Origin of the sequence: Prauserella muralis (assembly GCF_003202285.1) — a bacterium.
In the GTDB taxonomy this organism is placed as follows: domain Bacteria; phylum Actinomycetota; class Actinomycetes; order Mycobacteriales; family Pseudonocardiaceae; genus Prauserella_B; species Prauserella_B muralis.
Genome location: NZ_MASW01000001.1, coordinates 668,683 through 780,145, shown reverse-complemented (window position 1 = coordinate 780,145; position 111,463 = coordinate 668,683). Strand labels below are relative to the sequence as shown.

The following is a 111,463-nucleotide window of genomic DNA, read 5'->3' as shown; positions in this document are numbered from 1 at the left end:
AGGTCCGCGAGTTCTGCGCTCAGGCCCGCGAGTTCTGCGCTCAGTCGGTGTTTGTTGGGCGGCGCTTCGCAAGCTCAGCGCCGCGTGTCTCTCCTTCGGCGGACGGCTTCGCGGCGGTGCCTTTGATCTCCCGCCTCAGTCGATCGTAAAAGGGTCGTACCGGATCTGGTCCAGCGCCGTTCCCGCGACCAGCATCCGCGACACCGTGGCGCGGATCATCGCGGGTGAGCCGGACACCAGCACGTCGTGGCCGGGCCACGCGCCGTGCCGGGTCACCACGTCGGCCAGCGTGCCGTGCTCGAAGCCGGGCAGCCCCTCGCCGTGCTCCACCACCGGGTGCACGGTGAGCCACGGGTTCGTCGAGGCGAGCGCGCGCAGTTGCTCGAGGTCGTACAGGTCGTCGCTGGTGGCACCGCCGTAGAACAGCGTGACGTGCGGGTTGGTCCCCCAGCGGCCGAGGTCGTCCAGGATCGCCCGCAGCGGCGCGACACCCGTGCCGCCCGCGACCATGAGCACGTCGCGGCCGGTCTGGCGGTCCACCGCCATCCGCCCCATCGGCGGACCGATGCGCCACACGTCGCCGCTCTGCGTGTGGCTGACGATCGCCCGCGACACCCAGCCGCCGTCGACGGCGCGGACGTGGAACTCCAGCGAACCGTCGTCGCGCGGCGCGTTGGCCGGGGACAGGTAACGCCACAGCCGCGGCCGCTGCGGCACCTCCACGCTCAGGTACTGCCCGGCCCGGTACGGGATGTGGTGCTCGGGTTCCACCCGGATGAGCGCGAGGTCCCAGCTGAGCCGCCGGTGCTCGGCGACCGTGCCGGTCCAGCTCGCCGGGTACTCGTCGGCGGCGGCCGCCTCCTGCATCGCGCGGGCGATGATCGTGTACGCCTCGGCCCAGGCACGTTCCACCTGCGGAGTCCACGCGTCGCCGAGGTGGCGCTTCAGTGCGGCCAGCAGCGCCGTGCCGACGGCCTCGTAGTGCTTCGGCACCACGCCGAACTTGCGGTGGTCACGGCCGAGCTGGCGCAGGAAGGGCGCGAGGTCGTCCGGCCGGTCCACGAGTTGCACGACGTGCACGAGCGCCCGCACGAGCCTGCCGCGCTGCACCTCCATGTTGATGGGGAAGAAGTCGCGGGTGGCGGGCGCGAGCGTGAACAGCATGCCGTAGAAGAACTGCGAGATCTCCGGCGTGTACGGCTCGGCCAGCTGCCAGGTGTCGCGAATCAGCTTCACCATGGCCGTGACAGCAGGTGGCGCCTCGCGGGGCGGTGCCACCCGAGGTAGTGGACTGACCGCGTCGGCTGTCATCCGTCTGCTCCAGTGTGACCGACTCGGCCGCGCGGATGCATACACACAGTCACAGAATCACGCTCGCGATTATTCACGAATGGGTGACACGGGGGTCTTCGTCGGCTTCAGCAGGTCAGTGACCCACCATGACTGCGAAGTGCCCATGATTATTCCACCTTTCCAGGCAAGCGCTCCGGCCAACACTAGGTTCCGTGACGGCTGGGCGGTAGCCGATGGGAAGGTTGTCCGCTCCGGGTTGCTCCAGATGGGTGGCAAAAGGCGGGGATAAGTGTCGTAGCTCACTCCTCGGTCCAGTTCGTTTGTATCAGACAACTAACTGTCCGTCACTGTGGCAGGGGCGGCAGAAAAAGGCCCGGTGCCGACGGCAACGTCGGCACCGGGCCTGGTTTCTCGCGGTGGCGAGTGACGCGCGGACGCGTCAGCTCTTGACCTTCTCCTGCTTCTGCACCTCGCCGGAACGCATCTTGGCGGCGAAGTCCTTGACCTCCCGCTTGACCACCGGCACCAGCAGGTAGAGACCGATGATGTTGAACAGCGCCAGCAGGAACAGCACCGCGTCGGCGAAGCTGAGCACGCTGCCCAGGGTCAGCACGGAGCCTGCCACGATGAACAGGCAGAAGATCACCTGGTAGACGCGTTCGCTGGTGCGGCTCTTGCCGAACAGGAACGTCCACGCCTTCTGGCCGTAGTAGCCCCAGGTGATCATCGTCGACAGCGCGAAGAGCGCCACCGCCACGGTGAGCACGTACGGGAACCACGGCAGCACCGTCGCGAAGGACTCCGAGGTGACCGTCACGCCGTCCGGCGTCTCGCCGCCCTCGAACACCGTCTGCTTGGCGTTCTCCCAGAACTGGGTCTTGGCGATGACGATGGTCAGCGCGGTCATCGTGCAGACGACGACCGTGTCGATGAACGGCTCGAGCAGAGCGACGTAGCCCTCGGTGATGGGGTTCTTCGTCCTCACCGCGGAGTGGGCGATGGGCGCCGAGCCCAGGCCCGCCTCGTTGGAGAACGCCGCACGCTGGAAGCCGACGATCAGGGCGCCGATCGCGCCACCGGCCACGCTCTCCGGCGCGAACGCCCCGGTGACGATGTCGCCGATCGCGGCGGGCACGTCGGTGATGTTCACCAGGATGACGATGAGGCACGCGGCGATGTAGATGACCGCCATCGAGGGCACGAGCCGGCTGGTCACCGCGCCGATCGACTTGATCCCGCCGATGATCACCGCGCCGACCAGCACGGCGAGCAGGACGCCGAAGACGAACGCGGCGCCGTCGGTGCCCAGGAAGCCGTCGTCGCCGCCGGTGACGTCACGCAGCTGCGCGAAGGTCTGGTTGGCCTGGAACATGTTGCCGCCTGCCAGGGCGAAGAACAGCAGCATGATGGCCGCCAGCACGGCGAGCACCTTGCCGAGCCCGGCGCCGAAGCCGCCGCCGAACCGCTCGGCGAGGCCCTTGCGCAGGTAGTGCATCGGGCCGCCGGACACCGTGCCGTCCTCGTGCGTCTCCCGGTACTTCACACCGAGGGTGCACTCCACGAACTTGGTGCACATGCCGAGCAGGCCGGCGAGGATCATCCAGAACGTGGCGCCCGCACCACCGATGGTCACCGCGACACCGACACCCGCGATGTTGCCGAGGCCGACGGTGCCGGAGACGGCCGAGCTCAGGGCCTGGAAGTGGTTGATCTCCCCTGGCTCGTCGGCGCGCGTGTACTTGCCCCGCACGATCTCGGTCGCCAGTTTGAACTTCCGGAACTGGACGAAGCCGAAGTAGATCGTGAACACGGTCGCGGCGAGGACAAGCCAGCCGACGATCCACGGGAACGAGATGCTGCCGAACGTCAGCTCGGCGAACACGAACTCGGAGAGCCCGTCCGAGATCGGGGTGAACACGTCATTGATCCACTCCTCGATCGAGGCGAGGGTTCCCCCCTCGGCGGCGAGGACGTGGGTGGCGGAGTCGGCCGGTGGGCTCGAACCAGCCAATGTGGTGATGACAGACATGGTCCGGTAGTTGACCCCAAAGGGGCAGTCCTGACAAGAGGCAGGGGCTACTTGTTACCCGTTGTTGCTTGCGAATGGCCCAAAAAGGCAGACTTGAGCGGAACACACTCAACTTTTATGACGTTATGCATGGCGACAGGCTCGTGCGGACACCCGTGCGGGAGGCTTGTCCCACGGGGATCCTGAGGACCAGAGGTGAGGGGATGGACGCTTTCAACCCGACCACGAAGACCCAGCAGGCGATCTCGTCCGCGGCCCAGGCGGCCACGATGGCGGGCAACCCGGAGATCTCTCCTGCCCACCTGCTCGGGGCCCTGCTGGCCCAGGGCGACGGCCTGGCCGCGCCGCTGCTGACCGCGGTCGGAGCGGATCCCGAGCAGGTCCACAAGGAGCTGGAGCCGATCGTCTCCGGGCTGCCCTCCGCCACCGGGGCCACGGTGTCCACTCCGCAGTTCGACGGTCACGCCGTCAAGTCGCTGACCCATGCCCAGAAGCTGGCCACCGAGCTCGGCGACGAGTACGTCTCCACCGAACACGTGCTGGTGGGCCTCGCCGCGCAGGGCGGCCCCGTCGCCGACCTGCTCAAGCGGCACGGCGCCACGGCCGACGCGCTGCAGGAGGCGTTCACCAAGGTGCGCGGCTCCGCCCGCGTCACCAACCCCGACCCCGAGGGCACCTACAAGGCGCTGGAGAAGTACGGGGTCGACCTCACCGAGCGCGCGAGGGCGGGTGAGCTGGACCCGGTGATCGGCCGGGACACCGAGATCCGCCGCGTCGTGCAGGTGCTGTCCCGGCGCACCAAGAACAACCCGGTGCTGATCGGTGAGCCCGGCGTCGGCAAGACCGCGATCGTCGAGGGCCTTGCCCAGCGCATCGTCGCCGGTGACGTGCCGGAGTCGCTGCGCGGCAAGCGCGTCGTCGCACTCGACCTCGGCTCGATGGTCGCGGGCTCGAAGTACCGCGGCGAGTTCGAGGAGCGGCTCAAGGCCGTGCTCAAGGAGATCAAGGACTCCAACGGGCAGGTCGTCACGTTCATCGACGAGCTGCACACGATCGTCGGCGCGGGCGGCACCGGCGAGGGTGGAGCCATGGACGCCGGCAACATGATCAAGCCGATGCTCGCCCGCGGCGAGCTGCGCATGGTCGGCGCCACCACCCTCGACGAGTACCGCAAGCACATCGAGAAGGACGCCGCCCTGGAACGTCGCTTCCAGCAGGTGCTCGTCGGCGAGCCCTCCGTGGAGGACGCCATCGGCATCCTGCGCGGGCTCAAGGAACGCTACGAGGTCCACCACGGTGTGCGGATCACCGACGCCGCGCTCGTGGCCGCCGCGACGCTGTCCGACCGCTACATCACCGCCCGGTTCCTTCCGGACAAGGCCATCGACCTCGTCGACGAGGCCGCGTCCCGGCTGCGCATGGAGATCGACTCCCGGCCCGTCGAGATCGACGAGGTCGAGCGTGCGGTGCGGCGCATGGAGATCGAGGAGATGGCACTGTCCAAGGAGGACGACGCCGTCTCGAAGGAGCGGCTCGCGACGCTGCACGCCGAGCTGGCCGAGAAGCGCGAGCAGCTGGCGGGGCTCACCGCGCGCTGGCAGAACGAGAAGGGCGCGATCGAGCGCACCAGGGAGCTCAAGGAGCAGTTGGAGCAGCTGCGCGGCGAGGCCGACCGTGCCGAGCGCGACTCCGACCTCGGCCGGGCGGCCGAGCTGCGCTACGGCCGCATCCCCGCGCTGGAGAAGGAGCTCGCCGAGGCCACCAAGGAGACCGAGGGCAAGGCCGACGTGATGCTCAAGGAGGAGGTCGGCGCCGACGACGTGGCCGACGTCGTCAGCGCGTGGACCGGCATCCCGGCGGGACGGCTGCTCGAGGGCGAGACCGGCAAGCTGCTGCGCATGGAGGAGGAGCTGACCAGGCGGGTCGTCGGCCAGTCCGACGCCGTCAAGGTGGTCTCCGACGCCGTGCGCAGGGCCCGCGCCGGTGTCGCGGATCCCGACCGGCCCACCGGCTCGTTCCTGTTCCTCGGCCCGACCGGCGTGGGCAAGACCGAGCTGGCCAAGGCGCTGGCGGAGTTCCTCTTCGACGACGAGCGGGCCATCCAGCGCATCGACATGAGCGAGTACAGCGAGAAGCACAGCGTCGCGCGGCTGGTCGGGGCCCCGCCCGGCTACGTGGGCTACGACCAGGGCGGCCAGCTCACCGAGTCGGTGCGCAGGCGGCCGTACTCGGTGGTGCTGCTCGACGAGGTGGAGAAGGCCCACCCGGACGTGTTCGACGTGCTGCTGCAGGTGCTCGACGACGGCAGGCTCACCGACGGCCAGGGCCGGACGGTGGACTTCCGCAACACGATCCTGGTGCTGACGTCGAACCTCGGTTCGCAGGCCATCGCCGACGCCTCGCTGGACGAGGTGCAGCGCAGGGATGCCGTGCTGTCGGTGGTGCAGCGCCACTTCAAGCCGGAGTTCCTCAACCGGCTCGACGACATCGTGGTGTTCCACGCGCTCGACACCGAGCAGCTGGCTTCCATTGTGGACATCCAGGTCCAGAGGCTGGCCGAGCGGCTGTCGCAGCGCAGGCTGACCCTCGACGTCACGCCCGCCGCCCGCGAGTGGCTCGCGCTCAACGGCTTCGACCCGATCTACGGCGCGCGCCCGCTGCGCAGGCTGGTGCAGTCGGCGATCGGCGACGAACTGGCCCGCAAGCTGCTGGGCGGGGAGATCCGCGACGGCGACACCGTGCGGGTCGACGTCCCGGAGCTCGACGCCGGTGACGGTGCGCTGAAGGTCACGCGCGGGGCGTAACCCCCGGAACGGGTGCTCCCGACACGGCCCGCTGATCTTGGTCGGCGGGCCGTGAGGGATACCCTGGTCGCCGTGGGTATTCCAGCGTGGATCTGGTTCGTCATCGCCGCCGCCGCCGCGGTCGCCGGGCTCGCCCTGCTCCTGGTCGACAGAGCCAGGGAGAGCTCGCGCAACCGCGAGCGCGCACGCTGGGCCGAGCTGCGTGGATGGCAGTACGTCGAGGAGGACGAGCGGCTGCCGAAGCAGTGGTCGGGCGGCGCGATCGGCTACTTCGGGGCGGAGGCGGCGATCAACGTGGTCGCCGGTTCGACGTTCACCTCCGACGGCCGCCGCCCGGTGTTCGTGTTCGACATCGAGGCCGACAGCCTCATCCCCGCCGTCGTGGTGGCGGTGCGGTGCAACCGCATCCACCCTGTGCTGCTCGAACTGTGGCTGGCGAGCGTGCCCTTCCAGCGTGCCGAGATGCCGGAGCTGCTGGGTCCGGTCGGCCAGCGTTACGCCTTCGCCGACGACGTCACGGCCGCGCGCAACCTCATCACGCAGGAGCTGGTGGACGCCGCCGACGCGCTCGGCGGTGACGTCGGCGTGGCGTGGCTGGAGAACGAGTGGGTGCTCGCCAGCGTCGCGCCGAACGTCGGGCCGTCGCGGCTGGAGCGGCTGCTGCGCGACCTCGGCGAGATCGCCGACATCGTCGACCCTTTTGACGGCGAGTACGGCAGCCATCACCAGCGGGAGCCGGAGCCGACCACCGAGGAGCGCGCCCGCCAGCAGGGCTTCTAGAAACCCAGGTCCAGCGTGCCGGACAGCACCGGCGGCTCGTCGGCCGCCGCGGCGCCCGGAAGGGGGGCGAGGTCGGTGAGGTCGAGCGTGCCGGTGAACCGGCCGTCGTCCCGCACCGACAGCTCCCGGTACCGGGTCACCGGGACGTTGCCGCAGCGGCAGCCCGCGGCGTAGCCCGCCGCGTAGGAGTCGGGGTCCACGGCCGCGCCCGGCGCGGGGGACACCGTGTCCTGCGCACCGGCGGGGGTGTCGGTCGCCGCGAGAAAGCCGCGGACGAACGACAGGTAGTCGATGGCGGTGTTCTCCATCTGGAGTGCTACCTCGTCTGGGTGGGTTCGGTGTTACCCCAACTGGCTTGCCGACGATACTGCGTGTCCCGATCGGTCCGTCCCGCGCCCACCCGAACGGGTGTCGCTACCGTGTGGGCATGCCCTTAGCCGTGATCACCGGAGCCACCGCGGGCATCGGCGCCGCGTTCGCCCGCAGGCTCGCCGCCGAGCACTACGACCTGCTTCTCGTGGCCAGGGACTCCGAGCGGCTCGCGAGCCGGGCCGAGGAGCTGGCCGCCGCGCACGGGGTGCCGGTGGACGTGCTCGCCGCCGACCTGGCCACCGCCGAGGGCAGGGCCGCCGTCGAGGACCGGCTCGCGACCGAGGAGGTGGACCTGCTGGTGAACAACGCCGGGCTGGGTCTCTCGGGCGAGTTGTGGACCGTGCCCGTGGAGCGGCTGCAGCACCAGCTCGACGTCAACGTCACCGCCGTGCTGCGGCTCACCAGGGCCGCCGTGCCCGGGATGCTGGCGCGCGGGCGGGGCGACATCGTCAACGTGTCCAGCGTGGCCGGGTTCTTCTCGGGGCGCGGCTCGACGTACACGGCGAGCAAGGCGTGGGTGACGTCCTTCTCCGACGGCCTGGCCTCGGCGTTGCACGGCTCGGGGGTGCGCGTGCTGGCGGTGTGCCCCGGCTTCACCGACACCGAGTTCCACGAGCGGGCCGGGCTGGAGAAGACGGGTCCGAGGGCGTTCTGGCTGGACGCGGACCAGGTGGTGCGCGAGGCGCTGGCCGACCTGCGCCGCGGCAAGGCCCTTTCGGTGCCGAGCCTGCGCTACAAGGTCGTGGTGGCGATCGGCAGGCTGCTGCCCCGGGAGCTCGTGCGCAGGCTCGGTGGCAGGTTCGCGGGTCGCGACCGCACCTGAGCCACGGCCGTATGTAAAACTCCGGGTCGTGGCGAACCCCTCCCTGGATCAAGCGGCGAAGATCGAACTGGCTCGGCTGGTCAACGAGCTGTGCGTGGTGCGCGGCAAGGTCACGCTTGCCTCCGGCAAGGAGGCCGACTACTACGTGGACCTCCGCCGGGCGACGCTGCATCACGCGGCGGCGCCGCTCATCGGCACCCTGCTGCGGCAGCTGACGGCCGACTGGGACTACGTGGCCGTCGGCGGCCTCACCCTCGGCGCCGATCCGGTGGCCACCGCGATGCTGCACTCGGCCGCCGCCGATGGCGTGGTGCTCGATGCCTTCGTCGTGCGCAAGTCGGTGAAGGAGCACGGGATGCAGCGCCGCATCGAGGGCATGGAGGTCGCGGGACAGCGCGTGCTCGCCGTGGAGGACACGTCCACCACCGGAGGCAGCGTGCTCACGGCCGTCGAGGCGCTGAACGAGGCGGGCGCCACCGTGGTGGGCGTGGCCACCGTGGTCGATCGCGGCACGGGCGCCAGGGAAGCCATCGAGAAGGAGGGGCTGCCCTACCGCTCGCTGCTCGGCCTCGACGATCTCGGCCTGTCCTGAAGAACGGGCGGTTACGGCCGCACGGCTGATTCCTTGGCCTTACCAACAAGTACGACATCGAAGCGTCACTCGAACAGGTGACGACGCCGATCAGGCTTCTCCTCGCCATCAGGGCGAAGGGAGCTTGCATTGGGGTCCTCTGTGACACGTCGAACCCTGCTGCGATCGATCGGGGTCGCGGGCGGGGCAGGAGTGATGTTCGAGTCCATGCGTGCGCTCGGGCTCGTCGCCTCCCCCGAGGCGCTGGCGGTGCCGGACTACCGCGCACCGAGGCCGGGTGATCTCGCCGCGGGCAAACGCGGCAAGCGGGTGGTGATCCTCGGCGCGGGCATCGCCGGGCTCGCCACCGCCTACGAGCTGGGCAAGGCCGGCTACCGGTGCACCATCCTGGAAGCCAAGACCCGCATCGGCGGCCGGAACTGGACGGTGCGGGCGGGCACCACCGAGACCGATCTCGACGGGCACACCCAGACCGCGCGGTTCAGCCGCGAGGAGTCCAGCTACCTCAACGCGGGGCCTGCCCGGCTGCCCCAGTCGCACATCACGCTCGACTACTGCCGCGAGCTCGGCGTGCCGCTGGAGACCTTCCTCAACGCCAACGCGAACGCGCTGATCTACAACGAGGCCACCGGTGTGGCGCCGCAGCAGTACCGCACCGCCAAGGCCGACATGTACGGCTACGTGTCGGAACTGCTGGCCAAGGCCGTTGACCAGGGCGCGCTCGACCAGCAGCTCAGCGCGACGGACAAGGATGCCCTGCTGACCTTCCTCGGCGGGTTCGGTGCCATCGGCGGCAAGGCGTCGGGCTACGCCTACACCGGCACCAGCAGGCGCGGCTACGCGGTGGAGCCGGGCGCCGCCGACCAGCCGGGGGTGGTGCTGGGTCCGCCGCCGTCGCTGTCCCAGGTGCTGGCCAGCCAGGTCGGCCGGTACTTCTCCTTCGAGTTCGGCTACGACCAGGCGATGACCATGCTCCAGCCGGTGGGCGGCATGGACGCCCTTCCGCTCGCGCTATACCGGGCCATCGGCAAGGACACGGTCCGCCTCGGCGCCGAGGTCGTGCGGCTCACCGACACCGCCGACGGTGTCGAGGTGGTCCACCGCGACACCAGGGGACGGCAGACGGTGGAACGGGCGGACTTCTGCGTCGCCACCCTGCCGCCGCACCTCATGGCGAAGGTGCCGAGCAACCTGGACCCGGCCGTCACCGCCGCGCTGCGCTTCCCCCGGCCGAGCCCCGTGGGCAAGATCGGCCTGGAGTACCGCCGCCGCTGGTGGGAGGAGGACGAGCGGATCTACGGCGGCATCACCGAGACGGACCTGGACCTGGCGCACATCTGGTATCCCTCGGCCGGTTTCCACGGCAGGCGTGGCGTGGTGGTCGGCTACTACAACACGGGCGCCAACGCGCAGCTCTACGGCGACCTCCCGCCCGCGGAGCGGACGAAGCGGGCGCTCGCGCAGGGCGTCAAGATCCACGGCGAGAAGTACCGCGCCGAGCTGGCGAGCGCCTTCTCCGTCGCCTGGCATCGCACGCCGTTCATCGAGGGCGGCTGGGTCGGCTGGCCGTCGCGCACCAGCGGCGAGTACGCGTTGCTGAACCGGCCCGCGGGGCACGTCTACTTCGCGGGCGACTGGCTCAGCTACTTCATCGCGTGGCAGGCGGGGGCGTTCGACTCGGCCCGCCACGTCGTCACGAACCTCCACGAACGCGTCCTGGCGGAAGGGTAGGCACGATGAACAGGTTCTCCCGGCGAGCACTCGGCTCGGTCGCAGGCGGCGCGGCCGTCGCACTCGGCCTCGGAGCGGGATCGGCGTCGGCCTCGCCGCCGCGGGGCGCCGGTCCTCGCCCGCACGAGGTGCGGTTCAGCCTGCCGGAAGGCAACAGCAACCCGGCGATCGCGGGTGGCGTGGCGGTCGGCGGCATGGTGGCGGTCTATACCAGCAGCGGGCTCGGCCCGGCCGCCGCGAACCCCGCAGCACCGGCCGGGACGCCCGAGCGCTACGTCGACCCGTCGCTGTTTCCCGGCGGCGTGCTCCCCGCGGGCGTGACGATCACCGAGGCGCAGGCGTGGAACACGCTGAACCGCATCGTGGCCAACCTGACGGAGATGGGTGTCACGCCGCAGGACGTCATCACCATGAAGTGCTATCTGAAGCGCACCGCGGGTGCGGCGGATGCCGACTACGCGGGCTGGAACCGCGCGTACCGGCAGTTCTTCGCCAACGTGGACCTCGTCACCGGGGAACCGGTGCCGGTGCCGGTCGGCAGCGGCTCACCCGGCCCGCCCCACCTGGCGAACCGGGCGCGGCCTGCCCGCGCGACCACCGAGGTCGCGGGCCTCGCCGTTCCCGGCTGGCTGATCGAGGTGGAGGTCCAGGCCACCTACGGATAGGGACCGCGGGAATCGGGTAGGCCTCGTCGCGGTCAACAGATCATTTTGTCGACGACTCCGATGTGAGACAGGAGTAAAGTCGGCATCGTTCAGGGGGTCGCGACTGGGGACGGTGGGGCGATTGCTGTGGTGGCTGACGGCGCTCACGACAGCGGTGCATTTCCTTGCGCTGCTGTACATCGGGCTCGGTGGGTTTCTGGCGTGGATCTGGCCGAAGTCGGTGTTCGTCCACGTCTTCTTCGCGCTGTGGGGCGTGGCGGTGAACGTGTTCCCGCTGCCGTGCCCGCTCACGGTGCTGGAGGACCACCTGCGCGGGCTGCGCGGGCTTGAGCCGATGCCGGGCGGGTTCAACGAGTACTACATCTACGACACGCTCATTCCCCGCGAGCTGCTCCCAGTGGTCGGGGTCGCCGCGCTGTTGCTGGTGATCGGCTCCTATGTCGGCGCGTACGCGCACTGGCGCCAGCGGCACCACCACGACGACGGCGTCCCTGGCCACCCGGTCCGGCTCGGCTGAGCGACAATGGCGCGGTGATCGAGGACGCCGGGCCGACCGAGTGGGGAACCCAGCGGCAGGTCGGCGTGGGCCCGTGGCCGGGTCCGTGGCCGGACGACGACCGCTACGACCCGGAGCTGCTGGAGCACGGCGACCGTCGCAACGTCGTCGACGCCTACCGGTACTGGCGGCGGGAGGCGATCGTCGCCGACATGGACCGCCGCCGGTACCCGTTCCACGTGGCGATCGAGAACTTCCAGCACGATCACAACATCGGCACCGTGGTGCGCACGGCCAACGCCTTCGCGGCCGCCGCCGTCCACATCGTCGGCAAGCGGCGGTGGAACCGGCGGGGAGCCATGGTCACCGACCGGTACCAGCACCTGTACCACCACCCGGAGGTGGCCGGGCTCGCCGAGTTCGCGCGGGAGCGCGCGCTGGCGATCGTGGCCGTGGACAACATGCCGGGCTCCGAGCCGGTGGAGACGGCGCGGTTGCCGCGCGAGTGCGTGCTGCTCTTCGGCCAGGAGGGCCCAGGGCTGTCCGGGGACGCGCAGCGCGCGGCGTCGCTGGTGGTCTCGATCGCCCAGTTCGGCACCACCCGCTCGATCAACGCGGGGGTGGCGGCCGGCATCGTCATGCACACGTGGATCCGCCAGCACGCCGATCTCGCCACCGCCTGGTGAGCCGCCGTCAGGCCGGTGCGACCTCCACCGGGATGCCGTTGAGCACTGCCGTGCCGGAGGGGCCGTCGACGAGCAGCTCGTCGGCCAGCACGTTGGAGTTCGCGCCCGCGTGCGCCGCCGCGACCGACGCCCGGGTGCCCTCGACGTCGTGTCCCCAGCCATGCGGGATGCTGACCACGCCGGGCCGCACCTCGTCGGTGATCTCCACCGGCAGCTCGATCTTGCCCGTGCGCGCGGTGACCGTGGCGGCGTGGCCGTCGGCGAGTCCCAGCCTCGCGGCGTCGGCCGGGTGCACCTGCATCGTGCACCGGTTGCTGCCGCGCACGAGCGGCTCCAGGTTGTGCATCCACGAGTTGTTGGAGCGCAGCTGGCGCCTGCCGACGAGCACGAGCTGCCCGTCCGGCACCTCGCCGAGCAGGCCAGCCAGCCGCGGGACGTCGGCGGTGACCGGCTCGGGCGCCAGCTCGATCTTCCCGCTGGCGGTGCTCAGCACCTCGGGCACGCGCGGGCGCAGCGGTCCCAGGTCGACGCCGTGTGGCGCGGCCTCCAGATCGGCGAGCGTCAGGTCGTAGGGACCCGCGCGCAGCAGCAGGTCCAGCAGCCGCTGCGGGCCCGTGCGCGGCCCGGCGACGGCCGGGTCCAGGCCCGCGCGGCGGGCGGTCTCGGCGGCCACCAGGTCGTCCAGGGCCGCGATGTCGGCGTCCGGGCCCTGCCCGGTGACCACGCCGGTGAGCCGCAGCAGCGTTTCCCACTCCTGGGGCAGCTCGGTGGGCAGCGCCGCCGGAGTCCAGTTCGCGACGTTGCGCACGGCGAGCTGGTACAGCGAGAGGTCGTAGTGCGGGCGTTCCAGCGGGCTCGGCACGGGCAGGATCACGTGGGCGTGCCGCGTGGTCTCGTTGAGGTAGGCGTCCAGCGACACCATGAAGTCCAGTCCCCGCAGGGCCTCGGCGAGCCTGCTCGCGTTCGGTGTGCTCAGCGCGGGGTTGCCCGCGACGGTCAGCAGGCCGCGCACCTGACCGGGGCCCTCGGTGAGGATCTCGTCGGCGAGCGTGGCCACCGGCAGCTCGCCGAAGACCTCCGGCAGCCCGCGCACGCGCGACCGCCACCTCCCGGTCGTGAACGGTCTGCGCGGCCCGCCCGCGTTGGCCTGCCCGGCGGCCGCGAGCGGGAACATCGCGCCGCCCTCGGTGTCGAGGTTGCCGGTGAGCACGTTGAGCACGTCCACGAGCCAGCTGCAGAGCGTGCCGAAAGCCTGCGTGGTCGTGCCGATCCGCCCGTAGCAGACGGCGCGCTCGGCGTCGGCCAGCTCGCGGGCCATGCGGCGGATCTCGTCCGCGGCGATGCCGGTGACCCCGGCGACGCGCTCCGGGGCGAACGGCTCGGCCAGCGCCGCCACGTCGCCGACGCCGTTGACGTGCGCGGCCAGCCTGCCGAGGCTCACCCTGTTCTCGGCGAACAGGGTGTGCACGAGCGCGAACAGCAGCAGCGCGTCGGTGCCGGGCCGGATGGCGTGGTGCTCGTCGGCGGCCTCGGCGGTGCGGGTACGGCGCGGGTCGACCACGACGATCTTGCCGCCGCGGGCGCGGATGGCACGCAGCTTGGCGCGCATGTCGGGCGCGGTCATCAGGCTGCCGTTGGACACCAGGGGGTTGGCGCCGAGCAGCAGCAGGTGCCGGGTGTGGTCGAGGTCGGGGACCGGGATGGTGAAGCCGCCGCCGAAGAGGTAGCCCGACGAGAAGTGCTTGGGGATCTGGTCGACGGTGCCCGCGGTGTAGAAGTTGCGGGTGCCGATGGCCTTGAACAGGGGGCGCCCGTAGAGCGCCACGGCGAGGTTGTGGGCGGCCGGGTTGCCCACGTAGACGGCGAGCGCGTCGCGGCCGTGCTCCTCCAGCAGCGCGGGCAGGCGCGCGTCGATCTCGGCGAACGCCTCGTCCCAGGACACCTCGTGAAACGAGCCGTTGCGGCGCAGCAGTGGCGTGCGGAGCCGGTCGGGGTCGTGGTGCAGCGCGCCGAGCGAGGCGCCCTTGGGGCAGAGGAAGCCGCGGGAGAAGACGTCGAGCGCGTCGCCCCGCACGCCGGTGACCGTGCTGCCGTCGAGGGTCACGTCGAGTCCGCAGGTGGCCTCGCACAGGGGACACGTGACTTGCGCCGTTGCCATCAGCTCATGGTTGCCAAAACGGCCCGGCGTGTCGAGGGTGCGGGGACGGACGCTACGTCTCGCCGCGCAGTGCGGGCAGCACCGACTCGCCGTAGGTGCGCAGGGTGCCCTGCGGGTTGGTGCCGGACACGTTCATCAGCACGATCGCGGTCGCGCCGAGCTCCCGCAGTGCCTTGATCTTGCGGACGTGGTCCTTCGGGTCGGAGGAGAACAGGCCCATGGCCTTGAACTTGGTGTCCGACACGTCGGAGCGCCCGTTGCGCTGGATGGTGGCGGGGTCGTGGATGTCGTCCCGGTAGTGGTCCTTGACCAGGATCGCCTTCCATTCCTTCGCGCCGTCCATGGCGGCGTCGTCGGTGTCGTCGACCGCGGTGATGCCCTGCAGCACGATCTCGCCCGGTTCGCGGCCCTCCCGCTCGCACGAGCGCCGGTAGCCCGCGATGACGGCGGGTGCGGACGAAGGGTCGGCCAGGGTCCAGACGCCGTCGGCGTGCCTGCCCGCGATCTCCGCCGCCTGCTCGCCGAACGCCGACAGAAAGATCGGCGGCCTGCGGTCGGGCACCTCGTACAGGCGGGCACCGACCGTGCGGAACCAGCGGCCCTCGAACGTCACGGTCTCGCCGTCGAGCAGGCGCCGGATGATCGTCAGCGCCTCCTCGGTGCGGGCGAGCTGCTCGGCAGGCGACGGCCAGTCCATGCCCGCGGGCACCTCGTTCATCGCCTCACCGGACCCGGCGCCGAGGAACGCGCGGCCCGGGTACATCGCCTCCATGGTCGCGACCTGCTGGGCGACGACCACGGGGTTGTAGCGGTGGCTGATGCTGGTGACCGCGGGGCCGAGCGAGACACGGCTCGTCACCTGCCCGGCCGCGCCCAGCCACACCCACGGGTTGGCGCAGTGAGCGGGTGCCGGATCGCCCGGCTCCCACCACGGCGCGAGGTGGTCGCTGCAGCAGACCAGGTCGAAACCGGCCTGTTCGGCCTCCGTGGCCTGGCGCAGCAGGTCGTTCGGGGAGAACCGTTCGTGCGCGAGCGCCACTCCGTAGATCATGTCGTCGGGTTGGCGCCGCCGCGCCCACAGCACGCTTCGCACAGATTCCAGCACGCTCATACTGCGCGCCTACCCGGGCACGCCGCGGTCAAACAACTCCGGCGGTCACGACAGGCAGCCGCACGTGCGGTGGTGATCGAAGCGGGGCGGCAGGCGCACGGTCTCCGGCCTGCGTCCGGGGTCGCCGAGCCTGGCGAGCAGGAGCCGGACAGCCGTGCGGGCGATGCCGTCCGCGGACGGGGTCATCGCGGTGATGGGCGGCGTGGCCGGGCAGTGGCCGTGGCAGGCGAGGGCGAGGCCCTCGCCGATCCGCAGGCCCCGCCGCCACGCCTGGTGGCGCACGGCAGGCAGGAGTGAGGAGTCGGCCACGACGAGCGCCGACGGCTCCGGCCACTGGGCGAGTACCCGCTCGGCGGCGGCCCCCGCGTCGCCGCCTGCGCCCGCGAAGCCGACGAGCCTGCCCTCCCAGGGCAGCCCTGCCCTGCCGAGCCCGAGCCGGTAGCCGAGCGCGCGTTCGTCCGTGGCGGAGTATCCGGCGGGGCCGCCGACGAAGGCGATCCGGCGATGGCCGAGCGAGGCGAGGTGTTCGACGAGGGCGATGGTGGACTGGACGTTCTCGGTGGCCACCTGGTCGACGTCGTCGCGCGTGGCGATGTGCTCGACGAGGACGGTGGGCGTGCCGAGCCGCAGCAGTTCGGTGATCACCGTGTCACTGCCCGGCGCGGGCAGCAGGATCACCCCGTCGACGCCCTGGGCGCGCAGGGCGCGGACGGCGGCGAGTTCGGCGGCGACGGTGCTGGTGGCCTCGGCGAACGTCGCGGCGCAGCCTGCCGCGCGAGCGGCCTCGTCGACCGCGTCGGCCAGTTCGGTGTCGCCGGCACAGGGGGCGATGGCCACGCCGAGGCGGTAGGCGACCGGCGTGTCCCACAGCGGTGGTGCGTCGGACGGTGCGCTCATGAGCAGGCTCCCGGCAGGGGACGGTGCGAAGACGCTAACCCGGGTGGCTCGTTCGGCGGAGCGTTGAACAGCGAGACGGCAAATGTTCAGCCGTTCGGGTGGCTTGGTGGGCAGCCGCAGGACTCACGGTGACGCAGGGTAGGTGGTAGCCGGATCGTCTCGGGGGCCCGGTCCGGGTCCGTGATGCGGGCCAGCAGCAGGCGCACGGCCTCGGCGCCGATGTCGGTGATCGGCTGCGCCATGGTGGTCAGCGGTGGCTCGACGAGGTCGGACCACTCGGTCTCGTCGTAGCCGACGACGGCGACGTCGGTGCCGACCCGGATGCCGCGCCGGCGGGCCTCGTGCAGCACGCCGACCATCATCGCGTCGTTGGCGACCACGACGGCCGTCGGCGGCTCGGGCCTGTCGAGCAGCGTTGCGAACGCCATGGCGCCACGATCGCGCTCGGAGTGGCCTGGCACGACGAGATCCGGGTTCCACGGCAGTCCGGCGCGGCCGAGGCCGAGCCGGTAGCCGAGGGTGCGTTCCTCGCTGGTGGCCAGCCCGGGTGCACCGGCGACGAGGCCGATGCGGCGATGGCCGCGGGAGGCGAGGTGCTCGGTGAGCGCGGACGTGGACTGGATGTTCTCGGCGCCGACCTGGTCGATGTCGGTGCGCGTGGACACGCGGTCGACGAGCACGGTGGGGATGCCGAGCGACACCAGTTCGCTGACGACCGCGTTGTCGCCGGGCACGGGCGTCAGCAGCAGGCCCTCGACGCGGCGCGCGCGCAGGGCCCGCACGATCGACTGCTCGGTGTCGGCCGTGTCGTGGGTGTCGGACAGCAGCACGGTGTAGCCTGCGGCCGCCGCTTCCCTTTCGATGGTCTGCATCAGCACCGCGAAGTACGGGTTCGCCAGCAGGGAGATGGCCACGCCGATGGAGCGGGTGCCGCCCGTGACGAGCGACCGCGCGATGACGTCGCCGGTGTAGCCGGTCTGCTCGATGGCCCCGAGGACGGCGGCCCTGGTGTCGGGCGCCACGGCCCTCGTGCCGTTGACGACGTGCGAGACGGTGGTGATCGAGACGCCGGCCAGCTCGGCGATGTCGCGCTGGGTGGGCCGGGTCGACCTCGGCGGGGGCATGGTGGCGTTCCTTCGCGGGGTCGCGGCTTCGGCAAGCGTTTGCGCAAACGCTTGCCGGGGAGCATAGACCCTGTCTACGTTCCAGACATCCGTGGTGCCTTGTCAGGGATGAGAGGTGTTGGCGAGCGTGCGCGTGTTGCTGGCCGGGCTGTGCACCGTGGACGTGGTGCAGCGGGTCGACGAGCTGCCCGCGCCCGGGCACAAGGTGCAGTCGCGGTCGGTGGAGGTGGCGGCGGGGGGCCCGGCGACGAACGCCGCGGTGACGGTCGCGGCACTGGGCGGTGAGCCGACGCTGCTGACGGTGCTCGGCTCCCACCCGCTGGCGGAGCTGGCGCGCGCGGACCTCGACGCGTGCGGCGTCGCTGTACGCGACGCGCTGCCCGGCCACACCGAACCGCCCGCGGTGAGTGCCGTGACCGTGCGCGACCGCGACGGCGAGCGGACGGTGGTCTCGCGCAACGCGGCCGCCGTGCCGGACGGGCTCGACGCGGGCGCGCTCGCAGACGCCGACGCCGTGCTGGTGGACGGGCACCACCCGGAGCTGGCGCTGGCGGCCGCGCGGTGGGCGCGCCGGTGCGGGGTGCCGCTGGTGGTGGACGCCGGGAGCTGGAAGCCGGTGTTCGGGGAGATCTTCCCGCTCGCGGACGTCGTGGCGTGCTCGGCGCATTTCTCCGGCCCTCCCGGGGTGCTGCGTGAGGTGCCGGTGGTGATCACCACCGCGGGGCCCGGCCCGGTGCGCTGGAGGACGGCAACCGGCTCGGGTGAGGTGCCGGTGCCCGAGGTGACGGCACGTGACACGCTGGGCGCAGGCGATGTGTGGCACGGAGCGCTGGCGTTGCGGGCCGGCGAACGAGACGTCGGCGAGTCGATCGAGTTCGCCAACGCGGTGGCCGCCGAGCGCGTGCGGCATGTCGGCCCGCGGGCCTGGCTGGGCCCGGTCCGGGCGAGGATGGGAGTGAGATGACATCGTTCGAGGAGCTGCTGACGCGGGCGCAGGCGCTGGTCGCGCGGAAGGAGCGGACGGTGCTCGGCATCGCGGGCGCACCCGCGTCGGGCAAGACGACGCTGGCCTGGCAGGTGGCCGGTGCCCTCGGGTCGCGGGCGGCCGTGGTGGGCATGGACGGGTTCCACTTCGCCCAGGTGGAGCTGAACCGGCTCGGGCGGGCCGACCGCAAGGGCGCGCCCGACACGTTCGACGCCTACGGCTACGTGCATCTGATCCGGCGGCTGGCGGCGGGAACCGAACCGGTGTACGCGCCGGAGTTCCGGCGCGAGATCGAGGAACCCATCGCGGGCGCGGTGCCGGTGCCGCCGAGCGTGCGCATCGTGATCACCGAGGGCAACTACCTGCTGCTCGAGTCGGAGCCGTGGAACGAGCTGCGCGAGCTGATCGACGAGGTCTGGTTTCTCGAGCCGGACGAGCAGGCGCGGATCGAGCGGCTGGTGACGCGGCACCGCAAGTACGGCCGCTCGCTGGTGGAGGCGCAGCAGCGGGCGCACGGCTCCGATCAGCGCAACGCCGACCTGATCGCGCCGAGCGCGCGGCGGGCGGACGTGATCGTGCGGGACATGGAGCTGCCCTCCTTCGCGGTGTAGCGCCGCACCCGACGTCCACCGCCGGTGTGGTTCGCCGCGTCCACCGAGTTGTCCACAGTCGCTGTGGACAACCCCGAGTTATCCACAGATCGCCGAGCGGCGGGGGATCCCCGCGAGGTGCCGATACGCTGGTGACGGGGTCGCCCCCCTGGGAGCGGTGGGGGCTGGCCGGTCGGCTTTTCCTGCCCTCGGTGACCGGGGTGTCGCGCCCTGCGGTGGGGTCGCCCGCTGCCCAACGGCGAGGTTACGGCGGTGTCCCATTCCAGCCACGCGGAAGGCGGGCGGGCCCGGGCTGATCGACAATTCTGGGTGGCGGCACCGGTAGTCCACAAGACGAGTCCGCACCGCCGGACCAGCACACCTGGGGGTTGGAAGGGACGGCCACGAAGCATGTCGAAGCTGACGTGCGTCCACCACCTGGCCCTCACGGTGACCGACGTGGATCGCAGTGTGCCCTGGTACGTGCGGGTGCTCGACTTCGAGGAGGTCACCCGCCGCGAGGACGACGAGACCGGTCTCCGCAAGGTGGTGCTCCGCGCACCCGGCGACGGGTTCGCCGTGATGCTCGTCCAGCACGCCCGCGCCGAGCGGCCCGGCTTCGACGAGCGGCACACCGGGCTCGACCACGTCGCGTTCAAGGTCGGCTCCCGCGCCGAGCTCAGCGAGTGGGAGCGCAGGCTCGCCGACTACGGCGTCACCTACACGCCCGCGACCCCGTCCCGGACGGCGCCGGGCTCCGAGGTCGTGGTGTTCCGCGACCCCGACGGTATCCAGCTCGAGGTCTGGGCCGATCCCGAATGAGCGGGCGGCCGGCGCGTCAGGCCCGGGCGGCCTCGGCGTCGTCCTCCACCGGCTTGCGCATCTCCTGCCGGTAGCGGACGAACCCGTACACGGTGCCCACGACGAAGAACGCCACGCTCGCCCACACGAGGGCCGTCTTCAGCCACGGCAGCACGTCGAGCAGCCCGGCACCGTAGAAGCCGAGCAGCACCAGTGTCGGCACCCACAGCACCGCGCCCGCCGCCGTGGCCAGCATGAACCGGCGCGAGTCCATCCGCGCCGCGCCCGCGATCAGCGGCGCCAGCGTGCGCACCCACGGGATCCAGCGCGCCGCGACGATCGCCAGGAATCCCCTGCGGTTCAGAAACGCGCGCGCCTTCTCCAGGTTCTGCTTGTTCAGCACCTTGCCACCGCGTCTGGCGATGAACCGGGTTCCCGTGTGCCGCCCGATGTAGTAGCCGGCCTGGTTGCCGACGACCGCGATCAGCAGCGCCGCGATCGAAAGACCCCACGCGTGGCCCTCGGCGCCGTGCTGCGCGAGCACCACTCCGGCGGCGAACAGCAACGAGTCGCCGGGCAGGAAGAGGCCGATGATCAGCGCGCACTCGACGAACACGAAGCTGAGCACGATGACCCACACGAGCAGCGGGCCCGCCGTCGAGAGCCAGCCGAGGCCGACACCCGTGGCTTCTGCGTGCACAACATCCACGTCCGGCAGCGTACGTGGCGATCCGGGCGTGGTCCTAACGGCCGACGATGTCGGCTTCATATCGGCCCCGGACGTTCACGCTGCGTTTCCGGGTCGAACGCGCTGCGTACGGTACCGGCCTACCACTCGGGCAGCCGGTCCCCGCGCACCGCTTCGATGTCGAGCTCGACCTTCACCGTCGTGCCCACGGCCGCGACCCCGGCCCGCACCATCGCGTTGTAGTTGATCGCGAAGTCGTCGCGCCGCAACTGGGTCTCGGCGTGGAAGGCCACCCGCTGCCCGCCCCACGGATCTGGCCCGTAGCCGCCGTAGCGCAGGTCCAGCTCGACGTCGCGGCGCTGGCCGTGCAACGTCAGCTGCCCGGCAAGCACCCACGTGTCGGCACCCCGCTGCCGCAGGCCCGTGCTCACGAACTCGATCGACGGATACGCCTGTACGTCGAGGAACTCCGGTGAGCGCAGGTGGTCGTCGCGCATCTTGATGCCCGTGTCGATCGACGCCGCGTCGATCTCCGCGCGCACCGACGACCGCTCCGCGGGCCTGCGCACCTCGATGCGCCCGGCCAGCTCCGGAAACCGGGCCTTGACGCTCGCGATCCCCAGGTGCCGCGCCGTCACCACCACCGACGAGTGCACCGGGTCGATCACCCACGGCCCCTCCGGCGGCAGCTCCACCGCGCCCTCCTCCGGCGCCAGCGTCACCTCACCGAGCGAGCCACCGCCGTCGCCTGCCACGTGGGCGGTCCGCGCCACCGGCACGAAGCCCGCGGCCGTCACCACCGCGGTGTAGACGCCGGGGGACAGCGGCTCGGTGGCCACCGCCCCCCTGGCGTCCGCTGCCACCCGCGCGGCCTGCCTGCCGGTCAGGTCGGTCACCGTCAGCACCGCGTGCCCCACCGCCCAGCCGTCGGCCGAGCGGACGAGCCCCGACAGACCCGCCATCAGTACTCGCGCCCCGTCAACTCGTCGATGGCCTGGTCGTAGCCGAGCCGCACGTCGTGCTCCGACTCGCCGCCCGACAGCGACACCGTGCTCGTCGCGGGCGGATACCCGCTGGCCACCACCGTGTAGTCGCCTTCGGGCAGATCGCTCAGCACGTACCGGCCCGACTCGTCGGTGGTCGCCACCGCCGCCACGTTGCCGTCGGCGTCGAGCACCGTGATCCTGGCGTCGGGCACCACGCGGTCGCCGTCCGTGCGGGCGGTGCCCGTCAGCGACGCCGCACCGGCCAGCTCGACGTCGTGCCGCAGCTCGCCGCTGTCCGGCACGTTCAGCGTGGTCGCCGACGGCCGCAGCCGCTGCCCGCTGGCCACGAGGGTGTAGGTGCCGGAGCCGACCCCGCTGAACGCGTACGCGCCGTCCGCGCCGGTGATGCACGCGCCGGTCACCTCGCCCCGGGAATCCGCCATCGTCACCGTGACGTTCGCCAGCGGCACGCCCGAGCCCGCCGCCCTGACCACACCGGTGACCTCGCCGGAGCCGGTCAGTGTCAGGTCGAGCCGCGTCGGCGCGTCACCCACGACGACGCTGGAGGCCTGCGGCTGGTAGCCGTTGGCCGACACGATCAGCACGTAGGTGCCGCTGCCGGGGGCGCCGACCGAGTACGCACCGTCGGCCTGCCCCGTGCCGCGGGCCACCTGCCTGCCGCGCTGGTCGATCAGCGTCAGCGCCGCACCCGGCACCGCGGAGCCGTCCTGCCTGCGCACGTGCCCCGTCACCGGCAGCCCCGCCGTCTCCACGGGCCTGCCGAGACCTGACGACGCGGTGATCGGCGCCGCCGCCGTCTGCAGCTGGGCGTGCCCGTTCTGCTCGGGTGCCGCGTGCTTGCCGGCGCCCACCAGCTCCGGCTCGCGCTCGAACGCCTCGTCGGCGTCGGCGAGCAGGTCCTCCCGCTCGGTGTGCTCCGCGTTCTCCTCGTCCAGCAGCGCCTCGGCGCCCTCCATCGGCGCGGCCTTGGGCGCACCGTCGGCCAGCGGGATCTCCTTCATGAACAGCAGCACGAGGAAGGCCAGGGCGGCGACGCCTGCGGCGATGTAGAACACCAGGTTGACCGAGTCGGTGAAGCCGACGAGGAACGGCCGCGCCTGGTCGATCGGCAGTTGCTGGAGGAACGACGAGTCGGTCAGGACGTTGCCCGCCTGCCGCATCGCCGCGGGCGAGACACCCTCGGCGCGGAACGCGTCGGCGATGTTGTCGGTCAGGGTGCTGAACAGGATCGACAGGAACACCGCCACGCCCAGCGTTCCGCCGATCTGCCGGAAGAACGTCGCCGACGCCGTGGACACACCCATGTCGCGGCGCGGGCCCGCGTTCTGCACGGCGATGATCAGCGTCTGCATGCAGTTTCCGAGGCCGAGTCCGATGACGAGCATGTAGACCATCGGCTGCCACACCGGGCTGTCCCAGTTCACCTGCGCGAACAGCAGCATGCCCGCGGTCATCAGCAGGGTGCCGACCACCGGGAAGATCTTGTACCGGCCGGTGCGCGAGGTCAGCTGACCGGAGAACACCGAGCCGGACATGATGCCCAGCATCAGCGGCAGCATCAGCAGACCCGACTCCGTCGGGGAGTAGCCCTGCACGATCTGCAGGTACTGCGGGATCAGCGTGATGGCACCGAACATCGCGACACCGACGATCACGCCACCCGCGATCGCGACGCTGAACGTCGAGTTGCGGAACAGCCGCAGCGGGATCAGCGCCTCGTCCTTCATCAGGCGCTCGACGAACAGGAACAGCAGGAGCCCGAACGCGCCGATCCCGTAGCAGACGAAGGCCCGCGTGGAGTCCCAGCCCCACTCGCGGCCCTGCTCGGCGATCAGCAGCAGCGGGACCAGACAGATCGCGAGCGCGAGACCGCCCCACCAGTCGATGCGGTGGTCCTGCCGCTCGTGCGGGACGTTGAGCACCTTGGCCACGACGGTCAGCGCGATCGCGCCGAGCGGGACGTTCACCAGGAACACCCAGCGCCAGCCCTCGATGCCCGCCAGCGAGTCCAGGCCGGCGAAGAAGCCGCCCAGCACGGGGCCCAGCACGGTGGAGATGCCGAACACGGCGAGGAAGAAGCCCTGGTAACGGGCGCGCTGCCGGGGCGGCACGATGTCACCGAGGATCGTCAGCGCCAGCGACATCAGGCCACCCGCGCCGAGGCCCTGCACAGCCCGGAACGCCGGCAGCTGGTACATCGACTGCGCGAACGTCGAGGCGACCGAGCCGGCCACGAAGATGGTGATCGCCGCCAGGTAGAACGGCTTGCGGCCGTAGATGTCGGACAGCTTGCCGTAGATCGGCGTCGCGATGGTCGCCGTGATCAGGTAGGCGGTGGTGATCCACGCCTGCAGGCTCAGCCCTTTGAGGTCGTCGGCGATCGTGCGGATCGCCGTCGCCACGATGGTCTGGTCCAGTGCGGCGAGGAACATGCCCGTCATCAGTCCGATGAGGATGACGACGATCTGCCGGTGCGTCAGATTCGGTCCGTGCTCCGCATCGGCGCCCTGCGCGGGCGGTTTGTCCACAGCGGACGTCATGCGTGGTCCCCCTTGGTCGTGCTGCCCACCGGAAGCCCGGCGAGCCGTGGGTCGAAGTTCTCGATCTCCGTGTTGAGGCGGTCGAACAGCGCGTTGAGCGTGGCGCGGTCCTCCTCCGGCCACTCCGCGAGCAGCCGCGCCAGCCAGTGACTGCGCAGCCGCCGGTTCTCCTCGAACACCCGCCTGCCCTCGTCGGTCGGAGCCAGCAGGCACGCTCGCCCGTCCTCGGGATCGGCCTGCCGCTCGACAAGTCCGTGCTGCACCAGCAGGCTGCTCTGCCTGCTGATCGTGGAGATGTCCGAGTGCAGCGTGTCGGCCAGCCTGCTCGTGCGCTGCGGGCCCTCCTGCACGAGGCAGAACAGGATCGCGTAGGCGGCCCGTTCGATGCCGTCCGGGCCCTGCTTGGCGACCTGTGCCTTCATGCGCGCGCCGAGCCGCAGGAACCGGACCATCTGCCTGCCCAGCTCGTCGGCTGTGGCCAGTTCGGCCTCAGTCGGCTCGCGGGCAGGCGCGGCGGGCTCGATCACAGATGACATGGCGGGCTTTTCCTCACGGATGTCTTATTTGCGCTGTACAACTAGTTGCCTTGAGCAAGGATGTCTCGCGGAAGGTTGTTTGCGCAAGCTGAACAAGTCCGCTGTGGGCGAAGCCACGTTAGTTGTCACACGCAAGTGTGTACGGCGGGGCGCGCTAGCGTGGGCCCATGACCCGTGCTCTGCTGACCACGCTCCGCACCGAGCTCGGCGCCGAGGCCGTGCTCACCGACGCCGACGTCACCGCCGCCTACACCCGCGACCAGATGCCGCTCGCGCCCGCGGGACAACCGCTCGCCGTCGTACTGCCCCGCGATGTCGCCGGCGTGCAGGCCACGGTGCGCGCGTGCGCGGCGGCAGGCGTGCCGATCGTGCCGCGCGGAGCCGGAAGCGGCATCTGCGGCGGTGCCAACGCCCTCGAGGGCTGCGTCGTGCTGGTCACCACGAAGCTCGCCGACATCGTCGAGATCGACCCCGAGAACCGGCTGGCCGTCGTGCAGCCCGGCGTGGTGAACCTCGACCTCCGCGAGGCCGTCGCCAAGCACGGCCTGTTCTATCCCCCGGATCCGTCGAGCTACGACTGGTGCACCCTCGGCGGCAACCTCGCCACCAACGCGGGCGGGCTGTGCTGCGTCAAGTACGGCGTCACCAGCGACTCCGTGCTCGGGCTCGAGGTCGTGCTCGCCGACGGCTCGCTGCTGCGCACCGGAAGGCGCACCGTCAAGGGCGTCGCGGGCTACGACCTCACGAAGCTGTTCGTGGGCAGCGAGGGCACCCTCGGCGTCATCACCGAGGCCACGCTGGCACTGCGGCCGCTGCCGCAGGCGCCCGGCACCCTCGCCGCCGCGTTCTCCTCAACGCGAGACGCCGGTGCCGCGGTCAGCCGCATCGTGCGGGAGGGCCTGGTGCCCTCGCTGATGGAGATCATGGACGCCACCACGATCGACGCGGTGGAAAAGCACCTCAACACCGAACTCGGAGCGGGTTCCGGCTCCGGCGCGCTACTGCTGTGCCAGTCGGACGCGGGTGGCGAGCTCGCCAGGCGCGAGCTGGCCGCCATCGAGCAGATCTGCCGCGACACCGGGGCCGAGATGACCCATGCCACCGACGACGTCGCCGAGGGCAACCTGCTGATGCAGGCACGCCGCTCGGTGCACTACGGCATCGAGGCGCTCGGCGCCAGCATGACCGACGACGTGTGCGTGCCTCGCACCCGCATCGCCGACCTCATCGAGGGCTGCGAGCGGATCAGCGAGGACGTGGGCCTGCGCATCGCCGTCTGCGGCCACGCCGGCGACGGCAACATGCACCCCACCGTCATCTACGACGCGGACGCCGAGGGGGAGTTCGAACGCGCGCGCAGGGCGTTCGACGCGATCCTCGAGCTGGGCCTTTCCCTCGGCGGCACGGTGACCGGCGAGCACGGCGTCGGCAAGTTCAAGCAGGACTGGCTGGAGCGCGAGCTCGGCCCGGTCGGGCTGCACGTCCACCGGCAGCTCAAGCGGGCGCTCGACCCGGGCAACCTGTTCAACCCCGGGTCGATGTTCTCCCTGGAGTGAGCCGCGCCGCTAGCCTTCGGACTCGACCTTGGCGATGACCTCGGTGACCTCACCGGCGCCCTCGGCCTCGGTGCGCTTGGCCTTGCGGCCCTTGAGGTACTCGATCGCGATCGGCACCACCGACACCAGCACGATGAGCACGAAGATCGCGTCGACGTTGTCCCGGATGAAGCCGATGTTGCCGAGCAGCGAGCCCAGCACGATCAGGCCGGCGGCCCACAGGATGCCGCCGAGGATCGTGTAGGTGAAGTACTTCTTCGGGTCCATGCGGCCGATGCCGGCGAGCCAGGTGATGAACGTCCGCACGAATGGCACGAACCGGGCGAGCACGACCGCCTTGGGCCCGTGCTTCTCCAGGAAGTCGTGCGTCTTGTGCACGTACTCCTGCTTGAAGAACCGGGAGTCGGGACGGTTGAACAGCTTCGGCCCGGCCTTCCAGCCGATCGCGTAACCGACGATGTTGCCGATGATCGCCGCGGCCGTGGCGAGCGTGCAGACCAGCCACAGCGGCACGTCGAGGCTGCCGTTCGCGATGAACAGGCCCGCCGTGAACAGCAGCGAGTCGCCGGGCAGCACCGGGAAGATGCTGCTCTCGGCGAACAGGATCAGGCACAGCACCGCGACGACGGTGGGCCCGAGGCCGGAGAGCAGATGCTCGGGGTCGAGCCACTCCGGCATGATCGACATCTGGGCTGGTGTCTGCGCGAGGATCACCCTGCACAAGGTACAGGGTTGCGCTGTGCCGCCTCACCTGGCTGGGGCCGCCTGCCGGGCTCAGAGCAGGGTCAGCACGCCCGCGACGGACCCCGCCGCGAGGCCGAGCAGCAGCGCGAGCAGCAGGACCCAGCGCAGGCGAAGGGGGCCTGCCTGCGTGTGCTGCGCCGCCTGTGCCGCCGTCCCGGCCGAGGTGCGCGGCGGTGGTGGTGCGGGTGCGGGCGGGGCCTGCGCGTCGAGGGCCGCGCGCTCGCGTTCCAGCGAGCCCTCGCCCGCTCCGGAGAGCAGGCCGTAGCCGCCGGGCGTCTCCACCACCGGCAGCGGCTCCGGGCGCGGTGTGGCCTGCTGCCGCGGGGGCGCGTTGCGCGCCTGTGCCCGTAGAGCCTCGGCCAGCAGGCGCTCCGGGTCGTCACTCATCGCCGCTCAGGGTAGTCGTGGGACAGCAGCGGACCGAAGCGATCGGCGATCCAGTCGTTGAGTGCCCTGCTCATCGACCGCGCCAGAAACGCCGACACCGCGGCCTGCGCCAGCGGGCGCAACCGCGTGGCCTGCTCGGTGAGCTCGGGCACCTCGTCGGCGCCCGGGGTCCAGCCGGTGTCCCGCCCCGGCAGCAGGTGGTCGTCCACCATCCGCAGGAACAGGGCCGCCAGCTCGTCGGTCTGGCGCTGCACCGCCTCGGCCAGGTCGAGCACCGCCGCCATCGGGACCCCGGCGGCCAGCAGCTCCCGCGTGGTGTGCAGCAGGCGCGGGCTGCGGATGATCACGTGGGCTCCGTCGCGCGCGAACACCCCGAGGTTCACGGCGCGCTTGAACGTGTCCGGTGTCGCGTGCCTGCCGAACTCGGCCACGAGCTTGGCCAGGGACATCCGCTGCGGCGTCTCGTCCGACCACGGCTGCGTGAGCACCTGTTCCAGGCCGAGCAGGTCGCCGAGGTCGCGGCCGGTCTCCCAGGTGGTGATCATCTCGCGGATCTGCGCGAACGTGTAGCCGCGTTTCAGCAGGCTGAGGATCAGCCGCAGCCGCGCCAGGTGCGCCTCGGAGTAGATGGCGACACGGCCCCGGCGCATCGGTGAGGGCAGGAGGTCGCGGTCCTGGTACACCCTCACGTTTCCGACGGTCGTGCCCGCAGCGCGGGCGAGCTCATCGACGCGGTACTCCGCCACCCAGGAGAGTCTAGTGGTTGCGCAACGTCACCCACTCGCCGCGGCGCAATACCCCGGTTGGGCGAAGATCATCACTGAGAAGAACCAGGTCGGCCTGGAGGCCGGGGCGGAGCGCGCCGGTCCGGTCGTCGATGCCGAGCAGCTCCGCCGGCCGGGTCGACGTCGCCCGCACCGCCTCGGCCACGCTGAGCCCCGCGCCCACCACGAGGTTGCGGAAGGCGGCGTCCATGGTCAGCGTGCTCCCCGCGAGCGTGCCACGGCCGGCCAGCGTGGCCACGCCACCGCTGACGTCCACCTCCAGCCTGCCCAGCGTGTACGTGCCGTCGGCGGCGTCGGTGGCCGACATGGCGTCGGTGACCAGTACCGTGCGCGATCCCGCGTGCCGTGCGGCGAGCCGCACCACCGTCGGGTGCACGTGGACCAGGTCGCAGATCAGCTCCACCGTGACGCGCTCGTCGTCGAGGAGCACGCCGACCGGGCCGGGTTCGCGGTGGTGCAGCGGCCGCATCCCGTTGAACAGGTGGGTCGCCACGGTGGCGCCGGCGTCCACGGCGGGGCGGATCTGCTCCTCGACACCGTCGGTGTGCCCGATGGCGGCGACCACCCCCTGCTCGGTGAGCTGGCGCACGGCCTTGACGCCGCCGGTGAGCTCGGGCGCCAGCGTCACCATGCGCACGGTGCCGCGGCCCGCGTCGAGCAGCGTGTCCACCGCGCTGGTGTCCGGCTCGCGCAGCGCGGCGGGGTCGTGCGCGCCGCAGCGCGCCTCGGCGATGAACGGCCCCTCGAGGTGCACTCCGGCCAGCTCGCCGTCGGCGACCAGTTCGGACAGGGCCGCCAGCTGGTCGCCGAGCACGCCGAGCGGGTCGGACACGAGGCTGGCCAGCATGGTCGTGGTGCCGTGCCTGCGGTGGGCGGCGACCGCCCTGGCCGCGTCGGCCGGGTCCGTCGTCGAGAAGGACGCACCGCCGCCACCGTGGCAGTGCAGGTCGACGAAGCCGGGCACCACGAGCGCGCCGCCGAGGTCGACCTCGCGGCCCTCGGGCGGGTCGCCCGTGCCCACGCCGGTGATCAGCCCGCCGGAGACCGCGAGCCAGCCGCGGTCCAGCACACCTTCCGGGCAGGCCAGGCGGCCACCCGTGAGCACGAAGTCGTTGGCGCCGTTCACGACCACATCATATTGGTCCAGACCAGAATGTTGGCAACTAACAGGGTTTCGAGAGTGGTTCGTTACTCAGTTTCTACCGTCGTTCATCGCGCGCTGCAGGGCCTCCAGTGCCCGGCTCGCTGTCGACTTGACGGTGCCTTTGGAGATACCGGCGGCCTCGGAGATCTCGGCCTCCGACAGCCCTCCGTAGTAGCGCAGCACCAGCACCTCGCGTTGCCGGGGCGGCAGCTTGCCCAGCGCGTTGACGACCGCCTGGTGCTCCGAGGACAGCATCGCCAGGCTCTCGGCGGAGCGGGCGTTGACGGCGTGTGGCGGCACGTACTCGCGGGCGGTCTTGCGGCGGCGCAGCACGCTGCGTGAGCCGTTGACCACGGCGGTGCGCAGGTAGCCCACCGCGGCGGCCGCGTCGCGCAGCCTGCCCCAGTTGCGGTGCAGGCCGGTGAACGCCTCCTGTACGACGTCCTCGGCTGTGGCCGGCTCGTCGACGAGCAGGATCGCCAGCCGCACCAGCCGCATCCGGTGCTGGCGGTAGAGATCCTCCAGCGTCAGCGGGCCCGAGGGCTGGACCCGCTGCACGGGTGCGTCCAGCGTGCGCAGGTGGCCGAGTGTCTGCTCGACACTGCTCTCCACGTTCTGCGCGGCGCCCGGCCTGCGCACGGGCTCGGCGCTGCCCTGCATCGCGATACCTGCCCCATCCTCGACGGCGTCCTTCGAGCCCCCTCGCCCCGGACTCACGCGCGGTCGCCAGCCTATCGGGTCGGGCCCGCGTTCCCCCAGGCTTTCCGCGCCGGGGTGAGCGAACCGATACGGTGGCGCCCATGGCCTGGTTCGTCGTGGAGATCCGGTACGTGCAGGACAAGTTCGGCGCGGTGCGCGCCCGGCACCGCGAGTTCCTGCAGAAGCTCGCGGAGGAGGGCACGGTGGCCGTGGCGGGGCCGCTGGAGAACGACATCGGCGGCATGGCCGTCTACCGGGCGGAGAACCGCGACGAGCTGCAGAAGATCATCGACGCGGACCCGTATCACCTGGAAGGCGCGATCGCCGAACGCACCGTCCGGGAGTTCAAGCCGGTCATCGGCGCGTGGGTGCCCGGGCAGTGACAGCCGGTGGCCGTCCCGGGCACCGATCACGGGACGGCCACCGGCCCGCTCCTATTCGGCGTGCACGATCACACCGCGCACGTTCTTGCCGTCGCGCAGGTCCTGGTAACCCTCGTTGACCTGCTCCAGCGTGTACTTCGTGGTCACCAGCTCGTCGAGCTTGAGCTTGCCCGCGTCGTAGAGGCGCAGGAGCTTGACGATGTCGTACTGCGGGTTGGCCGAGCCGAACAGCGTTCCCTTGATCGTCTTCTCGAACAGCGTCAGCACGCCGCCGGAGACGTGCACGGTGAGCTTCTCCGGGTTCGCCAGCCCGGTGATCACCACGGTGCCGCCCTTGCCGACCACGTTGAACGCGTCGGTGACCACCTGCTCGTCCACCGTGCCCACCGTGATCAGCGCCTGGTCGGCCATCTGCCCCCAGGTCAGCTCGGCGACCTTCTCCGCGGCCTCGTCCGCCGAGGCGAACGCGTGGGTGGCGCCGAGCTTGAGCGCGCTCTCCCGCTTGAACTCCACCGGGTCCACGACCACGACGTTCTTTGCGCCCGCGTGCGCGGCACCCTGCACGGCGTTGATGCCGATGCCACCGATGCCGTAGACCACCGTGGTGTCGCCGGCGCGCACGCCGCCCGAGTAGTTGGCGGTGGCCCATCCGGTCGGCACACCGCAGCCCACCAGCACCGCCGTCTCCAGCGGCAGCCAGTCGTCCACCTTCACCACGGAGTGCTGGGAGATCGTCGCCCGCTCGGCGAACGTGCCGAGCATGCACATCGCGCCGAAGTCCTGGCCGCCCCCGTGGAAGCGGTAGGTGCCGTCGGGCATGTGGCCTTCCAGGATCGTGGCGCCCATGTCGCACAGGTTCGACCGGCCCGTCGCGCAGTACCGGCAGGTCCCGCAGTTGGGGATGAAGCTGCACACCACGTGGTCCCCGGGCTTGACCTTGGTGACGCCGGGGCCGACGTCCTCGATGATGCCCGCGCCCTCGTGGCCGCCGATGATGGGGAACCGCGGCACCAGGTCGCCGTCGATCAGGTGCAGGTCCGAGTGGCACAGCCCGGCCGCGGTGTACTTGATCAGCACCTCGCCGGGGCCGGGGCCGTCCAGATCCAGCTCGAGGATCTCGAACGGTTTGCCCGAGTCGAACAGGACCGCCGCCTTCGTCTTCACAGCCGCCTCCTCACGCGCGTCGTTGCAACGTTCGACTACGCATTGTCGGCCCGCTATGTGTCAGTGAAGTGTGCAAATCCTGGACACTCGCCGCCCTATCCGGTGATCCGCAGCGCCCGCATCCGGTTGTAGAGCGTGGACCGGCTGATGCCGAGCTGCCTCGCGGCGTGCACCTTGTTGCCGCCGACGGCCGAGAGCGCCTTGGTGATCGCCTCGTACTCGGCCTGCTCCCAGCCGCTCAGCCGGGGCGTCGCCGTGCTCACCCGGCAGCTCGGCGCCAGGTCGCGGGCCGTGATGTCACCCGCCGAGCGCCGGTCCGCCGTCTCGCGCAGCGCCGTCTCCAGCTCGCGCAGGTTGCCCGGCCACGGCTGCGCGGCCAGCAGCTCCAGCGCACCCGCGGTGAGCCGCAGCGAGCCGGTGTGACCGAGGCCGGCGAGCAAGGTCCTCGCCAGCGCGGGGATGTCGGAGCGCCGCTCCCGCAGCGGCGGCAGCTCGACGCGCCGGTGCACGCGCGCCGCCAGCGCGGCGTGCTCGCCGTGCAGTTCACCCACCGGTCCGCTGGTCAGCGCAAGCCACGCGGACGAGCCGTCCAGCAGCCGCGCCACCCGGGCGGCCAGCACCGGGGGCAGCAGGTGGATGCCCTCCACGGCCACCAGCCCGGCCTGCTCGCTCGCCAGCTCCTCCAGCCGGGCGCACCAGGCGGACTCGCCGAGGCTGGGCACCTCCGCGGCGTCGACCGTCGCCAGCCGCTCGGAACCCGCGAGCAGCGCGAGTGCCGTCGTGCGCCCGGTGCCCGGCTCGCCCGACACGAGCACCCGCCTGCGGGCCTGCGCGCTGCGCCGCAGCCGCTCCTCGGCCTCGGCGGGCAGCACCCCGCCGGGGGCGCGCCGCCGGGACGGGCTCGGGTAGGCCGGACGCAGCGGCGCCAGCTCGAACAGCATCCCGGCGCTGACCGAGACGGCCTCCATCCGCACCTCCACGTCGGTGCCGGAAGTCAGCCGCAGCCTGCGCACCCCGCGCCGGGTGCGGCTCACCTCGCGCAGCAGCGCGTGGTCGGCAGGGTCGACCAGGTCGACGGCGGCGGTGTTGGCGAGCACCACGTCCTCGCCGAGGGCGAGCACGGCCGTCGACCGGTGCTGCGCGGCCTGGAACGCGGCCAGCAGCCGCTGCTGTGCCTGGTTGGAGCCGTCGAGCAGCCGCTGCTCGATGTCGGCGACGGCGTGCACGAGAAACGGCGCGAGCAGCGGGTTGGTGTCCTCCACCAGGCCCGTGATGTCGAGGACCCCTTCGAGCCGCTTGGTGGCCGGGTGGACGATCGGATGGCCGTAGCAGGTGAACCGCTTGAGCGCCTCCAGGTAGTGCTCCTCGCCATGCACGGCGACGCCCCTGCGCACCTCGTAGGGCGTGGCCAGCGAGTTGGTGCCGCTGGTCTCCTCGGTGAACTGGCAGCCGGGCACGGCGCTGATGCTGTCGAGCACCCGCTCCACGGACCTGGCGCCGAACCGGCGGGCCACGATCCGGCAGTCGCGGTCGGCCAGGATCACGCACAGGCCGGTGTCGGCCAGGTGCCGTGCCATCTCGTCGAGCACCGGGGTGGCCGCACGCAGCAGCCGTTGCCGCAGGTCCACGTCGCGAACCTCGAGCCGGTCGGTCGGGGTGCTCGGCGTCAGCCCGCTCAGCTCCGCCCGCCGCCACGACTGCGCGATCTCCGGTCGTAGGGTCACAGCGCACTCCTCGTCGAGTGGTCCGAGGTCATCATCCCAGCCGGACGGCCCTGGTTGAAGACCCGAGCGGGTGGGGTGCCCCTCCATCGGGTCAGGTGCGGGCCCGTCCGGTCGTGCGCGATCGCGGTGTCCTCCGGCCGGTTTCGCGCTCGTGCTGTTCCCCGCGTCACAGCCGGGCTCCTAGCTTCACGGGCAACCGCCCGTGCAGAGAGGACGACGACGTCATGCAGGTCGACGAGCTACTCAAGCCGTTCCCCATCAAGGAGTTCCACCCGTTCCCGCGCGCCCTGCTCGGCCCCGGCGCACACGAGCTGATCGGGCCGGAAGCGCTCAAGCTGGGCTTCAGGAAGACGCTCGTGATGACGAGCGGGCTGCGCGGCTCGGACACCGTGCACAAGATCGTCGAGTCGATGAAGTACCACGGGCTCGACGTCGTGCTCTACGACAAGGTGGAGTCCAACCCGAAGGACTACAACGTGATGGACGCCGTCACGCTGTACCAGGAGCAGGGCTGCGACAGCTTCGTCTCCATCGGCGGCGGCTCGTCGCACGACGCCTGCAAGGGTGCCCGCGTCTCCGTGGCCCACGACGGCCGCAACGTCAACGACTTCGAGGGCTTCAACAAGTCGGAGAACCCGAAGAACCCGCCGCACATCGCCGTCTCCACCACGGCGGGCACCGGGTCGGAGACGTCGTGGGCCTACGTCATCACCGACACCACCACCGACCCGGACAACCCGCACAAGTACGTCGCCTTCGACGACTACTGCGTCACCACGCTGGCCATCGACGACCCGACCCTGTACTACGACTGCCCGATGGACTACACGGCGCAGTGCGGGTTCGACGTGCTCGCCCACGCCTCGGAGCCGTACGTGTCGCGGCTGAACTTCGAGCCCTCGCTCGGCAACGCGCTGCGCGCCATCCGGCTCACGGCACAGCACCTGCGCACGGCCACCTGGAACCCGCTCGACCTCGGCGGCCGCGAGGGAATGATGTACGCGCAGTACATCGCCGCGCAGGCGTTCAACTCGGGCGGGCTGGGCATCATCCACTCCATCTCGCACGCGGTGAGCGCCTTCTACGACACCCACCACGGGCTCAACAACGCCATCGCGCTGCCGCGCGTGTGGGCGTTCAACATGCCCGTGGCCTACCGGCGCTTCGCCGAGATCGCCGCCGAGATGGGCGTGGACACCCACGGCATGACCGACGTGCAGGCGGCCGACGCCGCGCTGGCCGCCGCCATCCGGCTGCTGCGCGACGTGGGCATTCCCGAACGCTTCGTCGACGTCAAGCAGGACACCTACTCCAAGAACCGGCTCGGCACCGGCCCGACCAAGTTCTACGAGAACGCGTCGGTGATCAAGGGAGACGACGCCGACGTCGACCGCATTACCAACCACGTCCTCGGCGACGCGTGCACCCCGGGCAACGCCAAGGAGTGCACGTTCGACACCGTGCGGCCGGTCGTCGCGCACAGCATGACCGGTGACCTCGACGAGCTGCTCGGCTGAGCATGTTCGCATCGGTCGACGAGGCGCGTGAGGCGCTCGCCACGCAGGGCTACATCGCGGGCGAGCGCCTCGCCACCACCGTGTTCCTGCTGGCCAGGCTCGGCAAGCCGCTGCTCGTGGAGGGTCCCGCCGGGGTCGGCAAGACGGAGCTGGCCAAGGTGCTGGCCGCCGCGACCGGGCGGCGGCTGCTGCGGCTGCAGTGCTACGAGGGCCAGGACGAGACCAAGGCGCTCTACGAGTGGGACTACGGCAAGCAGCTGCTCTACACCCAGATCCTGCGCGAGAAGATCGGCCAGCTGGTGGCCGACGCGCCCGACCTGCACGACGCCGTGGAACGCATCGGCGCGCAGGAGAGCGTGTTCTTCTCCGAGCGCTTCCTCGCGCCACGGCCGCTGCTGGAGGCGGTCCGCTCGCCGGAGCCCGCGGTGCTGCTCATCGACGAGGTGGACCGCGCCGACGAGGCGCTGGAGGCGGTTCTGCTGGAGATGCTCGGCGAGTACCAGGTGTCGGTGCCGGAGCTGGGCACGTTCGTGGCCGAGCATCCGCCGCTGGTGGTGCTGACGTCCAACAACACCCGCGACCTCGCCGCGGCGCTCAAACGCCGCTGCCTGCACCTGTTCCTGGACTATCCGTCCGCGGAGCGGGAGCTGGAGATCGTGCGCAGCAAGCGCACCGGTCTCGCCGACGAGCTCGCGCGACAGCTCGTGGACATCGTGCGCGGCCTGCGGGAGCTCGACCTGCGCAAGTCGCCGAGCATCTCCGAGACCATCGACTGGGCGCGCACGCTCGCGGTGCTCGGGGCGAGCGAGCTGTCGGCGCCGGTGCTGTCGGACACGGTGTCGGTGGTGGTCAAGTACGACAAGGATGTGCGCAAGGCGCTCGATGCGCTGCCGCGGCTCGTGGACCCCAACGCCCGGATTCCGGAGAACGGCCACGGGCACGGGCACGGGCACGGCCACGGGCATGGGCACGGCCACGGGCATGAGCACGGGCATGGGCACGACCACGACGGCGACCGGTCCGAGGTGGACGGCAAGGCGGTGCGGGCGGCGAAGGACCGGCCCGGCCGGTTCACCGAGGGCTACTACGGCACGCCGCGGCGCCGGGTCGTGTAGGGGGCGCGGTGGAGGCGACCCTGCACCGGTTCGTGCGGCTGCTGCGGCTCGGCGGCATGCGCGTGTCGATTCCGGAGGCGCTCGACGCGATGCGCTGCGCCTGCCAGCCGGGAGTGCTCGCCGACAAGGGGGTCCTGCGCACGGCCCTGCGGGTCGCGCTGGTGAAGGACCACCGCGACGAGCCGTTGTTCGACGAGGTCTTCGACGCCTTCTTCGCGCTGATGAAGGTCGGCCCGGCAGGGCACGGGCACGGCCACGGCCACGGGCACGACGACCTCACCGACACCGGCGAGCTGGAGTCGTTCACGCTGTCCGAGGAGCCGAGCGAGAGCCCGCAGCAGGGCCACGAGCACGGCAAGCCCTCCGACCTGCGGCGGTTCTTCGACCAGCAGGACCTCGCCCAGCGGTACAACCTGCACCAGGAGGCCAACAAGATCGACCTGGCCTCCCTCACCGACGAGATCGCCTTCTCCGCCGACGCCCGCCCGGCCGGCGGCGAGGACTACCGCGTGCAGCTCGACGCCGAGCGGCTGCACGGTGCTGGCCTGCCCGGCGAGCTGTCCACGAGCACCGGCACGGGCGTCGACGTCGAGCTGTCCGTCGCCGAGCAGGAGGCGCTGCTCGGCTGGCTGGACGACGCGCAGCCGCAGGCAGCCGACGCCGAGGACGCGGACGACGCCGCGGCGGCGCTGCGCAGGCGGCTCGCGGGGGTGCTGGCGAACCTGCCGGAGGCGTTGAAGCGGCATCTGGAGGCGCTGCTGGAGCTGGAGCAGCGGGTGATCGAGACCCGTGAGCGCAGGGCTGCCGAGGTGGACCGCATCGCCGAGGTGGAGCGCGCCGAGCTGGAGGAGTCGCTGCGCAGGCTCGCCAGGTCACTGCACGGGGCGCTGACCCACCGGCGGCGCGTCGCCACGGCAGGCCGGATCGACCCGGGCCGCACCATGCGCCGCAACCTGCGTTTCGACGGTATTCCGTTCACGCCCGTGACCGTGCGCCGCACGGAGGACCGGCCCCGGCTGGTGGTGCTCGCCGACGTGAGCCTGTCGGTGCGCACGACGGCGCGGTTCACCCTGCATCTGGTGCACGGGCTGCAGGACCTCTTCGCGCAGGTCCGTTCGTTCGCGTTCGTGGCGGGCATCGCCGAGACCACCGAGCTGTTCCGCGACCATCCGGCCGAGCAGGCGCTCGGGCTGGTCTTCGGCGGGGACGTGCTCGACGTGGACGCCAACTCCGACTACGGCGCGGCGTTCGGGCAGTTCGTCGCCGAGCACGCCTCGGCGGTGACGCGGCGGACCACCGTGCTGGTGCTCGGCGACGGCCGGAACAACGGCAAGGAGCCGGGTCTGCCCGCGTTCGAGGAGATCACGCGCAGGGCGCGGGAGACGATCTGGCTGACCCCGGAGCCGAGGTACTCGTGGGGCCTCGGTGGCTGCGCCCTGCCCGCCTACGCAGAGCACTGCGACCGCGTGCGGGTGGTGCGCGACCTGCGCGGGCTGGAACGCATGGCGCTCGACTGAGGGCGCCCGCGGTCACAGCAGCCCGAGCTTGCTCGCCTCGTACACCGCCTCGGCGCGGGTGGCCGCGGTGAGCTTGCGCATGATGTTGCGCACGTGGAACTTCACGGTGGTCTCCGAGATGTAGAGACGGGCTCCGATGTCGCGATTGGACAGTCCACGGGCGAGCAGTTCGAGGACGTTCTGCTCGCGTTCGGTCAGCCGTGGCTCGTCGGGTGTGGTCTTGATCGAGCGCACCATCGCCGAGGCGGAGCGGGAGTCGAAGGCGCTCTCGTTGCGGGCCACGGCGCGAATCGACGACACGAGCGCGGTGGTGTCGACGTCCTTGATGACGTAGCCGCGGGCGCCGCGGTGGATCGCCTCCACCACCAGCGCGTCGTCGAGGAACGTCGTGAGCACCAGGACACCGAGGCGCGGGTAGCGCCCGGTCAGCTCCGAGCACACGGCAAGGCCCTCGGTGTCGGACCCGGTGGAGAGCTTGAGGTCGAGCAGCACGATGTCCGGCCGGGCACGCTCCACCACGGCGCGCGCCTCGGCGGCGGTGGAGGCCTCGCCGACAACGCCCATGTCTTCCTCGCGGTCGAGGATCGAGCGGAGCCCCTGGCGGACGATCGCGTGGTCGTCGACGAGCACGATCTTGAGCGGGGTCGTCATGCCGCCGCCACCGGGACCTCGACGGCGAGCAGGATGCCGCCGATGCGGGCCCGCCGGATCGACAGGGTGCCCCCCAGCTCGTCCACCCTGGCCAGCATGTTCGCCAGGCCGCGGTGCCCGCCTGCCAGGTCGGTGGCGGTGGCGAGCCGCAGCGTCCTGCGCAGGTGGGCGGGATCGCCGTCGCCGTCGTCGGAGACGGTCAGGGTGACGCGGCCGGTGCGGTAGTGCAGCACCACCACGGCCTGGGTGGCGGTGGTGTGGGTGACGATGTTGAACAGCGCCTCGCCGGTGATGCGCAGCAGGGCGTGCTCGGTGGCTCCCGGCAGCGGCACCGGCGTGCCGCGCACGGTGACGCGCACCTTGACATCGCTGGGAAGGTGCACAGTGGACAGTCGCTCCAGCAGTACCGGCAGCGAGCCCGGCCGCTCGTCGGCGCCGTGGTGCAGGGCGTAGATCGCGGCGCGTAGCCGCTCGACCGCACGCCGCGTGAGGTCCTTGGCCGCGGTCAGTTCGGCCGCGATCTCGGTGAGGCCCTCACCCTCCACCTTGGACCGGCACACCTCGATGGTAATTCCCGCGGAGAGCACGTCCTGGGTGACGCTGTCGTGCAGCTCCCTGGCGATGCGGTGGCGCTCGTCGTCGAGTGCCTGCCGCTGCATGGCCTCGATCAGCTGCCGCTGGGTCTGCTGGAGCTCCGCGTTGCGGGCGGCCAGGTTCACCAGCACCCGCAGGATCGCCCTGTCGGTCTCCGCGATCGCGGCGCCGCCCGCCACCCGGCCCGCCATGCCGCCCACCGGCTCGCCGCCGAGCGTCATCGCCACCCCGGCCGGATGGTCCTCGGCCTCCTGCGGCCGGGTGCGCAGCACGCTCAGGTGGTCGGCGGCCTCGGCGGGAAACCGCCGCTCGTCCTCGAGCAGCACATCGCCGCGCAGCAGCAGTTGCCGCGGCCGTGCGGTGGGCAGCGCGCCGTCGGCGACGGCGAACAGCAGCCACTCGGCCTGCAGGTACTCGGCCGCCGCGCGCACGACGGCCTCCACCACCGCGCGGGGGCCCTCGGCGGTGTGCACGAGGGCGCGGGAGATCCGGTCGATGGCCTGCACCGCGTGTTGCAGCCGCTCGGCGGAGCGGACGTACTCCGGGTAGAACGAGCGCTTGCCGGAGCGCACGCCGGTCAGCGCGCCGAGGTAGGCGGTGTCGTCCCTGGTGTTCTCGCCGTCGTTCACAGCGCCTGCCGGAACAGTGACTCCACGTCGGCGGCGTCGGCCTCCCGCGGGTTGGTGGCCAGGCACGCGTCGTCGAGCGTGGTCCTGGCCAGCGTCGGGAGGTCGGCCTCGGTGACGCCGAGCGCGGCCAGCCCGCGCGGCACCCCCACCGCGTCCGCGAGCTCGCGCACGCGGCAGGCCAGCAGCTCGGCCACCTCGTCGGCGGGCCTGCCCGCCACGTCGATGCCGGTGGCCGCGGCCAGCGCGACGTAGCGCCGGGGGTCGGCCTCGGCGTTGAACCGGATCGCGTGCGGCAGCAGGACGCCGTTGACGACGCCGTGCGGCAGGTCGAGCAGCCCGCCCACCTGATGGCTCATGGCGTGGGTGATGCCGAGGATCGCGTTGGTGAAGGCCATCCCGGCCTCCAGGGCACCCTGGGCCATGCCGATCCTGGGCTCGGCGTCGCACGGCCGCACCAGCGTGTGCAGCAGGTGCTCGGTGATCAGGTGCGCGGCGTGGAGGGCGTGGTGGTCGGTGAGCGGGTTGTGGGCGCGGGAGACGAACGCCTCGATGGCGTGCGTGAGCGCGTCCAGCCCGGTGGCCGCGTTGAGGTCGTCGGGCATGGTGGTGAGCAGGCGCGGGTCGACGATCGAGATCTCCGGCACCAGGGTGCGGCTGATGATGGTGAGCTTGGTACGCCGCGTGGTGTCGGTGATGACGGCGAACTGCGACACGTCGGCGCCGGTGCCGGAGGTGGACGGTGCCATCACCAGCGGAGGGATCGGCTGTACGACCTTGTCGACACCCGCGTAGCCGAGGATCGCCCCGCCGTTGCCGGAGAGGATCGCCACGCCCTTGGCCGCGTCGATGCAGGAGCCGCCGCCGACGGCGAGGATCACGTCGCTGCCGCTGGCCGCGTACCTGTCGTAGGCGGCCTCGATCTCGTAGTCCTTGGGGTTGGGCGTCACGCCGTCCCACACCACGGGCCGCAGCCCGGCCGCCTCCAGGTGCCCGACGGCCTCGGCGACCCAGCCCGCGTTCTCCAGCCCGGGGTCGGTGACGAGGAACGGCCTGCGGGCGCCGACCCTGCGCGCGCAGTGGCCCAGCTCGGCCAGCGAACCGGGCCCGAAGACGATCTCCGGCGCGTGGAACTTCGCCAGCCGGGGCGGCGCGTCAGCGGGATCGGGTCGTGCGCACGGTCCCGTGAGCAGCTCCGGCATCGCGTGGCCCTCCAGCGTCCGAGGTCCGCGGTCGGCGCGTCGTCGCGCCGAACGGCTCAACGGTACGCCTGCCACCGGGCTCGCGAAATGCACGTTCGAGGCTCGCACGCCTCCGAAGGTAGGCCCGGTGTGACGGTGGGCACACCGTCCGATCGGGTAGGTGCCGCCCGTCTCGGCAGGCGTCAGTAGGTGCCGCCGAGCTTGGTGTGGTCCCAGCTCACGACCTTGGTGGGGGTGAAGACGAGCCCGATGCGCTTCGGGGCCTGCCCGCCGACGAACGCCCGCAGCTCGTCGGTGACCTCGGTGGTCCCGGCGTAGCGCAGTGCGAGGGCAAGCCCGATGTCGGCGACCGCGCCGGTGTCCTCGACCAGCTCGACGTCGCACTCCATCGAGACGCCCCGCAGGGTCTCGTAGCTGTCGCCGGACTCCACGAGCACGGTCGCCTCCGGCAGCCTCCGCAGGTTGGCGACCTTCTGCGCCTTGCGGTAGGTCCAGGTGGCCATGCCCGCGCCCCGGGGGACGTACCACAGCGGGGCGAGGTGCGGCCTGCCGTGGGGCCCGATCGTCGCGACGTTGATGACCCGCTGCCGCTCGAGGTAGGTGACGACCTCGTCCGGGCTCATCCGGATCTGGCCGCGACGCGACATCGGCCTCTCCTACTTCGTGGCGGCGCGGCCACCGTGACCGGTGACCGAGGCCTCGCGCGCGCCGCGGGCGGCGATGTCCTCCAGCGCGGCGCGGTCGGCGGCGGGCACGCGGGAGCGTGAGCCCAGCTCGATGATCGGCGGCAGGAAGGCGCGGACGAGCTTGAGCCCGCCGACCCACCTCGGCACGTGGATGGTGCGTGCCCTGCGCTTGATGCCGGCCTCCAGGCAGTCGAGCGCGACGTCGAGGGGATAGGTCTTACCGATCAGGCCGGGCATGCCGGAGCGGAGCCTGCCGAACACGGGATGCTTGTCGGCGCTCTCGACGAGGTCGGTCCTGATCCAGGTCGGGTGGGCGACGCCGACCTTCACGCCGAGGTGGGCGACTTCGGCGCGCAGGCTGTTGCAGAAGGCCTCGACGCCTGCCTTCGCGGCGGCGTAGTTGGCCATGCCCGGCGCGTGGGTGATCGCGGCGAGCGAGGAGATGGCGAGCAGGTAGCCCTTGCGGTCGATGACGTGCGGCATGGTGACGCGGAAGGTGCGCCACACGCCGAGCAGGTCGACCTCGATGACCTTCTCGAACGCGGCGGGGTCGACCGAGCGGACGAAGCCGGTGGTGGCGATGCCCGCGTTGGCGATGACGATGTCGATGCCGCCGAAGTGCTCGACGACGCCCTTGGTGGCCCGCTCCAGGTCGTTCCAGCTGGTGACGTCGGCCTCCCAGGCGTGGGCGGCCGGGCCGATGCGCTCGGCGACCTTGCGCTGCTCGTCGGCTTCCAGACCGACCAGTGCGACCTTCGCGCCGTCGGCGGCCAGGCGTTCGGCCAGCCCGGCGCCGATCCCCCGCGCCGCGCCGGTGATGAACACGACCTTGCCTGTGACCTTGCTGCCGGTCAGGAACGCCATTGGTGCCTCCTTGCGGTGCCTCGTCGGGCACCGTACCTCAACTTACTCCCAGTAGGCTACTCACTGGTAGGCGTGAATCGATCTCCAGTCGTCGCGGAATGTGGCCAGCCCCGCACGGCGTTGTCCCGGGCATGACGGCGAACCTCGGTGAGATCGGAATCTGGCAGCGGGCGAACAGCCTCGACGCGGCGGTGGCGGCGGAGGTGGAGCGACTCGGCTACGGCACAATCTGGATCGGCGGCTCGCCGCCCGCCGACCTCGCGCTCGCCGAGGAGCTGCTCGACGCGACCAGCACCATCACGGTGGCCACCGGCATCGTCAACATGTGGACCGCCGACGCCGCCACCGTGGCGCGCTCCTACCACCGCGTTGCCGAGCGGCACCCCGGCCGGTTCCTGCTCGGCGTCGGCATCGGCCACCCCGAGGCCATCCGGGAGTACCGCAAGCCCTACGACACGATCGTGGCCTACCTCGACGCGCTCGACGAGGGTGGTGTTCCCGTCGAGGACCGGATGCTGGCCGCGCTCGGCCCGAAGGTGCTCGCGCTCTCCGCCGAGCGCACGGCGGGCGCGCACCCGTACCTCACCACGCCCGAGCACACCCGCGAGGCCCGCGAGATCCTCGGCGAGGGCCCGCTGCTGGCCCCGGAACACAAGGTCGTCGTGGAGACCGACCCGGCGAGGGCGCGCCGGATCGCGCGCCCCGCGATCCGGACGCCGTACCTCGGCCTGGTGAACTACCGCAGGAACCTGCGTCGGCTCGGCTGGACCGAGGACGACCTCGCCGACGGCGGCAGCGACCGGCTCGTCGACGCGCTCGGCCTGCACGGCGAGCCGCAGGACATCGCCGCCGGCGTGCGGGCGCACCTCACGGCGGGCGCCGACCACGTCTGCGTCCAGGTGCTCTCCGCCGACGGCGACCCGCTGCCCGGCTACCGCGCGCTGGCCGAAGTGCTGTGCTGAAGTGCTGTGTCGAGGCCTGGCGGGCACCGGGGTAACCCCTCGTAGGATGCGAACGAGAAGGACGCCGTTCGAGGAGGACAACGATGCCCATCGCCACCCCCGAGGTCTACGCCGAGATGCTGGACCGGGCCAAGGCGAACGAGTTCGCGTACCCGGCCATCAACGTGACCTCGTCGGAGACCCTGAACGCCGCGCTGCGGGGTTTCGCCGAGGCGGAGAGTGACGGCATCATCCAGTTCTCCACCGGTGGCGCCGAGTTCGCCTCGGGGCAGAAGGTGAAGGACATGGTGACCGGCGCCACCGCGCTCGCCGAGTTCGCCCACGTCGTCGCCGCGAAGTATCCGATCAACGTCGCGCTGCACACCGACCACTGCCCCAAGGACAAGCTCGACGGCTTCGTCAACCCGCTCATCGAGGTGTCCAAGGAGCGGGTCGACCGGGGCGAGAACCCGCTGTTCCAGTCGCACATGTGGGACGGCTCCGCGATCGACCTCGACGAGAACCTCAAGATCGCCGCCGACCTGCTGGAGCGCGCCGCCGCGGCGAAGATCATCCTCGAGGTGGAGATCGGCGTCGTCGGCGGCGAGGAGGACGGGGTCTCCAACGAGATCAACGAGAAGCTCTACACCGCCGAGGGCGACTTCCTCAAGACCGTCGACGCGCTCGGCTCCGGCGACAAGGGCCGCTACCTGCTCGCCGCGACGTTCGGCAACGTGCACGGCTCGTACAAGCCCGGCGCCGTGCAGCTGCGCCCGGACGTGCTCAAGCGTGGCCAGCAGGTCGCCGCCGAGAAGCTCGGTCTCGTGGAGGGCTCCAAGCCGTTCGAGCTGGTGTTCCACGGCGGCTCCGGCTCGCTGCTGGAGGAGATCCACGAGGCGGTGTCCTACGGCGTGGTGAAGATGAACGTCGACACCGACACCCAGTACGCGTTCACGCGCCCGATCGCCGACCACATGTTCAAGAACTACGACGGTGTGCTGAAGATCGACGGCGAGGTCGGCAACAAGAAGACCTACGACCCGCGCAGCTACCTGAAGGTCGCCGAGGGCGCCATGGCCAAGCGCGTCGTGGAGGCCGCCGAAAGCCTCAAGTCGGCAGGCAAGAAGCTCTAGGGAACCCTTCCCGAGAGAAGTTCCCCAATGCGGCATTGGTGGCGTTGAACGCTACGAATGCCGCATTGGGGAAGTTGAACGCTACGAATGTGGCATTGGGGAGCTACCCCCGGGTGTCCGGTTCGTCACCGATAGTGCAAGGTAGGCGCTCATGATGCCGAAACGACTCGTTGCCGCGGTGCTGGTCGCCGCCCTCGTGCTCGGGGGCAGCGGCGTGGTGATGGCCGTCTTCCTGTGACGGCGCCGTCCTGCACAATGGCCGCATGACGCACGGCAACCTCCTCGAACCGGACGCCACCAAGCTGCCCGAGCGGCCCGACGCGCAGGCCGCGCTCGACGCGGGCACCGATCCGGCGGAGGTCGCCGCCGAGCACCCCGACTTCAGCGAGGCGTGGGCCGCGCTCGCCGAGCGCGCGCTGGGCGAGGACGAGGTCGTCGCCGCCTACGCCTACGCCCGCACCGGCTACCACCGCGGCCTCGACCAGCTGCGCCGCGCCGGCTGGAAGGGCTTCGGACCGGTGCCGTGGGCGCACCGCCCCAACCAGGGCTTCCTGCGCGCCCTCGCCGCGCTGGCCAAGGCCGCGGGCCGCATCGGCGAGAGCGAGGAGTACGAGCGCTGCACGAAGCTCCTCACCGAGTCCGACCCGGCCGCGGCCGACGCCACCGGCCTGGGCTGAGCCAGCCGCTCAGCAGGTGGCGAGCATGTCCTCCAGCGCGGCGTGCTCCGCGTCGGTGACGGTCAGCTCCCACGTGTGCTTCACGGTGATCCACATGGCCGCGTAGGTGCACCAGTAGCCCTGCTCCGGTGGCTTCCAGGCGTCCGGTGTGTCGTCGCCCTTCTCCTGGTTCACGTCGTCGGTGACGGCGATGAGCTGCGGGCCGGACAGGTCGTTGGCGAACCGCTCGCGCCTGTCCGTCGTCCACTCCGCCGCGCCGGAGCGCCACGCCGCCGCCAGCGGCACCACGTGTCGTTCGTACCTGTGCGAACGGCTGGAGCTGTGGTGGGGGTTCCTGGAAGGCCGTGGCCAGCGGTGGAACCCGACTGATCGACCGGTCGTGCTGGTCTATACCGTCCGAATGGCGGATGGTGATCTCGACGGCTTCAGGCGCATCGTAATTTGTCTGCTGCAATGGCAAAGCGGTCTGGGGGCTGGGGACTCGGGGCGAGGTTCGGGGACGCTCCACCTGCGTTCGCATCTGAATTTGGGCCGCATCCATTACTTCTGGAGAAACGGTCATGCGTTTTTTCGTTACAGAAATTCCATAGCGACCGGAATTGTCGGCGCGGGTTTACTCGTGTTGTCACAGGCGTCAGCGGTCGCGGCTCCGGTAACCGCCGTGGCCCACGCGATCCCTGCTTCTACACCAGTCGGTGCTGCGTCCGTGGCGTCCACGGACGCGGTGCCGGGGATAGCACCACCTGGCGCTGACAAGACCTCGGTTTACCTGGACAGAACCGGTCGGACAATTCCCATGGCTCAGAATTCGGGCGCAGTTTCGGAAACAGCACAGATCGGCTGCACACCGGTCAGTGGGAGGGATAACCCACACCCGTCCGGTGGGGACGTGTCCGGTCACGGGTGGTGGAACAAGGGAAACTGCAGCAACAACCGCGCCAACGTGTACAACTGCCTCTACGAGTGGTACACGGATAACACCTGGCGCCAGAAGGCGTGTTCGCCGACCGCGGAGCTCCGGCCCGGCGGCGGGCGTGGCAACCGCACGACGGCGCGTCACGCTTGCGCGAACACCCTCCCGACGTCGTGGCGTAACCACGTGGACGTCGACGTGATCGGCGAGATTGACACAAGCGAGTGGCCGTATAACCAGGCCAACGTCGCTTGCCGGGTGTACTAACGTCATGGGAGAAAGGTCGCAGCTGCGAGGCGGCCAGGGAGGACCCAGCGTGCCGGAGCGCAGCGTGACAACGCAACCGGGGATGGTGCCCGCGGCCAGCCGGACCGCGGGCACCATGTTCGCAGCCCTGTACGGCGAGTTGGTCCCACACGCCGGGCACGATCCCGAGCACGATGCCTACCAGCTGTTCTATCAGCGATCGCTCGCTATGGGCTGGCTCGACGACAGCTCGGCCGGAGGCGGCTTGGAGGAGGGCATGGTCCGCGCAACCGGACTGTGGGGCATGAACGACGCCGGGTGGAGCCACCCCCTCGCCGCTCCCGGATCGGCCTTGACCTCGTGGTTCCAGGTCGAGGCCAGCGCGGTGGCCGACGACCGACCGCTACCAGTGCAGCCGTTCCTGCGGTGCGCTGAGGACACGACTGAGCGGGTTGGCACGCTGAATTTGTCCACGGTACAGATCCTCCTACCGGTTCAGGGGCTTGATCCCTCGTCGCGCCCGCCGTACGCAGCCGTGCCGTCGATGCAAACGGTCGATTGGTTCGCGGCGTGTGACCTGCGATCGAGGACGCCGGTGGAGGTCGGCATCAACAGCGGCCGGGACCCTTCGATCCCTGCTCTCGCAAAGCAGCTCACCGGCCACCTCGGTGATCTGGATCAGGACGTGTTCGTGTGTAGTTCCCACGATATCGCTGGCCAGGACGCTCTTGTCCCTCCGCCGTTCGATGACAGGCTCTGGAATGGCCCGCCCCGGCACGGCGTGGTGCTGCGCGGCCAGCTTGCTGAATGGTCGTGTGACGCGGTGGGGTGGCTGGCCGAGGTCGTCGCCGACTCCGTCGCCCAGCTCGGCTTTCGTTCGCCGTTGCTGTTCACCGTGACACGTGCCCAATCGCCGGGCTGAGCCAGCCGCTCAGCAGGTGGCGAGCATGTCCTCCAGCGCGGCGTGCTCCGCGTCGGTGACGGTCAGCTCCCACGTGTGCTTCACGGTGATCCACATGGCCGCGTAGGTGCACCAGTAGCCCTGCTCCGGTGGCTTCCAGGCGTCCGGTGTGTCGTCGCCCTTCTCCTGGTTCACGTCGTCGGTGACGGCGATGAGCTGCGGGCCGGACAGGTCGTTGGCGAACCGCTCGCGCCTGTCCGTCGTCCACTCCGCCGCGCCGGAGCGCCACGCCGCCGCCAGCGGCACCACGTGGTCGATGTCGACGTCCGAAGGGTCGGTCCAGGTCGCGCCGTCGTACGGGCTTTCCCAGCTGCCCGACGTCGGGTAGCAGTCGGAGCCGGTCTCGACGCCGGTGCCGTCGCGTTCCAGGACGGCCTCGCGGGTGTTGCAGTTGTCGCCTTGGTCGCTCCAGTGCGGGAACCGGTCGCGATCGTAGCCGTCCATCGGGCCCTCCGGGGCGACGGTCAGCTCGGCCAGCTGCGCGCGGGCTGTGGCCTCGTCGGGGATGCCGGGCGGTTCGGCCGACGCGACACCGGCGCCACCGAGGAGCAGGACAGCGGTGGAGCCGAGCGCGGTCAGTCCATGACGGAGAGTGCGGGGAGCGGACACGGCGACGCCTCTCTGTGTGAGGTTGGAGACTTTCCGACTGTCGCGCAGAAAGGTGACGTACTCAACACGTCCGGGTTAACGGGCGGGCAGAACCAGACGTAAGTCGTGGGTATGCCGGTACCACGTCCAGCGCTCCAGAGGCCTCGGGTACGGCACCCCGTCCGACACCGGCCTCACCGGCGCCGTGCCGAGCTGGAAGGCCCGCCCCTCGAACACGGTGCGGCGCCGGAGCAGCCGCCCCCGCGTGATCGTCGCCACGAGACCCGCGGGACCCGGCCGGACCGTGATCGACGCCGCCTCACCGCGCAGGGCAAGCGTGTCGTCGCAGTACGCCACCCCGCGGGGCTGCCGGATCACGCCATGGCCGACCAGCACGCCACCCGCGTCGTCCCGCACCAGCGGCACCGGGCGGGCCTCGCCGGACAGCGCCAGCGCGAGCGCGTCCCGCGGGTTCGCGGGCAGGCCCCACAGCCGGGCCACGGCCGAGTCGCGGTCCACCGGCACGTAACCCACGGTGGTGGCGTCGAGCCGTTCCCTGCGCAGCAGCCGCAGCGCCACGGCGGCGAGATCGGCGTCGGAACCCACCACCACGAGCGCGTCGGTCAGCAGCGAATCGATGTCCGACCTGCCCGGCCGCGCGGGCAGGGCATGCACCGCGACTCCCTCCGGCACCTGCGGTGACTCGCCCGGCCGGCCACAAACCAGCACCGTTCCGCGCACGTCATTCTCCTCGGTTAGGCTCATGCACCGGCAATTCTCGCGCGCCATCGATTTCCTGCCGTCGATTACCAGGAGTGTCACATGCCGGCCATCGTGCTGATCGGTGCCCAGTGGGGCGACGAAGGCAAGGGCAAGGCCACCGACCTGCTCGGCGACCGCGTCCAGTGGGTGGTCCGCTACCAGGGCGGCAACAACGCCGGTCACACGGTCGTGCTGCCGGACGGGCAGGACTTCGCGCTGCACCTCATCCCGTCGGGCATCCTCACGCCCGGGGTCACGAACGTGATCGGCAACGGCGTGGTGGTGGACCCCGGGGTGCTGCTCGACGAGCTGGCCGGGCTGGAGGAGCGCGGGGTCGACACGGAGCGGCTGCTCATCTCGGCCGACGCGCACCTGATCATGCCGTACCACGTGGCGATCGACAAAGTCACCGAGCGCTACCTCGGCGCGAAGAAGATCGGCACCACCGGCCGCGGCATCGGCCCGTGCTACCAGGACAAGGTGGCCCGCGTCGGCGTGCGCGTGCAGGACCTGCTGGACGAGAAGATCCTCCGGCAGAAGGTCGAGGCCGCGCTGGAGTTCAAGAACCAGGTGCTGGTCAAGGTCTACAACCGCAAGGCGCTCGACCCCGACGAGGTCACCGACACCGTGCTGGCGCAGGGCGAGCGGTTCGCGCACCGCATCGCCGACACCCGCCTGCAGCTGAACAAGGCGCTGGAACGCGGCGAGACGGTGCTGCTGGAGGGCTCGCAGGGCACCCTGCTCGACGTCGACCACGGCACCTACCCGTTCGTCACCTCGTCGAGCCCCACCTCCGGCGGCGCCAGCGCGGGCACCGGCATCGGGCCCGGCCGCATCACCACAGTGCTGGGCATCCTCAAGGCCTACACCACCCGCGTCGGCTCGGGCCCTTTCCCGACGGAGCTGCACGACGAGGCGGGCGAGAACCTGCGCAAGGCGGGGGGCGAGTTCGGCGTCACCACCGGCCGCTCCCGGCGCACCGGCTGGTTCGACGCCGTCATCGGGCGCTACGCGGTGCGGGTCAACGGCATCACCGACTACTTCCTCACCAAGCTCGACGTGCTCTCCGGGCTGGAGCGGGTGCCGGTGTGCGTCGGCTACGAGGTCGACGGCTTCCGCACCGAGGACATGCCGATGACGCAGACCGACGTGCACCACGCCGTGCCGATCTACGAGGAGCTGCCCGGCTGGTGGGAGGACATCAGCCAGTGCCGCACGTTCGACGAGCTGCCCGCCAACGCGCGCGCCTACGTCGAGCGCCTCGAGGAGCTGGTGGGCGCGCGGATCTCCGCGATCGGCGTCGGCCCCGGCCGGGAGCAGACGATCGTGCGCCACCAGTTCATCTAGGCAGCAGCTCGTCCACCGCCTCCAGCACCGCGGCGACGGCGGGGGCGTCCCTCGCGCCTCGCCGCGTGCAGGTGAGGAACCGGCGCGACGGCGCCGTGCCGCTGACGCCGACGGTGCGCACGTCGGCATCCGGCGGCAGCTGGGCGAGGTTCGGAAACAGCGCCACGCCGAGCCCGAGGTCGACCAGCGAGGCGACGAGACTGGAGTCGCACGCCTCGTGCGCGATCGTGGGGCTGAACCCGGCCGCCGAGCACGCGGCGAGCACGTGCACCCGCCACGCGTCGCCTGGTGCCCCGATGATCCACGGCTCGTCGGCCACCTCGGCGAGTTCGACGCAGCGCCGCCCGGCGAGCCGGTGGCCGCCGGGCAGCAGCAGGTGGAAGGGATCGTCCAGCAGCGGGCGCTGGTCGAACCGCGGATCGCCGACCGCCGGGTTGCCCGGGATCGCCTCCACCACCGCGATGTCGACCTCACCGTTGAACAGCAGGTCGAAGCAGCGCGGCGTCTCGGTCTCGCGCAGCCGCACCGTCAGCGCCGGGTAGCGCGCACGCAGGCGTGCGGTGGCGGGGCCGAGGAACCGGCACATCGCGGTGGGGAACCCGGCCAGCCGCACCACCCCGGCAGGCTGGTCGGCGGTGGCGTGCAGTTCCGCCTCGGCCTGCTGCCACCGGGACGCGATGGCGTCGGCGTGCGCGAGCAGGGTCCGGGCGCCGCCGGTGAGCCGCACCTTGCGCCCGTGCGGCTCCAGCAGTGGGACGCCCAGTTCCTTGCCGAGCTGGCGGATCTGCTGTGACGCCGCCGAGGGTGTCAGGTGCAGTGCCCTTGCCGCGGCGGTGACGGTGCCGTAGTAGTCGACCGCCCGCAGGACGGTGAGCCTGCGCAGGTCAATCATGTAGGCGATTCTTCACGGTCGGGTCCACGAATCCAACCTGGACCTGCACGCTGGGCGGGCCCATGCTGGCCCCATGAGCACGTGTCCGTTCTGTGGCTGGCCCGACGACGACCTCTATGCGGTGGTGTCGCGGCACCACACCCCGGAGGGCGAGACGGTCTGGACCCGCTGCGCGTGCGGCTCCCTGCAGGTCCGGGTCGTGGGTGCGGGCGGCGCCGTCGTCTCCGCGCGCGGCCGCCCTTCCCGCGAGGTCGTGCGCTGCGAGGACGGAGCTTGACCTGGAGCGCGCTCCAGGTGCGACTCTGGACAGGTGAGCTTCTACTCTCCGGCTGAGGTCACCGCGAAGACCGGGTTCAGCATCGACACGCTTCGCTACTACGAGAAGATCGGCCTGCTGCACGAGGTGGAACGCACGCCGGGCGGCCGGAGGCGGTTCTCCGAGGCCGACGTCAACCTGTTGCGGCTGCTGCGCTGCCTGCGCGACACCGACATGCCCATCGCCGACATGCTGCGGTTCGTGGAGCTGCTGCGGGGCGGCGACGCCCGCCGGGAGGAGCGGCTGGCGGTGCTGCGCGAGCACGACCGGCGGGTCACCGGCCAGATCGCGCAGCTGCACGAGCACCAGCGGCTCATCCGGCACAAGATCGCCGTGTACTCCGGCGAACCCGAATGCGACGGCGCCGCCCCCGAGGCCGCGGCTATGTCCCGGTCGTGAGGCTGCGCGCCGCCTCGACGGCGATGTCCGGGTGGTCGGCGAACAGTCCGTCGATGCCCGTGGCCAGGAACGCCTCGTGCTCGGCGAGGATGTCGCCCCACGCCGCCGGGTCGGCCGAGGAGTCGAAGTCGGCGGGCAGGAAGGCGTTCTCCGCGCGGAAGGTCCACGGGTGCACGGTCAGGCCCGCCGCGTGTGCGTCGTCCACCAGCGTCGTCGGCTCGGCGAGGTAGCCCTGCGCGTCGGTCGGGATGATCCGGTCCTTGGCGGGGCCGATGCCCTCGGCGTAGCGGGCGATCGCGGCGAGCCCCCGGGGCGTCACGAGGTCGTCGTAGGTGCGCTCGTCGCCCGAGGCCACGAAGTCGTACGGCGCGCCGGAGCCTGCGATGAGCTGCACCAGCGGCACGCGCAGCTGCCGGTCGAGCCGCTGCAGGTTGCCCACCTCGAACGACTGCACGTACACCCTCGCCCCCGGGTGGTTGAGCCCGTTGCGGTCGAGCGTGCGCACCAGCGCAGGCTCCAGCGGAAGGCCCTGCTCGGCAAAGTACGTCGGGTGCTTGGTCTCCGGGTAGATCCCGATCGGCCTGCGCAGCTCCCGGGACAGCCGCTTGGTGAGGTCGATGACCTCCTGCAGCGTCGGCACCTCGAACCGGCCGTCGTAGATCGTGTTGTTCGGCCGCAGCTGCGGGATGCGTTCCTTGGCCCGCAGCGTCTTCAGCTCGGCGAGCGTGAAGTCCTCGGCGAACCAGCCGGTGACCGGAGCGCCGTCGACGACCTTCGTGGTCTTGCGCCCGGCGAACTCCGGGTGGTCGGCCACGTCGGTGGTGCCACCGATCTCCGGCTCGTGCCTGGCGACGAGCACGCCGTCCTTGGTGGTCACGAGGTCGGGCTCGAGGTAGTCGGCACCCATCCGCGCCGCCAGCTCGTAGGCGGCCAGCGTGTGCTCCGGCCGGTAGCCGGAGGCGCCCCGGTGCGCCACGATCACCGGGCCGTCGTCGCGGCTCGCCTGCGCCGCAGCGTCGGCGCGACTCGCCGGGGTCACCACACTGGTCATGCCGAGCACCGCGAACGCGGAGAGAGCCACCAGGGCCACTCGCTGTCGAATCATGAGGACACCTTTCTCGGCGGCCACGACGGCAGGGCGACGGCCGGGCTGCCGCAGGAGGACATGCGGGTGAACGGCGGGCTACCCCCGCGGCTACCCTGGTCACCCGTGCGCGTCCTGGTTATCGGCTCCGGAGCCCGTGAGCACGCCATCGTCCTCGCCGCCTCGCACGACCCGGCGGTCACGGCGCTCGCCTGCGCGCCCGGCAACGCCGGGATCGCGGCGCTCGCCGAGCCGCTCGGCGCCGACCTCACCGATCCCAAGGCCATCGCCGGGGCGGCCGCCCGCTGGAAGGCCGACCTCGTGGTCGTCGGGCCCGAGGTGCCCCTCGTCGCCGGCGCCGCCGACGCGGTGCGCGCCGAGGGCATCGCGTGCTTCGGCCCCTCGGCCGCCGCCGCCCGCATCGAGGGCTCGAAGGCCTTCGCCAAGGACGTGATGGCCGCCGCCAAGGTGCCGACGGCCCGCAGTGAGGTGGTCGACAACCCGGCCCACCTCGACACCGCCCTCGCCCGCTTCGGCCCCACCTGGGTGGTCAAGGACGACGGCCTCGCCGCGGGCAAGGGCGTCGTCGTCACGCAGGACCTGCCGGAGGCGCGCAAACACGCGCTGATGCTGCTCGACGGCGGCCACCCGGTGCTGCTCGAGTCGTTCCTGGACGGGCCGGAGGCCTCGCTGTTCTGCCTCGTGGACGGCCACACCGTGGTGCCGCTGCTGCCCGCGCAGGACTTCAAACGGGTCGGCGATGGCGACGCGGGACCCAACACCGGCGGCATGGGCGCCTACGCGCCGCTGCCGTGGGCGCCGCCGAACCTGGTCGACGACGTCGTCGCCACCATCGTGCAGCCGGTGGTGGACGAGCTCGCCGCGCGGGACGCCTCGTTCTCGGGGCTGCTCTACGCCGGGCTCGCGCTGACCTCCGACGGCCCGCAGGTGATCGAGTTCAACTGCCGTTTCGGCGACCCGGAGACCCAGGCCGTGCTGGCCCTGCTGCGCACGCCGCTGGCCGGCCTGCTGCACGCCACCGCCACCGGCACGCTCGCCGGGCAGCCGCCGCTGGAGTGGGCCGACGGCGCGGCCGTCACCGTGGTCGTCGCGGCCGACGGCTACCCCGGCAAGCCGCGCACGGGCGACGTCATCACCGGCAGCGAGGGTGAGGGTGTGCTGCACGCGGGCACCCGCCGCCGCGACGACGGCGCCGTCGTGTCCAGCGGCGGCCGGGTGCTCTCGGTCGTCGGCACGGGCGCCGACCTGGAGGAGGCCCGCTCCGAGGCCTACGAGCGGATCGGCAGGATCAACCTGCCCGGCGCCCACCACCGGACCGACATCGCGCTGCGCGCATCCCGCGGCGAGGTCGCGATTCCCGCCGGCTAGGACTCCGCCGGAGAAACCGGGAACCGGTCCCGGGTGCGGTCCGTCCAACTTCAGGTCGCCGTCACAGTCGCCTTGGTAGCCTGCGCTCGGAGATGAGTCAGCTACCGGCCGTAGCAGGGGGTGCGCGCATGGCAGGCAACACCGAGCAGGCCGAGCCGACGTCGTTCGACCTGGGTTCCGTGTTCCGCGGCGGTGCCGGCGTGTCCGCGCTCGCGTCCAGCGTGCCCGCCGTCCCCGCGGCCAGGGACATCGAGATCGCGCCGGACAAGGTCCTCGACGTCGCCAGCATCATCGAGGACCAGGCCGAGGAGCTGCAGCGCAAGCTCGCCGAGCACCTCGGTGCGTTGCGCATCCAGCCGCCCTCCGAGGACACCGTCTCCACCCATGCCGTCCAGGCGTGGAACCAGGTCGTCGCGGGCGGCGAGGGCTCCTACGAGCGCAGGGTCCGCGCGTACGTGCAGGGCCTGCGCGACCTCGCCGGGCAGCTGCGCGAGGCGAGCAAGCGGTACCAGCTCAGCGAGCAGGAGAAGGCCGAGGCCTTCGGTGACCGGCGTGTCCACGAGGCGTAGCCTCGCGCTGCTCGGCTGCGCCGCGGTCCTGCTGACCGGCTGCACGAGCACCGAGGGCGGCACCCCCAGCCCAGCATCCGGAGACCGGGCCCGGCCCAGCGAGCCGCAGCGCCGACCCGCGGAGCTCTCGCTGGAGGGCGTCGACCCCTGCACCCTGTTCACCGGAGCCCAGCTCGACGAGCTGAAGGTCAACAGCGTGCCGCGCACCACCGACGAGGGCAGGGACGGACCCACCTGCTCGCTCGACGCCGACCGCACGCCGCCCTACCACAGCTTCTACGTGGAGGCCGTGCCCGCCGACCTGCGGGAGTGGATCGACGGTGACCGGCACAAGGACGTCATGACCAGCGACAGCATCGACGTGCTCGGCTTCCCGGCGCTGGTCACGCACGCCAGGGACGGTGCGGCGAGCGACTGCGAGACGCTGGTCGGCGTCGCCGAGGGACACACCCTGCGCACCCAGATGTACCCGCTCGACCCGAGCGCGTTCACCCAGCGCCAGATGTGCGACCTGGCCACGCGGGTGGCGACGCTCGCGGTGCAGAACCTTCAGGCCACGAGGTAAGGACCCGGCATGGACAACGTCGACATTCCCGCCCTCGCCGAGCGGATCAGCGAGCACCGGTTCACCGGCTACACCGACAACATGCTCGCCGACGAGATCGACCGGTTCCGCTCCGGGCCCGGCCCCGCGGGCATCAGCGCGGCGGTGGACGCGCTGAAGGCCGTGGGGCAGGCCCTCACCGAGACCGAGCGGACGCTGAGAACCGAACTCGGCAAGCTCGGCGTGCGATGGCACGGCGACGCGGCCGAGGCCGCCCGTGCGGTGTTCTCCGGGCAGGCGGACTTCTCCGGCGAGGCCACCGAGAAGGTCAACGACTCCGCCGAGCGCATCTTCGCGCAGGGCGAGGCGTTCAACCGCACCCTGCACAAGCTGCCGGACGCGCAGACCCTGCGGGAGGGCGCCGGCGGCTACGGGCTGTGGGACTCCATGGCGAGCCTGCTCGGCTTCGAGACCGACAACACCCGCAGGGTCCAGGCCGCGCGGGAGGCCCGCCAGCAGGCGGTCGAGGCACTCGACGACTACGCCAGGGACAGCGGCGAGAACCTGCAGGGCTTGCAGGAGCTGGCCTCACCGCAGGCCGTCCACGCCGACACCGGGCCGCGGCTGCCCGGCTCGGTCGACGCGGGCGGAGGTCCCGGCGACGTCACCACCACCGCTGGTGCCACGGACGCGCCGGCGAGCGCCCCGGCGCCCGGGCAGGCCCCGCCCGCCAGGCCGCAGGCCGCGCCCGCCGCGGGCGTGAGCTACCACGCGGCCACCCCGGCCCTTGGCCTGCCCGCCCAGCAGCCACCGGCCAGAACCACCGGCACCGCACGCCCCGCCGCCACCCCCGCGCAGCCGGCGGCGCCCAGCAGCGCGCCCACCACCCCGGCCGCCTCGGCAGGCGGGGTCACCGGCGTCGCGGGCGTGAGCAGGCAGGCGCAGCAGCCCTCGTCCGGCACGCACCCCTCGCCCGGCACGGGAGGCACCGCCACCCCGGCCGTGCCCGGAGCACCTGGCACGTCAGGCACGCCAGGCACCGGCGGCCTTCCCGGCACTCCCGGTGCGGGCCCGGCGGAGCGCCCCTCGGGCGGCGCCGTCGGCTCCGGCAAGGCACCCGTCCCCGGCGCGGGTGTGCCCGGCAAGCTCGGCGGCGGGGTGCCCGGTGCCGTCCAGGGCGCCACCCCGGGTACGCCGGGAACCCCCGGAGTCCCCGGCGCCACTCCGCCGCCCGCGGCCGGGCTCGTGGGCGGCAAGCCCGCCGCGCCCGGCGGCGGAGCGGCCTCCGACGACCAGCAACTCGCCCGGGGCAAGTCCGTCGGCGCCGGGCCGCAACCGGCGTCCCCGGTCACCGGCAGCGCGGGTGGCGGCGGCTTCGGCGCCCCGCCCAGGGCGGGTGCCTCGTTCAACGACCTCGGCGCCGGCGCGGCCGCGATCGGCGCGGGCGGTGTCGCGGGCGCGCTGAGCGGCGACGGTGAACGCCGGGGCCGCGGTGTCGGGCGCAGCGCTCCCGGCGCCGCCCGCTCGCCGCACCAGCTGGCGATGGGCGACCTGCCGGAGGAGGAGGCCCGCGCCCAGCGCAACTCACAGCGCCTTGCCCCCGGCTCCGAGCCCCGGCGCGGCGGCTACCTGGAGAAGGCGTCCGGGCCGGAGGAGGACGAGCTCGGGCACGTGCGCCGGTTCGGCGTCGAGGACAGCGACCTGTTCACCGACCAGCGCATGGTCAGCCCGGACGTCATCGGCGACGACGACACGGACGGGCGCCGGTGACGGCTGCCGGTGGAGGCGGCAGCATCGTGCTGTCCACCCTCGAATTCGACATGCTCTGGGAAGCCGAGCGGCTGCCCGAGCGGCACGTGACCCTCGACGTTGCCAGCCCCGGCGTCACCCGCACCGAGCGGGCGCGGCTGGTGGAGCAGGCATGGGACTCGCTCGCACGGCGGCGGCTGGCCAGGGGGAGGCAGGCTTCGGCCGACGTCGTCGACCTGCTGAACCTGTTCGCGCACCCCAAGGTCAGCGTGGACCTGTGGATCTGGGCCGACCGGCGGATCTCCGGGCTCGCCGCGAGCGTCGGCGGCCAGGCCCTGCTCGGCGTCGTCGACGGCGACGAGGTGTGGCTGATCCCGGCACGGGACTCCTCACTGGCCGAGACGGCCGTGTCCGTCGCCGGGGACCGGGCGCCCGGGGTCGGGCGCTCGGTGAGCGTGCCCCACGACGTGCTCGTCGCCGCCGACGCCGAGGCCCGCGGTGACGCGAAGGCGCTCGTCACCGCCCTCGAGGATCGCGGCGTCGAGCTGTGGCAGGCACAGGAACTCGCGGGGATGCTCATCGGCATGGCCACCCGCGGCCAGTTCGGCGCGCAGCGGGCGGGCCGCGACGGTCGCGTCCGGCGGGCGGGCCGGGTCGTCGCCTTCCACGACACCGACGCGGGCCGCTACCTGTTCGAGGTGCGCCCCGGCGCCGACGGCCGCCCCTGGGCCACGGTCGCCCCCGCCGACAACACCCTGCTGGCGCAGCGGGTGTGGGAGTTGCTGGACGAGGTGTGAGCCGCCCAGCGCGGTCGTACAGTTGGCGCGGAACCGCCGAGGGGATGGCCGCGTCGAACCGGCGGATGACATGGGGTGTGAAGGGGAGGACACAGCTGTGCCCGTCTACGACGCAGACTCGATGCTCCTCACCGCGGGCAAGGTCGACAAGCTCGCCGAGGACTTCCGGGCAGCGAAGGCGAAGCTGAAGGGCGTCGAGGGCGAAAGCCCGTTCGGAGAGGTCGAGGACGAGCACGACCCCGACCGGGTGGACGGCGCGCTCGGCTCGTTCACCAGCGGAATGCAGGGCGAGTTCGAGACCGCCGCGGGCCTCATGTCGGCCGCGAGCACCGCGCTGCGCGACGCCGTGGCCGCGATGACCGAGGCCGACCACGTGGCCGCCGACAACCTCACGCTGCGGGAGGGGTCGTGACCGGCGCGGGCCTACCTGCCGAGTGGTCGCAGGTCGAGTCGAGGGCCGCGAAGGTCGAGAAGGTCAACCCCGGCGAGATCCAGGCGGTGGCGCGGCAGTTCGACGAGGCGTCCCGCAACGCGGGCGACCACACGTCGGGTCTGAAGAACGCGGCCGCGCCGCTGCAGGACGGCGGCGTGTGGGCGGGCCCGGCCGCCGACGCCTTCTTCGACTACGTCGCCAAGGTCGCGGCGGCCGGCGACCGCGTGCGCGACAGGCTCGACGAGGCCGCCCGTGAGCTGACGTCGCTGCAGCAGACCCTGTCCGACCTCAAACGGCAGATCCAGAGCACCAAGGCCGACGCCCGCAGGGCCATCGACGACCGCAACGAGCAGGCCGAGACCGAGGCGCAGGCCGCGCGCACCGCGATGGAGCAGTTCACCAGCGGCGCGCGGGACACTCCGCCGTCACCCACCGCGGAGGAGATCATCGATAGGGCAGGCCGCGCCAACTCCCGGACCGCCCAGGACGCGGCCGAGCGCATCGACGCGCTGCTGCGGCAGTCCAACGACGCGATCAAGCGCGCGCAGCGGCTGATGAAGACCGAGATCGACGGCGGCTTCTCCAGCGTGCCGCCGCCGGGCTCGGGTGGGTCGCAGATGGCCTCCACCGGCGGCATCAGCGGCGGCGGCGACTACAGCGGCGGGGGAGGCTCCGGAGGGGGCGGCGGTGCCGGCGGCGGTGGCGGTTCCGCGGGCGGACTCGGCGCGAGCGGCGGCCCGCCGTCGAGCGGCCCTCCTCCCGGCAACGTCGACCAGTGGATCCGGGAGGCCATCAAGATTCTCCAGGCCAACGGCATCCCGGTGACCGAGGAGAACATCGACGAGATCTGGACGATCATCGAGAAGGAGTCCGGCGGCGACCCGCACGCCATCAACCTCTGGGACAGCAACGCCGCGAAGGGCACCCCGTCGAAGGGGCTGATGCAGTGCATCGACCCGACCTTCGACGCCTACAAGCTGCCAGGGCACGGCGACATCTACAACCCGGTGGACAACATCATCGCCGGTGTCCGCTACACCTTCGACCGCTACGGCGGCTTCGAAGGGCACCCCGGTCTGGCCTCGATGGCGTCGGGCGGCGGCTACCAGGGCTACTAGCGCGCCGAGCGACCGCACGCCGCTGAGCGGGGGGCTCGGCACGCTACCGTGGCCGCATGGTGGACTTCGCGCCGTTTCCCGGCCCGGCCCAGCGCGCGGACGTGGCGCCGTTCCACGTCATGGAGGTGCTCTCGGCGGCGCAGGCCCGCCAGCGCACGCACGGCGACGTGATCGCGCTCTGCGCGGGCCAGCCCACCGCGGGCGCACCGCAGCCGGTGCTCGCCGCGGCGGAGCGGGCGCTGCGCGGCGACCTCGGCTACACCGTGCAGCTCGGCATCCCGGAACTGCGGGAGGCCATCGCCGCGCACTACGAACGCGGCTACGGGCTGGAGGTCGGCCCGCAGGACGTCATCGTCACGACGGGCTCGTCGGGCGGGTTCCTGCTGTCGTTCCTCTCGGCGTTCGAGGCGGGCGACCGGGTCGCGATGGCGCGGCCCGGCTACCCCGCCTACCGCAACCTGCTCGCCGCGCTCGGCTGCGAGGTGGTCGAGTTCGCCACCGACGAGAGCACCCGCTTCCAGCCGACCACCGACCTGCTCGACGAGCTGGGTCCGATCCAGGGGCTGATCGTGGCCAGCCCCAGCAACCCCACCGGCACCGTGCTGCCGCCCGGGGAGCTGGCGGCCATCGCGGGCTGGTGCTCCTCCCGCGGCGTGCAGCTGGTCAGCGACGAGATCTACCACGGCATCTCCTACGAGGCCGAGCTCGGCTGCGCCTGGCAGACCTCCACCGAGGCGCTGGTGCTCGGCTCGTTCTCCAAGTACTTCGCCATGACCGGCTGGCGGCTCGGCTGGATGCTCGTGCCGCAGCGGCTGCACCGCGCCGTGGACGTGCTCACCGGCAACTTCAACATCTGCCCTCCCGCGCTGGCCCAGCAGGCGGCCGTCGCCGCGTTCACGCCGGAGTCCTACGCCGAGCTCGACGGGCACGTCGCGCACTACCGCGCCAACCGGGACCTGCTGCTCAAGGGTCTTGCCGAGATCGGCCTCGACCGGGTGGCGCCCGTCGACGGAGCCTTCTACGCCTACGTGGACGTCTCCGCGCACACCGACGACAGTCTCAGCTGGTGCCAGCGGCTGCTGGCCGACACCGGCGTCGCCATCACCCCGGGCATCGACTTCGATCCGGTGGAGGGCGGCCGGTTCGTGCGGTTCTCCTTCGCGGGCGACTCCGGTCAGCTCGCCGAGGGCGTGCGCAGGCTCGGCGACTGGCTGTAGCCGCACACCGGTCGGGGGGAACCCCGAGTTTTCCCTGAACGTTGACCGAGCGGAGAGCTTTTTCGTGCCGCCGCGTGCCAACCTGGATCACGAGGCCGCATGGCTTCCCTAGTGCAGCGGAGGAAAGGTCATGTTCTGGAAGATCGTCGGCGCACTGCTCCTGGCCTGGGTCGCGTTCATGGTGATCGGCTCCGTTGTCGGGTTCCTCGTCAAGGCCGTGTTCTGGATCGCGCTCATCGGTGGCGCGGTCTTCCTCGGCACCGCGGCCTACGGCGCGATCAAGGGCGGCAAGACCAACAAGCAGATCCGCTCCTAGGCCCCACCGCGCATGTCGCTCGTCATCGGGGTGTTGTCGCTCCTGCTGACGGTGGCGTTCGTCGGCGCGGGCGGGGCGCGGCTCGCCGGTGCGGAGCCGTTGCGCGGTTATGCCGAGCACCTGGGCATCTCGGCGCGGGGCAACCGCGCGATCGGAGCACTGGAGCTGGCCGCGGCGGCGGGGCTGATCGTCGGTTTCTGGTTCCGCCCGGTCGCGCTCGCCGCGTCCATCGGGCTCGTGCTGATGATGATCGGCACGGTGTTCCGGCACGTGCGAGCGCGTGACCCGGTCGCCGTCGCCTCACCGGCCACGACGCTCGGCGTGCTGGCCGTCGCCAACGCCGTGCTGCTCGGCCTCGCCTGAAACGTCGGGCCCTACACCGCCGCGGCGGTGTAGGGCCCGAGCCAGCGATGGGCACGCAGGCCCGCCGCGCGGGCACCGTCCACATTGGCCTGCTTGTCGTCGAAGAACAGGCAGTCGGCGGGATCGGCGCCCAGCCGGGCCAGCAGCACCTCGAAGATCGCGCTGTCCGGCTTGGCGATGCCGAGGTCGCCGGAGAACACCAGCTCCCTGAAGTGCCGCGCCCACGGCTGCCGTTCGGCGAAGCGCGCGAACGACACCGGGGCGTTGGACAGCAGCGCCAGCGCCGAGCCTGCCTCGGCCAGCGCCTCCAGCAGTTCCACCGTCGAGGGCTCCACGTGCGACCAGCCCTCGATGTCCAGGCGGGTCAGCTCGTCGGACAGCACGGTGTCCACGTCGACGCCCACCGTCGCGCCGACGGCCTGCCAGTACAGCGCGTCGCTCGCTCCCCGGTCGTAGGCGTCGCGGCAGGCCCAGTACGCGGGCTCGAACGTCTCGGCGGGCACGCCCATCCGCGCCGCCAGTTTCGGGATCGCCTCCGTGCGGGAGCAGAGCACCTCGCCGTAGTCGAACACCAGCCAGCGGGTCGTCACCGGTTCAGCTCCTTGATCCGGGTCAGTGCGTCGTCGACATCGGCCGCCGTCACGTCGCGGTGGGTGACGAAGCGGACCATCCCGGCCATCGGCAGCGCCAGCACGCCGCTGCCGCGCAGCTGGTCGAGGGTCAGCGCCACGTCCGGTACGCGGGCCAGCACGATGTTGGTCTGCGGCTCCGTGGTGTCCCAGCCCAGCTCGCGCAGGCCGGTGGCCAGCGCTCGCGCGTTGGCGTGGTCCTGTGCGAGGTCGCCGATGCGGTCGAGTGCGAGCAGCCCCGCGGCGGCCAGCACGCCACCCTGGCGCACCCCGCCACCGAGCATCTGCCGCATCCGCCGCGCCTGCTCGACGAACTCCTCGCCGCCCGCCACCACCGAGCCCACCGGGGCGCCGAGGCCCTTGCTGAAGCACGCCGACACGGTGTCGACACCGACGGTCAGTGCCGCGGGTGGCAGGCCCAGCGCGGCCGCCGCGTTCCACAGGCGTGCGCCGTCGAGGTGCACGGTCAGCCCGGCACCGCGTGCGGCCGCGACCAGCTGGGCGTGCTCGTCGGGCGGGGTGATGGCGCCTCCGGCCGCGTTGTGGGTGTTCTCCAGGCACAGCAGCGTGGTGTGCAGCGCGTAGTAGGGCCCCGTGCGGGTGCCCGCCGAGGCACGCACCGCGCGCGGAGAGGGTCTGCCGGGGCCGCCGTCGTGGTCGAGGGGCTCCGGCATGCCACCCGCCAGCCACGCGGCCGAGCCGAGCTCGTTGTTCAGCACGTGCGCGCCGCGCGTGGCCAGGAAGCGGTCGCCCCGGTGCAGGTGGATCGACAGGGCGATGAGGTTGGCCATGGTGCCGCTCGGCGTCCACAGGGCCGCCTCGGCGCCGAGCAGGTCCGCGGCTCTCTCCTCGAGCGCGCGCACGGTGGGATCGGTGTCGATGACGTTGTCGGCGACCTCCGCTCTGGCCATGGCCGCGCGCATCTCCTCATCCGGCCGGGTGACGGTGTCGGAGCGGAAGTCGAGCGGCGGAGTGCTGGCGAAGGTCACGGTCCGATCACATCACATCGTTAGTTGATCTCACAATGGAGTCCGCCCGCGCGCGATCTCGCGCGGGCGTGCAACCGTGGAGGCCGCCACTTCCGTCCAGTCATCGACAACACAACCGACCGGGGAACCATCCGCGTGGACCACCGCGACGAGCAGGAGTTCGCGGAGTACTTCGCCGCGAGGCGAGACTCCGTGCGCAGAACCGCGTACCTGCTCTGCGGCGACTGGCACCGGGCCGACGACCTGGCGCAGACGGCGTTCGTGGCGCTGCACCGGCGGTGGCGCAAGATCCGCGACCGCGCCGCCACCGACGCCTACCTGCGCACGACGCTGGTCCGCGCGGCGATCGACGAGTCCCGGCGGCCGTGGCGACGCGAGCGGTACACCGACACCCCGCCCGAGCCGCCACCGTCGGCCGACCCGCTCGCCGACCGGGTGGCGACGCGAGAGGACCTGCTGGCGGGCCTGCGCAGGGTGCCGCCGAGGCAGCGCGCGGTGCTGGTGCTGCGCTACTTCGAGGGGCTCGACGTCAGCGGCGTCGCCAAGGTGCTCGGGTGCAGCGAGGGCAACGTCAAGAGCCAGACCGCGCGGGGGCTCGCCAACCTGCGGGACGTACTGGGTGAGGAGGTGGACACGCATGGATGAGCGGGACCTGAAGGAGCTGTTCCGGGACGCGCCGGGCGAGCCGCCGCCGCCCCGGTTCACCGCCGCCGACGTGGCCGCCGCCTCCCGGCGCGCCACCGCGAGGCGACGCAACACCATCGCGGGAGTGGCCGCCGCCGTCGTCGTGCTCGCGGGAGGAACTGCGGGCATCCTGGGAGCAGTGCTCAGCCCCGGGCAGGGCGAGTCGGCGTCGCAGGCGCAGGCGCCCGCCATGGGCGAGGCCTCCGGCGACGTCAGGGGCCAGGAGCAACCCGGGCCGTCGCAGGAGCGTCCCCTGAGCACGGACGCGGAAGGCTTCCCGCGGACCTCGCCGAAGCAGGGCGGCGAGGCGAGCGGGGAGGCCGGCCGGCAGGCCGGCAGCACCTCCGGGTGCGACAAGGTCGACCGGGAGCTCGCCACCGCCCTCGCTGGCGAGCTCCCGGTCACCGCCGAGACCGGGGCGCGGCCCGGTCGTGTGTGTCCGACGGGCTCGCGCTCCGCGGGGTTCCCGGTCGACGGCGGAACGATCACGGCGGTGCTCGTGCCGGGCAGGGACGTGCCGAGCGTGGCGGACCAGCCGGAGGGCACCCGCACCGCCCACAGCGCCACCGCGGGCGGCGGCACCGTGCTGGTCGTGAGCACCCCGGCGGACGGCGCGGCGTCCGCGCCGCTGGCCGGTGACCTCGATCGCATCGCGGTGGCGCTCGCCAGGCGCTTCTAGAACGGGGAGTGGCAAACTAGCCCGCCATGACGTCAGCAGCGAGCACGCCGAAAGGTGAACGCAGGCGGGCGGCCCTGGTGACGGCCGCGGCCGAGCTGCTGTTCGAGGGCGGCTTCGACGCCATCCGGCACCGCGCCGTCGCCGAGCGGGCCGGCCTGCCGCTGGCCTCCACCACCTACTACTTCGACTCGCTCGACGACCTCATCTACGCGGCGATGGAGCACTACGGGCGTTCGGAGCTGGCGCGGGGCCGGGCGCAGCTGGCCGGGCTCAGCACCGAGCACCGCGGCACGGAGACGCTCGTGGAGCTGGTGCTCGACCAGCTGCTCGGCGAGGACGCCGAGTACGAGGCCGTGCTGCTGCGCTACGAACGCCTCGTCGCCACGGGGCGGCGACCGTATCTGCGGCCACTCATGCGCACGCTCGCGGCCGAGCTGAGGGAACTGCTGACCGAGATCTTCGCCAGGTCGGGCGTCGCCATCGACGCGCGACGGCTCGAACAGCTCATCGCGCTGGTCGATGGCGCGGTGGTGAACGCGCTCATCGAGGTGGACCCCGACCCGAGGGCCGCCGCGGCGCGCATGCTGAGGGCCGCACTGGGCTGAAGCCGGGACAGTGCTCGGGGTGGCCGACGGACCCTGCGCTGCACCTGTGACCTGCGTCGCCGGTTAGCCTGGCTGGCGTGACGGACAAGCCTCGTATCCCGAACGTGCTCGCGGGCCGCTACGCCTCGCCGGAGCTGGTCGAGCTGTGGTCGCCGGAGCGCAAGGTCATGCTGGAGCGCGAGCTGTGGCTGGCCGTGCTCAGGGCGCAGAGCGAGCTCGGGGTCGAGGTGCCCGGCGGCGTCCTCGCCGACTACGAGCGGGTGCTCGGCGAGGTGGACCTCGCCTCGATCGCCGCCCGCGAGCGCGTCACCCGGCACGACGTGAAGGCGCGCATCGAGGAGTTCAACGCCCTCGCCGGGCACGAGCACGTGCACAAGGGCATGACCTCGCGCGACCTCACCGAGAACGTCGAGCAACTGCAGCAGCGCCGCTCGCTGGAGCTGCTGCGGCAGCGGGCGGTCGCGGTGCTGGCACGGCTGGGGTCGCTGGCCGCCGAGCACGCCGGGCTGGTGCTGGCAGGCCGCTCCCACAACGTCGCCGCGCAGGCCACGACGCTGGGCAAGCGGTTCGCCACCGCGGCCGACGAGCTGCTGGTCGCCTTCGAACGCCTCGACGAGCTCATCGCCCGCTACCCGCTGCGCGGCATCAAGGGCCCGGTGGGCACGGCGCAGGACATGCTGGACCTGCTGGGCGAGCCCGGCAGGCTGGAGCAGCTGGAGTCCCGGGTCGCCACGCACCTCGGATTCGACCGCAGGTTCACCAGCGTGGGCCAGGTGTACCCGCGCTCACTGGACTTCGACGTGCTGTCCACGCTCGTGCAGGTGGCGGCGGCGCCGTCGAGCCTGGCGAAGACGATCCGCCTGATGGCGGGCCACGAGCTGGTCACCGAAGGTTTCCAGCCCGGCCAGGTGGGTTCCTCGGCGATGCCGCACAAGATGAACACCCGCTCGTGCGAGCGGGTCAACGGGCTCGCCGTGGTGCTGCGCGGGCACCTGTCGATGGTCGGCGAGCTGGCCGGTGACCAGTGGAACGAGGGCGACGTGTCCGACTCGGTGGTGCGCAGGGTCGCGTTGCCGGACGCGTTCTTCGCGCTCGACGGGCTGCTGGAGACCTTCCTGACGGTGCTGGACGAGTTCGGCGCCTTCCCCGCCGTGATCGACAGGGAACTGGCGCGCTACCTGCCGTTCCTGGCGACCACCAAGGTGCTCATGGCGTCCGTGCGCGCCGGGGTCGGCAGGGAGACCGCCCACGAGGCGATCAAGGAGCATGCCGTGGCCGTCGCGCTGGCGATGCGCGAGCAGGGACAGTCGGAGAACGACCTGGTCGACCGGCTCGCCGCCGACGAGCGGCTGCCGCTGGACCGGCCCGCGCTCGACGCGCTGCTCGCCGACCGCCTCTCGTTCACCGGGACGGCGGCCGCGCAGGTCGAGGCAGTGTGCGCGCGCGTCGACGACCTCGTGAAACGATTCCCCGATGCCGCCGCGTACCGACCAGCCCCGATCCTGTAGCGCGACTGTGTTCCAGCACCCAAGATGTGGGACAACGTGGACCGCCCTGTGGGCGTCTGTCAGGATCGTGCCCATGGGCAGTGACTCGATCGCGCTGGTGCAGCGCCGGCACGTCGATAGCTGAGGCCGCGGATGCATTCCTTGCTGCTGTTCGGCCTGGCCGGTTTCCTGGCCCAGCTCGTGTCGGGCACGCTCGGCATGGGCTACGGCATGACCTCCACCACGGCGCTCGTGGCGTTCGGCACCGCCCCGGCCATCGCCTCGGCGTCGGCCCACTTCGCGCAGGCGGGCACGTCGCTGGCGTCCGGTCTCTCGCACTGGAAGTTCCGCAACATCGACTGGCGCACGGTCGGCATCCTCGCCGTGCCCGGCGCCGTCGGTTCCGTGCTCGGCGCGTTCGTGCTGGTGTCGCTGTCCGTGGACTTCGCCAGCGTGTGGATCAGCACCATCCTGTTCCTGCTCGGGATGTACGTGCTGGTCCGGTTCGCGTTCCTCAAGCTCGGCAAGCTGATCACCGACAAGCGGCCGGGCGCCCGGTTCCTCGGTCCGCTCGGGTTCATCGCCGGGTTCATCGACTCCACCGGCGGTGGCGGCTGGGGCCCCGTGGCCACCACGACACTGCTGTCCAGCGGCAGGCTGGAGCCGCGCAAGGTGGTCGGCTCGGTGGGCGCGGCCGAGTTCGTCGTCACGGTGGCCGCGAGCGTGGCCTTCCTCATCGCGCTGTCCCACGAGGGAATGGACTGGACGGTCGTCGCCGGGCTGCTCATCGGTGGTGTGATCGCCGCACCGATCGGGGCGTGGCTGACCCGCCACATGCCGCCGCGCCTGCTCGGCATCGCCGCCGGCGCGCTGACCATCCTCACCAACGGCTGGCTGGTGCTGCGCGTGCTGGGGGCGTCGAAGCCCGCCATCGCCGTCGTCTACGTCGGCCTCGTGACGCTGATCGCCGCCGCCGTGCTGTCGGGCCTGCGCTCCATGCGCGAGGAGAAGCGCATCAACGCCCTGGTCGGTGAGGACGAGCCGAGCGAGGAGCGCGCCCGCCGCTGAGCGGCAGGCGCCACCGACGTCGCCCTTTCACCAGGAACTCACCTCGGGGTCAACCCGCGGTCATCCCCGTAGTGCCTCATGGAGGCATGGAAGCGTCCCTGCTGGTGTCGCTGTCCGGGATCGGCGCCCGGACGCTGCACCGTTGCGCCGACCTGGCCGCCGAGCTCGACCGGCGAGGGGTTCCGCTGTCGATGCTGTTCACGCCCAGCACGGGTCACGGCTCGCCGGGCGCGCTGGCCTGGCTGCGGCAGCGGGCAGGCCAGGGCGACGCGGTGCTGCTGCACGGCTACGACCACCGGATCCGGGCGGAGTTCGCGGCACTGCCCGCCCACGAGGCGAGGCTGCGGCTGATCGCGGCCACGGCGTCGCTGGACAGGGCGGGGCTGCGGACCACCGCGTTCGCGCCGCCGCGCTGGCGGGTCTCGCGGGGCACGCTGGAGGCGCTGCGGCACCACGGTTTCTCGCTGTGCGCCGACCTGTCGGCGGTGCGCGACCTGCGCACGGGGCGGACGTGGCGGGCACGGGTGCAGGGCTTCGGCAGCCAGGGTCAGCGCACGGAGACGGTGCGCTGCTTCGCCCTGGTGCTCAGTGCCGGGCGGGCGGCACGGAAGGGCGGCCTCGTGCGGCTGGGCGTCGACACCGCCGACCTGGCGCGGCCGGGCAGGCGGCAGGCGTTCCTCGATGCCGTGGACCTGGCGCTGGAGCAGGGCGCGGCCGGACGCACCTACCCGTCGCTCACAGCCGCACCGGCTCAGCCCGCGGCAGCACCCTGACCTCGGTGCCGTCGGGCGCGAGGTTGGTGAACAGCCCGTAGTGCAGCTCCGGCTTGGCCAGCACCGCCTCGTGGATGGGCACGGCGATGCGGGGCGCGACGGCACGCAGGTAGTCCACCGCCTCGCCCGCCTTGAGCCACGGCGCGCCGGTGGGCAGGCCGAGCACGTCGATGCGCTGGTCGGGCACGAAGAACGAGTCGCCGGGGTGGTAGAACGCGCCGTGGCCGATCACGAAGCCGACGTTGGGCACGACGGGGATGTCGGCGTGGATCGTGGCGTGCTGGCCGCCGACGACGTTCACCGCCGTGCCGCCGATCTCGAAGGCGTCACCGGGCTGCGCGGTGCGCGAGGCCAGGCCCAGCTTCTCCACGGTGGCGGCGGTGCCCGGGTCGGTGACGAGCTGTGCGCCCGGGTTGGCTTCCAGCAGCGCGGGCAGCTTCTCCGAGTCGATGTGGTCGAAGTGCTGGTGGGTGATCAGTACGGCGTCGAGGTCGCGTTGCGTCTCGAACCCGGTGGAGAACGCACCGGGGTCGAACAGAAGCCGCGCGCCGTCGGTCTCCACCAGCACACAGGAATGTCCGAAGTGGACGATTTGCATCGGTTCTCTCCCCTGGGTCGACGGCTGTCCACCCTACGCGCGGAGCAGGGCGTCACCAAGGGCAGCGCCGGCTACCGGAGGTAGCGCTCGGACTCGGCGAGCAGGACGACGGCATTGCCCGCCTTCGTCACCAGCCCCTCGAACGCGTCGCGGTCGCGGTTCACCCCGGCCTCGAACGCGGAGACGGTGGGCCACCACAGTTGCCGTGCGCCGAGGAAGGGCGGGTCGTCGCCGTGCACGGCCCGTGAGGGGTGGTTGCGGACGTGCCGGAACGCCCCGATCCGCCTGCCCAGCCCGGCGTCCTCCTCGCCCGCCCAGTGCGGGTTGCCGTCGCGCCGCACGAACTGCAGCAGCTTCGCCGACACGGGACGGTCGAGGTGCAGCCACAGGGCGTCGGCGTGGGTGGCGCCGTCCTGCTCGCTGATCCGCGGGGTGAGCACCTCCTCCTCCGTCTGGAACACCTCCAGGCGGGACAGGTCGACGAACTTCGGCTCGTCCGGTTCGACGTGCCGCCGGTAGTACGGCTCCTCCCCGAAGCCGGCCGCGTCCTGCGCGGTGTCGAAGGCCACCTCCGTCACCCCGTCGAACTCGGCCTGGCCGTCGCCGAGCAGGTTCGTGTGCGTCTGGTGGCTGAGCACGTAGCCGCGCACGGTGGGGACCCGGCTTTCCAGGGTGGCGTGGGGATGCCGCCAGTGATCGTGGAACTCCCGCGGCGAGACGCCGTCGGCGCGCGGGGCAAGGGCGAAGAAGTGGATCATCTCGGGTTCCTCGGGCCGTCGGGTCGTCGCTGGTGCGTCGTTCCTCGTGCGGGTTCCCCGCCTCGTGCTGTGCCATGCTGGCGGTAGGGACGAAGTAGTTGGCAAGGCGCCAGCAAGCCGCCTAGGCTTGCGCCCGAGCCGACCTGATGGAGGCACGATGACCACTGCGCCCACGGCCGGACCGGCGACGGAGACCTTCGACTCGCTCAACCCGGCGACCGACGAGGTGATCGGCACTTATCCGGTGCACGGCGCCGACCAGGTGCGGGCGGCGGTGGGCCGGGCCCGGCAGGCAGCCGCCTGGTGGGACTCCCTCGGCTTCGACGGCCGCGCGGAGCGGCTCGCCCGCTGGCGGGGCATCCTGGCGCGCAGGCTTCCCGAGCTGTGCGAGGTGGTGAGCCGCGAGACCGGCAAGCCCCGCGGCGACGCGCAACTGGAGATCGTGCTCGCCATCGAGCACCTCGCCTGGGCCGCGAAGAACGCGCGCAAGGTGCTCGGCCGCAAGCGCAGGGCACCCGGCCTGCTGCTCGCCAACCAGGCAGCCACCGTCGAGTACCAGCCGCTCGGCGTCGTCGGCGTGATCGGGCCGTGGAACTATCCGGTCTACACGCCGCTCGGCTCGGTCAGCTACGCGCTGGCGGCGGGCAACGCCGTGGTGTTCAAGCCCAGTGAGTACACCCCCGCGGTCGGGGCGTGGCTCGTCGACGCCTTCGCCGAGGCGGTCCCCGAGCAGCCCGTGCTCCAGCTGGTCACCGGATTCGGCGCCACCGGCGCCGCGCTGACCACCGCCGGGGTCGACAAGATCGCGTTCACCGGCTCCGCGGCCACCGGACGCAAGGTGATGGCCGCCGCCGCCGAGACGCTCACGCCGGTGGTCATCGAGGCGGGCGGCAAGGACCCGGTGCTGGTGGACGCCGACGCCGACCTCGACGCCGCCGCCGACGCCACCGTGTGGGGCGCGTTCTCCAACGCGGGCCAGACCTGTGCGGGCGTCGAACGCGTCTACGTCCACGAGCGGGTCTACGACGAGTTCGTGGCCAAGGTCGTCGCCAAGGCCCGCGACGTGAATCCCGGTGCCGACTACGGGCCGATGACGATGCCGTCGCAGCTGGACGTGGTGCGCAGGCACATCACCGACGCGCTGGCCCGGGGCGGGCGAGCGCTCGTCGGTGGCAAGGACGCCGTGGGCGAGCGCTTCGTGGAGCCGACCGTGCTCGTCGACGTCCCGGAGGACTCCGCCGCCGTGCGCGAGGAGACGTTCGGGCCGACGGTCACCATCGCCAGGGTCGCCGACATGGACGAGGCGATCGAGAAGGCCAACGACTCCGCCTACGGTCTCGGCTCCACCGTGTTCTCCCGGCGGCGCGGGATGGAACTGGCCCGCAGGCTGCGCACCGGGCAGACGGCGATCAACGCGCCGCTGTCGTTCGCGGGCATCGCGGCCTTGCCGTTCGGCGGGCTCGGTGACTCCGGCTTCGGGCGCATCCACGGCCCCGAGGGGCTGCGCGAGTTCGCCCGCCCCAAGGCCATCGCCAGGCAGCGCTTCACCGCGCCCATCGCGCTGACGACGTTCGCCCGTACCCCCAGGACCGAGGCCCTCGTCGGCAAGCTCATCACGAAACTGCACGGCCGCAGGTAACCGGATCCCCCGGAGCCGAGTTCCCCAATGCGGCATTGGTAGCGCTGAACGCTACGAATGCCGCATTGGGGAAGTTGAACGCTACGAATGCCACATTGGGGAGCTTTGGCCATCGCGCTGCGTCCGGGATTTCGGATGGGTTCTGGTAGGCTGGACGGATGGCTCGCCTGGTACCGGCCGTCCTTCGTGCCGCCGACATCCTGGAACTGTTCCTCGGCGACGAGGCCACGCTGTCGGCAGGCGAGATCGCCGAACGGCTCGGCCTGCCGCGCTCGACCACCCACGAACTGCTCACCACGCTCGTCGAACGGCAGTATCTCGTCCGGCGCTCCGGTGAGGAGACCACGTTCCGGCTCGGTCCTCGGCTGCTGGAGCTCGGCTCCCGCTACCAGCAGCGGCTCGAGTTCGCCGCCGAGGCCGACGCGGTGGCCCGGCAGGTGGCCGCCGAGTGCCGCGAGACCGTGCACGTCGCCGTGCTCGACGGGCTCGACGTCGTGTACCTGTCCAAAATCGACTCCACCCACTCGGTGCGGCTGATCTCCGAGGTGGGGCGGCGGCTGCCCGCGCACTGCACCGCCGTGGGCAAGGTGCTGCTCGCCGGGCTCGACCCCGAGGACCTGGCCGGCCGGCTGCGCGGGCACAAGCTGGTGGCGCTGACGGAGAACAGCATCACCTCCCGGACCCGGCTGCGCGAGCAGATCGCCCAGGTGCGGGCCTCCGGCGTCGCACACGAACGCAGCGAGTCCAATCCGGACGCCGGGTGTGTCGCCGCGCCGGTCGTCGACGCCCAGGGCGAGTGGGTCGCGGGCATGAGCATCTCCATCCCGACGTCGCGCCACGCCGACGAGCTGTGGCCCCGCTGGGAGAAGCTGGTGCGGGAGGGTGCCGCCGAGCTGTCCCGGCGGCTCGGCGGACGGCTGCGCGTCTGAATCACACCGTCGCCAGTGGACTCGCGTCGCGGTCCACCAGCGCCGCATAGAGGCCGCCCTCGGCGAGCAGTTCCTCGTGCGTTCCGCCCTCGGCGACCCGGCCCCTGTCCAGCACCACGATCTGGTCGGCGTCGCGCACGGTCGACAGCCGGTGCGCGATGGTGATGGTCGTGCGCCCCGCCGCAAGGTCGTTGATCGCCTGCTGCACGGCGAGCTCGGTCTGCGTGTCGAGCGCGCTCGTCGCCTCGTCCAGCACCAGGATCGGCGGGTCACGCAGGATCGTGCGCGCGATGGCGAGCCGCTGCTTCTCGCCGCCGGAGAACCGGTAGCCACGCTCGCCGACGAGCGTGTCGTAGCCGTCGGGCAGTGCCGCGATGTGCTCGTGGATCTGCGCGGCCCTGGCTGCCGCCACCAGCTCGTCGTCGGTGGCGTCGGGCTTGGCGAACCGGAGGTTGTCCGCCACCGACGCGTGCAGCAGGTACGTCTCCTGCGACACCACGCCCACCGCCCGCGCGAGCGTGTCGAAACTCAGCTCGCGCACGTCGACGCCGTCGATCGTCACCGCCCCACCGGTGACGTCGTAGAGCCGCGGAACGAGGTAGCTCAGGGTGGTCTTGCCCGAGCCGGTCTCGCCGACGATCGCCAGGCTGCCGCCCGCGGGCACCGTGAGGTCGACGTGCTCCAGCGTCGGCTCGGCGCCGTCGTAGGAGAACGACACGTCGTCGAAGCGCACCTCGCCGCGCACCGGGTTCAGTGCCACCGGCCGCGTGGGCTCGGTGATGTCCACGGGCAGGTCCAGGTACTCGAAGATCCGGTGGAACAGCGCCAGTGAGCTCTGCAGTTCCACGCCCGTCTGCAGCAGGGACATGGTGGGCCGGAACAACGTCTGCTGCAGCGTGACGAAGGCGACGAGCGTGCCCAGCGAGATCATCGGCACGCCGAAGGCACTCGTCACACCTGCCGACCAGTAGATCAGCGCGGGCAGCGCGGCCATCACGATCTGGATCGTGGACATGCGCCAGCGGCCCGCCATGCTCGACTCGACCTCCAGGCGGGCGAGCCGTTGCGACTCGTCGGCGAAGGTGTCGGTCAGCGACGCCGAGCGGCCCATGGTGCGACCCAGCAGGATGCCGCTCACCGACAGCGACTCCTGCACGCTCGACGACATCGTCGCCAGCTGCTGCTGCCGTCGCGCGGTGATCTTCTTGCGCTCGGAGCCGACCCGGCGGCTGATCCAGACGAACAGCGGCATCAGCAGCAGCGACACCACGGTCAGCCGCCAGTCGAGCGCCAGCATGGCGACGACCGTGGCCACCACCGTGGTGACGTTGGACACCAGCGACGTCGCGGTGGAAGTGACGGTGGACTGCATGCCGCCGATGTCGTTGGCGATGCGGGACTGCACCTCGCCGGTGCGGGTCCGGGTGAAGAAGGCCAGTGACATCCGCTGCAGCCGCGCGTAGACGGCGGAACGCAGGCCGTGCATGACGTGCTGCCCCACCCGTGTGGACAGGTACGTCTGGAGGACGTTGAACACGCTCGTGGCGACGGCCACGGCGATCATGCCGCCGATCAGCAGGCTCAGCAGGCCGAGCCGTTGTTGCGGGAGGGCGACGTCGAGCACCTCGCGCAGCAGGAACGGCGAGGCCACCGACACCAGCGAGGACAGCCCGACCAGCAGGCCGACCACGGCGAGCGTGCGCCAGTGGGGCCGGAACAACCGCAGGATCCGGCGCACGGGCACCGGCTCCCTGGGTGAGTCGTGGGTATCAGGCATACACCGAGTATAGCTCTTAATTACCTAAGTTCACAATTACCTAGACTCTGCTATGCTGGACGCGTGACCGTGGACGAAGGCGAAGGCCGTCTCGGTGAGTTGTTCATGCGCCTGGCGCGCCGTACACACGTGCTGCAGGTGGAGCGACTCACCCCGCTCGGGCTGACGCCGGCCCAGGCGCGGGCGCTGAGCGTGCTCGGCCGGTGCGATCAGCCGCCCAGGATGGCCGAGCTGGCCGAACGCCTCGGTGTGGTGCCGCGCGCGGTGACCCCGATCGTCGACGCGCTGGAGGAGGCCGGGCTCGTCCGCCGCAGGATCGACCCGCACAACCGGCGCTCGACGTTGCTCGAACTCACCGACGAGGGCACGGCCATGCGCACTCGGATGTACCAGGCTCGGGTCGGCGCCGCCGAGGACCTGTTCGCCTCGCTGACCGCCGAGCAGCGCCAGACATTGCTGGCGCTGCTCGAACAGGCCGACGCGGCGACGGCGTCACACCGGCATTAACTGCTTCGGGACGTTCTGGAAGGCCACCGGGCGCAGGAACCGCGCGGTGGCGGTGGTGCCCACGGACGTGTGCAGCGGCGACGTCGTCGCCGGGTACGGCCCGCCGTGGTGCATCGCGTGGGTCACCGACACCCCGGTGGGCCAGCCGTTCCACAGCACCCGGCCCGCCCTGGCCGCCAGCTCCTCCAGCAGTGACGGCGCCACGGCGTCGGACTCCTCGCCGTGCACGGTGCCGGTGAGCTGGCCCTCCAGCGACCGCGCGACGGCCAGCAACTGCTCCTCGTCGTCGTAGCGCACCACCAGCGACACCGGGCCGAAGCACTCGGCGCCCAGCTCGTCGCCGTGCTCCAGCAGCGCCGACGCCGTGGTGGCCAGCAGGGTCGGCGCCGGGCCGTCCTCCGTCTCCGCGCCGCGCACGAGCACCCGGACGTCGGCGTGGCCGGTGAGCCTGCCGAGCCCGGCGGTGTAGCCGGTGGCGATCCGCTCGTTCAGCAACGGCGCCGCCGCCTTGGCGCGCACCCGCTCGGCGGCAGCCTCGGCGAGCCCGGACTCCGACGGCACCACCAGCAGGCCCGGCTTCGTGCAGAACTGGCCCGCGCCCATCGTGAAGGAGTCCACGTATCCGGAGGCGATCTCCCCGGCCCGCGCCTCGGCGGCGGCAGGGGTTACGAACACCGGGTTGACGCTGCCCAGCTCGCCGTAGAACGGGATCGGCTCCGGCCGCGACATCGCCAGGTCGAACAGGGCCCGCCCGCCCCGCAGCGAGCCGGTGAACGCCACCGCCTTCACGCGCGGGTCCAGCACGGCGTCGCGGCCGGCCTCGTCACCGTGGAACACGGCGAACGTGCCCTCCGGCGCACCCGCACCCGTCAGCGCGCGGGCGACGATCTCGCCGGTGGCGTCCGACAGCCGTGGGTGTCCCGGATGCGCCTTGACCGCCACGGGGCAGCCCGCCGCGAGCGCCGAGGCGGTGTCGCCGCCCGCCACCGAGAACGCGAACGGGAAGTTCGACGCCGCGAACACCACCACCGGGCCCAGCGGCACCAGCACCCGGCGCAGCGCGGGCCTCGGGCCCACCGGCCAGTCCGGGTCCGCCTCGTCGGCGATCACCTCGAAGCCCTCCCGCACCTGCCGCGCGAACAGCCGCAGCTGGAACGTCGTGCGCCCCAGCTCGCCCCGCAACCGCGCCTCCGGCAGGTGGCTTTCCTGCTGCGCCAGTGGAACCAGCTCGCCTGCCGCGCCGTCGAGCGCGTCGGCGACGGCGTCCAGCGCGGCCGCGCGCCGCTCGAGCGGCAGCTTCGCCCACGGCCGTGCCGCCGTCTCGGCCGCTGCCAGCACCTCAGCGATCACGGGCAACCCCCTTCGTGCCACGGAACTGCCAGTCCTCCGCGAACAGGTCGAAGCGCGCCGCCTGGAACGGGTGCTCGGCGATGAAGTCGGTGTCCAGCTCCACCCCGAGACCCGGCGCGGTCGGCAGAGCGAAGTAGCCGTCGACCACCTCCGGCATGCCCGGCGCCGCGCGCTTGACGTGCTCGTCGGCGAAGTCGTTGAAGTGCTCCTGGATCTTGAAGTTCGGCGTGCACGCCGCCAGGTGCAGGTTCGCGGTGGTGAGCACGGGCCCGCCGACGTTGTGGGGCGCCACGAGCACGAAGTGTGTCTCGGCGGTGGCGGCGAGCTTGCGGGTCTCCAGAAGGCCGCCGAGGTGGCCGATGTCGGGCTGGATGATGTCGGCGGCCTGCAGCTCGAACAGCTCACGGAACTCCGCGCGCTCGTGGATGCGCTCGCCCGTGGCGACGGGGTGCCGCACGTGCTCGGCGACCTTGGCCAGCGCCTTGAGGTTCTCCGGCGGCACCGGCTCCTCCAGCCAGCTCGGGTCGAACTCGGCGAGGGAGTTCGCGATGCGCACCGCCTCGGCGGGCGCGAACCGGCCGTGCATCTCGACCAGGATCTCCACGTCGGGGCCGACGGCGTCGCGCACGGCGGCGACGAGGTCGATCGACCGGCGCCGCTCCTCGGGCTCCAGCTCCCACTGGCCGGGGCCGAACGGGTCGAACTTCAGCGCCCGGTAGCCGCGCTCCACGACCCGCCTCGCGGCGGCGTGGAACTCCTCGGGCGTGCGCTCGACGGTGTACCAGCCGTTGGCGTAGGCCTTCACCCGGTCGCGGACCTTGCCGCCGAGCAGCCGCCACACCGGCTGGCCCAGCGCCTTGCCGACGATGTCCCAGCAGGCCATCTCGACGCACGCGATGCCGGACATCATGATCTCGCCGGGCCTGCCGTAGTCGCCGCGCTTCATACGCTGCACGAGCGACTCGATGTCGAACGGGTCGGCGCCGGTGACGTGCCGGGGAACGGCCTCGGCGAGGTAGCCGCGCAGCGCCTCGGTGTGGCCGAGCATGCGGGTCTCGCCGACACCCGTGATGCCCTCGTCGGTGTGCAGGCGGACGAACGTCAGGTCGCGCCACGGCGTGCCGAGGACGAACGTCTCGACGTCGGTGATCTTCATACGGTGCTCCTCAGGTCCTTGACGGGCACGGCGAGCCCTTCGGCGGGCAGGGTGGAGGCCACGGCGTCCGGCGCGTAGCGCGCCAGCAGCTCGAGGCCGATCTCGGCGCGGCGGACCCGCTCCCGGCTCAGGCTCACGGCCGTGCCGGTGAGGTGGCTGCCGCTGGGGTAGATGTTGGGCGCGTTGCGCAGCCCGAACTTCAGGTAGACGGGCGCGGCGACCCGCACGATCTCGGCGATCTCGAAGTGCCGCACGAAACCGCCGAGGTCGTCGGGCGACTCGACGTAGATGTCCAGCGGAACGTCCACGGCCGCGCGGATGGCGGCGAGCTGCGCGAGCGAGAGGTCGGTGGGCACGTTGTAGGTGCTCGCGCCGGTCTGCTCGGCGAGCCGGACGGCGGCGGGGTTGGCGAGACCCATCTGCACGCTGACCTTGAACTGCAGGTCGGCGGGCAGCTCCCCGGCCTGCCGCATGCGCTCGGCCACCGACAGCACGCCGAGGTCGGTGACGAGCACGCTGCGGATTCCGGACTCCGCGGTGCGCCGGATGTCCTCCAGCACGTGCACGAGTTGCTCGGTGCCCCGCGCCTGCGCGGCGAGCGGGCCGCCGCCGGGCGCGCCCGCGCCCGCGCCGGTGTCCCACGCCGCGACCGGCCTGGCGAACAGGCTCAGTTCGACGCCGCGGGCTGCGGCGAGGCCCGCCATGACGGACAGTTCCCGCTCGGTGTGCAGCATGCCGCCGCTGCCCTGCGAGAGGCGGTGCACGACGACGCCGCGCGCGTCGGCCTCGCTGTAGACGGCCTCCATCGCCTCGACGCCCTCGACGCTGGGGATCTCCACGCGGTACTGCGCGCCGTCGGGGAAGCGTTTGGTGCTGGCCGGCAGCTCGCCCGGATCGCGCTCCGGCAACCCCAGCGAGCGCAGGAAGGCCCGCGTCCGTTCCACTGAACCCACCGTCCTGTTCGAAATATCGAAAAGCATTCGTTATCGCAGACGACGGTAGAGAACCGTGAAGGGCCGGTCAAGGCCCGCCCGGGGTCGCGCCACAAGATCGTTGACAGGCCAAGGGGTCGCGCTTAGTCTTCGCCGACGAACGTAATCACGGATGGCGTCCGAAATATCGGACGAGACAACGGAGTCGTACTTTGGAACCGGACACTTCCCGCGCGACGATCCGGAAGATCACGCTGCGGCTGCTCCCGCTGCTGGCTCTGCTCTACGTCATCGCCTACATCGACCGGTCCAACGTGGGCTTCGCGAAGCTGACCCTGCAGGAGGAACTCGGCCTCTCGGCCACGGTCTTCACCGCGGGCCAGGTCTTCTTCTTCGTCGCCTACGCGCTGCTCGAGGTGCCGAGCAACCTGGCGCTGCACCGGTTCGGCGCCCACCGCTGGATCGCCAGAATCATGGTCACGTGGGGTCTGGTCACCGTGGCCACCGCGCTGGTCGAGACGACCTGGCAGTTCTATCTCGCGCGGTTCCTGCTCGGCGCGGCCGAGGCCGGCTTCTTCCCCGGCGTCATCTACTACCTGACGCGCTGGTTCCCCTCCACCCATCGCGGCGCGGCGATCGGCATGTTCATGCTCGCGGGGCCCATCTCGTTCATCGTCGGCAACCCGCTGATGGGCGCGCTCAACGACCTGCACGGCGTGTGGGGCCTCGAGGGCTGGCAGTGGATCTTCATCGCGACCGGTGTGCCCGCCGTCCTCGTCGCGCCCGTCGTGCTGTGGCTGCTGCCGAAGGACCCGGCGTCGGCCTCGTGGCTGACCGCGGCCGAGCGGCAGTGGCTCACCACGCGGCTCGACGCCGAGGCCGCCGAGGCAGGCGAGCAGCCGCGCAACCCGTGGACGGTGCTGCGCGACCGCAGGGTGCTCTCGCTCGCGCTGTTCTTCCTGTGCTTCCCGCTCGCCACGTACGGCCTGGCGTTCTGGCTGCCGACCATCGTGGACGGCTTCGGTGAACTGTCCGGGCTCGCGGTCGGCGCGCTGTCGGCGGTCCCGTACGTGTGCGTGATGGCGGGCCTGCTCGTCGTGCCCCGGCTGGCGAAGCGGCACGGCAGTCCCTTCGGCTGGCTCGCGCTCATGCTCGGCCTCTCGGCGGCGGGCTTCGCCGTCGCGGCCGTGGCCGGCTCACCGTGGCTGCAGATGATCGGCATCTGCGTCGCCTCGGTCGGCGGGTTCGCGGCGCAGCCGGTGATGTGGGGGCTGGTGCCCAGGTTCCTCACCGGCGCCGCGGCCGCGGCCGGGATCGGCGTGATCAACGGCATCGGCAACCTCGGCGGCGGCTTCGGCCCGATGGGCATCGCCGCGGTGGTGGACAGCACCGGGTCGGCGCTGACGGGCCTGGTGTTCCTCATCGTCGTGTCCGTGCTCGGCGTGTTCGGCGCCTTCGGCCTGCGCCGCGTGCTGACGAGGGGCGGCGCGGCCGACGCGGACGGCCCCGATGGCGCGGACGCCACCGAACCCCTCGCAACCCGGTAGGCCACGTGCTATGAACGACCCGGCACCGGCGCACGCCGCCGGTGCCGGTCGTCAGCACAGGTGGGGGGAGCCCGATGAGCCAGCCGAACCCGGGTTGGTACCCGCAGCAGCAGCCGTACCAGCAGGCTCCCTACGGGCAGCAGCCGTACGGCCCGCCGCCCGGCTATCCGCAGGGTGGCTACGGAGCACCGCCGCCCGGATACGGGCCGTTCGGGCCCCCTCGGCAGGCGAGCCCGGTGATGGCTTTCGTCTCGGCCGCGTTCTTCCTGCCCGCGATCGCGTTCACCTACATCGTGGCGATCATGACCTGGGACGGCATCACCCCGGACAACGTCGACGCCGCCGTGTCGGTGCTGGGCGTGGCGTTCTCCGACGACCTGACCGGCAACGTCGACTTCGCGATCACGCTGAGCATGATCTACCCCTCGGTGACCTTGCTGTTCGTCGCGCTGGAGTTCGCCCGCGTCGGCTTCGTGCGCTGGGTCCTGGCCGCGCTCGCCGGCATCGCCGTGGGCTACTACGTCTACGCGATCATCGACCTGGCCTCTACCGACGGTGGCGGCGACTACGTCGGCCTGCCGATCCTCGCGCTGTTGTTGTGGCTCGTCCCGCTGGTCATCGCGGTCCTGCCGATCACGGGCCGGGCCATGCGCAGGCGAGTCGGCGCCCCGCCCATGGCGCAGGGTCACTGGTACTGAGCAGCGTTGGGCCAATCCGGCGAATCGGCCTTTCCGGCGCAACGCGCGGGAATAGTTGCACGTCCTACGGATGTATAGAGCTGGTGAAGTGTGGCTCACAGGGGCCGAGGGGTGTCGGGGGCCTCTCGGCCCCTGAGCTACGCTGAATGGGCATCGACCTGCGGAAATCTAGGAGCAGCCTGTCGTGGCCCGAGTAGTCGTCGACGTCATGCCCAAACCCGAGATCCTCGACCCCCAGGGTCAGGCGGTCGCCGGCGCACTCCCGCGCCTCGGCTTCCACGGCGTCACCGAGGTGCGCCAGGGTAAACACTTCGAGCTGGAGGTCGACGACTCCGTCGACGACGAGACGCTCGCCAAGATCGCCGAGGGCTTCCTCGCCAACCCGGTGATCGAGGACTGGACGGTGCGGAGGGTCGAGCAGTGAGCCCCCGCATCGGCGTCATCACCTTCCCCGGCACCCTCGACGACGTCGACGCCGCGCGCGCCGTGTCGTACTCCGACGCCGAGCCCGTGTCGCTCTGGCACGCCGACGCCGACCTCAAGGGCGTCGACGCCGTCATCGTGCCCGGCGGCTTCTCCTACGGCGACTACCTGCGCTGCGGCGCCATCGCCCGGTTCGCGCCCGTGATGGGCTCGGTGGTGGAGGCCGCCCGCGGGGGCCTTCCGGTGCTGGGCATCTGCAACGGCTTCCAGATCCTGTGCGAGGCGGGCCTGCTGCCCGGCGCGCTCGTGCGCAACGAGAAGCTGCACTTCGTCTGCCGCGACCAGTGGCTGCGCGTCGAGAACAACACCACCGCGTGGAGCACCCGCTACGACGCGGGCGCCGAGGTGCTGATCCCGCTCAAGTCCGGCGAGGGCGGCTACGTCGCCGACCAGGCCACCCTCGACGCGCTCGAGGGCGAGGGTCGTGTCGTGTTCCGCTACGTGGGCGGCAACCCGAACGGCTCCCGCAACGACATCGCGGGCATCTGCAGCGCCGACGGCCGCGTCGTGGGGCTGATGCCGCACCCGGAGCACGCCATCGACGCGCTCACCGGCCCCTCCGACGACGGCCTCGGCGTGTTCTACTCCGCGCTCGACGCGCTCAAGCCGCTGGCCACCGCGGGCTGACTACCCCGCGGACCCGGCTTCCGCCGCGCGCACCAGCCTGGCGTACGAGCCGTGCCTGGCCAGCAGCTCGGCGTGGCTGCCCAGCTCGGTGATTCGCCCGTCCTCCACCACCGCGACGCGGTCGGCCGCCGCCGCGGTGTGCAGGCGGTGGGCGATGGCGATCACCGTCCGGCCGGACAGCACCCGCGCCAGCGTGCGCTCCAGCTGCCGCGCCGACGAGACGTCCAGCAGTGACGTCGCCTCGTCCAGCACCAGCGTGTGCGGGTCGGCGAGCACCACCCTGGCCAGCGCCAGCTGCTGCGCCATCGCCGCGGGCACCTGGTGTGCGCCGCTGCCCAGCCGGGTGTCCAGGCCCTCGGGCAGGGTCCCGGCCCAGGCCCGCGCCCCGGCCGCCTCCAGCGCGGCCAGCAGTTCCCCGTCGGTCCAGCTGCCCTCACCCGGCAGCGTCAGGTTCTCCCGCAGGGTGCCCGTGAACACGTGCTGCTCCTGGGTGAGCAGCAGCACCTCGCCACGCAGCACGTCATCCGGCAGGCCGGACACCTCCGCGCCGCCGATGGTCACCGAGCCGTGCGTGGGCGCCGCGATGCCCGCCAGTAACCTGCCCAGCGTCGACTTGCCCGCGCCCGACGGTCCGACCACGGCCAGCCGCTGGCCACGGGGCACGCGCAGGTCGATGCCGTGCAGCACCTCCCTGCCCTGGTCGTAGGCGAAGCGCACGTCGCGCAGCACGATGTCCCTGCCGCGCGGCGGCCGCCCGGTCTTCGGAGAGGGCGGCAGCCGGACGCCCAGCACCCGCCGCACGGCTGTGCCGGACACCGCGAGGTCCTCCACCCACCACAGCAGCTCGTCCAGCGGGGCCGCCAGCGCCTGCAGGTAGAGCACAATCGTGGTGATCGTGCCCAGCTCGACGAGGCCCCGCCCGTAGGCCCAGCCGCCGAGCAGCAGCGCCGCGGCCACCGGCAGCGCGTGGGACAGCTCCAGGAACGGCACCCAGCGCAGTTGCAGCCTGCGCAGTGCGCGTTCCCCGGCGACCGCGTCCCGCAGCGCTGACTCGCCCCTGTGGATGCGCCGCCCGGTCAGCCCCAGCGCCTCGGCGGTGCGGGCGCCCTCGATGGTCTCGTGGGTGCCGGACTGCACGCCCGACCATGCGGACAGCATCCGCTCGATCGCCGACGGCGAACGCCGCCAGTACCACCGCGTGGGCAGCAGGAGCACCGGCACCGCCACCAGCAACCCGAGCGCGAGCAGCGGCGACGTCACGATCATCGCCGCCACCGTGAGCAGCACGGTGATGGCCGCGATCGTGATCTCCGGAGCCGCGTTGCGGGTGGCGTTGTCGATGCGGTCGATGTCCGACGTGGCCCTGCTGAGCAGGTCACCGGTGCCCGCGGCCTCCACCGTGCCCAGCGGCAGGCGCAGCGCGTCGGCGACGAAGCCCTCGCGCGTGCGGGCCAGCACCCGCTCGCCGAGCACGCCGGCACGCACCCGTGCGGCCCGTTTGAGCACGGCCTGGATGAGCAGCACCGCGACGAACGCGAGCGCGAGCACGTCGATGCCGAGCGTGCCGGTGCCCGCGGTGACCTCGTCCACCAGGTAGCCGAGCAGCTGCGGCCCGGCAAGCCCGGCGAGCGTGGCCGCCCCGAACAACACGATCACCCGCAGGAAGTCGCGGCGGTTCTCACGCCAGGTCAGCCGCGCCCACGCGCGGGCCTGTCCCCTGGTCGCCAGTGGCAGTCTCAGCTGCACGGGGTCACCACCTCGTCCGCGACCGCCGCCCACAGCGGGCTCTGGCTGAACACGACGGTCGTCCTTCCGCGCCGCAGGGCCGCGACGCGCTCGCCGATGCGGGCCTCGGTGTGCGCGTCCACCGCGGACGTCGGCTCGTCGAGAATGAGCACGTCGGCGTCGGTGGCCAGCGCCCTGGCCAGGCAGAGGCGCTGTCGCTGGCCGCCGGAGACCTCCCTGCCGCGCTCGCCGACCAGCTCGTCCACCCCGCCGGGCAGCGCCGCGACGATGTCCCCGGCGTCGGCGGCCCACAACGCCGTGCCGACGTCCACCGTGCTCGGCCGGTCGGGCGCCACCTCGGCACCGAGCACGCCGGAGAACCAGACGTCCTGGTTGTGCGCGTACACGACCCGCGTGCGCAACTCGGCCAGCGCGACCCGGTCCACGGGCACGCCCGACAGCAGCACCGGGTGGCTGCCGTCGGCGAACCTGGCGAGCCGCGCGGCCAGCGCCTCGGCGCCGGATCCCGCGTCCACCACGGTGAGCTTGCCGGCCACGGCGGTGAACCCGGTCTCGGCGTCGTGCGGCTCCAGCGGACCGGCGGGCAGCGCCAGCGGTGACTCCGGCTCGGCCAGCACCGGGCGCAGGTTCAGCACCCGGCTCACCTTCCTGGCCGACGCCAGCGCCGCGGACCACAGGCCGGCGCTTTCGGTGGCCGTGCTCACCGGGATCACCAGGAACGCCGACGCACCGTAGAAGGCCACGAGCTCACCCACGCTGATGGCGCCCGAGGCGGCCAGCCGCGCGCCGAGCCACGTGATGGCGATCGTGACCAGGCCCGGCAGCAGGACCTCGGCACCGGCCAGCCACGACTCGCTGCGGGCCACGTCCACGCCGGTGCGCCGCACCCGCTGGCTCGCGGCCCGGAACCGCGCGAGGAACTGCCGCTCGCCACCGACCCCGCGGAGCACGCGCAGGCCCGACACGATGTCGGAGCCCAGTGCGTTGACCGCGGACAGTTGCTCGCGCTGGGCCTCGTTCCTGCGCTGCAGTGGTGCGATGAGGGGACCCATGGCCGCGGCGGCGAGCGGAACACCGGCCAGTGCCACCGCACCCAGCAGCGGTGACGACGACAGCAGCGCGATGCCGACCGTGAGGAACGCCACAACGGAGCCGGCGAGCCTGCCCAGTACCTCGTAGGCGTTGCCGACCGCGTCGATGTCCGACGACGTGATGGCCAGCACCTCGCCGGGGTCCGCCTGCTCGCGCAGTGCCGAGCCGAGCCGGGCCGTGTGCGCCGCGACCTGGCTCTGCGTCGCGGCCGCACCGTGCATCCACAGCCCGTGCGAGAGGAAGGTGAGCGCGCCGCCGAACGCGGCCTGCGCGATGCCGATCAGCCCGATCAGCGCGGCTGACCACAGCAGGGCGGCCGGGTCCGCGCCGGCGATCCCGGTGTCGATGGCCTCACCGGCCACCAACGGCAGGAGCGCGCCGGGCACCAGCCACAGCGCGCCGCACAGTGCGGTGGCCGCCAGCAGCCACGGCCGCCGCAGCAGCGTGGCGAGGAGGAAACGCGGCGGCGTCAACCGGCCGCGTGCGCCGAGTCAATCAGGGGCGAGAGTGCTGCGATGAGGCATGACAGCGAGCGTACGAGCCGCCTGACCAGCGGGGCGACCGATTTTCCCTCGTGCTCGCCACGTACCCTGGAGCCGTGGCCTCACCTGACGTCGACAGCCCCGTCATCGACACCACCGCCCGCGCCGGGCAGACCCCCGACCTTCCGCAGCCCTACCTCGAACTCGGGCTCGCCGACGACGAGTACCAGCGCATCCGCGACATCCTCGGCCGCAGGCCCACCGAGGCCGAACTGGCCATGTACTCGGTGATGTGGAGCGAGCACTGCTCGTACAAGTCGTCCAAGCGGCACCTCGCGTACTTCGGCAAGACCACCACGGCCGAGATGAAGGCGAAGATGCTCGCCGGTATCGGCGAGAACGCCGGTGTCGTGGACGTCGGTGACGGCTGGGCGGTGACGTTCAAGGTCGAAAGTCACAACCATCCGTCCTATGTGGAGCCCTATCAGGGTGCGGCGACCGGTGTCGGCGGCATCGTGCGGGACATTCTCGCGATGGGCGCGCGGCCGCTCGCCGTGGCCGACCCGCTGCGGTTCGGGCCCGCCGACGCGCCCGACACGCGCCGCGTGCTGCCCGGGGTGGTCGCCGGGATCGCCGGGTACGGCAACTGCCTCGGCCTGCCCAACATCGGCGGCGAGGTGGTGTTCGACGAGAGCTATGCGGGCAACCCGCTCGTCAACGCGCTGTGCGTCGGAGCGATGCGCAAGGAGGACCTGCACCTCGCGCACGCCTCGGGCACCGGAAACAAGATCATCCTGTTCGGTGCGCGGACCGGTCTCGACGGCATCGGCGGGGTGTCCGTGCTGGCGAGCGACACCTTCTCCGGCGACGAGACCAGTGGTGGCCGCAAGAAGCTGCCCAGCGTGCAGGTCGGTGACCCGTTCACCGAGAAGGTGCTCATCGAGTGCTGCCTGGAACTGTTCGACAAGCGGCTCGTGGTCGGCATCCAGGACCTCGGCGGCGCGGGCCTGTCGTGTGCCACGTCCGAGCTGGCCGCCGCGGGCGACGGCGGCATGCGGGTGGAGCTCGACCGGGTGCCGCTGCGGGCCTCGGGCATGACGCCTGCCGAGATCCTCTCCAGCGAGTCGCAGGAGCGGATGTGCGCGGTGGTCGCCCCGTCCGACGTGGACGAGTTCATGAAGGTCTGCGCCAAGTGGGACGTGATCGCCACCGAGATCGGCGAGGTCACCGACGGCGACCACCTCGTCATCACCTGGCACGGCGAGACCGTGGTGGACGTTCCGCCGCGCACGGTGGCGCACCAGGGCCCGGTGTACGACCGGCCGTTCGCCCGCCCCGCGGCCCAGGACGCGGTGCAGGCCGACACCCCGGATGCGCTGCCCCGTCCGTCCACTCCGGACGAGCTGCGGGACACCCTGCTGCGGCTGGTCTCCTCGCCGAACCTCGCGTCGAAGGAGTGGGTCACGCAGCAGTACGACCGCTACGTGCGCGGCAACACCGTGCTCGCGCAGCCGTCGGACTCCGGGGTGATCCGGATCGACGAGTCGACCGGGCGCGGTGTGGCGGTGGCCACCGACTGCAACAGCCGGTTCGTCTACCTCGACCCGTACCGGGGCACGCAGCTGGCGCTGGCCGAGGCCTACCGCAACGTCGCGACGAGCGGCGCCATGCCGCTGGCCGTCACCAACTGCCTGAACTTCGGCTCGCCCAAGGACCCCGGGGTGATGTGGCAGTTCGAGCGGGCCGTGCACGGCCTGGCCGACGGCTGCGCCGAGCTGGGCGTCCCGGTGACCGGCGGCAACGTCAGCTTCTACAACCAGACCGGCGACACCGCGATCCTGCCCACTCCCGTGGTGGGGGTGCTCGGCGTGCTCGACGACGTGCGGCGGCGCATCCCCACCGGCATCGGCGCCGAGGCGGGCGAGACGCTGCTGCTGCTCGGCGAGACGCGGGACGAGTTCGGCGGGTCCGCGTGGGCGCACGTCATCCACGGCCACCTCGGAGGCCTGCCGCCGGAGGTGGACCTGGCGCGTGAGCGACTGCTGGCGGAGATCCTCGTCGCCGGTTCGCGCGACGGCATGATCTCGGCGGCGCACGACCTCTCCGATGGTGGTCTCGCGCAGGCCCTCGTGGAGATGGCGCTGGTCGGTCAGTGCGGGGCGAGGGTTCTGCTCGACCCCGACGCCGACCCGTTCGTGCAGCTGTTCTCCGAGTCGGCAGGCCGGGTGCTGGTGGCGGTGCCGCGGACCGAGGAGCTGCGGTTCACCGAGATGTGCTCGGCGCGGGGACTGCCGTGGCGCAAGACCGGTGTGGTGGACCCGGACGCCAACGCGCTGGACATCCAGGACGTCGCCAGCTTCGGCCTCGAGGAACTGCACACCGCCTGGGAGGGCACCCTGCCCGCCCTGTTCGAGTCCTGACCCAGCGCCGTCCAAAGCTCCCCAATGCCACATTTGTTCCACTCAACGGAGCCAATGCGGCATTCGGTCCATCCAGTGGAGCGAATGCCGCATTGGGGAGCTTCTTACGACGCGGGGACGGTGAGCCGGGTGCGGCCGTCCGGGAGGTCCTCGGTGGTCCAGCCGTCCGGCAGCTCGGCGCCGCGGTCCGGGTCGATCAGCGTGTTGTACAGCGACACCGCCTGCGGCTCCCGGGCCCAGCGAAGGTCGGCGTAGCCGTCGAAGCGGGCGTTGCGCAGGTCGGCCGTGCTCGTGAACGCCGTCTCGCCGAGCAGCGCCTCGTCGGCGAACACGGCGCCGCGGAAGCTCGTCTCGCCCGCGAAGGTGGTGCCCGTGAAGTCGGCGCGCGAGCCGAACTCGGTGCCGCTGAACCACGCCCGGCCGTGAAACGTCGCACGCCTGCAGAGGAACTGGCCCGCGAGCCTGCCCTCGCCGGTGCTCGCCGCCGTGAACCAGGCTGGGCCGGTGAACTCGCAGTCGCTGAGGTTGGTGCTGCTGTGCAGCCGCGCGTAGCGCAGCAGCACCGTGCCGAGCCTGCGGCCGGACAGGTCCAGGTACTCCACCGCCGCACCGGTGAGGTCGAGGTCGTAGGCGGGCGCGCCGCTGCCGGCCTCGGGTAGCAGGTCGAGCAGGAGGCGCTGGGCCGTGAGCCGCACCTGGAGCTCCCGTTCGGCCGCCGCGTCCGGCTCACCTCCCGCCTCCTGCCAGCGCGGGTGGCTGAACGGCCTGCGCAGGTAGGCACAGAGCACGTCGAGCACGGTCTGCGTGTAGTCCGCCCTGGACCGCGCCAGGCCGGTGAGCGCGTGCAGCGCGCCCACCCGCACCTGGTCGGCGTCGTTGCCGAGCAGTTCGACGGAGCGGGCGAAGCGTTCGTCGGAGATGCGGTCGGTCTCCAGCTCGTGCCGCTGCCGCTCGATCTCCTGCCTGGCCTCCTCGACCCGGCGGCGCCGGTCGTTGAGCCACAGCGCGTAGAGGGCGACGAGAGCGCCCCCCGCGAGCCCTCCGGTCCGCAACGCGTCGCTGCGGCTGGTCCTGCTGTCGGTGAGCAGCCAGATGCTGATGGACAGCACCAGGACGAGGGCCCCGGCGATGGTGCCGAACAGCGGCGACCTCAACGCGATGCGAACGCGATTCATGTGCCCGGAATGTACGCGACGGATGATCACAGGCTGCGCTGGAGCAGCACCGTGTCGAGCCAGCGGCCGTGCTTGAAACCGACGCGGCGCAGCCGTCCGGCGTCGGTGAACCCACGCCGCCGGTGGAGCGCGGCCGACGCGGGATCGCCGGAGTCGGCGACCACGGCGATCACCTCACGGATGCCGAGTGCGGAGCACCTGCCGAGCAGGCCGTCGAGCAGCCTGCCGCCGAGCCCGCGGCCCAGCGCCGACGGGGCGAGATAGATCGAATCCTCCACGGTCTGCCGGTAGGCGGGCCGCGGCTTCCACGGCGAACAGTAGGCATACCCGGCGACGCGGCCCTCCTGCTCGGAGACCAGGAACGGCAGGCCCGCGCCGGTGATGCCGGCGAAGCGCCGCCGCCACTCCGCCTCGTCCGGCGGCTCCAGCTCGAACGTCGCGACGCTCGCGGTGACGTAGTGCGCGTAGATCCCTGTGATGGCGGACAGGTCGGCGACCACGGCCTCGCGCACCACCACCGGTTCCGCTATAGAGGAATTCGTCACTACTATAGTGTAGATGGATCTCGTCGCCCTCGGCCAGCGCGTGCAGCGGCTCCGCCGCGAGCGGGGCCTGACGTTGCAGGACCTCGCCGCGGAGTCCGCGGTGAGCGTCAGCATGCTCTCCGCCGTCGAGCGCGGCGACAAGGCGCCCACCGTCGTGGTGCTCGACCGGGTCGCGACCGGGCTCGGTGTCCCGCTCGCGACGCTGCTCGTGGAGCCGGAGGACGAGCGCGTGGTCGTGCGCAGGGCGGCCGAGCAGGACGTGGTGGACGAGCCGGGCGGCTGGCGGCGCACGATCCTCACCCCGGTCGTGCCGGGGGTGAACTTCGAGTGGATCCGCTCCACGCTGCCGCCCGGCTGTGTGCCCGGCGAGTACCCGGCCTACGCGCCCGGCTCCCACGAGTTCATCGCAGTCGAGTCGGGCACGCTCACCCTGACCGTGGACGGCGAGCGCGTCATCGTGCTGGGGGCGGGAGACTCGGTGTACCTCGCCGCCGACAGCACGCTCGCCTACGCCAACCACTCGGCCGAGCCGGTGACCTACCACGTCGCGGCCCTGATCATGCGCCCCCGCGCGGCGAGGGGGCTCAGCTCAGCGTGAAGGCCAGGACGCAGTAGCCGCTCTGGTCGGTGACCATCAGGTAGCCGGTCACCGGCTGCCCGCCGACCGTGCCCTCCACGACGGCGTTGCTCCCCGCGACCGTCCCGACCGACAGCTGCGCGGAGCCGCTGGTGGCCTGGGTGATCGTGCCGGAGACGTAGTCCACGGCGTTGGTGCAGACCATGCTGGTGGCCGTGGCGGAATCGCCACTGTTCAGTGCGCTGACGAACTCCTCGATGAACGCGCTCGCCTCACCGTCGGCCGCTCCCGGTGAGGGCACGGGCGAGGCGTCGGCGCTCGGGTACTCCGCTCCCGAGCCGGTGCCCGCGGCGGAGCCGATGCTCAGGTTCTGCCAGCACCACTTCTCGCCGCTCTTGGTGAGCTCGGCCGTCGTGTCCATCGACTGGCCGCCGGCGACGACGGTCGCCTGCGCGGTGGCCGTCGAACCGGACTCCTGGACCTTGCCGAGCTGCGCGCTGTCCACCGTGCCTGCCAGCTGGATGACCTCGTCGACGTCCGGGTCGGCGTCCGCGCACTTCAGCGCGCTGAGCGCCGAGCTGTCCTGGTTGTTGAAACCGTCGACGATCTGTTGCGCGAGCGCGGCGGCACCCGAATCGCCGCTGCCGGAGCCGCCTGCGTTGCCGCCGCTGTCCTCGTCGTCGCCGAGCAGGAAGCCCGGCGCGAGGAACGCGGTGATCAGGAAGACGATCACGACGACGGCGCCCGCGGACAGCCCGATCCACAGCCCGGTCTTGTTCCTGCCGGGCGGAGCGCCGAACCCACCGCCGCCCTGCGGGTAGCCGTACTGCTGGTACTGGCCACCCTGCTGCGGGAACTGCCCCGGCTGCGGATACGCGCCCTGCTGGGGGTACGCCCCCTGCTGCGGGAACTGGCCGGACTGCGGATACGCGCCCTGGTGGGAGTAGCCGCCCTGCCCGTACTGGCCTTGCTGACCGTAGGGCTGACCCGGCTGCCCAGGCTGGGGTGGATAGGTCATGGCGGAACCTTCCCTCGTCACGGCGCTCCCCGTCGCGGCGCGCTCGGTGTGATGAGACGCGCCGGTGGAAGGTGTGGTTCCCCCAGAGCCCACATCGTGAGCCGCATTGTGCCTGGTGGTCGGCGCGGCCGCACGCGAGGGCTGCCGTCCGGTGGCGATCCGGACGGCAGCCGCACGCGGGCGCGAGCGCGGCTCAGCCGGTGGCGAGCACCTTCAGCCGGTCGTAGGCGCCGTTGAAGGAGTTCTGGTCGATCGGGCTGGAGGTGTACTGCCAGAACGTGTGGAAGTTCCAGCCGTTGGGCAGGGTGCCCACGGAGGACGAGTACCGCGCGACCCACAGCGGGACGGTGCTGCCGAAGCTCTGCGCGGTGCCCACGCACTGGTTCCACCAGCTCGTCGAGGTGTAGATGACGGGCCAGCGGCCGGTGCGGTTGTGGTAGGTGTCGTGGAAGTCGCGGATCCACGCGGCCATCGCCGACTTGCTCTTGCCGTAGCAGGTGGCGCCGTAGGGGTTGTACTCCATGTCCAGCGCGCCGGGCAGGGTCTTGCCGTCGCGGGACCAGCCGCCGCCGTTGTCCACGAAGAAGTTCGCCTGCGCCGCGCCGGACGACCGGTCAGGCAGTGCGAAGTGGTATGCACCACGGATCATGCCGACGTTGTAGGAGCCGTTGTACTGCTGCGCGAAGTACGGGTTCTCGTAGCCGGTGCCCTCGGTGGCCTTGACGTAGGCGAACCGCTTGCCCTGGCCCCACCAGTGGTTCCAGTCGACGTTCTTCTGCCAGCCGCTGACGTCGATGCCCGGCACCGTCGCCTGTGCCTGAACGCCGTCGGCGTTCACGCCCTGCGGCTGCAACGCCCGCGCCTTCGTGGCCGGTGTGGAGTGATCGCCTTCGTGCCTGGCGATCTGAGAACCCATGGGGTGATCGTGCTTCGCGACGTAGTCGTCGACCGGCATGCCGTCGACGTTCGCAGGGGCCGCGACGACCGGGGCCGGTGCGCCGAGCAGGAGCGCGCCGACCGAACCGGCGACGGCGGCGGTGACCAACCGCCGCCACATTCTTCGTCCGGTGGACATGGGAGTTTTCCCTTCGCTATTCAGAAATTGCCCTCGCTTCGAGCGGCGGATGCAGGTAGCCGCTCGGGCGTTGATTGTTATCGCAGCGGACGAGATTTGTCACTAGTTGGCGTGAAATATCCGCTACAAGTGGGTGATTCACAGCTGAACAGCGCGCCACAATCGACAGTGAAAACCACTTCCGTGGCGTGGATCCTCACTCCTTCGCCAGCCGGGTCAGCTGGTGGATGTCGCCGTTGAAGTAGTTCTGGTCGCCGGGCAACGAGCCGGAGTCGGCGAACTGCCAGATGGTCTGGGTGGGCCAGCCCGCGGGCAGCGTGCCCACCTGCTTGGCGTAGCGCGCCAGCCAGAGCGGGTTGGTCCGGCCGAACACGTCGCTGTTGCCGGTGCAGGTCTCCCACCAGCTCGTGCTGGTGTAGATGGTGGGCGCGCGTCCGGTCCTGGCCTTGTAGGCGTCGGAGAAGTCCTTGATCCAGGCGACCATCTCGGCCGGGCTCTTGCCGTAGCAGGTGTCGCCGTAGGGGTTGTACTCCATGTCCAGCGCGCCGGGCAGCGTGCGGCCGTCGGCGCTCCAGCCGCCGCCGTTGGCCACGAAGTAGGCGGCCTGCTTCGCTCCGGACGAGACGTCGGGCCGGGCGAAGTGGTAGGCGCCGCGGACCAGGCCCGCTTCGTAGGAGCCGTTGTACTGCTGGGTGAAGTCGTCGCTCGTGTAGCCGGTGCCCTCGGTGGCCTTGACGTAGACGAACTTCGCCCCCGCCTTGGCGGTCTTCGGCCAGTCGACGGCGCCCTGCCAGCCGCTCACGTCGTGACCGAGCACCTGCTTGCTCGCGAGGTAGCCGTCGGGTGCCGGCCTGCCGTGCACCCCCTCGTGCAGGGCGATCTGCGACCCGGCGTGCCGGTCGGCCGCTCCCCGGTAGTCGGGTGTGGCGGCCGCGGGCGGGCTGGTACAGACCAGCGCGCCCGCAGCGGCCACCGCGGCAGCCAGACAGGTGTACGGGTGAGGACGGTTCCCAGCAACTCCCATGGGGGCACCATGCCTCCATGGAGCGGTATTCGCGAACCAGATGTCACCCGGACGAGTAATTTTGTCACCGCATCCGGCGTGTGCTAGCTCTCGTCGGCCAGCGCCTGCTCCAGATGCTCGGCCGGCACCACGGCCGTCACGACGTCGTGCGGGTTGATCGCCAGTGCGTGCCCGGCGAGCAGTTCGACGATGTCCCTGCCGAGCACGGCCCGCGCGTGGGGCCACTCGGCGGGCACCAGCGACTTGCTCGTGTACGCGGGCACCAGCACCCGGCCGTCGGTGTTGTGGAAGCCGATCACCGTCCGCTGCACGGGCGACATCGCGTAGACGAACAGCGTCGAGTTCAGGATGACGGGCGGCAGGTCCTCCGCGGGGCGGTGCCGCGTCCGGACGAGCTGCAGCAGCCGCTCGAGATCGTTCGTGGGTTCGGGGAACCCCAGCGCCTTCGGGGAGGGACGGTACCGGTCGTTGGGATGGAAGTCCTCGACGACCTCGCCGTCGGCGTTGACGGGGTAGGCACCCACCACCGCCCAGGACGGCACGCGGCCGTTGGGGTCGAAGGCCTCGTCGATCACATAGAGCCAGCTGTTCGGGTTGGCCCTGGCGTTCGCCCGCATCTCGCGGGTGATCTTGGGTGTCCTGCTGACCGTGGGCTCGTCGGGTACCAGCCGGTCCGCTTCATCCCGCTGTGCCATGTCCTGTTTCCCCGCGTTCGGTGCCGTGCTGTTCGTTCGGTGCTCACTCTACTGTTGGCGCATGCCCGCATCGCGTTCCGCCGACCCCGCCGAGTTGCGTGCCGCCGTCGAGCGGGTTTCCGCCTGGCTGACCGGAAGCGCCCCCGATCCCGCCAGGGCCGACCTGGCCGCCGCGGTGCGGCTGAGCCTGCGCACGCTGGCCGCGACCGCCCCCGGCCGCAGCGTCGAGGTGCGCGTGCCGCCGTTCGCCGCCGTGCAGTGCGTCGAGGGCCCCCGCCACACCCGTGGCACGCCGCCGAACGTCGTCGAGACCGACCCCCGCACCTGGCTCGAACTCGCCACCGGGCGTCTACAGTGGACCGACGCGGTGGCCGAGGGCAGGGTGAGCGCGTCCGGAACGCGGGCAGACGTCTCCCGCTGGCTGCCGATCGTGCGGCTCTGACGAGCCGGGCCTTGGACGACGTCTGTGTGCCGGCCTCGGTGCTGGCGTAGAGTAGGGGGCTGTGCCCGGGGCGTGCACGCCGGTCTCTTGACTGCTCAGGATGCCGGTGTACTTTCGGTGACCAGGCGGTTCCCTCGGGTACGATGGCACATCTTCGACGAGTCGTGACGAGAGGTGTGGATCCGGACCATGGCTGCGGTGGACGGCACGGTCGGGGAGCAGTCGACAGGCCCCACCGCGCGCCGGATGATCCTCGGCTCGCAGCTTCGCCGGCTCCGCGAACGCGCGGGCATCACCCGTGCTGACGCCGGCTACCACATCCGCGCTTCGGAGTCCAAGATCAGCAGGCTGGAGCTCGGCCGGGTCGGTTTCAAGGAGCGCGACGTCAGCGACCTGCTGACCCTCTACGGCGTGGGGGACCCGTCCGAGCGCGACGTGTTCCTCCAGATGGCGAAGGACTCGAACCAGCCGGGCTGGTGGCAGAAGTTCAACGACTACATGCCCAAGTGGTTCGACGACTACGTCGGGCTGGAGGAGGCGGCGGTCCGCATCCAGACCTACGAGCTGCAGTTCGTGCCGGGTCTGCTGCAGACCGAGGACTACGCGCGGGCCATCGTCACGCACGGGCTGCCCGAGTCGGCGAGCGAGGCCGCCGAGGGCAGGGTCGCGCTGCGCATGCGCAGGCAGAAGCTGCTCCAGCGGCCCGACGCGCCGCGGCTGTGGGCGGTCATCGACGAGTCGGTGCTCTACCGGCCGATCGGCGGCAGGGACGTCCACCGCGCGCAGCTCGACCAGTTGCTGGAGCTGACGACGCTGCCGCACATCTCGCTGCAGGTCGTGCCGTACGCCCGCAGCGGCTACGCCGCCGAGGGCGCGTTCACGCTGCTCCGGTTCTCCGAGCCCGAGCTGCCCAACATCGCCTACATCGAGCACATCGCGGGCGGCATCTACCTCGACCGGCCGGACGAGATCGAGCTGATCGGCCGTTCGCTCGACCGGCTCGCCGTCGACGCCGAGACGCCCGACCGCTCCCGGCAGATGCTCTCCAAGGTCCGCGCCGAGATGTGACCGGCGGGCCGGACCGGCCCCCTCCCTGCTCCTCTCCGCCGCATTGCGCCTGTTCACCGACTTGGTGACCATTCGGTGAACTTGTATCTGCACGTGCATTCACACCTGCACTGGCACGTGCTACGGTGGGTGCACAATCGAATGCACGTGCAGATGCATCCTCCAATGGTGTAAGTCGGGAAGGTGAGGATCATGGCGGAGCAGATTCACAACGGGATCTCTGCGGAGTCGTTGTCAGGCGCTGCCTGGAGAAAGAGCAAGTACAGCGGCTCCATGGGCAACTGCGTGGAGGTCGCTCCGCTTGGCGACGGCCAGGTCGCGGTGCGCAACTCCCGCGACCCGCGCGGCCCCGCGCTGATCTACACGCGCGCCGAGATCGAAGCCTTTCTCGCAGGAGCCAAGGATGGCGAGTTCGACGATGTGGTCGCCTGAACACACGACGGTCGAGGACACGCTGGGCAGGCTGATCGCCCGCGGCTACCGGTTCGTCCACCCCCGCGACGCTGACGGCGAGATCATCACCGTGGTCGGTGTGCGTGCGCACGGCCACGTGATCGACGTCGTACGGCTGGACGCCGAGGACGACGTCACCGCCATGCGCCTGCCCGGTGACGAGCCGAACATCCTCGAACCGCGCACCGTGCTGTGGAGCAGGTCCGGCACCATGCGGGCCGTGGTGGACGGCCTGCTCGAGCTGTCGGACGACGCTCACACCGAGCACGCGCCCTCCAGGACGGCCGGATGCTGGATCCGGGGTGGCGCCGGACGTGCCAAGTACCTCATGGCCACCGCCTGAGCCGCGTTCGCGCCTGTCCTGAGCGCTAGATCACCGAGTCGGGCCGCCTCCGGCCACCTACACTGGAGGCGGCCCGTTCTCGTATCCAGGGGAGCCTTTCGGTGCACACCGACCTGTCGTCCACCGGAGCAGCCGCCGGCGAGCAGTCCGATCCCGAACCGCGTGAGGAATGCGGCGTCTTCGGTGTCTGGGCGCCCGGTGAAGAGGTCGCGAAGCTGACCTACTACGGCCTGTACGCACTCCAGCACCGTGGGCAGGAGGCGGCGGGCATCTCGGTGTCCGACGGCAACCAGATCGTCGTGTTCAAGGACCTCGGGCTCGTGAGCCAGGTGTTCGACGAGCAGACGCTCTCGTCGTTGCAGGGCCACGTCGCCGTGGGCCATTGCCGCTACTCCACCACCGGCGGCGGCTCGTGGGAGAACGCGCAGCCGACCTTCCGTACCACCGCGGCGGGCACCGGGCTGGCGCTCGGGCACAACGGCAACCTGGTCAACACCCATGAGCTGCACGAACGGGCCCGTGGCCTCGGGATCATCGGCAAGAACGGCGCCACCACCGACTCCGACCTGCTGTGTGGGCTGCTCGCCGCGGCCGCCGCGGACAAGGGCATCGAGGCCGCCGCGATGGAACTGCTGCCCACCGTGCGCGGCGCGTTCTGCCTCACCTTCGCCGACGAGAACACGCTGTACGCCGCCCGCGACCCGCACGGGGTCCGGCCGCTGGTGCTCGGCAGGCTGGAACGCGGCTGGGTGGTCGCCAGCGAGACGGCGGGCCTCGACATCGTGGGCGCCTCGTTCGTGCGCGAGGTGGAGCCCGGCGAGCTGATCGCGATCGACGCGGGCGGGCTGCGCTCGTCGCGCTTCGCCAACCCCGAGCCCAAGGGCTGCATCTTCGAGTACGTCTACCTGGCCAGGCCCGACACCACGATCTCGGGCCGCAGCGTGCACGCAACCCGCGTGGAGATCGGCCGCAGGCTCGCCGAGGAGTGCCCTGCCGATGCCGATCTGGTGATCCCGGTGCCGGAGTCGGGCACCCCGGCCGCCATCGGCTACGCGCAGGCCTCCGGCATCCCCTACGGGCAGGGCCTGGTGAAGAACGGCTACGTCGGCCGCACGTTCATCCAGCCGTCGCAGACGATCCGCCAGCTCGGCATCCGGCTCAAGCTCAACCCGCTGCGCGAGGTGATTCGCGGCAAGCGGCTCGTCGTCGTCGACGACTCCATCGTCCGTGGCAACACCCAGCGGGCGCTGGTGCGGATGCTGCGCGAGTCCGGTGCGCTCGAGGTGCACGTCCGGATCGCCTCGCCGCCGGTGCGCTGGCCCTGCTTCTACGGCATCGACTTCGCGTCCAGGGCCGAGCTCGTCGCCAACGGCGCGGACCTGGACGGCATCCGGCGTTCGATCGGTGCCGACTCGCTGGGCTACGTCTCGCTCGACGGGCTCGTCGCGGCCTCGGAGCAACCGAGGTCACGGCTGTGCGCGGCCTGCTTCGACGGCGAGTACCCCATCGCGCTGCCCGACGACGCGCTCATCGGCAAGCATCTGCTCGAAGGGATCACGGGTGGTAACGGCGCGGGCACATCCGCGCTCCCCGTCACCTCCGCGGGGTACGGTGCCGAGGATGCCGTCCGGCGTCCCTGACCCTTTGTCGAGACTTTCAGGATGGAGTCCGCTTCCGTGAGCGAGTCGCCGAGCGCTACGTACGCCGCCGCCGGAGTCGACATCGATGCCGGTGACCACGCCGTCGAGCTGCTCAAACCGCATGCCGCCCGTGCCACGAGGCCCGAGGTCGTCGGCGGTGTGGGCGGGTTCGCCGGGCTCTTCTCGCTGAAGCCGGGCCGCTGGAAGGAGCCGCTGCTCGCGTCGTCCACCGACGGCGTCGGCACCAAGATCGCCGTGGCGCAGGCGCTGGACAAGCACGACACGGTGGGCATCGACCTCGTCGCGATGGTGGTGGACGACCTGGTGGTCACCGGCGCCGAGCCGCTGTTCCTGCAGGACTACATCGCGGTCGGCAAGGTGATCCCGGAGAAGGTCGAGGCGATCGTCTCCGGCATCGCCGAGGGCTGCGTGCAGGCAGGCTGCGCGCTGCTGGGCGGCGAGACCGCCGAGCACCCCGGCATGATGGGCGAGCACGACTACGACATCTCCGCGACCGGTGTCGGTGTCGTCGAGGCCTCGGGCGTGCTCGGCCCGGATCTGGTGCGGCCGGGGGACGTGGTGATCGCGCTCGGCTCGACCGGCCTGCACTCCAACGGCTTCTCGCTGGCCAGGCACGTGCTCCTGGACATCGCGCGGATGCCGCTGGGCGGGCACGTCGAGGAGTTCGGGCGCACGCTCGGCGAGGAGCTGCTGGAGCCCACCCGGATCTACGCCAAGGACTGCCTGGCGCTGGCCGCCGAGGCCGACGTGCGGACGTTCGCGCACATCACGGGCGGTGGGCTCGCCGCCAACCTCGAGCGGGTGATGCCGAGGGGCCTGGTGGCGCAGCTGGACCGCGGCGCGTGGACGCCGGCGCCGGTGTTCGCGCTCATCGCCCATCGGGGCAAGGTCGAACGCGTGGAGATGGAGCGCACCTTCAACATGGGCGTCGGCATGGTGGCGGTCGTGTCGCCGGAGGATGTCGACCGGTCGCTGGCGGTGCTCACCGCGCGCCACGTGCCCGCGTGGGTGCTCGGTGACGTCCGGCCTGCCGACGACCCGGACGGCCCGCGCGCCCAGCTGACCGGCGACCACCCCCGGTTCTAGCCACCGAGGTCGCCGATGCCGCCGCGCACCACGCTCCCCAATGCGGCATTGGTGGCGTTGAACGCTACGAATGCCGCATTGGTGGCGTTGGGCGCTACGAATGTGGCATTGGGGAGCTCGAAGGGGACGTGATGGGGGAGCTTCAGGTGACATCGCGCCTGGTGATCCCGGACGCCGAGCTGAGCGAGCGGTTCTCCCGCTCGTCGGGGCCGGGAGGCCAGGGGGTCAACACCACGTCGTCGCGGGTGGAGCTGTCGTTCGACGTCGCCCGCTCGCCGTCGGTGCCCGGCGATCTGCGCCCTCGGCTGCTCGCCCGGCTCGCCGGGCGGCTGACCGACGGCGTGCTCACCATCGCCGCCAGCGAACACCGTGCCCAGCTGGCCAACCGCGAGGCGGCGCGGCAGCGGCTGGTCACCGTGCTGCGGCAGGCGGCCGCTCCGCCTCCGCGCAGGCGCAGGCCGACCAAGCCCACGAGGGGTTCCCAGGAACGCAGGCTCGCGCAGAAGAAGCGGCGCGCCGACATCAAGCGGGGCAGGCGGAGCCGCGGCGACGACTGAGCACGCCGCCCGTCTAGGGTGCGTGGGTGGTCGACGACAGCTACCTGCGTTCCCTCATCGAGGCCACGGCCGAGGCCGTGCGCCGCGCCGAGCCACTCACCTCCGAACACGACGGCGCGCCCGCCGACCTGCGGGACGAGGCCGCCGCCACCGTGACCGGCCGGAGCGAGGACCTGGTGGCGTTGAGCCGCGACCTGCACGCCCACCCGGAGACGGCGTTCACCGAGCACCGCTCCGTTCGTGCCGTCGCCGACCTGCTCGCGGCCTGCGGGTACGAGGCCACAGTCGGCGTAGGCGGGCTCGACACGGCGCTCGTGGCGAGCACCGGGGACTCCGGGCCGCACCTGGGGGTGCTCGCCGAGTACGACGCGCTGCCCGGAATCGGCCACGCGTGCGGGCACAACATCATCGGCGCGGCCGGGGTCGGTGGGTTCCTCGGTGCCGCCGCCGTGGCGGCGAAGGCGGGCGGCCGGGTGTCGCTCGTCGGCACGCCTGCCGAGGAGGGCGGTGGCGGCAAGGAGACCCTGGCCAGGGCAGGCGTGTTCGACGACGTCGACGCCGTGGTGATGCTGCACCCGTTCAGCCACGACGTCGCGATGCACCCGTTCCTGGGCCGCAGGCAGCTGGAGATGATCTTCCACGGTGTCAGCGCCCACGCCGCCGCGCAGCCGTTCATGGGACGCAACGCGCTCGATGCCGCGGTGAGCGCCTACCAGGGCGTGGCGGCCCTGCGTCAGCACCTGCCGCCGGGCGACCGGGTGCACGGGGTGTTCACCGACGGCGGTTCCCGGCCGAACGTGGTTCCCGACCGCGCCGCGGTGCTGTTCTACCTGCGCTCCGCGCTACCGGAGACGCTGCGCGACCTGGCGCAGCGGATGGCGGCGATCGCGCGCGGGGCCGCCGAGCAGACCGGCTGCGAGGTCGAGCTGCGCTGGGACCCGCAGCCGCCGTACCTGCCGATCCGGTTCAACCGGGCGCTGTCCGCGCGGTGGGCCGTCAACCAGCAGCCGTGCGGCAGGCAGCCGCTGCCGCCCGGCGTGGTGCCGGAGTTCCTCACCGGTTCCACCGACCTGGGCAACCTGAGCCACCGGATGCCCGCGATCCACCCGATGATCGCGGTCTCGGCGCCCACGGTCGCCCTGCACACCACCGACTTCGCCGAGGCCGCAGGCTCGGACGCCGGCGATCGCGCGGTGACCGACGGCGCGCTCGGGCTCGCGCTGACCGCCGTGGACTACCTCGCCGACGCGGATCTGCGCACCGCCATGCACGACGAGTTCGCCGCCGCAGGCGGCCCACTGGACGTACCTCGCTACTTCGAGCGCTAGGGCGTCCTGCTCGCCGTAGAAGATCACCGGATCGGTATCCGAGTGAAACATTTTCTGCCTACTCTGCCCGCATGACGGAAACCGCGACTCCGGCCGGACGCCTCGACCGCGTGCTCAACTGGATCGAGCGGGTGGGCAACCGCCTGCCGGAACCGTTCATCCTCTTCGCGCTGCTGACCCTGCTGCTCGGCGTGATCTCCACGGTCATGGCCGCGTTCGGGGTCACGGTCAGCGTGCCCGGCGAGGAGCAGGCGAGAGCGATCCACGGCGCCTTCACCGGCGAGGGACTGCAGTTCCTCTTCACCGGTCTCGCGACGAACTTCATCGAGTTCCCGCCGCTGCAGACCGTCGTCACGATCATGCTCGGCGTCGGTCTTGCCGAGCGCACCGGCCTGCTGTCGGCCCTGATCCGGCTCGCGTTCCGCCGCGCCCCGCGCTGGCTGCTGCCCTACGCGCTCGGGTTCATTGGCGTCACCGGCAGCATCATGGCCGACTCGGCGTTCATCATCATCCCGCCGCTGGCGGCGATGGTGTTCAAGGCGGCGGGCAGGCACCCGGTGGCCGGGCTCATCGGCGGCTTCGCCGCCACCGGCGCGGGCTACTCGACGTCGGTGTTCGTCACCAGCCTCGACGCGCTGTTCGCCGGCATCAGCAACTCCGTCGCCCAGACCCTGCCGGACCCGGGCACCGACGTCACCCCGGTGTCCAACTACTACTACAACGTCATCGCCGCCGTGGTGCTCGGCCTGGTCGCCGGCCTGATCATCGCCAAGGTCGTCGAGCCGTCGCTGGAGCGCAACAACTTCCCGCGCGACGAGGTCGAGCCGTCCGGGGGCACCCTGTCGGCGGGGCTGGTGCCCGGGGAGCGGCGGGGTCTGCGGGTCGCCGCCGTCGCCCTGCTCGCGCTCACCGGCGCGGTGGTGGTCCTGGTACTCGTGCCCGGCTCCCCGATGCGCAACGCCGACGGCGGGTTCCTGCCGGAGTCGCCGCTGCTCGACTCGGTGACCACGCTGGTGTTCCTTTCGTTCTTCGTGCCCGGCCTCGCCTACGGCGTCTCCGCAGGTGCGATCCGCAGGGCGGCCGACGTGCCCGTGCTCATGGGCAGGGCCCTCAAGGACCTGTCCGGGTTCATCGTGCTGGCGTTCATCCTCGGGCAGTTCATCGCGCTGTTCTCCTGGAGCAACATCGGCGCGTGGCTCGCGGTCAGCGGCGCCAACTTCCTGCAGAGCATCGGCCTCACCGGCTACGCGGCGTTCCTCGGGTTCATGGTGCTCGCGTCGCTGCTGAACCTGTTCATCGTCTCCGGGTCGAGCCTGTGGACGTTGATGGCCGCGGTGTTCGTGCCGATGTTCCTGCTGCTCGGCTTCGAGCCCGGGTTCAGCCAGGCGGCCTTCCGGGTCGGTGACTCCGCGACCCAGGTGATCACACCGCTCAACCCGTACATGATCGTGTTGCTCACGTTCGTCCGGCGCTACCAGCCCGAGGCAGGGCTGGGCACGGTGATCGCCAAGATGCTGCCGTTCGTCGTTCCCTTCTGGACGGTGTGGGCGGTCATCCTGTCGGTGTTCTACTTCGCCGATCTGCCACTGGGCCCGGGTATGGACATTCGCGTCGACCGCTGAGCAGGGCGACCCCGGTCGCGGGTGGCCGGGCGCGCGGCGCCGGGACCCTGTGCCGCGGCCGCCCCGCGGGCGGCGGGACGAGCCGGGGCAGGCAGAGGCTCCACAACCGCCGGTTCAGTTCCGTCCTCCTCGTCAGCCCCGCCCCCGCGGCCGCGCCGACGGTGTTGAGCAGGACGTCGTCGGTCGAGCTCACCCGGCCCGCGTCGATGACGAACTGCATGGCCTCGATCGCCACCGAGGCCAGCAGTGCCGCCACGGTCACTCGTCCGGGGACCCGCCACCACGCCCAGCGCAGTGGCAGGAGCAGGCCCAGCGGCAGCAGCATCACCACGTTGGCGGTGACCTGCCAGAACGACGTGTTGTCGGTGAGCGCGATCTCCAGGTCGGTGCCCGGGAGCAGGTGCAGCGCGCTGCCGGTGGAGAACGGCATCGACACCACGACGAGCACCAGCGCGCCGAGCACGACGATCGCGACGTCGAGGGCAGCGGTGATCCGCGCGGCGGCGGCCGGTCTGTTCCTGGACCGCAGCGCGGCCAGTGACCGCCAGGCGAGCACGGCCACCGGCAGCGTCAACAGCGTGGCAGGGACCAGGACGCCGAAACTGCGCAGCAGAACATCCACGCGATCTGCCTCCCCGACTTCTCGCGACTCCCAAGATCACCCTGACACCGAGCGATCGGGAGCGCACGGGGAAACCGGCTGCACTATCCGGTTATTGCGCTGTCAGCTTCGCCAGTGGTATTGCCGTTCCGGCCTGCCCGTCCCGCCGTAGCGCAACCGGACCTGAGCCTGACCAATGTCCACGAAGTGTTCGAGGTAGCGCCGCGCGCTGGGCCGGGACAGTTCCGTGACGGCGGCGCACTCGGACGCCGACAGCCCGTCCGGATGGCCGATCAGCGCCTGGCGCACCAGCTCCGCCGTCTGCTCGGTGAGTCCCTTCGGCAGGCCGCTCGTGCTGCGCGGGCGGGCGCCGAACACGTCGTCCACGTCTTGCTGGCCCGCTCCCTCGCGCGCGGAGAGCCGGGCCAGCTTGGCGCGCAGGGCGCCGACGTGTTCCAGCTGGTCGCGCAGCGCGGCATAGGAGAACGGCTTGATGAGGTAGTGCAGGGCGCCGCCGCGCATCGCGCCCCTGATGGTCTCCACGTCGCGTGCGGCCGTGATCACCACCACGTCGGTGTCTACTGTGGATGGATCGGCACGCAGTTCACGAAGGACCGCAAGCCCGTCGAGGTCCGGAAGGTAGATGTCCAGAAGCACCAGATCGGGTGCAAGATCACGGACCGCCCTGAGCGCATCTGCACCCGTGTGGGCGGCACCCACGACGGTGAATCCTGGCGTGCGCTCGACATAGCCACTGTGGACCTTCGCGACCATGAAGTCGTCGTCCACCACCAGCACCCGGATCATCGCGGCACCGCCGCCTGCCGCACCGGCAGCACGGCCGTGAACACAGCACCGTCGGCGTTGTGCACGTCCACGGAGCCGCCGCGCCGCCTGCAGATCTGCCGCGTCAGCGCCAGCCCGAGCCCGCGAGCGCCGCCGTGCTCGGCGGCCTTCGTCGTGAACCCGTGCGTGAACACCTCGGTCGCGATCTCCGGTGCGACGCCGGGACCCGAGTCGCGCACCACCACCGACACAGCCTCCTCGCTCTCGCCGATCTCCACCTCGATCCAGTGGTCGCCGTCGGTTCCCCGCAGCGCGTCGAGCGCGTTGTCCACAAGGTTGCCCACAACCGTGACCAGGTCGGCCGACAGGGCCTCGTCCACCTGGCCGAGCCTGCTGTCGTCGGTCAGGCGCAGCCCGGCGCCCTGCTCGGCCGCCAGGCTCGCCTTCGCGATCAGCAGGGCGGCCACCGCGGTGTCGTGGACGCGCGCGGTGACCTGCTCGTGCCACTCGCCGTGCGCGCGGCTCACCAGGTCCACGTAGTGCCGTGCCTCGTCGTACTCGCCCAGCTCGATGAGCCCGGCGATGGTGTGCAGGCGGTTGCTGAACTCGTGGGCCTGCGCGCGCAGCGTGTCGGTGGTGCGCGAGGTCGCCGCCAGCTCCTCGCGCAGGGTGATCAGCTCCGTGCGGTCGCGCAGGGTGGCCACCGCGCCCAGCTCGCGGCCGTCGCGCGTCACCGGCAGCCGGTTCATCACCAGTACCCGGCCCGCTCGCAGCACGATCGCCTCGGTGCCGCTGGCCCTGCCGGTGAGCACGTCGCGCAGCCGCTCGTTGACGTCCAGGTCGTCGATCCGCGCCCCGACCGCGTTCCCCGGCAGGGCCAGCAGTTGCCTGGCGTGGTCGTTGACCAGCGTGATCCGGTGCTGCTGGTCGAGGGCCACCACACCCTCCTTGATGCCGTGCAGCAGCGCCTCCCTGTGCTCCACGAGCCCGGTGATCTCCCGCGGTTCGAGGCCCAGCGTCTGCCGCTTGACCCGCCAGGCCAGAAACACCGCGCCCGCGACGCCCAGCACGGTCGCGATGCCCAGCAGCACGAGCGCGTCGGTGGGCCGGTTGGCGATGCCCTCGAAGAAGCCGGGCGTCGCCTTGCCTGCCGCCACGATGCCGATCAGCGCGCCGTCGTCGCCGATCACCGGGACGTGCGCCACCAGGGAGCCGTCCACCTCGCCGACCCACGACCGGCCGTGCGCCACGGTGCTCTCGCCGAGCGGCAGCCTCGTCCGGAGCTGGTCGGGGTCCTGCGAGGTCAGCACTCGCCTGCCGGGGCCCGCGATCGTGACGAAATCCGCGCCGGAGAGGCTGCGGGCGCCCTCGGCGAACACCGGCAGCGGGTCGCGGTTCACCGGGTCGGCGAGGCTGATGCGCACGCCCGGCGTCGCCGCGACGTTCTCGGCGACCGACAGCAGCCTGCGGCCCTCGACGTTGCGGAAGTTCTCGTTCGACTGCAGCACCGAGAACACCAGCACGCAGCCGAGCAGGGCGAACACGATGGCCAGCAGCCAGCCAAGCAGCTGTCTCGCCAGCGAACCCTTCGCGCCCACCGCATCACTATGACACCTTGCGGGCGGGCCGCCCGTGACCACAACGAACACAAGTACCGATACGCCCGTAACCGAGACTTCACCCGGGCCGCGATGCACGATGTTCGGCAATCTCCGAACGGTCCTCACAACGAGGTGATGATGAAGAACCCGAAAGCATGGCTCTCGGTGCTGGGCGCGGCGCTGCTCGTGCTCGTGGTGCCACCGCTGGCCGGGTCCGAGGGTGACGAGTCGGGCTCACAGGTTCCCGGCCTGCGGATCATGGTGCCCAACACCCCCGGCGGCGGCTACGACATCACTGCCCGCACGGCGGCCAAGACGATCGAGGACAACGGGCTCAACGGCACCACCGAGGTGTTCAACCTGCCCGGTGCCGGCGGCACCGTCGGGCTCGGCAGGCTGGTCGGCGAGCGCGGCAACGGCAAGCTCATCATGTCGATGGGCCTGGGCGTGGTCGGTTCGGTGTACACGAACTCCTCGCCCGCGTCGCTGCAGGACACCACGCCGATCGCCAAGCTCACCGAGGAAGCCGACATCATCGTGGTCGGCAAGGACTCGCCCTACCGCAACATCGAGCAGCTGATCGAGGCGTGGAAGGCCGACCCCCGCGGCCTGGCTGTCGGCGGCGGCTCCTCGCCCGGCGGGCCGGACCACCTCGCGCCGATGCTCACCGCGGAGGCGCTCGGGATCTCGCCGAAGGACGTCCAGTACGTCTCCTACGACGGCGGAGGCGAGCTGATGGCCTCGATCCTCGGCGGCAAGGTGGCGTTCGGCGTCTCCGGCATCGGCGAGACCCGCGACCAGATCGAGGCGGGAGAGCTGCGGGCGCTGGCGGTGACCAGCCCGGAACGCGTTCCCGGGATCGACGCGCCCACGCTCCAGGAGTCGGGCGTGGACGTCAGCTTCACCAACTGGCGCGGCATCGTCGCGCCGCCCGGGCTGTCCAAGCAGGACCGCGACAAGCTGGTCACGATGTTCACCGCACTGCACGACACCCGGCAGTGGAAGGACGCGCTGCGGCGCAACGGCTGGAGCGACGCGTTCCAGACCGGTGAGCAGTTCGGCGCGTTCCTCTCCTCCGAGAACGACCGCGTGGTGTCGGTGCTGAAGGAGCTGGGTCTGGCATGAGTAGTCCTGTGTCCACTGTGGAAGAGCCGCGCGCCGCGGCGCCGAGGCAGAGCTGGTGGCGGGCGCACTCCGAGCTCGGCATCTGCCTGCTGCTGCTCGTGCTGGGCGTGCTGGTGCTCACCGACGCGCTGACGCTGCCCACCGACTTCACCCAGCGGGGGCCGCTGGGTCCCAAGGCCGTGCCCGTCGTGGTGGGCTCGCTGCTGGTGCTGGTGGCGTTGCTGCTGGCCCGCGACGTGCTCCGCGGCGTCACCGGAGAGGCCGAGGGTGGTGAGGACGTCGACCTGTCGACGGGAGCCGACTGGCGCACGGTGCTGCTGCTCTCCGGTGCCTTCCTCGCCAACGCGGCCCTGATCGACCTGGTCGGCTTCCCGATCTCGTCGGCCGTCCTGTTCTGGGGCGCGGCCTACGCACTGGGCAGTCGCAACCCCGTGCGCGATCCGCTGGTCGCCGCCACCGTCTCGGTGGTCACGTGGTTGGCCTTCAACGAACTGCTCGGGGTTCCGCTGCCCGGCGGACCGCTGATGGGGGTGCTGTAGCCCATGGACTCGCTGTCACTGCTCATCGACGGGTTCGGCACCGCGCTGACCCCGCAGAACCTGCTGTTCGCCGCCATCGGCGTCGTGCTCGGCACGGCCATCGGCGTGCTGCCCGGCATCGGCCCGGCCATGGCGGTGGCGCTGCTGCTGCCGGTCACCTACGGCCTGGAGCCCACCGCCGCGTTCATCATGTTCGCCGGCATCTACTACGGCGGCATGTTCGGCGGCTCGACGACGTCGATCCTGCTGAACACGCCCGGTGAAAGCGCGTCGGTGGTCACGGCCATGGAGGGCTATCCGATGGCCAAACGCGGCCGGGGGCCGCAGGCGCTGGCCGCCGCGGCGATCGGCAACTTCGTCGGTGGCCTGATCGGCACCGTCGCGCTCGTGCTGCTGGCCCCCGCCGTCGCCTCGCTGGCCGTCAACATCGGCGCGCCCGACTACTTCGCGGTGATGGTGCTCGCCTTCATCGCGGTGACGTCGGTGCTCGGCCGGTCGCGGGTGCGGGGCTTCGCCTCGCTGCTGATCGGGCTGACCATCGGGCTGGTCGGGCTCGACCAGCTCACCGGACAGGCCCGGCTGACGTTCGGTTCGCTGCACCTGGCGGACGGCATCGACGTGGTGATCGTGGCGGTCGGGCTGTTCGCGGTCGGCGAGTCGCTGTGGGTGGCCGCGCACCTGCGGCGCACGCTCGACAAGCCGATCCCCGTCGGCAGGCCGTGGCTCGCGGGCTCCGACCTGCGGCGCACCTGGCGGCCGTGGCTGCGTGGCCCGGTGATCGGCTTCCCGTTCGGCGCGATCCCCGCGGGCGGTGCCGAGATCCCGACGTTTCTGTCGTACGTCACCGAGAAGCGGTTCTCCCGGCGCAAGGACGAGTGGGGCAAGGGCGCCATCGAGGGTGTCGCGGGCCCGGAGTCCACGGCGAGCGCGTCGGCGGCGGGCACGCTGGTGACGATGCTGACGCTGGGCCTGCCGACCACGGCCGTCGCCGCGGTGATGCTGGCCGCGTTCCAGCAGTACGGCATCCAGCCGGGACCGCTGTTGTTCGAGCGTGAGTCGGCGCTGGTGTGGGCCCTCATCGCGAGCCTGTTCATCGGGCTGGTGCTGCTGCTGGTGATCAACCTGCCGATGGCGCCGGTGTGGGCGAAGCTGCTGCGGATCCCCCGGCCGTACCTGTACGCGGGCATTCTGTTCTTCGCCAGCGTCGGCGCCTACGCGGTGGGCGGCGAGGTGATCGACCTGCTGCTGCTGTTCGCCATCGGCGTCCTCGGCTTCGCCATGCGCCGCTACGGGCTGCCGGTGCTGCCCGCCGTCATCGGCGTGATCCTGGGCCCGGCCGCCGAGCTGCAGATGCGGCGTGCGCTGCAGCTCAGCGACGGCAGCCTCGTCGGCCTGGTGAACTCGCCGATGGCCGTCACGGTGTACGTGATCGTCGCGGCGATCCTGGCCTGGCCGCTGCTGCGCAGGCTGGTCAAGCGGCCCAGCGGTGACGAGCCCAAGGACCCCGCGGGCGTCTGAGTCAGCCGGCCACGCGGAGGCACTCGGCGAGGATGCGCTGGAGGTGAACACCCCGGTGCACGTCGCACGGGTGCTTCCGCGTGCCGCTGGCGATCATGGCGGCGAAGTCGTCCAGCAGCGCGGTGTAGGACTCGGCGGTCGCGTTCGGCGCCCGCCCGAGGGTGCGGTAGCCCTGCTCGCCGTACACGGCGAACTCCACGACGGTCGGCCGCATCGGCAGCCGGGTGGTGAGCGCGACCGTGCTGGTCGCCGTCCCGGCGTGCTCGAGCAGCACGTGCCACAGGTCACCCTCCGTACGGTGGGCGGCGAGCACGGCGGTGATCTCGCCGAGCGCGGCGTCCATCAGGTCGAAGGCGTGCGGGCCGACGTCGCCGAGCGCGCCCTCGGTGTGCCGCCACGGCGAGTTGCCGTAGGTCTCGCCCAGCAACGCACCGGACAACCAGCGCGCACTGCCGCCCGTCCAGCCGCCCGCGGCCGCGAGCCCGTCCAGCCATTCGCGGGTGCGCAGCGCGTACCGCAGCGTCAGCACCAGGAGCGACGCGACCCCGGCCTCCGCCACGGCACCGGCGACGCGCTCGGCGTCGGCGACGGTGGTGGCCAGCGGCTTCTCCAGGATCACGTGCTTGCCCGCCTCGGCCGCCCGCACCGCCAGCCCGGCCTGTACGGACGGCGGCACGGCGAAGGCGACCGCGTCGACCTCGGAGAGCAGTTCGTCGAACGAGGCGCAGGCCCGCGCGGCGTAGTCCTCGGCGAGCGCGGCGGCCACGTCCTCGCGCCGGGTCCACACCGCACTCAGCGCGGTGCCCGGATGGTCGGAGAGGCCCGGCGCGTGCACCGTCCTCGCCCACGAGCCGGCGCCGATCAGTCCTACCCGCAGCTGAGTGTCCACGTCCGCGAGCGTAGGCGCAGGACTCACTCGTAGCTGTAGAAGCCCCGCCCGGTCTTCTTGCCGAGCAGGCCCGCGTCCACCATCCGCAGCAGCAGCGGCGGCGAGGAGTACAGCGGCTCCTTGAACTCGGCGTACATCGAGTCGGCGATGGCCTTGATGGTGTCGAGGCCGATCAGGTCGGCAAGCCGCAGCGGCCCCATCGGGTGCGCGGTGCCCTTCTCCATGCCGTTGTCGATGTCCTCGGCCGAGGCGAAGCCCGACTCGAACATCCGGATCGCCGACAGCAGATACGGCACGAGCAGCGCGTTGACGATGAAGCCCGCGCGGTCCTGCGAGCGGATCACCGTCTTGCCCAGCGCGCCGGACACGTGCGCGTCGGCCCGCTCGGTGGTCTTGTCGTCGGTGAGCAGGGACGGCACCAGCTCCACGAGCGGAAGCACCGGCACCGGGTTGAAGAAGTGGATGCCGACCACCTGCTGCGGACGCTCGGTGGCCATCCCCAGCTTCATGATCGGGATCGAGGAGGTGTTCGAGGCGAGGATGGCGTCCTCCCGCTCGACGACCTTGTCGAGTGCCCGGAACACGTCGACCTTGGCCTGCTCCTGTTCGAGCACGGCCTCGACCACCAGATCGCGGTCGGCGAACGCCGCCTGGTCGGTGGTGAAGGTGATCCTGCCCAGCGCCGCCTCGGCGTCCTCGGCGGCGAGCTTGCCGCTGCGGACTCCCCGCTGCAGCGACTTCTCGATGCGCGCCCTTCCCGCGTCCAGTGCCGGCTGGCCGACCTCCGTCACCACCACGTCGAGGCCCGCTCGCGCGTGCACCTCCGCGATGCCGGAACCCATGAGTCCCGCACCGACCACTCCGACCCGTGCGATGTCAGGCACGCTTCCTCCTCACGTCCGTTGGTCACCCCGGTGTCCGCTGGGCACCGGCGCGACCACGATCGCAGCAGCGGCGGCGCCGCCGACGGACGCTCCACAAGGTCAGCACGCGGAACGCGAGGGTGGGGAATCCCGGTCCCGCCCGGGCCCCACCCTCGCGTCACGCGGCTGCGTCAACGACGGTAGTCGTCGTACCCATCGTCGTATGGGTCCTCGTACCGCTCGTCGTCCTCGCGGGTCTCCTCCGAGGAGTTGCCCGACAGCTCACGCTGTAGGGCATCGAAATCCGTGGTGGGAACGCTGTACTTGAGCTCCCGGGCCACTTTTGTCTGCTTGGCCTTAGCTCGGCCGCGCCCCATGGCTCGACCCCCTTGCACAGGGGCGGGGCGGCCGGGGGAAATCGGCGGCCCCGCGTCGTCTCGACAACTATTTCCTGTACACACCGTACCGTGTCCGGCCCGTCCGACGCGACGTGGCACGGTGTGCGAACGGTGACAGTATCGCTCCACTGCCGCCCGTGGGACCAGCCGGTCGGAGTGGCCGAGTCCCGGCGTGCCACGATTCATCGGTGCTCCGTCCGTTCGTGGCCTACCTCAGGGTGTACGAGCCGCTCTCGGCGTTCGGCGACCCTCCTGACGAACAGCTGGTCCAAGCCGTCGAGTCCGCCAAGCTGACGCGCGCGCGGGCAGGCGAACGCGAGCACCTGCTGTGGCTGAGGTCACAAATTTCAATACCGCCGCGGCTGCTTCCCGCCGAGCGCATCGACGGCTCTCCCTCGCCGAGCACGAAGACCGACGTGCTGGTGCTCGACCCGGCCGACGTGCCCACCGCGAGCGGCACCGAGGTGGGTCCCGGCCCGCTGGTCTGCCCGCTGGAGCTGCGCGTGCGTTCGGCCGCCGCGCTCGCCGGGTTCCTCGGCGAGGCCCACCCCGCGTTGCGGACCGCCGTGCTCGACGCCGCGGGCGTCTCCGCCGACACCGTGCGCGCCAGGGCCAACGCCGCGCTGCGCGACCTGCACGGCACCACCATGCACGTGCTGTCGACGACGTGGACGGTGCCGCTGCCGTGGTTCTCGATCGTCGAGCCCGACGAGCGCAGGCTCGTGCTCGGCTCCGGGATGGACGACCCGAAGCGGGAGCTGTCCTGGCGGGTCGCCATGCGGGACGCGCTCACGCGGATCGCCGAGGCCGAGGAACTCGTGCACGACGCCCTCGGCGACACCGGCCCGACCCGCATCCTCGCCGAGACCAACCGCTGGCTCGCCAACTTCCACCCGGCGTCGGCCGTGGAGCTCGACTACGGCGGGCTGGTGCAGCTGATCGAGGACCCGATCCTGGAGAGCGACACCTCGGCCGACGAGGTCCACGCGATGCTGGACGCGCTGCGCGGCGGTGCGGTGGAGGACATCGCCGAGCTGTTCCAGACACTGCGCGACTACTGGGGCGACATCGCCGCCAAGGAGCGCTTCAACTAGCCAGGCCGAGCGCCGCGGCGCACTCCCGGGTCAGGCGCAGCTCGCCGGCCTGCCTGCCGCCGCCGAGCACCACTCCGGCTCCCCGGCCGAGGCCGTCCAGCACCGACCGGGCCGCCGGATTGTCCGGCAGCGCACCGAGCGAGCGCAGCGCCGCCACGAGCAGCGGGTCCCTGGCCCGCGCGGCGCCGTCGGAGACCTTGAGCGCCACCGCGGTGCCGTCGGGCAGCGCCATCGCGTGCACGCCCTCGGCGCCACCCTTGGCCAGCAGGCCCGGCACCGCGAGCATCAGCAGCGTGTCGTCGCGGCCGGACCCGGCCACCAGCCACGGCGCCGCCCGCATGGCCGCGCCGGGACGGCTGCCCGCGACCCTGCCGAACGCGCGGGCCAGCCCGGTGAGGGAGAACGCGAACAGTGGTGCGCCGCAGCCGTCCACGCCCGTGGCGGCGATCGGCTCGCCCGTGAGGCCGACGACCGTCTCGGCGATCACCCGCTGCAGTTCGTGCTTAGGGTCGGTGTAGCTGCCGGTGGGCCAGCCGCGCTGCACGCACGTCGCGAGCATCGCGGCGTGCTTGCCGGAGCAGTTCATCGCCGCCCGCCGCCTGCCAGGCCAGGTGCGGATCGCGTCGAGCCTGCTCGGCTCGTGCAGCGGGTAGTCGGCGGGGCAGCGCAGGTCGTCCTCGGTGAGCCCGGCGGAGGCCAGCATCGCCAGCACCCGCGCGACGTGGGCGGGCTCGCCGTTGTGGGAGGCGCAGGCCAGGGCGAGGTCGGGCTCGCCGATCTCCAGCCCTGCCCTCAGCATCCCGAGCGCCTGGAACGGCTTGTTCGACGAGCGCGGGTACACCGGGCGGTCGACATCGCCCAGCGCCGTGCGCACCGAGCCGTCGGGGCCGGTGATCACCAGAGCG

At 71.6% G+C, this 111,463-nt stretch carries 111 protein-coding genes and 1 pseudogene (1 of these 112 cut by a window edge); 61 read left to right on the top strand and 51 right to left on the bottom strand.

Annotated elements, in window-relative coordinates; genetic code table 11:
• Positions 1 to 135: 135 nt before the first annotated feature.
• Together BAY60_RS04645 and BAY60_RS04640 are read right to left on the bottom strand one after the other, a co-directional pair.
• Positions 136 to 1,311, bottom strand: a complete 1,176-nt coding sequence (locus BAY60_RS04645; RefSeq protein ID WP_211330184.1) for a globin domain-containing protein — start codon at positions 1,309 to 1,311, stop codon at positions 136 to 138.
• A 421-nt stretch (positions 1,312 to 1,732) separates the two neighbouring features.
• Positions 1,733 to 3,322, bottom strand: coding sequence for an alanine/glycine:cation symporter family protein (locus tag BAY60_RS04640; protein ID WP_112279555.1), 1,590 nt, complete (start codon positions 3,320 to 3,322; stop codon positions 1,733 to 1,735).
• Positions 3,323 to 3,525: 203 nt separating this feature from the next.
• On the opposite strand from BAY60_RS04640, the gene clpB reads away from it, so the two are divergent.
• Together clpB and BAY60_RS04630 are read left to right on the top strand one after the other, a co-directional pair.
• Entirely contained in the window at positions 3,526 to 6,126 is a 2,601-nt protein-coding gene (gene clpB, locus BAY60_RS04635; RefSeq protein WP_112279554.1) for an ATP-dependent chaperone ClpB, read from the top strand.
• Between the two features lie 72 nt (positions 6,127 to 6,198).
• On the top strand, positions 6,199 to 6,906 hold the full coding sequence (locus tag BAY60_RS04630) for a type III secretion system chaperone family protein (RefSeq protein WP_245992321.1): 708 nt from the start codon (positions 6,199 to 6,201) through the stop codon (positions 6,904 to 6,906).
• Here the strand turns inward: BAY60_RS04630 and BAY60_RS04625 are convergent.
• On the bottom strand, positions 6,903 to 7,214 hold the full coding sequence (locus tag BAY60_RS04625; protein ID WP_211330183.1) for a hypothetical protein: 312 nt from the start codon (positions 7,212 to 7,214) through the stop codon (positions 6,903 to 6,905). The two genes, BAY60_RS04630 and BAY60_RS04625, sit on opposite strands and share 4 nt — an antisense overlap.
• Before the next feature lie 119 nt (positions 7,215 to 7,333).
• Between BAY60_RS04625 and BAY60_RS04620 the strand changes: the two genes are divergently transcribed.
• From BAY60_RS04620 to BAY60_RS04595, 6 genes are all read left to right on the top strand, one after another.
• Positions 7,334 to 8,101: an SDR family NAD(P)-dependent oxidoreductase gene (locus BAY60_RS04620; RefSeq protein ID WP_112279552.1), complete on the top strand. Its 768-nt coding sequence runs from the start codon at positions 7,334 to 7,336 to the stop codon at positions 8,099 to 8,101.
• A 28-nt stretch (positions 8,102 to 8,129) separates the two neighbouring features.
• Positions 8,130 to 8,693, top strand: coding sequence for an orotate phosphoribosyltransferase (gene pyrE, locus BAY60_RS04615; RefSeq protein ID WP_112279551.1), 564 nt, complete (start codon positions 8,130 to 8,132; stop codon positions 8,691 to 8,693).
• A gap of 195 nt (positions 8,694 to 8,888) precedes the next feature.
• Positions 8,889 to 10,424: a flavin monoamine oxidase family protein gene (locus tag BAY60_RS04610; RefSeq protein WP_112279550.1), complete on the top strand. Its 1,536-nt coding sequence runs from the start codon at positions 8,889 to 8,891 to the stop codon at positions 10,422 to 10,424.
• Positions 10,425 to 10,429: 5 nt separating this feature from the next.
• Positions 10,430 to 11,089, top strand: coding sequence for a Rid family hydrolase (locus tag BAY60_RS04605; protein WP_112279549.1), 660 nt, complete (start codon positions 10,430 to 10,432; stop codon positions 11,087 to 11,089).
• Between the two features lie 121 nt (positions 11,090 to 11,210).
• Positions 11,211 to 11,606, top strand: coding sequence for a DUF2784 domain-containing protein (locus tag BAY60_RS04600; protein ID WP_112279548.1), 396 nt, complete (start codon positions 11,211 to 11,213; stop codon positions 11,604 to 11,606).
• A gap of 14 nt (positions 11,607 to 11,620) precedes the next feature.
• Positions 11,621 to 12,271, top strand: a complete 651-nt coding sequence (locus tag BAY60_RS04595) for a TrmH family RNA methyltransferase (protein ID WP_112279547.1) — start codon at positions 11,621 to 11,623, stop codon at positions 12,269 to 12,271.
• Between the two features lie 7 nt (positions 12,272 to 12,278).
• On the opposite strand, the gene BAY60_RS04590 is transcribed toward BAY60_RS04595, so the two are convergent.
• The 4 genes from BAY60_RS04590 to BAY60_RS04575 all read right to left on the bottom strand — a co-directional run bounded on the left by BAY60_RS04590 (position 12,279) and on the right by BAY60_RS04575 (position 17,561).
• Positions 12,279 to 14,429: a molybdopterin-dependent oxidoreductase gene (locus tag BAY60_RS04590; RefSeq protein WP_112279546.1), complete on the bottom strand. Its 2,151-nt coding sequence runs from the start codon at positions 14,427 to 14,429 to the stop codon at positions 12,279 to 12,281.
• A gap of 52 nt (positions 14,430 to 14,481) precedes the next feature.
• Complete coding sequence (locus BAY60_RS04585; protein ID WP_170160303.1) at positions 14,482 to 15,534, bottom strand: LLM class flavin-dependent oxidoreductase; 1,053 nt, start codon at positions 15,532 to 15,534, stop codon at positions 14,482 to 14,484.
• Positions 15,535 to 15,585: 51 nt separating this feature from the next.
• On the bottom strand, positions 15,586 to 16,437 hold the full coding sequence (locus BAY60_RS04580) for a LacI family DNA-binding transcriptional regulator (protein ID WP_112279544.1): 852 nt from the start codon (positions 16,435 to 16,437) through the stop codon (positions 15,586 to 15,588).
• Positions 16,438 to 16,523: 86 nt separating this feature from the next.
• Positions 16,524 to 17,561, bottom strand: a complete 1,038-nt coding sequence (locus BAY60_RS04575; RefSeq protein WP_112279543.1) for a LacI family DNA-binding transcriptional regulator — start codon at positions 17,559 to 17,561, stop codon at positions 16,524 to 16,526.
• A gap of 127 nt (positions 17,562 to 17,688) precedes the next feature.
• Here BAY60_RS04575 and BAY60_RS04570 point away from each other — a divergent pair, with 127 nt between their 5' ends.
• The 3 genes from BAY60_RS04570 (at position 17,689) to BAY60_RS04560 (ending at position 19,958) form a co-directional block, all read left to right on the top strand.
• The gene (locus BAY60_RS04570; RefSeq protein WP_112279542.1) at positions 17,689 to 18,525 is read left to right on the top strand and encodes a PfkB family carbohydrate kinase; all 837 of its coding nucleotides are present in this window, start codon (positions 17,689 to 17,691) and stop codon (positions 18,523 to 18,525) included.
• Positions 18,522 to 19,157, top strand: a complete 636-nt coding sequence (locus BAY60_RS04565) for a nucleoside/nucleotide kinase family protein (protein WP_112279541.1) — start codon at positions 18,522 to 18,524, stop codon at positions 19,155 to 19,157. Before BAY60_RS04570 ends, BAY60_RS04565 begins: the two co-directional genes overlap by 4 nt.
• A gap of 390 nt (positions 19,158 to 19,547) precedes the next feature.
• A complete protein-coding gene (locus tag BAY60_RS04560; protein WP_112279540.1) occupies positions 19,548 to 19,958 on the top strand; it encodes a VOC family protein in 411 nt (136 codons plus the stop codon).
• Positions 19,959 to 19,974: 16 nt separating this feature from the next.
• Here the strand turns inward: BAY60_RS04560 and BAY60_RS04555 are convergent, their stop codons facing one another.
• The 4 genes from BAY60_RS04555 to BAY60_RS04540 all read right to left on the bottom strand — a co-directional run bounded on the left by BAY60_RS04555 (position 19,975) and on the right by BAY60_RS04540 (position 24,708).
• Positions 19,975 to 20,646, bottom strand: coding sequence for a DedA family protein (locus BAY60_RS04555; protein WP_211330182.1), 672 nt, complete (start codon positions 20,644 to 20,646; stop codon positions 19,975 to 19,977).
• A gap of 119 nt (positions 20,647 to 20,765) precedes the next feature.
• The gene (locus BAY60_RS04550) at positions 20,766 to 21,587 is read right to left on the bottom strand and encodes a YceI family protein (protein ID WP_112279538.1); all 822 of its coding nucleotides are present in this window, start codon (positions 21,585 to 21,587) and stop codon (positions 20,766 to 20,768) included.
• Positions 21,587 to 24,172 carry an MFS transporter gene (locus BAY60_RS04545; RefSeq protein ID WP_112279537.1) on the bottom strand — a complete coding sequence of 862 codons (2,586 nt, stop codon included), beginning with the start codon at positions 24,170 to 24,172 and terminating at the stop codon, positions 21,587 to 21,589. Before BAY60_RS04545 ends, BAY60_RS04550 begins: the two co-directional genes overlap by 1 nt.
• On the bottom strand, positions 24,169 to 24,708 hold the full coding sequence (locus tag BAY60_RS04540; protein WP_112279536.1) for a MarR family winged helix-turn-helix transcriptional regulator: 540 nt from the start codon (positions 24,706 to 24,708) through the stop codon (positions 24,169 to 24,171). Before BAY60_RS04540 ends, BAY60_RS04545 begins: the two co-directional genes overlap by 4 nt.
• A gap of 167 nt (positions 24,709 to 24,875) precedes the next feature.
• Between BAY60_RS04540 and BAY60_RS04535 the strand changes: the two genes are divergently transcribed.
• Positions 24,876 to 26,264, top strand: a complete 1,389-nt coding sequence (locus BAY60_RS04535; protein WP_112279535.1) for an FAD-binding oxidoreductase — start codon at positions 24,876 to 24,878, stop codon at positions 26,262 to 26,264.
• Positions 26,265 to 26,273: 9 nt separating this feature from the next.
• On the opposite strand, the gene BAY60_RS04530 is transcribed toward BAY60_RS04535, so the two are convergent.
• The 5 genes from BAY60_RS04530 to BAY60_RS04510 form a co-directional block, all read right to left on the bottom strand.
• Entirely contained in the window at positions 26,274 to 26,978 is a 705-nt protein-coding gene (locus BAY60_RS04530) for a DedA family protein (protein ID WP_112279534.1), read from the bottom strand.
• A gap of 60 nt (positions 26,979 to 27,038) precedes the next feature.
• Complete coding sequence (locus BAY60_RS04525; RefSeq protein ID WP_112279533.1) at positions 27,039 to 27,395, bottom strand: hypothetical protein; 357 nt, start codon at positions 27,393 to 27,395, stop codon at positions 27,039 to 27,041.
• On the bottom strand, positions 27,392 to 28,141 hold the full coding sequence (locus BAY60_RS04520; RefSeq protein WP_112279532.1) for a MerR family transcriptional regulator: 750 nt from the start codon (positions 28,139 to 28,141) through the stop codon (positions 27,392 to 27,394). Before BAY60_RS04520 ends, BAY60_RS04525 begins: the two co-directional genes overlap by 4 nt.
• Positions 28,142 to 28,151: 10 nt before the next feature.
• On the bottom strand, positions 28,152 to 29,285 hold the full coding sequence (nagA, locus tag BAY60_RS04515) for an N-acetylglucosamine-6-phosphate deacetylase (protein WP_112280711.1): 1,134 nt from the start codon (positions 29,283 to 29,285) through the stop codon (positions 28,152 to 28,154).
• A gap of 87 nt (positions 29,286 to 29,372) precedes the next feature.
• Complete coding sequence (locus BAY60_RS04510) at positions 29,373 to 29,984, bottom strand: RNA polymerase sigma factor (protein ID WP_112279531.1); 612 nt, start codon at positions 29,982 to 29,984, stop codon at positions 29,373 to 29,375.
• 140 nt (positions 29,985 to 30,124) lie between these two features.
• Here BAY60_RS04510 and BAY60_RS04505 point away from each other — a divergent pair, with 140 nt between their 5' ends.
• The gene (locus BAY60_RS04505; RefSeq protein ID WP_112279530.1) at positions 30,125 to 30,406 is read left to right on the top strand and encodes a YciI family protein; all 282 of its coding nucleotides are present in this window, start codon (positions 30,125 to 30,127) and stop codon (positions 30,404 to 30,406) included.
• A 51-nt stretch (positions 30,407 to 30,457) separates the two neighbouring features.
• On the opposite strand, the gene BAY60_RS04500 is transcribed toward BAY60_RS04505, so the two are convergent.
• Together BAY60_RS04500 and BAY60_RS04495 are read right to left on the bottom strand one after the other, a co-directional pair.
• Positions 30,458 to 31,570: an NDMA-dependent alcohol dehydrogenase gene (locus BAY60_RS04500; RefSeq protein ID WP_112279529.1), complete on the bottom strand. Its 1,113-nt coding sequence runs from the start codon at positions 31,568 to 31,570 to the stop codon at positions 30,458 to 30,460.
• Between the two features lie 95 nt (positions 31,571 to 31,665).
• Positions 31,666 to 33,294, bottom strand: coding sequence for a sigma-54-dependent Fis family transcriptional regulator (locus BAY60_RS04495; protein WP_245992319.1), 1,629 nt, complete (start codon positions 33,292 to 33,294; stop codon positions 31,666 to 31,668).
• Between the two features lie 224 nt (positions 33,295 to 33,518).
• Between BAY60_RS04495 and mdo the strand changes: the two genes are divergently transcribed.
• The 3 genes from mdo to BAY60_RS04480 are packed head-to-tail and all read left to right on the top strand — an operon-like array spanning position 33,519 to position 37,443.
• Positions 33,519 to 34,811: an NDMA-dependent methanol dehydrogenase gene (gene mdo, locus BAY60_RS04490; RefSeq protein ID WP_112279527.1), complete on the top strand. Its 1,293-nt coding sequence runs from the start codon at positions 33,519 to 33,521 to the stop codon at positions 34,809 to 34,811.
• Between the two features lie 2 nt (positions 34,812 to 34,813).
• Entirely contained in the window at positions 34,814 to 35,926 is a 1,113-nt protein-coding gene (locus tag BAY60_RS04485; protein WP_112279526.1) for an AAA family ATPase, read from the top strand.
• An 8-nt stretch (positions 35,927 to 35,934) separates the two neighbouring features.
• Positions 35,935 to 37,443, top strand: coding sequence for a VWA domain-containing protein (locus BAY60_RS04480; RefSeq protein ID WP_112279525.1), 1,509 nt, complete (start codon positions 35,935 to 35,937; stop codon positions 37,441 to 37,443).
• A 12-nt stretch (positions 37,444 to 37,455) separates the two neighbouring features.
• Here BAY60_RS04480 and BAY60_RS04475 read toward each other — a convergent pair whose 3' ends face one another.
• The 5 genes from BAY60_RS04475 to BAY60_RS04455 form a co-directional block, all read right to left on the bottom strand.
• Positions 37,456 to 38,094, bottom strand: coding sequence for a MadR family response regulator transcription factor (locus tag BAY60_RS04475; protein ID WP_112279524.1), 639 nt, complete (start codon positions 38,092 to 38,094; stop codon positions 37,456 to 37,458).
• Positions 38,091 to 39,317 carry a sensor histidine kinase gene (locus BAY60_RS04470; protein WP_112279523.1) on the bottom strand — a complete coding sequence of 409 codons (1,227 nt, stop codon included), beginning with the start codon at positions 39,315 to 39,317 and terminating at the stop codon, positions 38,091 to 38,093. The genes BAY60_RS04475 and BAY60_RS04470 overlap by 4 nt, the downstream gene beginning before the upstream one ends.
• Complete coding sequence (locus tag BAY60_RS04465; RefSeq protein WP_112279522.1) at positions 39,314 to 40,516, bottom strand: iron-containing alcohol dehydrogenase; 1,203 nt, start codon at positions 40,514 to 40,516, stop codon at positions 39,314 to 39,316. The genes BAY60_RS04470 and BAY60_RS04465 overlap by 4 nt, the downstream gene beginning before the upstream one ends.
• Before the next feature lie 182 nt (positions 40,517 to 40,698).
• Positions 40,699 to 41,163, bottom strand: a complete 465-nt coding sequence (locus BAY60_RS04460) for a pyridoxamine 5'-phosphate oxidase family protein (protein WP_112279521.1) — start codon at positions 41,161 to 41,163, stop codon at positions 40,699 to 40,701.
• A gap of 9 nt (positions 41,164 to 41,172) precedes the next feature.
• Positions 41,173 to 42,066 carry an SDR family oxidoreductase gene (locus BAY60_RS04455; RefSeq protein WP_112279520.1) on the bottom strand — a complete coding sequence of 298 codons (894 nt, stop codon included), beginning with the start codon at positions 42,064 to 42,066 and terminating at the stop codon, positions 41,173 to 41,175.
• Positions 42,067 to 42,197: 131 nt separating this feature from the next.
• On the opposite strand from BAY60_RS04455, the gene BAY60_RS04450 reads away from it, so the two are divergent.
• The 3 genes from BAY60_RS04450 to BAY60_RS04440 all read left to right on the top strand — a co-directional run bounded on the left by BAY60_RS04450 (position 42,198) and on the right by BAY60_RS04440 (position 44,817).
• Positions 42,198 to 43,028 (top strand): LLM class F420-dependent oxidoreductase, encoded by an 831-nt coding sequence (locus BAY60_RS04450; RefSeq protein ID WP_112279519.1) that lies wholly within the window; start codon positions 42,198 to 42,200, stop codon positions 43,026 to 43,028.
• A gap of 83 nt (positions 43,029 to 43,111) precedes the next feature.
• On the top strand, positions 43,112 to 44,140 hold the full coding sequence (gene fbaA, locus BAY60_RS04445; RefSeq protein WP_112279518.1) for a class II fructose-bisphosphate aldolase: 1,029 nt from the start codon (positions 43,112 to 43,114) through the stop codon (positions 44,138 to 44,140).
• A 263-nt stretch (positions 44,141 to 44,403) separates the two neighbouring features.
• Positions 44,404 to 44,817 (top strand): DUF3151 domain-containing protein, encoded by a 414-nt coding sequence (locus BAY60_RS04440; protein WP_112279517.1) that lies wholly within the window; start codon positions 44,404 to 44,406, stop codon positions 44,815 to 44,817.
• A 9-nt stretch (positions 44,818 to 44,826) separates the two neighbouring features.
• Here BAY60_RS04440 and BAY60_RS04435 read toward each other — a convergent pair.
• Positions 44,827 to 45,108: pseudogene (locus BAY60_RS04435) on the bottom strand (HNH endonuclease family protein); the annotation flags it as partial.
• 938 nt (positions 45,109 to 46,046) lie between these two features.
• Here BAY60_RS04435 and BAY60_RS04425 point away from each other — a divergent pair.
• Positions 46,047 to 46,898, top strand: coding sequence for a hypothetical protein (locus tag BAY60_RS04425; RefSeq protein ID WP_245992318.1), 852 nt, complete (start codon positions 46,047 to 46,049; stop codon positions 46,896 to 46,898).
• A gap of 9 nt (positions 46,899 to 46,907) precedes the next feature.
• Here BAY60_RS04425 and BAY60_RS04420 read toward each other — a convergent pair whose 3' ends face one another.
• Positions 46,908 to 47,546, bottom strand: a complete 639-nt coding sequence (locus BAY60_RS04420; RefSeq protein ID WP_112279514.1) for an HNH endonuclease family protein — start codon at positions 47,544 to 47,546, stop codon at positions 46,908 to 46,910.
• A 75-nt stretch (positions 47,547 to 47,621) separates the two neighbouring features.
• Entirely contained in the window at positions 47,622 to 48,266 is a 645-nt protein-coding gene (locus tag BAY60_RS04415) for a hypothetical protein (RefSeq protein ID WP_211330181.1), read from the bottom strand.
• Positions 48,267 to 48,347: 81 nt separating this feature from the next.
• Here BAY60_RS04415 and BAY60_RS04410 point away from each other — a divergent pair, with 81 nt between their 5' ends.
• Entirely contained in the window at positions 48,348 to 49,634 is a 1,287-nt protein-coding gene (locus BAY60_RS04410) for an adenylosuccinate synthase (protein ID WP_112279513.1), read from the top strand.
• Here the strand turns inward: BAY60_RS04410 and BAY60_RS04405 are convergent.
• Positions 49,627 to 50,526, bottom strand: a complete 900-nt coding sequence (locus BAY60_RS04405; protein ID WP_112279512.1) for a LysR family transcriptional regulator — start codon at positions 50,524 to 50,526, stop codon at positions 49,627 to 49,629. The two genes, BAY60_RS04410 and BAY60_RS04405, sit on opposite strands and share 8 nt — an antisense overlap.
• A gap of 73 nt (positions 50,527 to 50,599) precedes the next feature.
• Between BAY60_RS04405 and BAY60_RS04400 the strand changes: the two genes are divergently transcribed.
• Both BAY60_RS04400 and BAY60_RS04395 read left to right on the top strand, forming a co-directional pair.
• Positions 50,600 to 50,803, top strand: a complete 204-nt coding sequence (locus tag BAY60_RS04400) for a hypothetical protein (protein WP_112279511.1) — start codon at positions 50,600 to 50,602, stop codon at positions 50,801 to 50,803.
• A 33-nt stretch (positions 50,804 to 50,836) separates the two neighbouring features.
• Positions 50,837 to 51,241, top strand: a complete 405-nt coding sequence (locus tag BAY60_RS04395) for a MerR family transcriptional regulator (protein ID WP_112279510.1) — start codon at positions 50,837 to 50,839, stop codon at positions 51,239 to 51,241.
• Here BAY60_RS04395 and BAY60_RS04390 read toward each other — a convergent pair.
• Positions 51,225 to 52,346: a glycerophosphodiester phosphodiesterase gene (locus tag BAY60_RS04390; RefSeq protein WP_211330180.1), complete on the bottom strand. Its 1,122-nt coding sequence runs from the start codon at positions 52,344 to 52,346 to the stop codon at positions 51,225 to 51,227. The two genes, BAY60_RS04395 and BAY60_RS04390, sit on opposite strands and share 17 nt — an antisense overlap.
• Positions 52,347 to 52,451: 105 nt before the next feature.
• Between BAY60_RS04390 and purD the strand changes: the two genes are divergently transcribed.
• The 10 genes from purD to BAY60_RS04340 all read left to right on the top strand — a co-directional run bounded on the left by purD (position 52,452) and on the right by BAY60_RS04340 (position 60,820).
• Positions 52,452 to 53,714, top strand: coding sequence for a phosphoribosylamine--glycine ligase (gene purD / locus BAY60_RS04385; protein WP_112279509.1), 1,263 nt, complete (start codon positions 52,452 to 52,454; stop codon positions 53,712 to 53,714).
• A gap of 128 nt (positions 53,715 to 53,842) precedes the next feature.
• On the top strand, positions 53,843 to 54,283 hold the full coding sequence (locus BAY60_RS04380) for a hypothetical protein (protein ID WP_112279508.1): 441 nt from the start codon (positions 53,843 to 53,845) through the stop codon (positions 54,281 to 54,283).
• The gene (locus BAY60_RS04375) at positions 54,267 to 54,848 is read left to right on the top strand and encodes a DUF3558 domain-containing protein (RefSeq protein WP_245992317.1); all 582 of its coding nucleotides are present in this window, start codon (positions 54,267 to 54,269) and stop codon (positions 54,846 to 54,848) included. Before BAY60_RS04380 ends, BAY60_RS04375 begins: the two co-directional genes overlap by 17 nt.
• Before the next feature lie 9 nt (positions 54,849 to 54,857).
• Positions 54,858 to 56,597 (top strand): PPE domain-containing protein, encoded by a 1,740-nt coding sequence (locus BAY60_RS04370; RefSeq protein ID WP_112279507.1) that lies wholly within the window; start codon positions 54,858 to 54,860, stop codon positions 56,595 to 56,597.
• Positions 56,594 to 57,373 (top strand): ESX secretion-associated protein EspG, encoded by a 780-nt coding sequence (locus BAY60_RS04365; protein WP_281272706.1) that lies wholly within the window; start codon positions 56,594 to 56,596, stop codon positions 57,371 to 57,373. Before BAY60_RS04370 ends, BAY60_RS04365 begins: the two co-directional genes overlap by 4 nt.
• A 97-nt stretch (positions 57,374 to 57,470) precedes the next feature.
• Complete coding sequence (locus BAY60_RS04360) at positions 57,471 to 57,785, top strand: hypothetical protein (protein ID WP_112279506.1); 315 nt, start codon at positions 57,471 to 57,473, stop codon at positions 57,783 to 57,785.
• Positions 57,782 to 58,924 (top strand): transglycosylase SLT domain-containing protein, encoded by a 1,143-nt coding sequence (locus BAY60_RS04355; RefSeq protein WP_112279505.1) that lies wholly within the window; start codon positions 57,782 to 57,784, stop codon positions 58,922 to 58,924. The genes BAY60_RS04360 and BAY60_RS04355 overlap by 4 nt, the downstream gene beginning before the upstream one ends.
• Positions 58,925 to 58,980: 56 nt before the next feature.
• Entirely contained in the window at positions 58,981 to 60,141 is a 1,161-nt protein-coding gene (locus BAY60_RS04350; protein WP_112279504.1) for a pyridoxal phosphate-dependent aminotransferase, read from the top strand.
• A gap of 130 nt (positions 60,142 to 60,271) precedes the next feature.
• Positions 60,272 to 60,457, top strand: a complete 186-nt coding sequence (locus BAY60_RS04345; RefSeq protein WP_112279503.1) for a hypothetical protein — start codon at positions 60,272 to 60,274, stop codon at positions 60,455 to 60,457.
• A gap of 12 nt (positions 60,458 to 60,469) precedes the next feature.
• Entirely contained in the window at positions 60,470 to 60,820 is a 351-nt protein-coding gene (locus tag BAY60_RS04340) for a DoxX family protein (RefSeq protein ID WP_112279502.1), read from the top strand.
• 11 nt (positions 60,821 to 60,831) lie between these two features.
• Here BAY60_RS04340 and BAY60_RS04335 read toward each other — a convergent pair whose 3' ends face one another.
• Both BAY60_RS04335 and BAY60_RS04330 read right to left on the bottom strand, forming a co-directional pair.
• Complete coding sequence (locus BAY60_RS04335; protein ID WP_245992316.1) at positions 60,832 to 61,410, bottom strand: HAD family hydrolase; 579 nt, start codon at positions 61,408 to 61,410, stop codon at positions 60,832 to 60,834.
• A complete protein-coding gene (locus BAY60_RS04330; protein ID WP_112279501.1) occupies positions 61,407 to 62,438 on the bottom strand; it encodes a threonine aldolase family protein in 1,032 nt (343 codons plus the stop codon). Before BAY60_RS04330 ends, BAY60_RS04335 begins: the two co-directional genes overlap by 4 nt.
• A 135-nt stretch (positions 62,439 to 62,573) precedes the next feature.
• Between BAY60_RS04330 and BAY60_RS04325 the strand changes: the two genes are divergently transcribed.
• The 6 genes from BAY60_RS04325 (at position 62,574) to BAY60_RS04300 (ending at position 67,734) form a co-directional block, all read left to right on the top strand.
• Positions 62,574 to 63,083 carry a SigE family RNA polymerase sigma factor gene (locus tag BAY60_RS04325; RefSeq protein WP_112279500.1) on the top strand — a complete coding sequence of 170 codons (510 nt, stop codon included), beginning with the start codon at positions 62,574 to 62,576 and terminating at the stop codon, positions 63,081 to 63,083.
• Positions 63,076 to 63,801, top strand: coding sequence for a hypothetical protein (locus tag BAY60_RS04320; RefSeq protein WP_112279499.1), 726 nt, complete (start codon positions 63,076 to 63,078; stop codon positions 63,799 to 63,801). Before BAY60_RS04325 ends, BAY60_RS04320 begins: the two co-directional genes overlap by 8 nt.
• Positions 63,802 to 63,827: 26 nt before the next feature.
• The gene (locus BAY60_RS04315; RefSeq protein ID WP_112279498.1) at positions 63,828 to 64,406 is read left to right on the top strand and encodes a TetR/AcrR family transcriptional regulator; all 579 of its coding nucleotides are present in this window, start codon (positions 63,828 to 63,830) and stop codon (positions 64,404 to 64,406) included.
• Between the two features lie 77 nt (positions 64,407 to 64,483).
• Positions 64,484 to 65,914, top strand: coding sequence for an adenylosuccinate lyase (gene purB, locus BAY60_RS04310; RefSeq protein ID WP_112279497.1), 1,431 nt, complete (start codon positions 64,484 to 64,486; stop codon positions 65,912 to 65,914).
• 132 nt (positions 65,915 to 66,046) lie between these two features.
• Positions 66,047 to 66,961 carry a sulfite exporter TauE/SafE family protein gene (locus tag BAY60_RS04305; RefSeq protein ID WP_112279496.1) on the top strand — a complete coding sequence of 305 codons (915 nt, stop codon included), beginning with the start codon at positions 66,047 to 66,049 and terminating at the stop codon, positions 66,959 to 66,961.
• Between the two features lie 86 nt (positions 66,962 to 67,047).
• Positions 67,048 to 67,734: a DUF2334 domain-containing protein gene (locus BAY60_RS04300; RefSeq protein WP_211330179.1), complete on the top strand. Its 687-nt coding sequence runs from the start codon at positions 67,048 to 67,050 to the stop codon at positions 67,732 to 67,734.
• On the opposite strand, the gene BAY60_RS04295 is transcribed toward BAY60_RS04300, so the two are convergent.
• On the bottom strand, positions 67,697 to 68,332 hold the full coding sequence (locus BAY60_RS04295) for an MBL fold metallo-hydrolase (protein WP_112279495.1): 636 nt from the start codon (positions 68,330 to 68,332) through the stop codon (positions 67,697 to 67,699). The genes BAY60_RS04300 and BAY60_RS04295 overlap by 38 nt on opposite strands.
• 71 nt (positions 68,333 to 68,403) lie before the next feature.
• A complete protein-coding gene (locus tag BAY60_RS04290) occupies positions 68,404 to 69,090 on the bottom strand; it encodes an EthD domain-containing protein (protein ID WP_112279494.1) in 687 nt (228 codons plus the stop codon).
• 157 nt (positions 69,091 to 69,247) lie between these two features.
• Between BAY60_RS04290 and BAY60_RS04285 the strand changes: the two genes are divergently transcribed.
• Together BAY60_RS04285 and BAY60_RS04280 are read left to right on the top strand one after the other, a co-directional pair.
• Positions 69,248 to 70,729 carry an aldehyde dehydrogenase family protein gene (locus BAY60_RS04285; RefSeq protein WP_112279493.1) on the top strand — a complete coding sequence of 494 codons (1,482 nt, stop codon included), beginning with the start codon at positions 69,248 to 69,250 and terminating at the stop codon, positions 70,727 to 70,729.
• Positions 70,730 to 70,887: 158 nt separating this feature from the next.
• Positions 70,888 to 71,658, top strand: a complete 771-nt coding sequence (locus BAY60_RS04280) for an IclR family transcriptional regulator (protein ID WP_112279492.1) — start codon at positions 70,888 to 70,890, stop codon at positions 71,656 to 71,658.
• A 1-nt stretch (position 71,659) separates the two neighbouring features.
• Here BAY60_RS04280 and BAY60_RS04275 read toward each other — a convergent pair whose 3' ends face one another.
• On the bottom strand, positions 71,660 to 73,435 hold the full coding sequence (locus BAY60_RS04275) for an ABC transporter ATP-binding protein (RefSeq protein ID WP_112279491.1): 1,776 nt from the start codon (positions 73,433 to 73,435) through the stop codon (positions 71,660 to 71,662).
• A gap of 63 nt (positions 73,436 to 73,498) precedes the next feature.
• Here BAY60_RS04275 and BAY60_RS04270 point away from each other — a divergent pair, with 63 nt between their 5' ends.
• The gene (locus BAY60_RS04270; RefSeq protein WP_245992315.1) at positions 73,499 to 73,942 is read left to right on the top strand and encodes a MarR family winged helix-turn-helix transcriptional regulator; all 444 of its coding nucleotides are present in this window, start codon (positions 73,499 to 73,501) and stop codon (positions 73,940 to 73,942) included.
• Here the strand turns inward: BAY60_RS04270 and BAY60_RS04265 are convergent.
• Genes BAY60_RS04265 through BAY60_RS04255 form a run of 3 tightly spaced genes read right to left on the bottom strand, consistent with a single transcriptional unit; the run spans position 73,928 to position 77,392 of the window.
• Positions 73,928 to 75,292 (bottom strand): aldehyde dehydrogenase (NADP(+)), encoded by a 1,365-nt coding sequence (locus BAY60_RS04265; protein WP_245992314.1) that lies wholly within the window; start codon positions 75,290 to 75,292, stop codon positions 73,928 to 73,930. The two genes, BAY60_RS04270 and BAY60_RS04265, sit on opposite strands and share 15 nt — an antisense overlap.
• On the bottom strand, positions 75,282 to 76,448 hold the full coding sequence (locus tag BAY60_RS04260) for a mandelate racemase/muconate lactonizing enzyme family protein (protein WP_112279490.1): 1,167 nt from the start codon (positions 76,446 to 76,448) through the stop codon (positions 75,282 to 75,284). The genes BAY60_RS04265 and BAY60_RS04260 overlap by 11 nt, the downstream gene beginning before the upstream one ends.
• A complete protein-coding gene (locus BAY60_RS04255; protein WP_112279489.1) occupies positions 76,445 to 77,392 on the bottom strand; it encodes a U32 family peptidase in 948 nt (315 codons plus the stop codon). Before BAY60_RS04255 ends, BAY60_RS04260 begins: the two co-directional genes overlap by 4 nt.
• A 200-nt stretch (positions 77,393 to 77,592) precedes the next feature.
• On the opposite strand from BAY60_RS04255, the gene BAY60_RS04250 reads away from it, so the two are divergent.
• From BAY60_RS04250 to purQ, 4 genes are all read left to right on the top strand, one after another.
• Entirely contained in the window at positions 77,593 to 78,927 is a 1,335-nt protein-coding gene (locus BAY60_RS04250) for an MFS transporter (RefSeq protein ID WP_112279488.1), read from the top strand.
• 74 nt (positions 78,928 to 79,001) lie between these two features.
• Positions 79,002 to 79,625, top strand: a complete 624-nt coding sequence (locus BAY60_RS04245; RefSeq protein WP_112279487.1) for a hypothetical protein — start codon at positions 79,002 to 79,004, stop codon at positions 79,623 to 79,625.
• A gap of 184 nt (positions 79,626 to 79,809) precedes the next feature.
• Positions 79,810 to 80,049: a phosphoribosylformylglycinamidine synthase subunit PurS gene (purS, locus tag BAY60_RS04240; protein WP_112279486.1), complete on the top strand. Its 240-nt coding sequence runs from the start codon at positions 79,810 to 79,812 to the stop codon at positions 80,047 to 80,049.
• Entirely contained in the window at positions 80,046 to 80,735 is a 690-nt protein-coding gene (purQ, locus tag BAY60_RS04235; protein WP_112279485.1) for a phosphoribosylformylglycinamidine synthase subunit PurQ, read from the top strand. The genes purS and purQ overlap by 4 nt, the downstream gene beginning before the upstream one ends.
• Here the strand turns inward: purQ and BAY60_RS04230 are convergent, their stop codons facing one another.
• Both BAY60_RS04230 and BAY60_RS04225 read right to left on the bottom strand, forming a co-directional pair.
• Positions 80,736 to 82,481 carry an ABC transporter ATP-binding protein gene (locus BAY60_RS04230; protein WP_112279484.1) on the bottom strand — a complete coding sequence of 582 codons (1,746 nt, stop codon included), beginning with the start codon at positions 82,479 to 82,481 and terminating at the stop codon, positions 80,736 to 80,738.
• The gene (locus tag BAY60_RS04225) at positions 82,472 to 84,046 is read right to left on the bottom strand and encodes an ABC transporter ATP-binding protein (RefSeq protein WP_112279483.1); all 1,575 of its coding nucleotides are present in this window, start codon (positions 84,044 to 84,046) and stop codon (positions 82,472 to 82,474) included. The genes BAY60_RS04230 and BAY60_RS04225 overlap by 10 nt, the downstream gene beginning before the upstream one ends.
• A gap of 125 nt (positions 84,047 to 84,171) precedes the next feature.
• Between BAY60_RS04225 and purL the strand changes: the two genes are divergently transcribed.
• Positions 84,172 to 86,475, top strand: a complete 2,304-nt coding sequence (gene purL / locus BAY60_RS04220; protein WP_112280701.1) for a phosphoribosylformylglycinamidine synthase subunit PurL — start codon at positions 84,172 to 84,174, stop codon at positions 86,473 to 86,475.
• 104 nt (positions 86,476 to 86,579) lie between these two features.
• Here purL and BAY60_RS04215 read toward each other — a convergent pair whose 3' ends face one another.
• Complete coding sequence (locus BAY60_RS04215) at positions 86,580 to 87,650, bottom strand: pentapeptide repeat-containing protein (RefSeq protein WP_112279482.1); 1,071 nt, start codon at positions 87,648 to 87,650, stop codon at positions 86,580 to 86,582.
• 26 nt (positions 87,651 to 87,676) lie between these two features.
• Complete coding sequence (locus BAY60_RS04210; RefSeq protein WP_425466442.1) at positions 87,677 to 88,195, bottom strand: GNAT family N-acetyltransferase; 519 nt, start codon at positions 88,193 to 88,195, stop codon at positions 87,677 to 87,679.
• A gap of 13 nt (positions 88,196 to 88,208) precedes the next feature.
• Here BAY60_RS04210 and BAY60_RS04205 point away from each other — a divergent pair, with 13 nt between their 5' ends.
• A complete protein-coding gene (locus BAY60_RS04205) occupies positions 88,209 to 88,793 on the top strand; it encodes a helix-turn-helix domain-containing protein (RefSeq protein ID WP_112279480.1) in 585 nt (194 codons plus the stop codon).
• On the opposite strand, the gene BAY60_RS04200 is transcribed toward BAY60_RS04205, so the two are convergent.
• From BAY60_RS04200 to BAY60_RS04185, 4 genes are all read right to left on the bottom strand, one after another.
• Positions 88,780 to 89,790 carry a hypothetical protein gene (locus BAY60_RS04200; protein ID WP_112279479.1) on the bottom strand — a complete coding sequence of 337 codons (1,011 nt, stop codon included), beginning with the start codon at positions 89,788 to 89,790 and terminating at the stop codon, positions 88,780 to 88,782. The two genes, BAY60_RS04205 and BAY60_RS04200, sit on opposite strands and share 14 nt — an antisense overlap.
• 193 nt (positions 89,791 to 89,983) lie before the next feature.
• Entirely contained in the window at positions 89,984 to 90,865 is an 882-nt protein-coding gene (locus tag BAY60_RS04195) for a lysozyme (protein WP_112279478.1), read from the bottom strand.
• Between the two features lie 196 nt (positions 90,866 to 91,061).
• Complete coding sequence (locus BAY60_RS04190) at positions 91,062 to 91,889, bottom strand: lysozyme (protein WP_112279477.1); 828 nt, start codon at positions 91,887 to 91,889, stop codon at positions 91,062 to 91,064.
• A gap of 83 nt (positions 91,890 to 91,972) precedes the next feature.
• Complete coding sequence (locus tag BAY60_RS04185) at positions 91,973 to 92,584, bottom strand: type VII secretion system-associated protein (RefSeq protein ID WP_112279476.1); 612 nt, start codon at positions 92,582 to 92,584, stop codon at positions 91,973 to 91,975.
• Positions 92,585 to 92,645: 61 nt separating this feature from the next.
• Here BAY60_RS04185 and BAY60_RS04180 point away from each other — a divergent pair, with 61 nt between their 5' ends.
• The 9 genes from BAY60_RS04180 to BAY60_RS04140 all read left to right on the top strand — a co-directional run bounded on the left by BAY60_RS04180 (position 92,646) and on the right by BAY60_RS04140 (position 101,144).
• Entirely contained in the window at positions 92,646 to 93,026 is a 381-nt protein-coding gene (locus tag BAY60_RS04180) for a sterol carrier family protein (protein ID WP_112279475.1), read from the top strand.
• A gap of 189 nt (positions 93,027 to 93,215) precedes the next feature.
• A complete protein-coding gene (locus BAY60_RS04175; protein WP_112280700.1) occupies positions 93,216 to 94,094 on the top strand; it encodes a helix-turn-helix domain-containing protein in 879 nt (292 codons plus the stop codon).
• A gap of 192 nt (positions 94,095 to 94,286) precedes the next feature.
• The gene (locus BAY60_RS04170; protein ID WP_112279474.1) at positions 94,287 to 94,526 is read left to right on the top strand and encodes a DUF397 domain-containing protein; all 240 of its coding nucleotides are present in this window, start codon (positions 94,287 to 94,289) and stop codon (positions 94,524 to 94,526) included.
• The gene (locus BAY60_RS04165) at positions 94,498 to 94,890 is read left to right on the top strand and encodes a hypothetical protein (protein ID WP_112279473.1); all 393 of its coding nucleotides are present in this window, start codon (positions 94,498 to 94,500) and stop codon (positions 94,888 to 94,890) included. Before BAY60_RS04170 ends, BAY60_RS04165 begins: the two co-directional genes overlap by 29 nt.
• Positions 94,891 to 94,991: 101 nt before the next feature.
• On the top strand, positions 94,992 to 96,530 hold the full coding sequence (purF, locus tag BAY60_RS04160; protein ID WP_245992313.1) for an amidophosphoribosyltransferase: 1,539 nt from the start codon (positions 94,992 to 94,994) through the stop codon (positions 96,528 to 96,530).
• 36 nt (positions 96,531 to 96,566) lie between these two features.
• Complete coding sequence (gene purM / locus BAY60_RS04155; protein WP_112279472.1) at positions 96,567 to 97,637, top strand: phosphoribosylformylglycinamidine cyclo-ligase; 1,071 nt, start codon at positions 96,567 to 96,569, stop codon at positions 97,635 to 97,637.
• A gap of 131 nt (positions 97,638 to 97,768) precedes the next feature.
• On the top strand, positions 97,769 to 98,194 hold the full coding sequence (gene arfB, locus BAY60_RS04150; protein WP_112279471.1) for an alternative ribosome rescue aminoacyl-tRNA hydrolase ArfB: 426 nt from the start codon (positions 97,769 to 97,771) through the stop codon (positions 98,192 to 98,194).
• A gap of 26 nt (positions 98,195 to 98,220) precedes the next feature.
• Entirely contained in the window at positions 98,221 to 99,522 is a 1,302-nt protein-coding gene (locus tag BAY60_RS04145; RefSeq protein ID WP_112279470.1) for a M20 family metallopeptidase, read from the top strand.
• A gap of 71 nt (positions 99,523 to 99,593) precedes the next feature.
• Positions 99,594 to 101,144, top strand: coding sequence for an AbgT family transporter (locus BAY60_RS04140; RefSeq protein WP_112279469.1), 1,551 nt, complete (start codon positions 99,594 to 99,596; stop codon positions 101,142 to 101,144).
• Here BAY60_RS04140 and BAY60_RS04135 read toward each other — a convergent pair.
• The 3 genes from BAY60_RS04135 to BAY60_RS04125 all read right to left on the bottom strand — a co-directional run bounded on the left by BAY60_RS04135 (position 101,074) and on the right by BAY60_RS04125 (position 104,129).
• Positions 101,074 to 101,766 (bottom strand): VanZ family protein, encoded by a 693-nt coding sequence (locus tag BAY60_RS04135; RefSeq protein ID WP_112279468.1) that lies wholly within the window; start codon positions 101,764 to 101,766, stop codon positions 101,074 to 101,076. The genes BAY60_RS04140 and BAY60_RS04135 overlap by 71 nt on opposite strands.
• 102 nt (positions 101,767 to 101,868) lie before the next feature.
• Complete coding sequence (locus tag BAY60_RS04130) at positions 101,869 to 102,552, bottom strand: response regulator (protein ID WP_112279467.1); 684 nt, start codon at positions 102,550 to 102,552, stop codon at positions 101,869 to 101,871.
• A complete protein-coding gene (locus BAY60_RS04125; protein ID WP_112279466.1) occupies positions 102,549 to 104,129 on the bottom strand; it encodes a sensor histidine kinase in 1,581 nt (526 codons plus the stop codon). The genes BAY60_RS04130 and BAY60_RS04125 overlap by 4 nt, the downstream gene beginning before the upstream one ends.
• A 141-nt stretch (positions 104,130 to 104,270) precedes the next feature.
• Between BAY60_RS04125 and BAY60_RS04120 the strand changes: the two genes are divergently transcribed.
• Genes BAY60_RS04120 through BAY60_RS04110 form a run of 3 tightly spaced genes read left to right on the top strand, consistent with a single transcriptional unit; the run spans position 104,271 to position 107,314 of the window.
• Positions 104,271 to 105,257: a Bug family tripartite tricarboxylate transporter substrate binding protein gene (locus BAY60_RS04120; RefSeq protein ID WP_112279465.1), complete on the top strand. Its 987-nt coding sequence runs from the start codon at positions 104,271 to 104,273 to the stop codon at positions 105,255 to 105,257.
• On the top strand, positions 105,254 to 105,796 hold the full coding sequence (locus tag BAY60_RS04115; protein ID WP_112279464.1) for a tripartite tricarboxylate transporter TctB family protein: 543 nt from the start codon (positions 105,254 to 105,256) through the stop codon (positions 105,794 to 105,796). The genes BAY60_RS04120 and BAY60_RS04115 overlap by 4 nt, the downstream gene beginning before the upstream one ends.
• Before the next feature lie 3 nt (positions 105,797 to 105,799).
• Positions 105,800 to 107,314, top strand: coding sequence for a tripartite tricarboxylate transporter permease (locus BAY60_RS04110; RefSeq protein ID WP_112279463.1), 1,515 nt, complete (start codon positions 105,800 to 105,802; stop codon positions 107,312 to 107,314).
• 1 nt (position 107,315) lies between these two features.
• On the opposite strand, the gene BAY60_RS04105 is transcribed toward BAY60_RS04110, so the two are convergent.
• The 3 genes from BAY60_RS04105 to BAY60_RS04095 form a co-directional block, all read right to left on the bottom strand.
• Positions 107,316 to 108,203 carry a Gfo/Idh/MocA family protein gene (locus BAY60_RS04105; protein ID WP_112279462.1) on the bottom strand — a complete coding sequence of 296 codons (888 nt, stop codon included), beginning with the start codon at positions 108,201 to 108,203 and terminating at the stop codon, positions 107,316 to 107,318.
• 23 nt (positions 108,204 to 108,226) lie between these two features.
• Positions 108,227 to 109,087 carry a 3-hydroxybutyryl-CoA dehydrogenase gene (locus tag BAY60_RS04100; protein WP_112279461.1) on the bottom strand — a complete coding sequence of 287 codons (861 nt, stop codon included), beginning with the start codon at positions 109,085 to 109,087 and terminating at the stop codon, positions 108,227 to 108,229.
• 170 nt (positions 109,088 to 109,257) lie between these two features.
• Positions 109,258 to 109,443, bottom strand: a complete 186-nt coding sequence (locus BAY60_RS04095; protein WP_112279460.1) for a DUF3073 domain-containing protein — start codon at positions 109,441 to 109,443, stop codon at positions 109,258 to 109,260.
• A gap of 209 nt (positions 109,444 to 109,652) precedes the next feature.
• On the opposite strand from BAY60_RS04095, the gene BAY60_RS04090 reads away from it, so the two are divergent.
• On the top strand, positions 109,653 to 110,558 hold the full coding sequence (locus BAY60_RS04090) for a DUF8083 family protein (protein WP_112279459.1): 906 nt from the start codon (positions 109,653 to 109,655) through the stop codon (positions 110,556 to 110,558).
• Here the strand turns inward: BAY60_RS04090 and BAY60_RS04085 are convergent.
• Positions 110,551 to 111,463, bottom strand: partial view of an asparaginase gene (locus BAY60_RS04085; RefSeq protein ID WP_112279458.1) — the 3' portion only. 62 nt of this gene lie beyond the right edge of the window; only the last 913 of its 975 coding nucleotides appear in the window; its start codon lies beyond the right edge, outside the window; the stop codon is at positions 110,551 to 110,553. The genes BAY60_RS04090 and BAY60_RS04085 overlap by 8 nt on opposite strands.

Excerpts from the sequence above, each read along its gene's own strand:
- BAY60_RS04645 (WP_211330184.1), bottom strand. The coding sequence starts at position 1,311 with ATGACAGCCGACGCGGTCAGTCCACTACCTCGGGTGGCACCGCCCCGC.
- BAY60_RS04640 (WP_112279555.1), bottom strand. The coding sequence starts at position 3,322 with ATGTCTGTCATCACCACATTGGCTGGTTCGAGCCCACCGGCCGACTCC.
- clpB (WP_112279554.1), top strand. The coding sequence starts at position 3,526 with ATGGACGCTTTCAACCCGACCACGAAGACCCAGCAGGCGATCTCGTCC.
- BAY60_RS04625 (WP_211330183.1), bottom strand. The coding sequence starts at position 7,214 with ATGGAGAACACCGCCATCGACTACCTGTCGTTCGTCCGCGGCTTTCTC.
- BAY60_RS04620 (WP_112279552.1), top strand. The coding sequence starts at position 7,334 with ATGCCCTTAGCCGTGATCACCGGAGCCACCGCGGGCATCGGCGCCGCG.
- BAY60_RS04610 (WP_112279550.1), top strand. The coding sequence starts at position 8,889 with ATGTTCGAGTCCATGCGTGCGCTCGGGCTCGTCGCCTCCCCCGAGGCG.
- BAY60_RS04605 (WP_112279549.1), top strand. The coding sequence starts at position 10,430 with ATGAACAGGTTCTCCCGGCGAGCACTCGGCTCGGTCGCAGGCGGCGCG.
- BAY60_RS04590 (WP_112279546.1), bottom strand. The coding sequence starts at position 14,429 with ATGGCAACGGCGCAAGTCACGTGTCCCCTGTGCGAGGCCACCTGCGGA.
- BAY60_RS04580 (WP_112279544.1), bottom strand. The coding sequence starts at position 16,437 with ATGAGCGCACCGTCCGACGCACCACCGCTGTGGGACACGCCGGTCGCC.
- BAY60_RS04575 (WP_112279543.1), bottom strand. The coding sequence starts at position 17,561 with ATGCCCCCGCCGAGGTCGACCCGGCCCACCCAGCGCGACATCGCCGAG.
- BAY60_RS04565 (WP_112279541.1), top strand. The coding sequence starts at position 18,522 with ATGACATCGTTCGAGGAGCTGCTGACGCGGGCGCAGGCGCTGGTCGCG.
- BAY60_RS04560 (WP_112279540.1), top strand. The coding sequence starts at position 19,548 with ATGTCGAAGCTGACGTGCGTCCACCACCTGGCCCTCACGGTGACCGAC.
- BAY60_RS04550 (WP_112279538.1), bottom strand. The coding sequence starts at position 21,587 with ATGGCGGGTCTGTCGGGGCTCGTCCGCTCGGCCGACGGCTGGGCGGTG.
- BAY60_RS04545 (WP_112279537.1), bottom strand. The coding sequence starts at position 24,172 with ATGACGTCCGCTGTGGACAAACCGCCCGCGCAGGGCGCCGATGCGGAG.
- BAY60_RS04540 (WP_112279536.1), bottom strand. The coding sequence starts at position 24,708 with ATGTCATCTGTGATCGAGCCCGCCGCGCCTGCCCGCGAGCCGACTGAG.
- BAY60_RS04535 (WP_112279535.1), top strand. The coding sequence starts at position 24,876 with ATGACCCGTGCTCTGCTGACCACGCTCCGCACCGAGCTCGGCGCCGAG.
- BAY60_RS04525 (WP_112279533.1), bottom strand. The coding sequence starts at position 27,395 with ATGAGTGACGACCCGGAGCGCCTGCTGGCCGAGGCTCTACGGGCACAG.
- BAY60_RS04510 (WP_112279531.1), bottom strand. The coding sequence starts at position 29,984 with ATGCAGGGCAGCGCCGAGCCCGTGCGCAGGCCGGGCGCCGCGCAGAAC.
- BAY60_RS04505 (WP_112279530.1), top strand. The coding sequence starts at position 30,125 with ATGGCCTGGTTCGTCGTGGAGATCCGGTACGTGCAGGACAAGTTCGGC.
- mdo (WP_112279527.1), top strand. The coding sequence starts at position 33,519 with ATGCAGGTCGACGAGCTACTCAAGCCGTTCCCCATCAAGGAGTTCCAC.
- BAY60_RS04485 (WP_112279526.1), top strand. The coding sequence starts at position 34,814 with ATGTTCGCATCGGTCGACGAGGCGCGTGAGGCGCTCGCCACGCAGGGC.
- BAY60_RS04475 (WP_112279524.1), bottom strand. The coding sequence starts at position 38,094 with ATGACGACCCCGCTCAAGATCGTGCTCGTCGACGACCACGCGATCGTC.
- BAY60_RS04465 (WP_112279522.1), bottom strand. The coding sequence starts at position 40,516 with ATGCCGGAGCTGCTCACGGGACCGTGCGCACGACCCGATCCCGCTGAC.
- BAY60_RS04460 (WP_112279521.1), bottom strand. The coding sequence starts at position 41,163 with ATGTCGCGTCGCGGCCAGATCCGGATGAGCCCGGACGAGGTCGTCACC.
- BAY60_RS04455 (WP_112279520.1), bottom strand. The coding sequence starts at position 42,066 with ATGGCGTTCCTGACCGGCAGCAAGGTCACAGGCAAGGTCGTGTTCATC.
- BAY60_RS04450 (WP_112279519.1), top strand. The coding sequence starts at position 42,198 with ATGACGGCGAACCTCGGTGAGATCGGAATCTGGCAGCGGGCGAACAGC.
- fbaA (WP_112279518.1), top strand. The coding sequence starts at position 43,112 with ATGCCCATCGCCACCCCCGAGGTCTACGCCGAGATGCTGGACCGGGCC.
- BAY60_RS04440 (WP_112279517.1), top strand. The coding sequence starts at position 44,404 with ATGACGCACGGCAACCTCCTCGAACCGGACGCCACCAAGCTGCCCGAG.
- BAY60_RS04410 (WP_112279513.1), top strand. The coding sequence starts at position 48,348 with ATGCCGGCCATCGTGCTGATCGGTGCCCAGTGGGGCGACGAAGGCAAG.
- BAY60_RS04405 (WP_112279512.1), bottom strand. The coding sequence starts at position 50,526 with ATGATTGACCTGCGCAGGCTCACCGTCCTGCGGGCGGTCGACTACTAC.
- BAY60_RS04400 (WP_112279511.1), top strand. The coding sequence starts at position 50,600 with ATGAGCACGTGTCCGTTCTGTGGCTGGCCCGACGACGACCTCTATGCG.
- BAY60_RS04390 (WP_211330180.1), bottom strand. The coding sequence starts at position 52,346 with ATGATTCGACAGCGAGTGGCCCTGGTGGCTCTCTCCGCGTTCGCGGTG.
- BAY60_RS04380 (WP_112279508.1), top strand. The coding sequence starts at position 53,843 with ATGGCAGGCAACACCGAGCAGGCCGAGCCGACGTCGTTCGACCTGGGT.
- BAY60_RS04370 (WP_112279507.1), top strand. The coding sequence starts at position 54,858 with ATGGACAACGTCGACATTCCCGCCCTCGCCGAGCGGATCAGCGAGCAC.
- BAY60_RS04350 (WP_112279504.1), top strand. The coding sequence starts at position 58,981 with ATGGTGGACTTCGCGCCGTTTCCCGGCCCGGCCCAGCGCGCGGACGTG.
- BAY60_RS04345 (WP_112279503.1), top strand. The coding sequence starts at position 60,272 with ATGTTCTGGAAGATCGTCGGCGCACTGCTCCTGGCCTGGGTCGCGTTC.
- BAY60_RS04340 (WP_112279502.1), top strand. The coding sequence starts at position 60,470 with ATGTCGCTCGTCATCGGGGTGTTGTCGCTCCTGCTGACGGTGGCGTTC.
- BAY60_RS04320 (WP_112279499.1), top strand. The coding sequence starts at position 63,076 with ATGGATGAGCGGGACCTGAAGGAGCTGTTCCGGGACGCGCCGGGCGAG.
- BAY60_RS04315 (WP_112279498.1), top strand. The coding sequence starts at position 63,828 with ATGACGTCAGCAGCGAGCACGCCGAAAGGTGAACGCAGGCGGGCGGCC.
- BAY60_RS04305 (WP_112279496.1), top strand. The coding sequence starts at position 66,047 with ATGCATTCCTTGCTGCTGTTCGGCCTGGCCGGTTTCCTGGCCCAGCTC.
- BAY60_RS04300 (WP_211330179.1), top strand. The coding sequence starts at position 67,048 with ATGGAAGCGTCCCTGCTGGTGTCGCTGTCCGGGATCGGCGCCCGGACG.
- BAY60_RS04295 (WP_112279495.1), bottom strand. The coding sequence starts at position 68,332 with ATGCAAATCGTCCACTTCGGACATTCCTGTGTGCTGGTGGAGACCGAC.
- BAY60_RS04290 (WP_112279494.1), bottom strand. The coding sequence starts at position 69,090 with ATGATCCACTTCTTCGCCCTTGCCCCGCGCGCCGACGGCGTCTCGCCG.
- BAY60_RS04285 (WP_112279493.1), top strand. The coding sequence starts at position 69,248 with ATGACCACTGCGCCCACGGCCGGACCGGCGACGGAGACCTTCGACTCG.
- BAY60_RS04280 (WP_112279492.1), top strand. The coding sequence starts at position 70,888 with ATGGCTCGCCTGGTACCGGCCGTCCTTCGTGCCGCCGACATCCTGGAA.
- BAY60_RS04275 (WP_112279491.1), bottom strand. The coding sequence starts at position 73,435 with ATGCCTGATACCCACGACTCACCCAGGGAGCCGGTGCCCGTGCGCCGG.
- BAY60_RS04260 (WP_112279490.1), bottom strand. The coding sequence starts at position 76,448 with ATGAAGATCACCGACGTCGAGACGTTCGTCCTCGGCACGCCGTGGCGC.
- BAY60_RS04245 (WP_112279487.1), top strand. The coding sequence starts at position 79,002 with ATGAGCCAGCCGAACCCGGGTTGGTACCCGCAGCAGCAGCCGTACCAG.
- BAY60_RS04215 (WP_112279482.1), bottom strand. The coding sequence starts at position 87,650 with ATGAATCGCGTTCGCATCGCGTTGAGGTCGCCGCTGTTCGGCACCATC.
- BAY60_RS04205 (WP_112279480.1), top strand. The coding sequence starts at position 88,209 with ATGGATCTCGTCGCCCTCGGCCAGCGCGTGCAGCGGCTCCGCCGCGAG.
- BAY60_RS04200 (WP_112279479.1), bottom strand. The coding sequence starts at position 89,790 with ATGACCTATCCACCCCAGCCTGGGCAGCCGGGTCAGCCCTACGGTCAG.
- BAY60_RS04195 (WP_112279478.1), bottom strand. The coding sequence starts at position 90,865 with ATGTCCACCGGACGAAGAATGTGGCGGCGGTTGGTCACCGCCGCCGTC.
- BAY60_RS04190 (WP_112279477.1), bottom strand. The coding sequence starts at position 91,889 with ATGGGAGTTGCTGGGAACCGTCCTCACCCGTACACCTGTCTGGCTGCC.
- BAY60_RS04185 (WP_112279476.1), bottom strand. The coding sequence starts at position 92,584 with ATGGCACAGCGGGATGAAGCGGACCGGCTGGTACCCGACGAGCCCACG.
- BAY60_RS04180 (WP_112279475.1), top strand. The coding sequence starts at position 92,646 with ATGCCCGCATCGCGTTCCGCCGACCCCGCCGAGTTGCGTGCCGCCGTC.
- BAY60_RS04175 (WP_112280700.1), top strand. The coding sequence starts at position 93,216 with ATGGCTGCGGTGGACGGCACGGTCGGGGAGCAGTCGACAGGCCCCACC.
- BAY60_RS04170 (WP_112279474.1), top strand. The coding sequence starts at position 94,287 with ATGGCGGAGCAGATTCACAACGGGATCTCTGCGGAGTCGTTGTCAGGC.
- BAY60_RS04165 (WP_112279473.1), top strand. The coding sequence starts at position 94,498 with ATGGCGAGTTCGACGATGTGGTCGCCTGAACACACGACGGTCGAGGAC.
- arfB (WP_112279471.1), top strand. The coding sequence starts at position 97,769 with ATGGGGGAGCTTCAGGTGACATCGCGCCTGGTGATCCCGGACGCCGAG.
- BAY60_RS04140 (WP_112279469.1), top strand. The coding sequence starts at position 99,594 with ATGACGGAAACCGCGACTCCGGCCGGACGCCTCGACCGCGTGCTCAAC.
- BAY60_RS04130 (WP_112279467.1), bottom strand. The coding sequence starts at position 102,552 with ATGATCCGGGTGCTGGTGGTGGACGACGACTTCATGGTCGCGAAGGTC.
- BAY60_RS04120 (WP_112279465.1), top strand. The coding sequence starts at position 104,271 with ATGAAGAACCCGAAAGCATGGCTCTCGGTGCTGGGCGCGGCGCTGCTC.
- BAY60_RS04115 (WP_112279464.1), top strand. The coding sequence starts at position 105,254 with ATGAGTAGTCCTGTGTCCACTGTGGAAGAGCCGCGCGCCGCGGCGCCG.
- BAY60_RS04110 (WP_112279463.1), top strand. The coding sequence starts at position 105,800 with ATGGACTCGCTGTCACTGCTCATCGACGGGTTCGGCACCGCGCTGACC.
- BAY60_RS04095 (WP_112279460.1), bottom strand. The coding sequence starts at position 109,443 with ATGGGGCGCGGCCGAGCTAAGGCCAAGCAGACAAAAGTGGCCCGGGAG.